The sequence below is a fragment of the Methylobacterium pseudosasicola genome (genome assembly GCF_900114535.1).
Classification (GTDB): domain Bacteria; phylum Pseudomonadota; class Alphaproteobacteria; order Rhizobiales; family Beijerinckiaceae; genus Methylobacterium; species Methylobacterium pseudosasicola.
In genome coordinates this window covers 1-114926 of record NZ_FOTK01000007.1, presented here as the reverse complement: position 1 = coordinate 114926, position 114926 = coordinate 1, and the positions used below count along the sequence as shown (strand labels likewise).

The 114926-nt window shown below is 68.5% G+C and carries 102 protein-coding genes and 1 tRNA gene (1 of these 103 running past the window's edge); 51 read left to right on the top strand and 52 right to left on the bottom strand.

Annotated features, from left to right (window positions below; translation table 11 throughout):
- The 4 genes from BM228_RS09540 to BM228_RS09525 all read left to right on the top strand — a co-directional run.
- A protein-coding gene (locus tag BM228_RS09540; RefSeq protein WP_092039336.1) for a nitrate/nitrite transporter crosses the window boundary here: on the top strand, positions 1-97 show its end. 1148 nt of this gene lie to the left of the window's left edge; only the last 97 of its 1245 coding nucleotides appear in the window; the start codon falls outside the window, past its left edge; the stop codon is at positions 95-97.
- Positions 98-315: 218 nt separating this feature from the next.
- A complete protein-coding gene (locus BM228_RS09535; RefSeq protein WP_092039334.1) occupies positions 316-1608 on the top strand; it encodes an MFS transporter in 1293 nt (430 codons plus the stop codon).
- Positions 1609-1615: 7 nt separating this feature from the next.
- A complete protein-coding gene (locus BM228_RS09530) occupies positions 1616-2836 on the top strand; it encodes a CaiB/BaiF CoA transferase family protein (RefSeq protein ID WP_092039332.1) in 1221 nt (406 codons plus the stop codon).
- A 17-nt stretch (positions 2837-2853) separates the two neighbouring features.
- Complete coding sequence (locus BM228_RS09525; protein WP_092039330.1) at positions 2854-3666, top strand: enoyl-CoA hydratase/isomerase family protein; 813 nt, start codon at positions 2854-2856, stop codon at positions 3664-3666.
- A gap of 10 nt (positions 3667-3676) precedes the next feature.
- On the opposite strand, the gene BM228_RS09520 is transcribed toward BM228_RS09525, so the two are convergent.
- Positions 3677-4144, bottom strand: a complete 468-nt coding sequence (locus BM228_RS09520) for a YbaK/EbsC family protein (RefSeq protein ID WP_092039328.1) — start codon at positions 4142-4144, stop codon at positions 3677-3679.
- Between the two features lie 270 nt (positions 4145-4414).
- Between BM228_RS09520 and BM228_RS35820 the strand changes: the two genes are divergently transcribed.
- Positions 4415-4546 carry a hypothetical protein gene (locus BM228_RS35820; RefSeq protein WP_280142326.1) on the top strand — a complete coding sequence of 44 codons (132 nt, stop codon included), beginning with the start codon at positions 4415-4417 and terminating at the stop codon, positions 4544-4546.
- A 182-nt stretch (positions 4547-4728) separates the two neighbouring features.
- Here the strand turns inward: BM228_RS35820 and BM228_RS09515 are convergent, their stop codons facing one another.
- The 4 genes from BM228_RS09515 to dctP all read right to left on the bottom strand — a co-directional run bounded on the left by BM228_RS09515 (position 4729) and on the right by dctP (position 8127).
- Positions 4729-4992, bottom strand: coding sequence for a hypothetical protein (locus BM228_RS09515; RefSeq protein WP_092039326.1), 264 nt, complete (start codon positions 4990-4992; stop codon positions 4729-4731).
- 74 nt (positions 4993-5066) lie between these two features.
- Positions 5067-6419 carry a TRAP transporter large permease gene (locus BM228_RS09510; protein ID WP_092039324.1) on the bottom strand — a complete coding sequence of 451 codons (1353 nt, stop codon included), beginning with the start codon at positions 6417-6419 and terminating at the stop codon, positions 5067-5069.
- Positions 6419-7108: a TRAP transporter small permease gene (locus BM228_RS09505; protein WP_092039322.1), complete on the bottom strand. Its 690-nt coding sequence runs from the start codon at positions 7106-7108 to the stop codon at positions 6419-6421. The genes BM228_RS09510 and BM228_RS09505 overlap by 1 nt, the downstream gene beginning before the upstream one ends.
- Positions 7105-8127 (bottom strand): TRAP transporter substrate-binding protein DctP, encoded by a 1023-nt coding sequence (gene dctP, locus BM228_RS09500; protein WP_092039320.1) that lies wholly within the window; start codon positions 8125-8127, stop codon positions 7105-7107. The genes BM228_RS09505 and dctP overlap by 4 nt, the downstream gene beginning before the upstream one ends.
- Positions 8128-8322: 195 nt before the next feature.
- Between dctP and BM228_RS09495 the strand changes: the two genes are divergently transcribed.
- A complete protein-coding gene (locus BM228_RS09495) occupies positions 8323-8976 on the top strand; it encodes a GntR family transcriptional regulator (RefSeq protein ID WP_092039318.1) in 654 nt (217 codons plus the stop codon).
- A 115-nt stretch (positions 8977-9091) separates the two neighbouring features.
- Entirely contained in the window at positions 9092-10033 is a 942-nt protein-coding gene (locus tag BM228_RS09490; protein ID WP_092039316.1) for a class I SAM-dependent methyltransferase, read from the top strand.
- Here the strand turns inward: BM228_RS09490 and BM228_RS09485 are convergent.
- The 6 genes from BM228_RS09485 to BM228_RS09460 all read right to left on the bottom strand — a co-directional run bounded on the left by BM228_RS09485 (position 10009) and on the right by BM228_RS09460 (position 18285).
- Positions 10009-10689 carry a GntR family transcriptional regulator gene (locus BM228_RS09485; RefSeq protein WP_092039315.1) on the bottom strand — a complete coding sequence of 227 codons (681 nt, stop codon included), beginning with the start codon at positions 10687-10689 and terminating at the stop codon, positions 10009-10011. The genes BM228_RS09490 and BM228_RS09485 overlap by 25 nt on opposite strands.
- A 60-nt stretch (positions 10690-10749) precedes the next feature.
- Positions 10750-13713 carry an FAD-binding and (Fe-S)-binding domain-containing protein gene (locus tag BM228_RS09480; RefSeq protein WP_092039313.1) on the bottom strand — a complete coding sequence of 988 codons (2964 nt, stop codon included), beginning with the start codon at positions 13711-13713 and terminating at the stop codon, positions 10750-10752.
- A 387-nt stretch (positions 13714-14100) separates the two neighbouring features.
- Entirely contained in the window at positions 14101-15906 is a 1806-nt protein-coding gene (locus BM228_RS09475) for an IlvD/Edd family dehydratase (protein ID WP_092039312.1), read from the bottom strand.
- Between the two features lie 11 nt (positions 15907-15917).
- Positions 15918-16652 (bottom strand): SDR family oxidoreductase, encoded by a 735-nt coding sequence (locus tag BM228_RS09470; protein ID WP_092039310.1) that lies wholly within the window; start codon positions 16650-16652, stop codon positions 15918-15920.
- A gap of 90 nt (positions 16653-16742) precedes the next feature.
- A complete protein-coding gene (locus tag BM228_RS09465) occupies positions 16743-17510 on the bottom strand; it encodes an SDR family oxidoreductase (RefSeq protein ID WP_092039309.1) in 768 nt (255 codons plus the stop codon).
- Positions 17511-17583: 73 nt separating this feature from the next.
- Complete coding sequence (locus BM228_RS09460) at positions 17584-18285, bottom strand: GntR family transcriptional regulator (RefSeq protein ID WP_092039307.1); 702 nt, start codon at positions 18283-18285, stop codon at positions 17584-17586.
- A gap of 119 nt (positions 18286-18404) precedes the next feature.
- Here BM228_RS09460 and BM228_RS09455 point away from each other — a divergent pair, with 119 nt between their 5' ends.
- From BM228_RS09455 to kce, 5 genes are read left to right on the top strand one after another with little or no spacing between them, the layout of a single operon-like run.
- The gene (locus BM228_RS09455) at positions 18405-19664 is read left to right on the top strand and encodes an ABC transporter substrate-binding protein (RefSeq protein ID WP_092039305.1); all 1260 of its coding nucleotides are present in this window, start codon (positions 18405-18407) and stop codon (positions 19662-19664) included.
- Between the two features lie 7 nt (positions 19665-19671).
- Positions 19672-20547: a branched-chain amino acid ABC transporter permease gene (locus tag BM228_RS09450; protein ID WP_091862001.1), complete on the top strand. Its 876-nt coding sequence runs from the start codon at positions 19672-19674 to the stop codon at positions 20545-20547.
- Between the two features lie 14 nt (positions 20548-20561).
- On the top strand, positions 20562-23120 hold the full coding sequence (locus BM228_RS09445; RefSeq protein WP_092039304.1) for a branched-chain amino acid ABC transporter ATP-binding protein/permease: 2559 nt from the start codon (positions 20562-20564) through the stop codon (positions 23118-23120).
- On the top strand, positions 23117-24040 hold the full coding sequence (locus tag BM228_RS09440) for a 3-hydroxyacyl-CoA dehydrogenase (RefSeq protein WP_092039302.1): 924 nt from the start codon (positions 23117-23119) through the stop codon (positions 24038-24040). The genes BM228_RS09445 and BM228_RS09440 overlap by 4 nt, the downstream gene beginning before the upstream one ends.
- Positions 24041-24042: 2 nt before the next feature.
- A complete protein-coding gene (gene kce / locus BM228_RS09435) occupies positions 24043-24972 on the top strand; it encodes a 3,5-dioxohexanoate:acetyl-CoA acetone transferase (RefSeq protein WP_092039301.1) in 930 nt (309 codons plus the stop codon).
- A gap of 40 nt (positions 24973-25012) precedes the next feature.
- Here kce and BM228_RS09430 read toward each other — a convergent pair whose 3' ends face one another.
- From BM228_RS09430 to BM228_RS09420, 3 genes are read right to left on the bottom strand one after another with little or no spacing between them, the layout of a single operon-like run.
- Positions 25013-25300: a DUF167 family protein gene (locus BM228_RS09430; RefSeq protein ID WP_092039299.1), complete on the bottom strand. Its 288-nt coding sequence runs from the start codon at positions 25298-25300 to the stop codon at positions 25013-25015.
- Positions 25301-25311: 11 nt separating this feature from the next.
- On the bottom strand, positions 25312-26682 hold the full coding sequence (locus tag BM228_RS09425; protein ID WP_092039298.1) for an FAD-binding oxidoreductase: 1371 nt from the start codon (positions 26680-26682) through the stop codon (positions 25312-25314).
- 35 nt (positions 26683-26717) lie between these two features.
- Positions 26718-27911: a fumarylacetoacetate hydrolase family protein gene (locus BM228_RS09420; protein WP_092039297.1), complete on the bottom strand. Its 1194-nt coding sequence runs from the start codon at positions 27909-27911 to the stop codon at positions 26718-26720.
- Between the two features lie 367 nt (positions 27912-28278).
- On the opposite strand from BM228_RS09420, the gene BM228_RS09415 reads away from it, so the two are divergent.
- The 7 genes from BM228_RS09415 to BM228_RS09385 all read left to right on the top strand — a co-directional run bounded on the left by BM228_RS09415 (position 28279) and on the right by BM228_RS09385 (position 35930).
- The gene (locus tag BM228_RS09415; RefSeq protein ID WP_092039295.1) at positions 28279-29340 is read left to right on the top strand and encodes an ABC transporter ATP-binding protein; all 1062 of its coding nucleotides are present in this window, start codon (positions 28279-28281) and stop codon (positions 29338-29340) included.
- A 55-nt stretch (positions 29341-29395) separates the two neighbouring features.
- Entirely contained in the window at positions 29396-30706 is a 1311-nt protein-coding gene (locus tag BM228_RS09410; protein ID WP_092039293.1) for an ABC transporter substrate-binding protein, read from the top strand.
- 52 nt (positions 30707-30758) lie between these two features.
- Positions 30759-31715, top strand: coding sequence for a carbohydrate ABC transporter permease (locus BM228_RS09405; protein ID WP_092039291.1), 957 nt, complete (start codon positions 30759-30761; stop codon positions 31713-31715).
- Complete coding sequence (locus BM228_RS09400) at positions 31712-32650, top strand: carbohydrate ABC transporter permease (RefSeq protein WP_092039289.1); 939 nt, start codon at positions 31712-31714, stop codon at positions 32648-32650. The genes BM228_RS09405 and BM228_RS09400 overlap by 4 nt, the downstream gene beginning before the upstream one ends.
- 120 nt (positions 32651-32770) lie before the next feature.
- The gene (locus BM228_RS09395) at positions 32771-34390 is read left to right on the top strand and encodes a dihydroxyacetone kinase subunit DhaK (RefSeq protein ID WP_092039287.1); all 1620 of its coding nucleotides are present in this window, start codon (positions 32771-32773) and stop codon (positions 34388-34390) included.
- Positions 34391-34440: 50 nt separating this feature from the next.
- Positions 34441-34989, top strand: coding sequence for an NADPH-dependent FMN reductase (locus tag BM228_RS09390; RefSeq protein ID WP_092039285.1), 549 nt, complete (start codon positions 34441-34443; stop codon positions 34987-34989).
- Positions 34974-35930, top strand: coding sequence for a D-2-hydroxyacid dehydrogenase family protein (locus tag BM228_RS09385; protein WP_208612008.1), 957 nt, complete (start codon positions 34974-34976; stop codon positions 35928-35930). The genes BM228_RS09390 and BM228_RS09385 overlap by 16 nt, the downstream gene beginning before the upstream one ends.
- Positions 35931-35932: 2 nt before the next feature.
- On the opposite strand, the gene BM228_RS09380 is transcribed toward BM228_RS09385, so the two are convergent.
- The 5 genes from BM228_RS09380 to pdxR all read right to left on the bottom strand — a co-directional run bounded on the left by BM228_RS09380 (position 35933) and on the right by pdxR (position 41501).
- Entirely contained in the window at positions 35933-37036 is a 1104-nt protein-coding gene (locus BM228_RS09380) for an ABC transporter permease (protein WP_280142325.1), read from the bottom strand.
- Positions 37033-37956, bottom strand: a complete 924-nt coding sequence (locus tag BM228_RS09375) for an ABC transporter permease (RefSeq protein ID WP_092039283.1) — start codon at positions 37954-37956, stop codon at positions 37033-37035. Before BM228_RS09375 ends, BM228_RS09380 begins: the two co-directional genes overlap by 4 nt.
- Positions 37953-39542: a peptide ABC transporter substrate-binding protein gene (locus tag BM228_RS09370; protein WP_092039281.1), complete on the bottom strand. Its 1590-nt coding sequence runs from the start codon at positions 39540-39542 to the stop codon at positions 37953-37955. Before BM228_RS09370 ends, BM228_RS09375 begins: the two co-directional genes overlap by 4 nt.
- Before the next feature lie 2 nt (positions 39543-39544).
- Positions 39545-39982 (bottom strand): GlcG/HbpS family heme-binding protein, encoded by a 438-nt coding sequence (locus BM228_RS09365; protein ID WP_092039279.1) that lies wholly within the window; start codon positions 39980-39982, stop codon positions 39545-39547.
- Positions 39983-40073: 91 nt separating this feature from the next.
- On the bottom strand, positions 40074-41501 hold the full coding sequence (gene pdxR, locus BM228_RS09360; RefSeq protein WP_092039277.1) for a MocR-like pyridoxine biosynthesis transcription factor PdxR: 1428 nt from the start codon (positions 41499-41501) through the stop codon (positions 40074-40076).
- A 309-nt stretch (positions 41502-41810) separates the two neighbouring features.
- On the opposite strand from pdxR, the gene BM228_RS09355 reads away from it, so the two are divergent.
- From BM228_RS09355 to BM228_RS09345, 3 genes are all read left to right on the top strand, one after another.
- Positions 41811-42752: an AEC family transporter gene (locus tag BM228_RS09355; protein ID WP_092039275.1), complete on the top strand. Its 942-nt coding sequence runs from the start codon at positions 41811-41813 to the stop codon at positions 42750-42752.
- 113 nt (positions 42753-42865) lie between these two features.
- The gene (locus BM228_RS09350; protein ID WP_244537076.1) at positions 42866-43831 is read left to right on the top strand and encodes an alginate O-acetyltransferase AlgX-related protein; all 966 of its coding nucleotides are present in this window, start codon (positions 42866-42868) and stop codon (positions 43829-43831) included.
- An 81-nt stretch (positions 43832-43912) separates the two neighbouring features.
- On the top strand, positions 43913-44647 hold the full coding sequence (locus tag BM228_RS09345; protein ID WP_092039271.1) for a dihydrofolate reductase family protein: 735 nt from the start codon (positions 43913-43915) through the stop codon (positions 44645-44647).
- Here BM228_RS09345 and BM228_RS09340 read toward each other — a convergent pair.
- Both BM228_RS09340 and BM228_RS09335 read right to left on the bottom strand, forming a co-directional pair.
- On the bottom strand, positions 44616-45650 hold the full coding sequence (locus BM228_RS09340) for an alpha/beta fold hydrolase (RefSeq protein WP_092039269.1): 1035 nt from the start codon (positions 45648-45650) through the stop codon (positions 44616-44618). The two genes, BM228_RS09345 and BM228_RS09340, sit on opposite strands and share 32 nt — an antisense overlap.
- A gap of 77 nt (positions 45651-45727) precedes the next feature.
- Positions 45728-46792, bottom strand: coding sequence for a WcbI family polysaccharide biosynthesis putative acetyltransferase (locus tag BM228_RS09335; protein ID WP_092039268.1), 1065 nt, complete (start codon positions 46790-46792; stop codon positions 45728-45730).
- A gap of 186 nt (positions 46793-46978) precedes the next feature.
- Between BM228_RS09335 and BM228_RS09330 the strand changes: the two genes are divergently transcribed.
- Entirely contained in the window at positions 46979-48310 is a 1332-nt protein-coding gene (locus BM228_RS09330) for an MFS transporter (protein ID WP_092039266.1), read from the top strand.
- A 748-nt stretch (positions 48311-49058) separates the two neighbouring features.
- Positions 49059-49688: a hypothetical protein gene (locus tag BM228_RS09325; RefSeq protein ID WP_139234069.1), complete on the top strand. Its 630-nt coding sequence runs from the start codon at positions 49059-49061 to the stop codon at positions 49686-49688.
- A gap of 170 nt (positions 49689-49858) precedes the next feature.
- Here the strand turns inward: BM228_RS09325 and BM228_RS09320 are convergent, their stop codons facing one another.
- On the bottom strand, positions 49859-50713 hold the full coding sequence (locus BM228_RS09320) for a LysR family transcriptional regulator (RefSeq protein ID WP_092039263.1): 855 nt from the start codon (positions 50711-50713) through the stop codon (positions 49859-49861).
- 94 nt (positions 50714-50807) lie between these two features.
- Between BM228_RS09320 and BM228_RS09315 the strand changes: the two genes are divergently transcribed.
- Positions 50808-52109, top strand: a complete 1302-nt coding sequence (locus BM228_RS09315) for an aspartate aminotransferase family protein (RefSeq protein WP_092039262.1) — start codon at positions 50808-50810, stop codon at positions 52107-52109.
- Between the two features lie 179 nt (positions 52110-52288).
- Here BM228_RS09315 and BM228_RS09310 read toward each other — a convergent pair whose 3' ends face one another.
- Positions 52289-54154: an ABC-F family ATP-binding cassette domain-containing protein gene (locus tag BM228_RS09310; RefSeq protein ID WP_092039487.1), complete on the bottom strand. Its 1866-nt coding sequence runs from the start codon at positions 54152-54154 to the stop codon at positions 52289-52291.
- 320 nt (positions 54155-54474) lie between these two features.
- On the opposite strand from BM228_RS09310, the gene BM228_RS09305 reads away from it, so the two are divergent.
- On the top strand, positions 54475-55542 hold the full coding sequence (locus tag BM228_RS09305) for an HD-GYP domain-containing protein (RefSeq protein ID WP_092039260.1): 1068 nt from the start codon (positions 54475-54477) through the stop codon (positions 55540-55542).
- 10 nt (positions 55543-55552) lie between these two features.
- Here BM228_RS09305 and BM228_RS09300 read toward each other — a convergent pair whose 3' ends face one another.
- Positions 55553-56464 carry a UDP-3-O-acyl-N-acetylglucosamine deacetylase gene (locus BM228_RS09300; RefSeq protein ID WP_092039258.1) on the bottom strand — a complete coding sequence of 304 codons (912 nt, stop codon included), beginning with the start codon at positions 56462-56464 and terminating at the stop codon, positions 55553-55555.
- A 259-nt stretch (positions 56465-56723) separates the two neighbouring features.
- Between BM228_RS09300 and BM228_RS09295 the strand changes: the two genes are divergently transcribed.
- From BM228_RS09295 to BM228_RS09275, 5 genes are all read left to right on the top strand, one after another.
- Positions 56724-57410, top strand: a complete 687-nt coding sequence (locus BM228_RS09295; protein WP_092039256.1) for a Crp/Fnr family transcriptional regulator — start codon at positions 56724-56726, stop codon at positions 57408-57410.
- A 4-nt stretch (positions 57411-57414) separates the two neighbouring features.
- Positions 57415-58470, top strand: a complete 1056-nt coding sequence (locus BM228_RS09290) for an ABC transporter ATP-binding protein (RefSeq protein ID WP_092039254.1) — start codon at positions 57415-57417, stop codon at positions 58468-58470.
- A complete protein-coding gene (locus BM228_RS09285) occupies positions 58467-59384 on the top strand; it encodes an ABC transporter permease (RefSeq protein WP_092039252.1) in 918 nt (305 codons plus the stop codon). The genes BM228_RS09290 and BM228_RS09285 overlap by 4 nt, the downstream gene beginning before the upstream one ends.
- Positions 59381-60154 (top strand): ABC transporter permease, encoded by a 774-nt coding sequence (locus tag BM228_RS09280; RefSeq protein WP_092039250.1) that lies wholly within the window; start codon positions 59381-59383, stop codon positions 60152-60154. The genes BM228_RS09285 and BM228_RS09280 overlap by 4 nt, the downstream gene beginning before the upstream one ends.
- 134 nt (positions 60155-60288) lie before the next feature.
- Positions 60289-60513 (top strand): hypothetical protein, encoded by a 225-nt coding sequence (locus BM228_RS09275; RefSeq protein WP_092039248.1) that lies wholly within the window; start codon positions 60289-60291, stop codon positions 60511-60513.
- Positions 60514-60534: 21 nt separating this feature from the next.
- On the opposite strand, the gene ureG is transcribed toward BM228_RS09275, so the two are convergent.
- The 7 genes from ureG to BM228_RS09240 all read right to left on the bottom strand — a co-directional run bounded on the left by ureG (position 60535) and on the right by BM228_RS09240 (position 66294).
- Positions 60535-61152 carry an urease accessory protein UreG gene (gene ureG, locus BM228_RS09270; protein ID WP_092039246.1) on the bottom strand — a complete coding sequence of 206 codons (618 nt, stop codon included), beginning with the start codon at positions 61150-61152 and terminating at the stop codon, positions 60535-60537.
- Between the two features lie 9 nt (positions 61153-61161).
- Complete coding sequence (locus BM228_RS09265; RefSeq protein ID WP_244537075.1) at positions 61162-61902, bottom strand: urease accessory protein UreF; 741 nt, start codon at positions 61900-61902, stop codon at positions 61162-61164.
- Positions 61838-62338: an urease accessory protein UreE gene (locus BM228_RS09260; RefSeq protein ID WP_092039242.1), complete on the bottom strand. Its 501-nt coding sequence runs from the start codon at positions 62336-62338 to the stop codon at positions 61838-61840. The genes BM228_RS09265 and BM228_RS09260 overlap by 65 nt, the downstream gene beginning before the upstream one ends.
- 4 nt (positions 62339-62342) lie before the next feature.
- Complete coding sequence (locus tag BM228_RS09255) at positions 62343-62828, bottom strand: DUF29 domain-containing protein (RefSeq protein WP_092039240.1); 486 nt, start codon at positions 62826-62828, stop codon at positions 62343-62345.
- Positions 62829-62861: 33 nt separating this feature from the next.
- Positions 62862-64589 (bottom strand): urease subunit alpha, encoded by a 1728-nt coding sequence (gene ureC, locus BM228_RS09250; protein WP_092039238.1) that lies wholly within the window; start codon positions 64587-64589, stop codon positions 62862-62864.
- Between the two features lie 2 nt (positions 64590-64591).
- Positions 64592-65212 (bottom strand): urease subunit gamma, encoded by a 621-nt coding sequence (locus BM228_RS09245; RefSeq protein WP_092039485.1) that lies wholly within the window; start codon positions 65210-65212, stop codon positions 64592-64594.
- A gap of 68 nt (positions 65213-65280) precedes the next feature.
- Complete coding sequence (locus BM228_RS09240; RefSeq protein WP_092039237.1) at positions 65281-66294, bottom strand: LysR family transcriptional regulator; 1014 nt, start codon at positions 66292-66294, stop codon at positions 65281-65283.
- Positions 66295-66391: 97 nt separating this feature from the next.
- On the opposite strand from BM228_RS09240, the gene BM228_RS36000 reads away from it, so the two are divergent.
- Genes BM228_RS36000 through BM228_RS09225 form a run of 3 tightly spaced genes read left to right on the top strand, consistent with a single transcriptional unit; the run spans position 66392 to position 68462 of the window.
- On the top strand, positions 66392-67642 hold the full coding sequence (locus BM228_RS36000; protein WP_092039236.1) for a GNAT family N-acetyltransferase: 1251 nt from the start codon (positions 66392-66394) through the stop codon (positions 67640-67642).
- A complete protein-coding gene (locus BM228_RS09230) occupies positions 67639-68253 on the top strand; it encodes a cysteine hydrolase family protein (RefSeq protein WP_092039234.1) in 615 nt (204 codons plus the stop codon). Before BM228_RS36000 ends, BM228_RS09230 begins: the two co-directional genes overlap by 4 nt.
- The gene (locus BM228_RS09225; protein ID WP_092039232.1) at positions 68250-68462 is read left to right on the top strand and encodes a hypothetical protein; all 213 of its coding nucleotides are present in this window, start codon (positions 68250-68252) and stop codon (positions 68460-68462) included. Before BM228_RS09230 ends, BM228_RS09225 begins: the two co-directional genes overlap by 4 nt.
- 14 nt (positions 68463-68476) lie before the next feature.
- Here the strand turns inward: BM228_RS09225 and BM228_RS09220 are convergent, their stop codons facing one another.
- Positions 68477-68656: a hypothetical protein gene (locus tag BM228_RS09220; RefSeq protein WP_092039230.1), complete on the bottom strand. Its 180-nt coding sequence runs from the start codon at positions 68654-68656 to the stop codon at positions 68477-68479.
- A 289-nt stretch (positions 68657-68945) separates the two neighbouring features.
- Positions 68946-69167 (bottom strand): HOOK family protein, encoded by a 222-nt coding sequence (locus tag BM228_RS09215; RefSeq protein WP_092039228.1) that lies wholly within the window; start codon positions 69165-69167, stop codon positions 68946-68948.
- 414 nt (positions 69168-69581) lie between these two features.
- Here BM228_RS09215 and BM228_RS09210 point away from each other — a divergent pair, with 414 nt between their 5' ends.
- The 6 genes from BM228_RS09210 to BM228_RS09185 all read left to right on the top strand — a co-directional run bounded on the left by BM228_RS09210 (position 69582) and on the right by BM228_RS09185 (position 78298).
- Positions 69582-70781, top strand: a complete 1200-nt coding sequence (locus BM228_RS09210; RefSeq protein ID WP_425284926.1) for an efflux RND transporter periplasmic adaptor subunit — start codon at positions 69582-69584, stop codon at positions 70779-70781.
- Between the two features lie 49 nt (positions 70782-70830).
- Positions 70831-73989 carry an efflux RND transporter permease subunit gene (locus BM228_RS09205; RefSeq protein ID WP_092039224.1) on the top strand — a complete coding sequence of 1053 codons (3159 nt, stop codon included), beginning with the start codon at positions 70831-70833 and terminating at the stop codon, positions 73987-73989.
- Positions 73990-74104: 115 nt separating this feature from the next.
- Positions 74105-75241: a CaiB/BaiF CoA transferase family protein gene (locus tag BM228_RS09200; RefSeq protein WP_092039222.1), complete on the top strand. Its 1137-nt coding sequence runs from the start codon at positions 74105-74107 to the stop codon at positions 75239-75241.
- Positions 75242-75556: 315 nt separating this feature from the next.
- On the top strand, positions 75557-76306 hold the full coding sequence (locus BM228_RS09195) for an SDR family oxidoreductase (RefSeq protein WP_092039220.1): 750 nt from the start codon (positions 75557-75559) through the stop codon (positions 76304-76306).
- A gap of 8 nt (positions 76307-76314) precedes the next feature.
- Positions 76315-77463 (top strand): acyl-CoA dehydrogenase family protein, encoded by a 1149-nt coding sequence (locus BM228_RS09190; RefSeq protein ID WP_092039218.1) that lies wholly within the window; start codon positions 76315-76317, stop codon positions 77461-77463.
- A 1-nt stretch (position 77464) separates the two neighbouring features.
- Complete coding sequence (locus tag BM228_RS09185) at positions 77465-78298, top strand: HTD2 family dehydratase (RefSeq protein ID WP_092039216.1); 834 nt, start codon at positions 77465-77467, stop codon at positions 78296-78298.
- A gap of 308 nt (positions 78299-78606) precedes the next feature.
- Here the strand turns inward: BM228_RS09185 and BM228_RS09180 are convergent, their stop codons facing one another.
- Positions 78607-79032 carry an organic hydroperoxide resistance protein gene (locus BM228_RS09180; RefSeq protein WP_092039214.1) on the bottom strand — a complete coding sequence of 142 codons (426 nt, stop codon included), beginning with the start codon at positions 79030-79032 and terminating at the stop codon, positions 78607-78609.
- Positions 79033-79120: 88 nt separating this feature from the next.
- Positions 79121-80842 (bottom strand): adenine deaminase, encoded by a 1722-nt coding sequence (gene ade, locus BM228_RS09175; RefSeq protein ID WP_092039483.1) that lies wholly within the window; start codon positions 80840-80842, stop codon positions 79121-79123.
- A 148-nt stretch (positions 80843-80990) separates the two neighbouring features.
- Between ade and ilvD the strand changes: the two genes are divergently transcribed.
- Positions 80991-82820 (top strand): dihydroxy-acid dehydratase, encoded by a 1830-nt coding sequence (ilvD, locus tag BM228_RS09170; protein WP_092039213.1) that lies wholly within the window; start codon positions 80991-80993, stop codon positions 82818-82820.
- A gap of 224 nt (positions 82821-83044) precedes the next feature.
- Here ilvD and BM228_RS09165 read toward each other — a convergent pair whose 3' ends face one another.
- Genes BM228_RS09165 through fcl form a run of 3 tightly spaced genes read right to left on the bottom strand, consistent with a single transcriptional unit; the run spans position 83045 to position 85777 of the window.
- A complete protein-coding gene (locus BM228_RS09165; RefSeq protein ID WP_092039211.1) occupies positions 83045-83728 on the bottom strand; it encodes a GDSL-type esterase/lipase family protein in 684 nt (227 codons plus the stop codon).
- A gap of 3 nt (positions 83729-83731) precedes the next feature.
- Positions 83732-84763 carry an SGNH/GDSL hydrolase family protein gene (locus BM228_RS09160; RefSeq protein ID WP_092039209.1) on the bottom strand — a complete coding sequence of 344 codons (1032 nt, stop codon included), beginning with the start codon at positions 84761-84763 and terminating at the stop codon, positions 83732-83734.
- A 42-nt stretch (positions 84764-84805) separates the two neighbouring features.
- Positions 84806-85777 carry a GDP-L-fucose synthase gene (gene fcl, locus BM228_RS09155; protein ID WP_092039208.1) on the bottom strand — a complete coding sequence of 324 codons (972 nt, stop codon included), beginning with the start codon at positions 85775-85777 and terminating at the stop codon, positions 84806-84808.
- A 273-nt stretch (positions 85778-86050) separates the two neighbouring features.
- On the opposite strand from fcl, the gene BM228_RS09150 reads away from it, so the two are divergent.
- From BM228_RS09150 to BM228_RS35815, 4 genes are all read left to right on the top strand, one after another.
- The gene (locus BM228_RS09150; protein WP_244537074.1) at positions 86051-87550 is read left to right on the top strand and encodes a hypothetical protein; all 1500 of its coding nucleotides are present in this window, start codon (positions 86051-86053) and stop codon (positions 87548-87550) included.
- Between the two features lie 76 nt (positions 87551-87626).
- Complete coding sequence (locus BM228_RS09145) at positions 87627-89150, top strand: phytoene desaturase (protein WP_092039204.1); 1524 nt, start codon at positions 87627-87629, stop codon at positions 89148-89150.
- Entirely contained in the window at positions 89131-90201 is a 1071-nt protein-coding gene (locus tag BM228_RS09140) for a phytoene/squalene synthase family protein (protein ID WP_092039203.1), read from the top strand. The genes BM228_RS09145 and BM228_RS09140 overlap by 20 nt, the downstream gene beginning before the upstream one ends.
- Before the next feature lie 9 nt (positions 90202-90210).
- Entirely contained in the window at positions 90211-90345 is a 135-nt protein-coding gene (locus tag BM228_RS35815) for a hypothetical protein (protein ID WP_280142324.1), read from the top strand.
- A gap of 187 nt (positions 90346-90532) precedes the next feature.
- Here BM228_RS35815 and hemC read toward each other — a convergent pair whose 3' ends face one another.
- Positions 90533-91456, bottom strand: a complete 924-nt coding sequence (gene hemC, locus BM228_RS09135; protein ID WP_092039201.1) for a hydroxymethylbilane synthase — start codon at positions 91454-91456, stop codon at positions 90533-90535.
- A gap of 184 nt (positions 91457-91640) precedes the next feature.
- Here hemC and BM228_RS09130 point away from each other — a divergent pair, with 184 nt between their 5' ends.
- A complete protein-coding gene (locus tag BM228_RS09130) occupies positions 91641-92555 on the top strand; it encodes a metallophosphoesterase (RefSeq protein ID WP_092039199.1) in 915 nt (304 codons plus the stop codon).
- 46 nt (positions 92556-92601) lie between these two features.
- The gene (locus tag BM228_RS09125; protein ID WP_092039481.1) at positions 92602-93063 is read left to right on the top strand and encodes an ABC transporter ATPase; all 462 of its coding nucleotides are present in this window, start codon (positions 92602-92604) and stop codon (positions 93061-93063) included.
- An 87-nt stretch (positions 93064-93150) separates the two neighbouring features.
- Here the strand turns inward: BM228_RS09125 and BM228_RS09120 are convergent, their stop codons facing one another.
- Both BM228_RS09120 and BM228_RS09115 read right to left on the bottom strand, forming a co-directional pair.
- Entirely contained in the window at positions 93151-94683 is a 1533-nt protein-coding gene (locus BM228_RS09120; protein WP_092039197.1) for an acyl-CoA carboxylase subunit beta, read from the bottom strand.
- Between the two features lie 159 nt (positions 94684-94842).
- Positions 94843-94917 (bottom strand) — tRNA-Val (locus BM228_RS09115).
- Positions 94918-95077: 160 nt separating this feature from the next.
- Between BM228_RS09115 and BM228_RS09110 the strand changes: the two genes are divergently transcribed.
- A complete protein-coding gene (locus BM228_RS09110) occupies positions 95078-95419 on the top strand; it encodes an Rdx family protein (protein WP_244537073.1) in 342 nt (113 codons plus the stop codon).
- A gap of 82 nt (positions 95420-95501) precedes the next feature.
- Complete coding sequence (locus BM228_RS09105; RefSeq protein WP_425284927.1) at positions 95502-97691, top strand: sensor histidine kinase; 2190 nt, start codon at positions 95502-95504, stop codon at positions 97689-97691.
- 101 nt (positions 97692-97792) lie between these two features.
- Here the strand turns inward: BM228_RS09105 and BM228_RS33715 are convergent, their stop codons facing one another.
- Positions 97793-98035: a hypothetical protein gene (locus BM228_RS33715; protein WP_139234068.1), complete on the bottom strand. Its 243-nt coding sequence runs from the start codon at positions 98033-98035 to the stop codon at positions 97793-97795.
- 1048 nt (positions 98036-99083) lie between these two features.
- On the opposite strand from BM228_RS33715, the gene BM228_RS09100 reads away from it, so the two are divergent.
- Entirely contained in the window at positions 99084-99374 is a 291-nt protein-coding gene (locus BM228_RS09100) for a hypothetical protein (protein WP_139234067.1), read from the top strand.
- A gap of 190 nt (positions 99375-99564) precedes the next feature.
- Here the strand turns inward: BM228_RS09100 and BM228_RS09095 are convergent, their stop codons facing one another.
- The 8 genes from BM228_RS09095 to BM228_RS09060 all read right to left on the bottom strand — a co-directional run bounded on the left by BM228_RS09095 (position 99565) and on the right by BM228_RS09060 (position 111314).
- Entirely contained in the window at positions 99565-100707 is a 1143-nt protein-coding gene (locus tag BM228_RS09095) for an ABC transporter permease (protein WP_092039477.1), read from the bottom strand.
- An 11-nt stretch (positions 100708-100718) separates the two neighbouring features.
- Complete coding sequence (locus BM228_RS09090) at positions 100719-101735, bottom strand: ABC transporter permease (RefSeq protein WP_092039192.1); 1017 nt, start codon at positions 101733-101735, stop codon at positions 100719-100721.
- Positions 101732-103648: an ABC transporter substrate-binding protein gene (locus tag BM228_RS09085; protein ID WP_092039191.1), complete on the bottom strand. Its 1917-nt coding sequence runs from the start codon at positions 103646-103648 to the stop codon at positions 101732-101734. Before BM228_RS09085 ends, BM228_RS09090 begins: the two co-directional genes overlap by 4 nt.
- Positions 103649-103848: 200 nt before the next feature.
- Positions 103849-104724: a hypothetical protein gene (locus BM228_RS09080; RefSeq protein WP_092039189.1), complete on the bottom strand. Its 876-nt coding sequence runs from the start codon at positions 104722-104724 to the stop codon at positions 103849-103851.
- The gene (locus tag BM228_RS09075; RefSeq protein WP_092039187.1) at positions 104724-106568 is read right to left on the bottom strand and encodes an ABC transporter ATP-binding protein; all 1845 of its coding nucleotides are present in this window, start codon (positions 106566-106568) and stop codon (positions 104724-104726) included. Before BM228_RS09075 ends, BM228_RS09080 begins: the two co-directional genes overlap by 1 nt.
- Entirely contained in the window at positions 106565-108811 is a 2247-nt protein-coding gene (locus tag BM228_RS35300) for a glycosyltransferase (protein ID WP_244537072.1), read from the bottom strand. Before BM228_RS35300 ends, BM228_RS09075 begins: the two co-directional genes overlap by 4 nt.
- Positions 108799-110079, bottom strand: a complete 1281-nt coding sequence (locus BM228_RS09065; RefSeq protein WP_092039185.1) for a glycosyltransferase — start codon at positions 110077-110079, stop codon at positions 108799-108801. The genes BM228_RS35300 and BM228_RS09065 overlap by 13 nt, the downstream gene beginning before the upstream one ends.
- Complete coding sequence (locus BM228_RS09060; RefSeq protein WP_092039183.1) at positions 110076-111314, bottom strand: glycosyltransferase family protein; 1239 nt, start codon at positions 111312-111314, stop codon at positions 110076-110078. Before BM228_RS09060 ends, BM228_RS09065 begins: the two co-directional genes overlap by 4 nt.
- A 144-nt stretch (positions 111315-111458) precedes the next feature.
- On the opposite strand from BM228_RS09060, the gene BM228_RS09055 reads away from it, so the two are divergent.
- A complete protein-coding gene (locus BM228_RS09055) occupies positions 111459-112724 on the top strand; it encodes a glycosyltransferase family 87 protein (RefSeq protein WP_092039181.1) in 1266 nt (421 codons plus the stop codon).
- A 22-nt stretch (positions 112725-112746) separates the two neighbouring features.
- On the opposite strand, the gene BM228_RS09050 is transcribed toward BM228_RS09055, so the two are convergent.
- Together BM228_RS09050 and BM228_RS09040 are read right to left on the bottom strand one after the other, a co-directional pair.
- On the bottom strand, positions 112747-113229 hold the full coding sequence (locus BM228_RS09050) for a transposase (RefSeq protein ID WP_167367702.1): 483 nt from the start codon (positions 113227-113229) through the stop codon (positions 112747-112749).
- Positions 113230-113872: 643 nt separating this feature from the next.
- Positions 113873-114865 carry an IS481 family transposase gene (locus BM228_RS09040; RefSeq protein WP_092037876.1) on the bottom strand — a complete coding sequence of 331 codons (993 nt, stop codon included), beginning with the start codon at positions 114863-114865 and terminating at the stop codon, positions 113873-113875.
- Positions 114866-114926 lie beyond the last annotated feature (61 nt).

Sequence of the window (114926 nt, the reverse complement as noted above, 5' to 3'; positions counted from 1 at the left end):
ATGGCAGCGCAAGTGGGTCGGCAGCTGGGTCGGTCCCCGCGGCAAGGCGCTCGGCGCCGAGGCAGAGACTGGGCAGCTGCAGCCCGCGACGGTCTGAGCTTCGACGCGTCGATACTCTGAAGAAACCGAAACGGGAGCCTCGCGGCTCCCGTTTCCCGTTCCAACCAGCGGATTGAATTCGTACCGATCCCTTCGACGCACGGTTGCCTTCCGACGCAAGAGGCGATTGAATAACGAATACCAAAGAGCGCCCGTCCCCGGACGAGGCGCCGGGCGACCGCGTAACGCGGCGTCATCGGAGCGGAGGAACGGTCGATGCTGAAGCGCGTGAGCGCCACCCAAGGCGTGCTCGGCCTGCTCTGCGTGATGTATTTCATCACCTATCTGGACCGGGTGAACATCGCGACCGCGGGCGCCGAGATCATCCGCGAGTTCGGGATGTCGAAGACCGATTTCGGTCTGATCCTCTCGGCCTTCGCCTACCCTTACGCGATCTTCCAGGTGATCGGCGGCTCGGTCGGCGACAAGTTCGGCGCAAGGCGCACGCTGCTGGTCTGCGGCATGATCTGGGCCTCGGCCACGATCCTGACGGGCCTCGTCGGCGGCCTGATCAGCCTGTTCCTGGCGCGGGTGCTCCTCGGCTTCGGCGAGGGCGCGACCTTCCCGACCGCCACCCGGGCGATGCAGAACTGGACGGCGCCCGGCCGGCGCGGCTTCGCCCAGGGCATCACCCACGCCTTCGCCCGGCTCGGCAACGCGGTGGCGCCGCCGATCGTGGCCTTCCTGATGTACCATTTCGGCTGGCGCACCAGCTTCGTGATCCTCGGCGGCGTCAGCTTCGTCTGGGTGGTGATCTGGTACCTGTATTTCCGCGACGACCCGTCCGACCACCCGACTATCACCCAGACCGAGCTGGAGGCCCTGCCGCCGCCCAAGAAGGTCGGGGCCAAGCAATCGGTGCCGTGGGGAGCGCTCACGCGGCGCATGCTGCCGGTGACGATCACGTATTTCTGCTACGGCTGGACGCTGTGGCTGTTCCTCGGCTGGCTGCCGAGCTTCTTCAAGGAGAATTACGGCCTCGATCTCAAGAACTCGGCCCTGTTCGCCTCGGGGGTCTTCTTCGCCGGCGTCGTCGGCGATACGGTCGGCGGCATGCTGAGCGACTCGATCCTCCATCGCACCGGCAACGTGAAGCTGGCCCGCCTGTCGGTGATCGTGGTCGGGTTTTTGGGCGCGGCGGCGAGCCTGGCGGGCGTGTTCCTGACCCGCGACCTGACCCTGGTGGCGTTGCTGCTCTCGTCCGGCTTTTTCTTTGCCGAGCTGGTGATCGGGCCGATCTGGTCGGTGCCGATGGACATCGCGCCGAAATATGCCGGCACCGCCAGCGGGCTGATGAATACCGGCTCGGCGGTGGCGGCGATCGTTTCGCCGATCGTGTTCGGCCTGACCGTCGACCTCACCGGGAGCTGGACGCTGCCCTTCGTCGGCTCCGTGGGCCTGTGCCTGCTCGGCGCCGCCCTGGCCTTCACGATGCATCCCGAGCGCGAATTCGTGGACCCCGTCACCGGGCCGGTCGGCCCCGTGGCGAGCGTGCCGGCCGGGGAGTAGCGCCACGATGGCGGAACTGACGGGACGTTCTGGGCCGCTCGCCGGCATGCGGGTGATCGAGCTGGCCCACATCATGGCCGGCCCGGTCTGCGGGCTGATGCTCGCCGACATGGGTGCGGAGGTGATCAAGGTCGAGAAGATGGACGGCGACGACACCCGCCGCACCGTCCCGCCGGCGCTCGAAGGCGAGAGCGCCGCCTACATGATGATGAACCGCGGCAAGCGCGGACTCAGCCTCGACCTGAAGAACCCGGACGGCGTCGCGGTCCTGCGCCGCTTGCTGGCGAATGCCGACGCGCTCATCGAGAACTACCGCGGCGGCACCATGGAGCGGCTGGGCATCGGCTACGAGACCCTGCGGCAGGAATTTCCCGCGCTGGTCTACTGCTCGCTCTCGGGCTTCGGCCGGACCGGCCCCTATGCCGACCGGGCCGGGTTCGATCTTGTGGCGCAGGGCATGAGCGGGCTCATGTCGGTGACCGGGGAGGGGCCGGGCCGCCCGCCGATGAAGTGCGGGCCGCCCGTGACCGACATCACCGCCGGGATCCTGGCCGCCATGGGCGTGCTCGCGGCCTATGCCCACCGGCTCAAGACCGGCCAGGGCCAGGCGGTCGACACCTCGCTGTTCGAGGCCGGGATCACCCACACCTATTGGCAATCGGCCATCGCCATGGCCACCGGCATCGCCCCGGGGCCGATGGGCTCGGCCCATCCGCTGAACGCGCCCTACGAGGCGTTCGAGACGGCGGACGGCTGGATCACCATCGGAGCGGCCAACCAGACCAACTGGCTGCGGATGCTCAAGGCAATCGACGCGGAGGCGCTGGCCGAGGATCCGCGCTTCGCCCTCAATCGCGACCGCATGGCCAACCGCCACGAACTCGCCGCCACCCTGGCGCCCGTCTTCAAGGGGGCGACCTCGGAGGTCTGGCTGGCCCGTCTCGAAGCCGGCGGCGTCCCGGCGGGCCCCGTGCTCGACGTCAACGCCATGCACCAGGATCCGCAGGCGCTCGCCCGGGAGATGGTGGTCGAGGTCGAGCACAGCCGGGTCGGGCGGATGAAGACGCTCGGCCTCCCGGTGAAGTTTTCGGACACGCCCGGCCGGGTCCACGGCCCGGCGCCGTTGCTCGGCGAGCATTCCCGGGCGATCCTGGCGGAAGCCGGCTACACCGCCTCCGAGATCGACGGCCTGATCGACCGGGGCGTGGTCCGCGAGACCGTGGCCTGAACCCGAGAGGATGCGCGATGAGTGCCACGCCCGCCACCGACGAGCTGCTGTTCACGATCGACGAGGCCGGCATCGCCCGGATCGTCCTCAACCGGCCGCAGGCCCGCAACGCGCTCACCTTCGCGATGTACCAGGGGCTGATCACTTGCTACGAACAGATCGCCGCCAACCCGGCCGTAAAGGCGCTAATCATCACCGGCGCCGGCGACAAGGCGTTCGCGGCCGGCACCGACATCGCCCAGTTCCGCGGCTTCGAAACCGCCGAGGACGCGCTGGGCTACGAGCGCTTCATGGACAAGGTGCTGGGCACCCTGGAGCGGCTGCGTGTGCCGACCATCGCGGCGATCGCGGGCGCCTGCACGGGCGGCGGCGCGGCCATCGCGGCGGCCTGCGACCTGCGCATCGCCACGCGCGATGCCCGGTTCGGCTTCCCCATCGCCCGGACGCTGGGCAATTGCCTCAGCCAGGGCAATCTCAAGCGCCTCTCCGGACTGATCGGCCCGGCCCGGGTCAAGGACATCATCTTCACCGCCCGGCTCGTGGGCGCCGAGGAGGCGCTGGCCATCGGCCTGGTCGGCGAGGTCGTGGACGACCGCGCGGCCCTGACCGAGCGGGTCGACGTCCTGGCCGAACTCCTGGCCGGCCACGCGCCGCTGACCATGCAGGCCACCAAGGAGGGCCTGCGCCGCCTCGCCGAGGAAGACCCCACGGCCGACGGCGCCCCCCATCCCGGCGATGACCTCATCCTGCTCTGCTACATGAGCCAGGATTTCCGCGAGGGCATGGAAGCGTTCCTGGGCAAGCGCACGCCGGCCTGGAGCGGGCGGTAGACCCTGCGGCTCACCCCGGCTCCTGGCAGACATCGACCCAAGTGGCCCCGGTCAGCGCCGCCATCCGGTCAGGAGCGATCCGCACGGCGCTGTGCGTGCTGCCGGCGGCGGGGACGACTTCGTCGAAGGCTTTAAGCGACACGTCGCAATAGATCGGCAGCGGCGCGACCAGCCCGAACGGGCAGACCCCGCCGACCGGATGGCCGGTGGCCGCCTCGACTTCGGAAAGATCGAGCATCCGGACCTTGCCGCCGAACACGGCCTTGGCCTTCTTGTTGTCGAGCCGGGCATCGCCCCGGGTGACCACCAGGGCGACCTGGTCGCCGACGCGGATCGAGAGCGTCTTGGCGATCTGCGCCGGCGCGACCCCATGGCCGGCGGCGGCCTCCGCCACGGTCGCGGTGCTGGTGGCCAGCTCGATCACCGCGATGTCGGGCGCGTTCTCGGCGAAGAACGCCCGGACGGATTCGAGGCTCATGCACAGGTCCCTGAAGCAAAGGCACCGGCGATGATGGCCGCCGGTGCGGCGCAGCATTATGGCAAAGCTTGCGCCGGCGTCCAAAGTCGCGCGGCGTGGAGCCCCCAATCGCGAGACTATCTTTCGCGGCCGTTCGGGCGCAGGCTCGCTGTATTACCGGACGGCGGCGACAGGCTCCGGTGACTGCGGATCTCATATCCCCGCCTGTGACGGGCGGCCGCGTTCAGGTCGAGCCGGAGCGCCGCCACCCCAGTCCGGAGGAACGGCCCCATGAGCATCGAGAAGCAGCGCGGCAACCGCGAGACGAAGAAGCCCAAGAAGCCCGTGCCGAAGACGAACGCCGCGGCCCCGTCCCAGAAGAACACCGTCGGGGCGGTGGTGCGGAAATCCGAGGGGCGCTGAGGTCGGATCGCAGGCTGGGGCGGCGTCACGTTCGGAGGACGTGCGCGGCCCTGGATTGCTTCGCTGCGCTCGCAATGACGGGATTGGGGATGTCGAACCCACCGACATTCCCTACTCTCGCCACATCCTGAGATGCTGCGCAGCGACCTCGAAAAATGAGTTCGTGCGTGGGAAAAGCCCACTCACCCCTTCAGCGGGCGCGCCTGTAAAATCGCCGCCCGCACGAACGGCCGCTTCAACAGGGTGCCGACATTGGCCCGGCCGACGAATTCCTGGGCTCCGGGGTGGCTGCGCACCGCCTTGATCAGGTTGAGCCGGTGGCCGCTGCGGAATCGATAAGGCTCGGAGACAGCGCCGTTCAGGAACGCCTCGACGCTGGCGTCGATCTCGTCCTCGGCGATCACGTTCGCCGCGTGCAGCATCTGGATGGTCTGGAGGTCGGTCATGGTCGCTAGATAGGGCGGCGGCGCCGGTCACGCAGCCAAGGTTACCGGCGCCGCTGTTCGCAGTGAAGCGTTTCCTAGCGCGTCGTCGCCAGTAGCAGGTCGGGCAGCCAGAGGGTGATACCCGGCACGAGGCAGAGGATCAGGATCGCCACCGCCATCAGCATCACGAAGGGCAGGGTGCCCCAGATGATGTCCGAGAGCGGGATGTCGGGGGCGATGTTCTTGATGACGAAGATGTTCAGGCCAACCGGCGGGTGGATCAGGCCCATCTCCATGGTGATGGTCATCACCACGCCGAACCACACCAGATCGAAGCCGGCGGCCTTGAGCGGCGGCAGGATGATCGGCGCGGTCATCAGGATGATCGAGACCGGCGGCAGGAAGAAGCCGAGCACGATCACAAGGGCGAGGATCGTCACCAGCAGCACCCAGGGCGAGAGCTGCATCGCCACGATCGCGGCCGCGGCCGATTGCGACAGATGCAGGTAGCTCATCACGTAGGCGTAGAGCAGCGACATGCCGATGATCAGCATCAGCATGGTCGATTCCCGCAGCGTCGCGATCAGGATCGGGCTGACGTCCCGGAACCGCCACACGCCGTAGATCGCGGCGATCAGGCCGAGCGCCAGCAGGCCGCCGAGGCCGGCCGTCTCCGAGGGGGTCGCGTAGCCGCCGTAGAGCGCCACCATCACGCCGGTGAGCAGGATCACGAAGGGCAGCACCCGCGGCAGCGTCGAGAAGCGCTGGGCCATGCTGTACTGCTCGTCGGCCAGGATCGGCGAGGCCGGGCCGCCGCGCTCCAGCACCGCCTTGGCGGCGGTGAATTCCGAGCGGAACCGATACATCGACCAGGCGGCGAACAACGCGACCAGGAGCAGCCCGGGCCCGATGCCGGCCAGGAACAGGCGCCCGAGGGATTGCTCGGACGCGACCGCGTACAGGATCATCGTGATCGAGGGCGGCAGCAGGATGCCGAGCGTGCCGCCGGCCGCGATGATCCCGGCGGCGAAGCCCGGCGAGTAGCCGCGCTTGCGCATCTCCGGGATGCCGGCCGAGCCGATCGCCGAGCAGGTGGCCGGGCTCGAGCCCGCCATGGCGGCGAACAGCGCGCAGGCGAAGACGTTGGCGATGCCGAGCCCCCCGGGGATGCGGTGCATCCAGGCATGCATGGCCGAGTAGAGGTCCTGGCCGGCCCGGGAGCGGCCGATCGCGGCGCCCTTCAGGATGAAGAGCGGGATCGACAGCAGGGTGATGGAGGCCATCTCCTCGTAGACGTTCTGCGCCACCGTATCGAGGGAGGCGCCCGGCATGAACACGACCATGAAGGCCAGGGCCACGGCGCCGAGCGCGAACGCGATGGGGATGCCCGAGAGCATCGCCCCGAGGGTGGCCCCCGCGTAGAGGAAGCCGATCGCCGCCGTGCCCATCACTTCACCCTCGCGTCGACCGTCCGGCCCATCGGATCGGGGCCCCGGGGCGTGACCCCGGCCGCGCCGTGCATGTCCGTGTTGACGTCGGCGCCGATGCCGATCTTCGGCTTCGCCCAGCCGGCCGCCCGGGGCCCGTAGAGCAGCGCCTCGGCGATCTGCAGGACGAATTGCAGGCACAGCAGGCTCATGCCGGCGGCCATCAGTGTGTAGGGGATCCAGAGCGGCGGCCCCCAGGTCGATTGCGAGGTCTGGCCGTCGATCCAGGCCTCGTGGTCGAGGGTCCAGCTCTTCCAGGCGAAGAAGGCGCAGAAGGCGAGGCTGACGCAATCCACGAGCAGCAGCCGCACCCGGTTCACCGCGGGCGGCAGCAGGCCGGTCAGTGCCTCGATCGCCACGTGGCCGCGCTTGGCCTGCACCCCCGCCGCCGAGAAGAAGGTCGCCCCGACGATCAGGAAGACCGCCATCTCGTCCTGCCACTCGGTCGGCTCCTTCAGCAGGTAGCGGACGACGACGCTGTGGCTCAGCACCAGGCAGGCGCCGACGAGGCAGAGCCCGCCGATGCCGAGGATCACGCGGTTGATGCCGCGCATCGTCCGGTCGAACAGACCGAGCAGGCCGGGAAGCCGGGGCTCTTCTGTGCCTTTGGCATCCGGGATCGCGGTCGCCGCGTCGAAGCCGTGGCTCACGCGACCTGCTCCGCCAGCTTCAACAGCTCCGCGCAGCCGGCGTTGCGGCCGGCATAATCCTTCCAAGCGGTCTCTCGGGCGAGCTCGCGCCACTGGCCGAGCGACTTCTCATCGAGCTGCGAGACCTTGGCGCCGGCCTTGGAAAAGATCTGCTCGACGCGGGTGTCGTCCTCCTTGGCGCCGGTCTGGCCGAAGGCTTCGAGCTCGGCACCGACGGCCATGATCAGGTCCTGCTGGTCCTTCGGCAGGCCGGAGAACACGGTCTTGGACATCATGATCGGCTCGAGCATGAACCAGTAGGAGCGCTCGCGGCCGGAGGTCAGCGCCTTCGAGAGCTCTTCCAGCCGGAATGAGATCAGGCTGGTGGAGGAGGTGATCACCGCATCGCAGGCGCCGGTCTGCATGGCCGCGTAGGATTCGTTCGACGGGATCGAGAGCGTCGCGGCGCCGGCCTGCTTCATCATCAGGTCCATCTCGCGGGACCCGCCGCGGACCTTCATGCCCTTGGCATCGGCCGGGGCGACCAGGGGCCGCTCGCGGCTGGCGACGCCGCCGGATTGCCAGACCCAAGAGACCAGGATGATGCCCTTCGAGTCCAGGATCTCGGTGAGCTTGCGCCCCACCGGTGCGGTCTTCCACGCCACGGCCTGGGCGTAGGACGTCACCAGCGCCGGCATCAGCCCGATATTGAGCTCCGCCACCTCGCCGCCCGCGTAGGGGCTTGGATAGAGCGACATGTCCAGCGCGCCCTTGCGCATGGCGCCGAACTGGGCGTTCGTCTTCATCAGCGACGAGCCAGGATAGACCTGGACCTCCAAGGCACCCTTGGAGCGCTCGCCCACCGCCTTGGCGAATTTCCGGCACATCCGATCGCGGAAATCGCCCTCGTCGATCGTGCCGCCCGGGAACTGGTGCGACAGCTTGAGGATCGTAGCCGCCTGAGCGGCGCCGAGACCGAATCTCAGGATGGCAGGTGCCGCGAAGGTGGCCGCGATCAGCGTGCGACGTGTCGGCGTCATGGCTCTCTCCCGCGCCGCAATAGAAGCGGCGTTCATTTTGTGCGCCGCAATACTGATCAACAGCGCTTGTATGCAAGAAAAACTGTCTTGTATATTTTGTCAACGGTGAAGCATATGTGATTGGCATCAAGCCCGGCAGCGAGCCAGGAATCGGGCGGATGCAGCGTCGATCTGTCGGCGCGGAGGGATGGAGGCATGAGTCACGCCCAGCGTCTGCGGCAGCGGATCGAGGACGAGATCGTCTCGGGCGAGCTCGCCCTCGGCTCACGTCTTGACGAGAACCAGCTCGCGGCGCGCTTCGGGGTTTCGCGCACGCCGATCCGGGAGGCGCTGCTGCAGCTGGCCGCAACCGGCCTGGTGCAGACGAAGCCCCGGCGCGGGGCCATCGTCAGCGCGCCGGAGCCGCACCTGCTGCTCGCCATGTTCGAGGCCATGGCGGAGATGGAAGCCGCCTGCGGCCGGCTCGCCGCTCGCCGTTTGGTCCCGGAGGATGCCGAGGCGCTCCAGACCGCGCTCGCAGGCTGCAAGGCGGCCATGACCCTTGAGGATCCGGAGGGCTACTACGCCGAGAATTACGTGTTCCACACAGTGGTCTACCGGGCGAGCCGCAACGCCTTCCTGGCCGAGCAGGCTCTGTCGCTGCATCGACGGCTGGCACCCTACCGCAGGTTGCAATTGCGCGTCCGGCAGCGGGTGCCGCAATCGCTGGCCGAGCACGAGGCGATCGTCGCCGCGATCGTGGCTGGCGACGAGGCCGGCGCCGCCGAAGCCCTGCGCAGCCACGTCATCGTCCAGGGTGACCGTTTCACCGACCTCGTGGCCGGCCTTCGGGCACCGAATGCCGCCTGACCCGATCGAAAGCGCGGCTTAACCGCAATCCCCGCGACGATTGCGTAGCCCTGCGATCTGACTCGACTAGAAGTTGCGTCATCAGCATTGTCGTCCGCAGGAAGCGAGGACGGCCATGCTGAAGGACATCGTGAGAAGCGCGGGACGCCGTGCGGGGGTCGACATCTTCCGGGCGAGCACCGAACCGTTCCGCTGGAGCCATACGGTCCACGATTACCACCCGGTGGTGCCGGCCTCCCGCTGGACGCCGGGCAGCGCGCCGCACGGTCATCTCCGCTCGGTCCTGGCCCGGGAAAATGCCGCCTACGACTCCTTCCTCGCCGCGCTGGAAGACCAGGCCGATCTGCTGCACAGCGTGCCGCACGAACCGGCCACCGCCGACCCGGTGACGCCGCACTGGAACAACACGTGGTTCACCGCCCTCGACGCCGCCGCACTGATGACCATGCTGGCCTGGAAGCGGCCGGCTCGCTACCTGGAGATCGGCTCCGGCTGCTCGACCTGCTTTGCCCGCTACACGATCGACGCCCTGAATCTGCCGACGACGATCACCTCGATCGACCCGATGCCCCGACGGGAGATCGACGCGCTCTGCGACTGGACTCTTCGCAGTCCACTCGAAGGCTGCGACCTGAAACTCTTCGAAGAGTTGCGGGCAGGCGACATCGTCTTCTTCGACGGATCGCACCGATCTTTTGCCAATTCCGACGTGACGGTCTTTTTCTTCGAAGTGATGCCGCGGCTCGCGCCCGGGGTGATCGTGCAGATCCACGACATCTTCATCCCGGACGATTACCCCGCCGCGTGGAACTGCCGGCTCTACAACGAGCAGTATCTACTGGCCGCGATGCTGATGTGCGGCGCTCCGCCGTTCCGCGTGACCGTCCCGGTGATGTATCTCTGCCAGGATCCGGCGATGAGCGCCCGGGTCAAGACAGTCTTCGCCGCGCGCGGGCCGGGCCCCGACATCCCGTTCCTCTACCCGAACGATTCCGGCACGCCGGGCGCCTCGTTCTGGTTCGAGATGACGGCTCAGCCCGCTTCGGCGACCCCGTAATTGGCTGCGATCACGGTCTTTTTCCCGCGGATGTGCTCGCGCATCAGGGTGGCGAGGGCGGCCCCGTCCCGGGCGCGCAGCAGCACGATCATGTGCTCGTGCTCCGACACGGCCCGGGCCCATTGGTCCGGGGTCTGCCGGGCGGAATAGCGCGACCGCTGGATCCGGCCCGACAGGCTCTCGTAGATGTTGGCCAGGATGCCGTTGCGGCTCGCCGCCATGATGCCTTCGTGGATCTGCCGGTTGTGGCTGAAATACCCGGCCTCGTCGCCGGCCTTCCAGGCCGCGACCATCGCCCGGTGATCGACCTCGATCGCGTCGATCTCGGCCTCCGAGATCGTCCGGCAGGCGAGATCGCCGGCGGTGGCTTCGAGCCCGGCGATCACCTCCAGCATTTCCTCGAGTTCGGCCTCGGAAATGCTGGCGACCCGCGCGCCGCGGTTCGGGAGCAGTTCGAGCAGGCCCTCCGTCGCCAGGATCTTGATCGCCTCGCGCAGGGGCGTGCGCGAGATCCCGAAGCGTTCGGTCAGCTCGCCTTCGTTGATGCGGGCCTTGGGCTCCATCTCGCCGGTGCGGATCAGTTCCCGCATCCGGTCCGCCACCTCGTCATGGAGATAGCGGCGGCTGATTCCGATGCCGGTGTCGATTTTGTTCATGGGCCGCCGGTGCAAGCAAGGTCGAAGCAACCTATCCTGCCTGTGTAGGTGTCCGGCAATTCAGTGTCGAGGCAGGGGGGCGTGCACGAGCGCGTCATTGAGAACCCGGGCGACATGCTGCGCCTTCAGGCCGAGGCCGTCCTGGATCTGGTGACGGCAGCTCGTGCCGTCAGCGACGACCAGATCGCCGGGGGCCGCCGCCCGCAGGGCCGGGAACAGGGACAGCTCCGCCATGGCGAAGGAGGTTTCGATCGTCTCGGCGCCGTAGCCGAAGGCGCCGGCCATACCGCAGCAGCTCGACTCGATGACCCGCACGTCGAGGCCCGGCACCGTCCGCAGCACCGTCTCCACCGAACCCATCACGCCGAACGATTTCTGGTGACAATGCCCGTGCAGGTGCGCCACCCGGCCGCCCTGGTTCGCCAGCGGCAGCGCGATCCGGCCCGAAGCGAGGTCGGCCGCGAGCAATTCCTCGAACAGCAGCGATTGCTTGGCCAGCAGCGCCGTATCGTCGCCCGGCAGCAAAGCTGAGAACTCATCCCGGAAGGTGAGCAGGCAGGACGGCTCCAGGCCGACCACCCGGGCGCCGGCCCGGACGAACGGCAGCAGCGTGTCGAGGGTCCGGCGCGCCTCGGCGCGAGCTCGGTCGGTCTGTCCCGAAGCCAGCCAGGTCCGGCCGCAGCAGAGCGGCCGCCGCCCGCGGGTCGGGTAGACCCGGTGGATGCGATAGCCTGCGGCCAGCAACACCCGCTCGGCAGCTTCCAGATTCTCCCGCTCGAAAGCGCGGTTGAAGGTGTCGCCGAACAGGATGATGTCGCGGAAATCTCCGGTGACGTCGCCGGGATGGGCTGCCTCACCCTGCTCGCTCCAGGGGCGTCGCCAGCGCGGCAACGAGCGCTTGGCCGAGAGCCCGACCATCCGCTCCGACAGGGCGGCCAGCGCCGGGTGCCGGTCGCGCAGGTTAAGGAGGGGCGCGAGCTTGGCGGCGATGCCGGCGTAGTGCGGCATCAGGCCGATGAGCTGGTCGCGCAGGGGCAGGCCGTGGCGGGCGTGGTAGTGGTGCAGGAACTCGACTTTCATCTTGGCCATGTCGACGCCTGTGGGGCATTCCCGCCGGCAGGCCTTGCACGAGACGCACAGGTCGAGGGTGCGCTTCATCGCCTTGCTGGTGAAGGCGTCCGGCCCGAGCTGGCCGGAGATCGCGAGGCGCAGGGAATTCGCGCGGCCGCGGGTGAGGTGTTCCTCCTCGCGCGTCGCCCGGTAGGACGGGCACATCGCGCCGCCGGCGAGCTTCCGGCAGGTGCCGTTGTTGTTGCACATCTCCACGGCCGAGCCGAAGCCGCCCCAATCCGACCAGTCGAGGGCGGGCTTGAGCGGTTCCGTCACCGCGTAATCCAGCTTGAACCGGAACAGGCTCCGGTCGTCCATGGTCAGCGGCCGGACGATCTTGCCGGGATTGAGCCGGTTCTCCGGGTCGAAGGCGTCCTTCACGGTCTCGAAGGCGCGAGTCAGGACCGGGCCGAACAGCGGCGCGATGTATTCCGAGCGCGAGATGCCGTCGCCGTGCTCGCCGGAATAGGAGCCCTTGTAGCGGCGGACCAGTTCGGAGGTCTCCTCCGCGATGGCGCGCATCCGCTTCACGTCGCCTCCGTCCTTCATGTCGAGGATCGGGCGGACATGGAGGCAGCCCACGGAGGCGTGGGCGTACCAGGTGCCGCGGGTGCCGTGCTTGGTGAACACCTCGGTCACCGCATCGGTGTAGTCGGCGAGGTGCTCAAGCGGCACCGCGCAATCCTCGATGAAGGAGACCGGCTTCGCGTCGCCTTTCATCGACATCATGATGTTGAGGCAGGCCTCGCGCACCTCCCAAACGGAGCGCTGCCGCGCCGGCTCCAGGATCTCGACGACGGCGTCCGGGAAGCCGTGATCGGCCATGCATGCGTCGAGGCGCTTCAGGTCGCGCTTGAGGGCGGCGAGGTCGTCGCCGGCGAATTCCGCCAGCAGCAGGCAGTTCGGCTTGCCGCGGGTGATGTCGGCGAGCGTCGCCCGGAACAATGGGATGTCGGCGCCCAGAACCAGCACGTTGTTGTCGACCAGCTCCACCGCCACGGGGTCGAGGGCGACGATGTGCTGCGTCGTCTCCATGGCGGACCGAAACGACGGGAAGTGGCAGACGCCCATGACCCGATGCGCCGGCAGACGCGACAGCTTTAGGGTGACCGAGGTGGTGGCGGCCAGCGTCCCCTCCGAGCCGACGAGCAGATGCGCGAGGTTCGGACGCGGCTCGACCAGAGCGTCGAGGTTGTAGCCGCCCACGCGCCGCTGCACCTTCGGGTAGCGGGCCTCGATCTCGTCGCGATGGAGGAGGGCGAGGGCACGCATCCGCTCGGCCAGGAATTCGGCCCGGGCCGAGCCTGTGACGCCGGAGGCCGCGTTGCCCGTGAGGCCGAAGCCGAACGCCTCGCCATCGGGAAGCAGGGCTTCCATGGCCAGGACGTTGTCGCTCATCTTGCCGTAGCGCAGGGAGCGGGCGCCGCAGGAATTGTTGCCGGCCATGCCGCCGATGGTGCAGCGGGTCGCCGTCGAGGGCTCGACGGGGAAGAACCAGCCGTCGGCCTTCACCCGCGTGTTCAGCCGCTCCAGCACCATCCCGGGCTCGACCGTGATCGTGCCGCCTTCCGGATCGTAGGCGCGGATGCCGTTGAAGTGCCGCGAGCAATCGACGACGAGGCCGGAGCCGATCGGCTGGCCGTTCTGCGACGTGCCGCCGCCGCGCAGGATTACCGGCGCGCCGTGGTCGGCGGCGATCCGCAGGGTGGCGGCGATGTCGGCGGCCGAGCGCGGCAGGACCACACCGGCCGGCGTGATCTGGTAGATCGAGGCGTCGGTGCTGTAGCGGCCGCGGGTGAACGCGTCGAACCGCGCCTCACCTTGAAGCTGTTCCGCCAGCTTGCGCGGCAAGCCGCCATCCAGACGCGCCGCCGCCCGTGGCGAGACCGCACTTCGAGCCTTGGCTTGCGTCACGGCCGATCCCTCCCGAGGGCGCGTCCCCGCCCATCGAAAGGATCGTATTCAAAATTCACGAGGGAGGAAACGGGTGGTTGTGGGAGGGACCTTTGGGCACACCCTGACGATGTCGGCGCCTGCGGTCTATCTCGACGCCCAAGCAATACACCCTGTCATCCCGGGGCCGCATAGCAGAGCCCGGAATCCAGATCCGCCGAGGAACCATAGGTCTGCGCCGTCGGCGTTTCTGGATTGCGGGCTCGCCTGCGGCGCCCCGGAATGACACAGTGATTGCTCCTGCCGCAGAGACAAAAACTAAGCCCGTAACGAGCTCGGAAATGCCAGAGTTGCGCAGCAGCGTAGTTGCACCTGTTGTCGCCGAACGTCCTTCAGCGGCAAGCCCCGTCAATGATTATCCCGCGGGACGCCCGAGGCCTGCGCCACCTTCTGGAACTTCACCGCGCCCTTCAGCACCATGCCCTCGTTGAGCTGCGCCACCTGATCCCGGTAGATCTCCTGCCAGGGCGTCTGGGTGGCCGGGTAGGGGAAGTCGCCCCGGCTCGCCAAGTCGGAACGGCGGCGCTCCAGCTCCTCGGGCGGGAGCAGGATGTCGGCCCGGCGGGTGTTGAGGTCGATGCGGACCCGGTCCCCGGATTGGAGCAGGGCCAAGCCGCCGCCCACCGCCGCCTCCGGTGAGGCGTTGAGGATCGCGGGGGTCCCGGAGGTGCCGGATTGGCGGCCGTCGCCGATGCAGGGGAGGGAGGTCACGCCACGGCGGATCAGCGCGCCCGGCGGCTGCATGTTCACCACCTCGGCCGCGCCGGGATAGCCCACCGGGCCGGCGCCGCGCATGATCAGCACGGTGGTCTCGTCGATCCCGAGCGCCGGATCGTCGATGCGGTCGTGGTAATCCTCCGGCCCGTCGAACACGACCACGCGGCCCTCGAAGGCCATCGGGTCCTCGGGGTTGCGCAGGTAGCGGGCGGCGAACTCTTCTGAGATCACGCAGGTCTTCATGATCGCCGAGTCGAACAGGCTGCCCTTGAGGTTGAGGAAGCCGGCCCGCTCCATCAGCGGCGTCTCGTAGGCCCGGATCACCTCGCGGTTCCAGCTGTGCCGGCCGCGATAGTTCTCGCCGACGGTGAGCCCATTGCAGGTCGGCGCCTCGGTGTGGACCTTCCCGGCCTCGATCAGCTCGGCGAAGACGGCCGGCAGGCCGCCCGCGCGGAAATACTCCTCGCCCAGCCAGCGGCCGGCGGGCTGCATGTCGACCAGCAACGGGATCTCGAAACCGACCCGCTCCCAGTCGTCGCAGGTCAGCGGCACGCCGATATGCTTGGCGATGGCGTTGATGTGGATCGGCGCGTTGGTCGAGCCGCCGATGGCGGCATTGGCCACGATGGCGTTCTCGAACGCCTCCCGGGTCAGGATGTCAGAGGGCTTCAGGTCTTCCCAGACCATGTCGACGATGCGCAGGCCGGTGGCGTAGGCCGCCTGACCGCGCTCGCGATAGGGCGCCGGGATCGCCGACGAGCCGGGCAAAGCGAGGCCGAGGGCTTCGGCGAGCGCGTTCATGGTCGAGGCCGTGCCCATCGTGTTGCAATGGCCCGTGGACGGCGCCGAGGAGCCGACAATGTCCATGAATTGCTGGAAGTCGATATCGCCGGCCGCATGGCGCTCCCGGGTCTTCCAGACGATCGTGCCCGAGCCGGTCAATTCCTTCTGGAAGTAGCCGTTAAGCATCGGACCGACATTGAGCGAGATCGCCGGGATATTCACCGTGGCCGCCGCCATCAGGCAGGCCGGCATGGTCTTGTCGCAGCCGGTGAGCAGCACGACCCCGTCGAGGGGATAGCCGTACAGGACCTCGACCAGCGACAGGTAGGCGAGGTTGCGGTCGAGGCTCGCGGTCGGCCGCTTGCCGGTCTCCTGGATCGGGTGGCATGGGAACTCGAAGGCGACGCCGCCCGCCGCCGTGATGCCGTCGCGCACACGCTTGGCCAGCTCCAGATGGTGCCGGTTGCAGGGAGACAGGTCCGAGCCGGTCTGGGCGATGCCGATCAGCGGCTTGCCGGAGCGCAGCTCGGCCGGCGTGAGCCCGAAATTGAGGTAGCGCTCCAGATACAGCGCGGTCATGCCGGGATTGTGCGGATTGTCGAACCACGCCTTCGAGCGAAGGTCGGCGGGGGTCACGCGGCGCTTGTCGCTCATGGTCGAAATCCTCAGATCGTCATGCCACCGTCGATGGAATAGCTCTGGCCGGTCACGAAGGCGGCCTCGTCGCTCGCCAGGAACACCACCAGCGGAGCGATCTCCTCGGCCTTGGCCAATCGGCCCATGGGCTGGCGGGCGATGAAGGCCTTGCGGGCCTCCACGGGGTCGTCGAACGCGTTGATCCGGTCGGCGAGTGAGGGCGTGTCGACTGTGCCGGGGCAGACGCAGTTGCAGCGGATTCCGCGGCCGACGTAATCCGCCGCCACCGACTTGGTCAGGCCGATCACCGCCGCCTTGGTCAGCCCGTAGACGAAGCGGTTCGGCAGGCCGCGGAGCGACCCGGCGACGCTCGCCATGTTGACGATGCTGCCGGCGCCGGCCTCCAGCATCCGGGGCAGGACTGCGCGGATCGTCCAGAATTGCGACCGGACGTTGAGGTTCACGGCGAAGTCGAAATCGGCATCGCTGGCCTCGAGCACCGTCCCGGCATGGACGTAGCCGGCGCAGTTGAACAGCACGTCGATCCGCTCGAGCGTCCCGGCCACGGCCTCGATCTGAGCCCGGTCCAGCACGTCGAGGGGCGCGGTGGTGACGTTCTCCACGCCCTCGAAGGTCCGAAGCGCCTCCGCCCGGACATCGGTGGCGAGCACCCGCGCACCCTCGCGCGCCATCGCCAGGACGCTCGCCCGGCCGATGCCCTGGCCGGCGGCGGTGACCAACGCTGTCTTGCCCGCGAGACGCATGCTCCGATCCTCCCATTGGCGCGGTCGTGGTGCCGCTTGGGTGTCAGTCTGCCGCGATCCGCGCGGCGGCGGAACCCGTGGTGCCGGGTTTCATGAGAGCATCCTTGTGTCGCCGTCGATGGAGATCGCCTGGCCGGAGATGGTCCGGCCCCGGGGCGAGCACAGCAGCAGGATCTGGTCGGCGAGTTGGCGGGCGGTGACGTAGTCCTTCACCGACACGAACGAGAAGGCGCGGGCCTCCATCTCGGCAAAGCTCGTACCCTGCTGCTGCGCCTTGGCCTCCAGGACCCGGCGCTGCCGGTCGCCGGCGACCAGACCGGGCAGGATCGCGTTCACCCTTACGCCGGCCTCGCCCAGCTCGATCGCCAGGGACTTGGTGAAGCCGATCACGCCCCATTTCGCCGCCGCGTAGGGGCTGCGGAGGCCGAAGCCGAACTTGCCGGCCGCCGAGGACAGGTTGACGATCGAGCCGTTGCTGCTCGCGCGCAGGTGCGGCACCGCCAGCCGGGCGCAGTTGAATTGGCTGGTGAGGCAGACCGTCAGGCAGCGGTCCCATTCCTCCGGGGCGATCTCCTCGACCCGCCCGGTCGGACCGGCGATGCCGGCATTGTTGACGAGCACGTCGAGGCCGCCGAGGTGATCGACCGCCTGATCCATCATGGCGGCGACCTGCGCCCGGTCGGCGACGTCGGTGCGGCTGCGCCCGACCTCGCCGGGCAGAACCGCGAGCGCCGCCTCGTCGATGTCACAGGCGAAGACCCGGGCGCCTTCCTCCAGAAACGCGTCGACGATGCCGCGTCCGATGCCGGCGGCGCCTGCCGTTACGAGCACGCGTAAGCCGGCGATTCCGAGATCCATCCTTTTTCTTCCTCTCTCAAGGCATCGTCCCGGAAGGCGGCAGCGGGCCTCCCGGAACGAGGCGCACCAAAAGCTACGCGTCCCGCAGGCCCCCGCGAGACAGGATGAAATCCGCCGCCTCGCGGATATCGGCGGCTAGAGCTGCGGCGGCGGCTGGCCCATCCCGGGCCTCGATCGCGACCAGCGCCTCGGCGTGCCGCTGCAGCGCGAAGCCCTGGAGCAGCCGCTCGGGATGTGCGCGTAGGTCGAGGTTGATCACCGGCCCCGCCTTCAGCCAAAGCCGGGCGATGACCTCTTGGAGCGGCGCCAGCCCGCAAGCGGCATAGATCGCGAAATGCAGGTCGCGGTTGAGCCGGACCGCCCGGGCGCAATCGGGCTCCGCCGAGCCGGCCTCCGCCCGGAACGCCGCCTCGGCCCGACGGATCGCGGCGAGCTCCGCCTCGCTCCGATGCTCGGCGGTCCGGGCGGCGGCCAAGCCCTCGATCGCCATGCGGGTCTCGGCCAGCGCCCGGAAGTCCCGCGCGGTCATAATCGGCACCCGGATCGCCCGGGTCGGCGCGACTTCCAGAACGCCGTCGGCCACGAGGCGGCTCACGGCCTCGCGCACCGGCATCACCGAGACGCCGAGCGCCGCCGCGCTCTGGCGCAGGGACAGCCGGTCGCCAGGCGCCAGCCGTCCGGAGGCGAGCAGATCCGCCAGGGCCTCGTAGGCGGTGTCGGCGAGGGTGCGCCGCTCCAACTGGGGCAATTCGGCCAGAGCCAATCTAGAACTCATGTGCCGACACTAGACGCATGTGGCACTATCGCGCTAGTGATCTGTGATCACAGTTTGGGTAAGGGCCGCCAGAGCCCGTCAAAAATGCCCGGCTGGAGGAAACGCACGGGAGCGGAACGATGACGGATCGGTTCGGGGATTCTCTCTCACGCCGCAGCCTGCTGCGGGCCGGCGGTGCGGCCCTCATCGCACCGGCACTGGCCAGCCCGGCCCTGTCCCAGGGGCAGTCCGACGTGATCCGGATCGGCCACCTGACCCCGCGCACCGGTTTCCTCGGGCCATTGGGCGAGTTCGCGGTTCAGGCCGCCCAGCTCGCCGTCGAGGAGATCAATGCCGGCGGCGGCATCGCCGGCCGCAAGGTCGAGCTTCTGTCGGAGGACAGCGTCAATCCGCAAACCGCCTCGGCCAAGGCCGAGCGCATGGTCCAGCGCGACCGGGTCGCCTGCCTGGTCGGCGAGATCAACTCGGCTTCGGCGCTCGCGATCAGCCAGGTGGCCCAGCGCCAGAAGGTGCTGTTCATCAACACCGGTGCGAACTCGGACGCGCTGCGCGGCGCCGATTGCAAGCGCTACCTGTTCCACGTCGAAGCGCAGAACACGATGATGGTTCGGGCCGCCGGCCGCGCCCTGGTCGAGAAAGGTCTGATCAAGGGCAAGAAGGTCTACGCGCTGACCGCCGACTACGCCTTCGGGCACGACCTGCTGAAGCAAGCCAAGAAGTTCTTCGCCGCCAACGAGGCGACCATCGCGGGCGAGGATCTGATCCCCACCGAGCTCACCGACTTCTCGCCCTTCCTGCTCAAGCTGCGCCAGGGCCGGCCGGACCTGGTGATCTGCAACCTCGCGGGCGCCCAGATCACCAACTTCCTGAAGCAGTACAGCGAGTTCGGCCTCCCGTTTCCGGTGGCCGGCTTCGGCTTCGACACGGCGCTCGCCTGGGGCGCCGGCCCAGGCAACTTCCTCGGTACATGGCCGGTGATCTGGCACCATCAGATCGAGTCGCCCTCGGCCAAGAAATTCGTGGCGGCGTTCCGGGCCAAGTACAAGAAGCCCCCGGAGAACCAGGGCTGGGGCGACTATACGGCGATGAAGATCATCGCCCAGTCCATGAACGAGCTGAAATCGACCGATTCGACCCAGGTCGTCGAGCATCTGGAGAAGGGCGCGACCTTCGACATCGCCAAGACCCGCGAGGGCTATTTCCGCCCCTGGGATCACGAACTGATGCAGGAGATGTACGCGATTACCGCCCTGCCGGCCGATCAGGTCAAGAACCCCTACGACATCTTTACCGCGACCGGGCCGCTGCCCGGCGCCGGCGAGAACCTGGAGGTTCTTGCGACCACCCGCGACGAGAACGCCTGCACCTTCCCGGCGTGAGGCGGTCATGCAGCTCGTCTTCATCCTGGAGCAGGTGCTCAACGGCCTGCTGATCGGCGTCCAGTACCTGCTGATCGCGCTGGGCCTGTCGCTGATCTTCAGCCTCGGCGGGATCGTAAATCTCGCCCACGGCGCGTTCTACGCCATCGGCGCCTACCTGACGGTGATGCTGACCCCCACGATCGGCTTCGGCGGCGCGCTCGTCGCCTCGCCGTTGCTGGTGGCGGTCCTCGGCCTCGTGATCGAGCGGTTTCTGCTCCGGCGGTTCTACCGGGGTGACCCAACGCTCGGCCTGCTCCTGACCTTTGGCCTCGCCATGGTCGCCGAGCAGGCGCTGCGCATGGCGTTCGGGGCGGCGCCGCTGCCCTACGGGATCCCGAGTTGGCTGCGCGGCCAGGTGTTCATCGGCGACCTGATCTACTCGCGCTACCGGCTATCCATCCTGGTGGTGGCCTTGGCCTGCGTCGGCGGCCTGTGGCTGCTCCTAACCCGCACCAGCTTCGGCCGCGTTGTCCGGGCCGGCGTCCAGAACCCCGATATGGTCGCGGCGCTGGGCATCTCGCTGCGGCCCTACATGACCGCCGTCGTGACGATCGCCGTGGGTCTCGCCGCGCTCGCCGGCACCATGATGGCGCCGGTCACCGGTGTGCATCCCGCCATGGGCGCGGAAATCCTGACCTTCGCCTTCGTGGTGGTGGTGATCGGCGGACTCGGCTCGTTCTGGGGCGTCGTCTTCGCGGCGCTGATCGTCGGCGTCGTCCGGGGGCTGACAGCCTACGCCTACCCGCCGGCCACGGAGGCCGCGGTCTACGGCCTGATGGTGCTCGTCCTGCTGCTGCGCCCGCGCGGCCTGTTCGGCGAGCAGATCGCCCGATTCGAGTGAGTGGGAGCAGCCCCATGTCCGGAACCGCCGAACCGCTGCCGCTCGCCATGCCTCAGCGCGGGCTGATCCTGCGCGAGAGCCGCCAGCTCTGGGCGGCGCTCGCCGCCCTGATCGTCCTGCCCTTCGCCCTCGACGCGATCGGCCTGACGCTCATCACCGCCACCGACGTGGTGATCTTCGCGCTGGCCGTCCTCGGCCTCAACATCCTGGTCGGCTGGACCGGCCTCGTCTCCTTCGGCCACGGGGCATGGTTCGGGATCGGTGCCTACGCGGTGGCGATCCTTCAGACCCGTCTGGAGCCGAGCGACATGGCCCTGCCGCTCTTCGGCGCGCTGGCGATCACCGGCCTCGCGGCGCTTGCCGGCGGCGCGCTGATCCTGCGGCGGCGGGGCGTCTATTTCTCGCTGCTGACCCTGGCGTTCACCGCGATGCTCTACGCCATCGCGTTCCGCTGGACCGATCTCACCGGCGGCGAGAACGGCATCGGCAACCTGCATCGCTGGGAGGCGTTGCAGCAGCCCGGCGCCTATTATGCGGCCGTTTCCGGCATCGCTTTCCTCGTCCTCGTCGGGCTCTGGCGGTTCCGCCGCTCGCCGATGGGGACCGTGCTGGTCGCGATCCGCGAGAACGAGCAGCGCGCCGGTTTCCTCGGCTACGCGACCAACCGCTACAAGCTCGCCGCCTTCGTGATCTCGGCCTCGATCACCGGGCTCGCCGGGGCGCTCTCCGCCTACAGCCACCGCTTCACCTCGGCCGACCCGATCTCCATCGCGTTCTCGGGCGAGTTGCTCGCCATGGTGGTGATCGGCGGGATGCGCTCGTTCCTCGGGCCGGCGCTCGGCGCGCTGTTCTACATCCTGTTCCGGGAATTCCTGTCGATCTACACTGCCGACTGGCTGCTGTATTTCGGGCTGCTGTTCGTCGCCTTTATCGTGTTCTCGCCGGACGGGCTCGTGGGCATCGCGGCGCGGCTGATGCGGCCGTTCCGCCGCGTGCCGAGCGAGGGCGCCGCGATGTCAGCCCGCCGGGCCGGCGCCTCCGGCCGGGTGCCCGCTCGGTTCATCGCCGAGGGGCGGACCGACGGGCCGGTCCTGATCGCCGAGGATATCCGCAAAAGCTTCGGGCCGGTGGCGGCGGTGCGTGGCGTGTCCTTCGCGGTGGCCGACCGGACCCTGCACGCGCTGATCGGGCCGAACGGCGCCGGCAAGACCACGGCGTTCAACCTGCTCTCCGGCATGTTCCGGCCGAACGCCGGCCGGATCCTCCTCGACGGGCACGAGATCGCCGGGCTCGAGCCGCACGCCATCACCCGGGCCGGGCTCGGGCGCTCGTTCCAGATCACCAACCTGTTCCCCGGCCTGTCCGTGGAGGAAAACATCCGGCTCGCGGTCCAGGCGCGCCATCCGGCCCATATGAGCCCCTGGCGCGACGCCCTCGGTGTCCGGGAAATCGCCGACGACACGGCCGAGCTTCTGCGCTGGACCGGGCTCGCCGGGATCGAGAAGGCGGAGGCCGGTAGTCTCTCCTACGGCGGCCAGCGGCTCCTCGACATGGGCCTGGCTCTGGCCACGCGGCCCCGGGTGCTGCTGCTGGACGAGCCCCTGGCCGGCCTCGCCGCTGCTGAGCGCGAGCGCGTCGGCGACCTGATCAAGGCGCTGTCGGCCGACATCCCGGTGCTGCTCGTGGAGCATGACATCGACCGGGTGTTCCGGCTCGCCGATCGGGTCACCGTCATGGCCGACGGGGCCGTGCTGGTCGACGGATCCGTGACCGATGCCCGGGACGACGAACGCGTCCAGGCGGTCTATCTCGGCTCGGGCACGGAGGCGATCGCCGCCAAGCCCCGGGCGAGCGCGGCTGCTGCCGAGACGCTGCTCTCAATGGCGGGTGTCGATACCTTCTACGGCAAGTCGCACATCCTCAACGGTATCGACCTCACCGTGCACAAGGGCGAGGTGGTGGCCCTGCTCGGCCGTAACGGCGCCGGCAAGTCGACCCTGTTGAAGACGCTGATCGGCACCGCACCCCCGGCCGCCGGCCGCATCGTGCTGGCCGGCCACGACATCGCCGGGCTGACGCCCGACCGGATCGCCCGGCTCGGCATCGGCTACGTACCGCAGGGTCGGGCGCTGTTCTCCGGGATGACCGTCGCCGAGAATCTCGGCCTCGGCCGGCTGCGGCGGCTCACCGGCGCGGGCATCCACTGGGACGAGGACAAGGTGCTGGAATTCTTCCCGCGGCTAAAGCAGCGCTGGACCGTCGACGCCGCGCGCCTGTCGGGCGGCGAGCAGCAGATGGTGGCGGTGGCCCGGGCGCTGTCGGGTGACACCCGCCTCCTGCTGCTCGACGAGCCGTTCGAGGGCCTGTCGCCGGCGGTGACCGAGGAACTGTTCGAGGCGTTCGACCGTCTGCGCCGGGAGATCGCGATCATCCTGGTCGATCACCACCTCGACCTCGCGCTGGCGCTCTCGGACCGCACCGTCGCGCTGGAGCGCGGCAGCGTCCAATGGACCGGCGAGTCGCGCTTGCTGCGCGACGATCAGGAACTGCGGCGGAAGGTTCTGTGGCTATGACCGACAGCGTCGCGATCATCGGCTCCGGCCTGATCGGCCGGGCCTGGGCGATGATTTTCGCCCGCGCCGGCTGGGATGTGCGCCTGTTCGATGCCGCGGACGGCGTCGCAGAGGCCGCGATCCCGCTCTGCGCCGAGGGCCTTCGGACACTGGCGGAGCACGGGCTCTGCCCCGATCCGGAAGCCGCCTCCGGCCGCATCCGCGCACCGGAAGGCTTGGCCGCCTGCCTCGACGGCGTCGGCTTCGTCCAAGAGAACGGGCCGGAACGGCTCGACGTGAAGCAGGCTTTGTTCGCCCAACTCGACGCGCTGGCGCCGCCGGACGCGATCATCGCCTCGTCCTCCTCGGCGATCCGCTGCTCGCTGTTCACGGAAGACCTGCCCGGCCGCGGGCGCTGTCTGATCGGCCATCCGGTGAACCCGCCGCACCTGATCCCGCTGGTGGAGATTTCCGGGGCGCCTTGGACGGACACCGCGGTTCTGGAGCGAGCCCGAGCGACTTACGAAGCCATAGGGCAAGTGCCGATCACCGTCCTCAAGGAAATTGAGGGCTTCATCCTCAACCGCCTCCAGGGGGCACTGCTGGCGGAGGCGTTCCGCTTGGCCTCTGAGGGCTACGTGACGCCGCAGGATCTCGACAAAACCGTCGCGGACGGGCTCGGCTTGCGCTGGAGCTTCATGGGGCCGTTTGAGACGATCGAGCTGAACGCCCCCGGCGGCATCGCCGATTACTGCGCCCGCTACACCGGCTTCTACAAGAGCCTCGCCGCCGATCCGGCCCCGCCCGCAATCTACGAGGCGCCGGCCACCGAGGCGATCCTGGCGCAGTGGCGGGCGCCCACGGATCTCCCCGCCCGCATGCGCCGCCGGGATGACCGGCTGGCAGCCCTGCGGGCCCACAAGCTTTCAAAGAAGGACTGAGCATGGCCCCCCAGCGGAAAGTCATCATCACCTGCGCCGTCACGGGTGCGATCCACACGCCGAGCATGTCGCCGCATCTGCCGGTGACGCCGGAAGAGATCGCCGACGCCGCCATCGGCGCCGCCGAGGCCGGGGCGGCGATCGTCCACCTGCACGCCCGCGACCCCGAAACGGGGCAGCCGGACCAGACGCCCGAGGCCTTTGCCAAGTTCCTGCCGGTGATCAAGCAGCGCTCGGGCTGCGTGGTGAACCTCACCACCGGCGGCGCGCCGACCATGTCGATTGAGGAGCGGGTGCGCCCGGCCGCGACCTTCCAGCCGGAGGTCGCCTCGCTTAATCTCGGCTCGATGAATTTCGGCCTGTTCGGGATGCTCGACCGCTTCAAGGACCTGAAGCACCCGTGGGAGCGCGACTATCTCGGCAACAAGGACATCATCTTCCGCAACTCGTTCGGCCAGATCGAGCACATCCTCACCACCTGCGCGCCGAACGGCACCAAGTTTGAGTTCGAGTGCTACGACACCGCCCACCTCTACAATCTCAAATACTTCTTCGATCGCGGCTTGGTGAAGGCGCCGCTGTTCATCCAGACGGTGTTCGGCCTGCAGGGCGGCATCGGCGCGCATCCGGACGACGTGATGCACATGAAGCGCACCGCCGACCGGCTGTTCGGCGATCAGTACCAATGGTCGGTGCTGGGGGCCGGCCGCAACCAGATGAACATCGCCGCCATGGCCGCCGCGATGGGCGGCAACATCCGCGTCGGCCTGGAGGACAGCCTCTGGGACGGCCCCGGCAAGCTCGCCGAGACCAACGCCGCGCAGGTCCGCCGCGTCCGCGCGATCATCGAGGGGCTGGGCCTCGCGGTCGCCTCGCCGGACGAGGCGCGAGAGATGCTGGCGCTCAAGGGCGGGGACAAGGTCGCATTCTGAGGAGCGTTCGGGCCGGGATGGATCAATCTCGGCCCGTTGTTCACTCCGGCGCACCGAACGTACGATCGAGATCGGCCTGGGTAATACCGTCGATCTCCAAAATCTTCAGTCGGCTTTGGTCGCCGGCGGCGATCCGGACCGAGCTGCGGCCGATCTTGAGCGCTTTGGCGATCATCTTTTCGAGCGCCGCATTGGCGGCGCCATCGACCGGCGGCGCGGAAACCCGCGCCTTGAGATAAGGCTGGCCTTTCTCGTCTCGCGCCCAGCCATCCGCCGCATCGCGCCCGCCGCGCGGCGTGAGACGCACGGCCAGCCGGATCGCCGCCATCGAACCGGCCTTCAGAAAATCTTGCCCGGGTTCAGCCGGTTGTCCGGGTCGAGCGCGCGCTTGATCAACCGCATAGCGCCGATTTCCTCCGGGGAGCGCGACAGGGGCAGCTTGCCGCGCTTCTCCAGGCCGATGCCGTGCTCGGCCGAGACCGAGCCGTTCAGCTCGGCCAGCGGTGCGTAGATCGCCGCGTCGATGGCGGCGTTGCCCGCGGGGTCGAGGCGGGTCGTGTTCCAGTGCAGGTTGTTGTCGCCGATATGCCCGTAGACCACCGCGCGGCAGCCTGGGATTGCCGCCAGGCGCTCAAGCGTCGCCCGGACGTAGCCGTCCATCTTCGAGAGCGGCACGCTGACGTCGAAGGCGCGCTCGATCCTGTCGGCGTTCAGGTGCTCGACCCGGTCGCGGATGCGCCACATCCCCCGGCGCTGCTCCTCCGAGGAGGCCACCGCCGCGTCGAGGATCGTGCCCTCACCCATCAGGCCTTCGAGGAGGCCGAGGAACCGGTCGGATTCCTCCGGCACGCACTCGACCTCGATGATGGCGTAGAACGGATAGTCGTAGCTCAGCGGCGCCGTCGCCCGACCGGGGGCGGTCATCACCTGATAGAAATCCGGCCAGAGGCCCTCGAAGGATGACACGCGCCCCTGGAACGCGCTCTGGGCGGCGCGCAGGACCCGGGCGCCGTCATCCACCCCCGGGCAGGCGATCAGCGCGGTGGCGTATCCGGCCGGCTCCGGGCGAAGCCGCAGGACGGCGCGGGTGACGATGCCGAGCGTCCCTTCGGTGCCGACGAAGATCTGTTTCAGGTCCAGGCCGGTGTTGTTCTTGATCAGCGGCCGCATCGACGAGACCACCGTGCCGTCGGCGAGCACCGCCTCCAGACCCAGCACCATCTCGCGCATCATGCCATAGCGCAGCACGCGCAGGCCGCCGGCATTGGTCGAGATTGCGCCGCCGATCGTGGCCGATCCGCGGGCTCCGAGATCGAGGGGGAAGAACAGGCCGCTCTCCGTGGCCGCGTTCTGCACGCTCTCGATGGTGGCGCCGGTGCCGACCACCACGGTCATGCCCAGCGGATCGACTGGCTCGATGCCGGTCATGCGCTCGGTGGACAGGGTGATCTCGTCCGGGGCGCAGAGGGTGCCGTCGACGAGACCGGTCGCGCCGCCGCGCGGGACCACCGCGACACCGGCTGCGTGACAGGCCGCCATCACGGCGCTCGTCTCGGTTGTGTTGCGCGGCCGGACCAGGGCGAGCGCTGCGCAGGGCTCGGTCGGCCGGGTCCAGTTCGCCGAGCGGCCGAGCAATTCTTCGCCGGTGATGACGCCGGACGGCCCGACGATGTCGGAGAGACGCGCGAGGATGGATTCGGCTTCTGTCATCGGCGTGTTCCGGGGAGCTTCAGCGCGAGCCTCTGTCACAGAATCCCGCGCGCCGCGAGGTTGCGCATCAGCGCGCGGGCGCCGAACGTCCAGGGCTCGCAGGCGTCGCAGGGGCGCATCCGGTTGACGAGGCGGCCGAGTTCCGGGCTCGCCACCACCACGCGGTCGTTCTCCGCATGGGTGAAGCCGAGGCCCGGCCCGTGCCGGTCCTGGATCGGCGCGAACATGGTGCCGAGCAGCAGGATCGCGCCATCGGGATAATCGTGCGTGCGCCCCATCAGGGCTGCGACCAGCTCCTCCGGATCGCGGCTGATCTCGGCCAGCGGCGAGGTGCCCTCCATCCGGAACCCATCGGTCCCAGTTACTTCGAGGGTTACGGTGGTCCGCCGGATGTCGTCGAGGCCAAAGGTTTCGTCGAACAGGCGAAGGAACGGCCCGAGGGCGCAGGAGGCGTTGTTATCCTTCGCCTTACCGAGCAGCAGCGCAGACCGTCCTTCGAAGTCCCGCAGGTTCACGTCGTTGGCGAGCGTCGCACCCACCATCCTCTGTTTGGACGAGACCGCCAGGGCCACCTCGGGCTCGGGGTTGTTCCAGTGCGAATCCGGGTGCAGCCCGGCATCGGCGCCGCAGCCGACCGCGGAGAGCGGCTGCGCCTTGGTGAAGATCTCGGCATCCGGTCCGATTCCAACCTCGAGATACTGGCTCCAGGCGCCCTGGGCGACCAGCACCTCCTTGAGCGCCATGGCTTCCTGCGAGCCGGGCTTCAGCCGGCGCAGGTCGCGGCCGACCAGGCGCTCGACCTCGGCGCGGATCGCCGAAGCGGCGGCGAGATCGCCCCGGGCCCGCTCCTCGATGACCCGCTCCAGCATGGAGGTCGCGAAGGTGACGCCGGCGGCCTTCAGCGCCTGGAGGTCCACCGGGGCGAGGAGCCACGGACGCCCGGCATCGCGGCTGTCGGGCGGGGTGTTGGCGACGATCGCGTCGAGGCTGCCGAGATCCGCGCCCTCGGCGGAACGCAAGGCCGCGGCGGGGTCCGGCGCCTCGCACAGGTCGCTGACGGTGGGAAATCGGGCGGTGATGTCCACGACCCGCATCGCGCCGTCTGGATCCGGCCGGATCGCCACGACGCTCGGACCGTTCACATCCGGGCGCCACACCCGGCCGACCAGGGCGCCGCGACCGGCATCGTCGGGCAGGATCTCGCGGGCGCTCAGACCGGATAATGCCATGCTGTCCTCATCCCTCGGAATTTTTTGGTCTTTCGCCTCGCTGGTCCGCGCGCGATCCGTCCTGGACAGTGCGCCGCCAGCGGGGCCGGCATGAGCCGCCTTAGCACCCAGCTTCGATTCGAGCGCCGGCAGAATGTTTCATGCCGGCAGCCTCGTCACCGATCCAATGCGGTGGTCCGGATGAGTCGCTCTTCAGGACGACTCCGCGCGTAATCCCATCACCTGCACAAAAAATCCATAGGGAAGACCCTGACAGAAGCGAGCTATGATTTAAAATTCAGATGCCGTCGGCTTGCTTTCCGAAAAGCGCTCCCGTGTACTGCTTCCAGAGGAGTCGCCGTCAGAGCGACCCTGATCGGGAGGAAGCATGGCCTCGGTGGGAATCCGCGAGGTTCGCAAGGCTTTCGGGTCGACGAACGTCCTCCACGGCGTCTCCGTAGATATACGGGACGGCGAGTTCGTGATCCTGGTCGGGCCTTCGGGCTGCGGAAAGTCGACCTTGCTGCGCATGATCGCCGGGCTGGAGAATATCTCCGGCGGCGAGATCCGTATCGGCGAGCGTGTGGTCAATGATGTCCCGCCCAAGGAGCGGGACATCGCGATGGTGTTCCAGAACTACGCGCTCTATCCGCATCTCACGGTCCGCGAGAACATGGCGTTCTCCATGCGGATCAGGAAAGCCGGATCGGCCGAGATCGACACGCGGGTCAGCAAGGCCGCGCAGATCCTCGGGCTGACGCATCTCCTCGACCGCTACCCGCGCCAGCTCTCCGGCGGGCAGCGCCAGCGCGTCGCCATGGGGCGAGCCATCGTGCGCGATCCGCAGGTCTTCCTGTTCGACGAGCCGCTCTCGAACCTCGACGCCAAGCTACGCGTGGCGATGCGCACCGAGATCAAGGAGCTGCACCAGCGCCTGAAGACCACGACCATCTACGTCACCCACGACCAGATCGAGGCCATGACCATGGCCGATCGGATCGTGGTGATGCATGACGGCGTGGTCGAGCAGATCGGCCCGCCGCTGGAGCTCTACGACCGGCCCGACAACCTGTTCGTGGCGGGCTTCATCGGATCGCCCGCGATGAATTTCGTGCACGGCACGGTGCGCCGGAACGGCCACCTGGTCTTCGCTGCCGATACGGGGCTGATCATCCCCCTGACCGAGGCGCCGGCCGGCGCCGAGGGCCGCAAGCTGGTCCTCGGGATGCGGCCCGAGCATTTCGACCTCGCGCCGGACGGGATCGCCGCCGAGGTCGTGGTGGTCGAGCCCACCGGCTCCGAGACGATGCTGGCGGTGCGGGCCGAGGGCCAGGACTTCACCTGCGTGCTGCGCGAGCGCGTCAGCGAGGGGCCGGGCGAGACCGTCCACCTGCGGCCGAACCGTGTGCACTTCTTCGATGCCGAGACGGGCCGGCGCCTGCCGACCTGACGCGCCGCCGAACCCGGTCCCCGGCGGACCGATCCACCCAGGGAGTGACGCCACGATGTCCAAACTCGACCGCCGATCCCTCCTGGCGGGCGCCGCCGCGACCGGCCTCGCCGCCGGCGCCGATCTCCTCGGCTTCGCCCGGGCCTGGGCCCAGACCGCCGAATGGAAGCCGGAGCCCGGGGCCAGCCTGTCGGTGCTGCGCTGGAAGCGCTTCATCCCCAGCGAGGACGAGGCGTTCCTGCGCATGGTCGACGCCTTCACCAAGGCGACCGGCGTCAAAGTCTCGGTCACCAACGAATCCTTCGACGACATCCAGCCCAAGGCATCGGTGGCGGCCAATACCGGGCAGGGTCCCGACATGGTCTGGGGCCTGTTCTCGTTCCCGGCCCTGTTCCCGGACAAGTGCCTGCCGCTGGAGGACGTCGCTGAATCCCTGGCCAAGAAGTACGGCCCCTGGTTCCCGTCGGCGGAGGCCTACGGCAAGGTCAAGGGCAAGTGGATCGCGATTCCCGTGGGCTTCAACGGCGGCTACCCGAACTACCGCATCTCGGCCATGCAGAAGGCCGGGTTCAGCAAGTTCCCCGAGGATACCGCCGGCTTCCTCGAACTGTGCCGGGCGCTCAAGAAGAACAACACCCCGGCCGGCTTCGCCCTCGGTCACGCCACCGGCGACGCCAACACCTGGTGCCACTGGGCGCTCTGGTCCCATGGCGGCAACCTGGTCGACGCCAATGAGAAGATCGTGATCAACTCGCCCGAGACCGCCAAGGCGCTCGAATACGTCAAGTCGATGTACGAGACCTTCGTGCCCGGAACCGTGTCCTGGAACGATTCCTCGAACAACAAGGCGTTCCTGGCGGGCGATCTGTACCTCACCCACAACGGCATCTCGATCTACGCCGCTGCCAAGAAGGACAACCCGAAGCTCGCCGAGGACATGGACCACGCTGTCTGGCCGATCGGTCCCGCCGGCAAACCCACCGAGTTCCAGCTCGCCTTCCCGATTCTGGCGTTCAAGTATTCGAAGGCACCCAACGCCTGTAAGGCGTTCATCGCCTTCATGATGGAGGCTTCGAACTACGGTCCGTGGATCGAGGGGGCGCAGGGCTACCTCTGTGAGCCGCTGTCGAACTACCCCAAGAACCCGATCTGGACGAGCGATCCGAAGAACGCGGTCTTTGCCGAGGCGGGACGGCGGTCGCTCGCGGCCGGCGGCCAGGCGCCGGTGAGCGAGCGCATCGCCGCGGTGCTCGCCGACTTCGTCGTGGTCGACATGTTCGCGAGCCACTGCACCGGCCGGGAGGACGTGAAGACCGCGATCCGCAATGCCGAGCGCGCGGCCCAGCGCATCTTCCGCAACACCTGAACGCGGCTGGCCGCGGGCGCCCCGCCCGCGGCCTCGATCCCGAGGCGAACCCATGGCGCACACGGCCCTGACCCAGCCTGCCCCGCTCGCGGTCCCGACGCGCTCAGGATGGCAACGCCTGCGCGCCAGCCGCGGCTGGGCGGGCTTCTGGTTCATGCTGCCGACGGCGCTGATCCTCGGCCTGTTCCTCGCCTATCCGCTGCTGAAGGGCATCTGGCTGTCCTTCACCAATACCCGGATCGGCCGGGAGGGCGTCTTCATCGGCTTGGAGAACTACGCCTGGCTCTGGGACGACGACGTGTTCTGGATCTCGGTGTTCAACACCTGCCTGTACACGGCCGTGGCGTCGGTGGTGAAGTTCGCGGTCGGCCTCTACCTGGCGCTTCTTCTCAACAAGAACATGCCGTTCAAGTCGATCGTCCGGTCGATCGTGCTGATCCCGTTCGTGGTGCCCACCGTCCTCTCGGCGATCGCGTTCTGGTGGATCTTCGATAGCCAGTTCTCGATCATCTCGTGGTCGCTGCGCCATCTCGGAGTCATCGACGGCAACATCGACTTCCTCGGTGAGCCCACCATGGCGCGGGCCTGCGTGATCTTCGCCAATATCTGGCGCGGCGTGCCGTTCATCGCGATCACGCTGCTCGCCGGGCTCCAGACGGTCTCGCCCTCGCTCTACGAGGCCGCGACGCTCGACGGCGCCTCGAACTGGCAGATTTTTTCCCGCATCACCTTGCCGCTGCTGACGCCGATCATCGCCGTGGTGATGACCTTCTCGGTGCTGTTCACCTTCACCGACTTCCAGCTGATCTGGGCGATGACCCGGGGCGGCCCGGTCAACGCCACGCACCTGATGGCGACCCTGTCGTATCAGCGCGGCATCCTCTCCGGGACGCTCGGCGAGGGCGCGGCGATCGCCACCGCGATGGTGCCGTTCCTGCTCGCCGCGATCGGCATCTCGTGGTTCGGCCTCCAGCGCCGGGCCTGGCAATCCGGGGGAACCGACCGATGAGCGCGCCCGCTCCACCCGCCCATGCCGACCCGCGCCTCGCACCCGTGATCGCGGCCCGCCCCGCCGGGCTGACCGACGACAGCGAGGGAATGGCCTATCTCGAGCGGCTGCCCCGGCGGCTCGTGACCACCTACCTGCCGCTCCTCATCATCCTCGTGGTGCTGCTCTTCCCGTTCTACTGGATGGCGCTGACGGCGATCAAACCGGACGAGCAGCTGATCGACATGGAGCGGTTCAACCCGTTCTGGGTGGTGGATCCGACGCTGAAGCACATCAACAAGCTGCTGTTCGAGACCCAGTATCCGCGCTGGCTCTGGAACACGATGTACGTGTCGGTCGCCGCCACGATCCTGTCGCTGTTCGCCAGCGTGCTCGCGGCCTATGCCTGCGTGCGCGTCCGCTTCAACGGCGCGGGCTGGGTCGGCGCCGCGATCTTCCTCGCCTACCTCGTGCCGCCCTCGATCCTGTTTATCCCGCTCGCCACGATCATCCAGGCCTACGGACTGTTCGACTCGCCGATCGCCCTGATCCTGGCCTATCCGACCATCCTGATCCCGTTCTCGACTTGGCTGCTGATGGGCTACTTCAAGACCATCCCCTACGAACTGGAGGAATGCGCGCTGATGGACGGCGCGAGCCGCTGGCAGATCCTGACCAAGATCATCCTGCCGCTCGCCTTCCCGGGCCTGATCTCGGCCGGGATTTTTTCCCTGACGCTCTGCTGGAACGAGTTCATCTACGCGCTGACCTTCCTGTCCTCGACGCAGAACAAGACCGTGCCGATCGCGGTGGTCAGCGAGTTCGTGGATGGCGACGTCTACAAGTGGGGCTCGCTGATGGCCGGCGCCCTGCTCGGCTCCCTGCCGCTGGTGATCCTCTACTCGTTCTTCGTCGAGTATTACGTCTCCGCCCTCACCGGCGCCGTGAAGGAATAGGTCAGGACGCCGAGGAAACCTGCCGCCGGCCGTTGCGCCGGCGGCCGCGATTGCTCAGACAAGCCGCTGTGACGGCGCGCAGGGAGACACCTGCGAACCGCGATCGCAGAAGGTCACGCCATGGCCCATTTCATCGAGACCCGCGCCACCCTGGTCACCGACGCCATCGCGGGCCTGCTGGCCGCCAGCGGCGGCCGCCTCGCCCGGCTCGACGGCGATCCCGGGATCCGCGTGGTGCTGCGGGCCGAGATCGATCCCGGCAAGGTCGCGGTGATCTCCGGCGGCGGCTCAGGCCATGAGCCAGCCCATGCCGGCTTCGTCGGTCCGGGCATGCTGAGCGCGGCGGTGTGCGGCGATGTCTTCGCCTCGCCCAGCGTCGACGCGGTTCTCGCCGGCATCCTGGCGGTGACCGGGCCGGCCGGCTGCCTGCTGATCATCAAAAACTATGCGGGCGACCGCCTCAACTTCGGCCTCGCCGCCGAACGCGCCCGGGCGCTTGGGAAAAAGGTCGAGACCGTGATCGTGGCCGACGACATCGCGCTGCGGGAGGCGAAGCAGCCCCGGGGCGTGGCCGGCACCTTGTTCGTCCATAAGATCGCGGGTCATGCCGCCGAGGCCGGCGCACCGCTCGAGACGGTGGCGGCTCTCGCCCGCCGGGTTGCGGCCTCCGCCCAGTCGCTCGGCATCGCGGTCTCCACCGCCACCATCCCCGGCTCGCCGCGCAGCGAACGCCTGGCCGAAGGGCAGGCCGAGCTCGGCCTCGGCATCCACGGCGAGCCGGGGGTCGAGCGGATCACGCTGCCGCAGGCGGGCGATCTGGCGCGGCTGATGACCGAACGTTTTTCGGGCGCAGACCCGCTGGCGCTGCTGGTCAACAATCTCGGTTCGGCCACAGCCTTGGAGATGCAGGTCCTGACCCAGGCCGTCCTGGCCACCGAACTCGGCCGGCGGGTGCGCCTGCTCCTCGGCCCGGCGCCGCTGATGACGGCGCTCGACATGCACGGCGCCTCGCTGTCGATCCTGCCCCTGGACGATGTGCTCGAAGAAGCCCTCCTGGCGCCGGTGCCCCTTCCGGCTTGGCCCGGCGCGGTGCGGATCGCCCCGCCGGTCCTGCGCCCGATCCCGGAGGGACTGGCGGGCGAGGCCTTCACGCCGTCGCGGGATCCGATCGTGGCCGCCCGGATCGCCGCCGTGACGCGGGCCCTCATCGCCGCCGAGGTGGCGCTGAACGCCCTCGACGCGAAGGTCGGCGACGGCGACACCGGCACGACCTTCGCGGGCGCGGCCCGGGCGGTCGCGGCGGATCTCGACCGGCTGCCCCAGGCCGATCCGCCCGCCCTGTGCCGCGCGCTCGCCGAGCGGATCGGCCGCGCCGTCGGCGGCTCCAGCGGCGTGCTGGCCTCGATCTTCTTCGCCGCCACCGCGTCCGCGCTCACGGACGGCACCGCCTGGCCCGACGCCCTGGCCCAGGGCGTGGCCCGGGTGCGCAACTACGGCGGCGCCGGCCCGGGCGACCGCACGCTGCTGGACTCGCTAATCCCGGCGCTCAATGCGCTGCAAGCCGGCGGCCTCGACGCCGCCGCGGCTGCCGCCCGCTCAGGGGCCGCCGCCACGGCCCGGATGGACCGCGCCGCCACCGGCCGTTCCAGCTACCTCGCGGCTGCGGATCTCGCCGGCGTGGAGGATCCGGGGGCAGCCGGGGTCGCGGCGGCGTTCGAGGCGCTGGCGGCGGCCCGTTGACGGTCGATGGCGGGAACGAGGTGTCGCCTGCGTCAGCTTGTCAGACGAAGATGAGGCTTCTCGCGCTTTCCGGGAGCACGCGCCGCGCATCGACGAACACCGCGCTTTTGAGGGCGTTGCAGGCGGTCGCTCCGACGCGCATGCGCATCGATGTCTATGATCGCGTTGGAAGCCTCCCGGTCTTTTCGCCAGATCTGGAGGGCCCGCTGACTCCTGTCGCGGTGCAGGATTTCATGCAGAGCGTTCACGCCTGCGATGGCATGATCCTATCGAGCCCCGAATATGTCCGGTCCATTCCCGGCGGGCTGAAAAACGCGATCGATTGGCTCGTCGCGACACATCACGTGATCGATAAGCCGATCGCGCTCGTCCACGCCTCCCAGAGGGGCGATGACATGCTGCAGGTCATGCGCACGGTGCTCGCGACGATCAGTACGAATTTTAATCCTGAGATCTTCTTCCGCCTGTCGCTGCTCAACGAAACGCCGGATGGCATCGCACAGATCGTCGGTGCGCCACCCACGCGCTCGGCGGCCGTGACATTTCTTGAAACGTTCGCCACCTTCTGCAGAGAGCGTGCGCCGTGCAAACCTGCCTGATCCTCGACGATTACCAGAACGCGGCGCTCGGCCTCGCCGACTGGGCGCGTCTGTCCGACCGGCTTGCGGTCTCAAACATCACCGATCACATCGCGGATCGGGACGCCCTGGTATCCAGGATCGAGCAGGCCGAGATCCTGGTCATCATGCGCGAGCGCACGCCCTTCCCGGCGGATTTGCTGGAGCGGTTGCCCCGGCTGAAGCTGCTGGTCACCAGCGGCATGCGCAATCTGGCGATCGATGGGGCGGCGGCGCGGGCGCGCGGCATCACGGTCTGCGGCACGGAGTCGAGCCCGACGCCGCCGACCGAGTTGACCTGGGCCCTGATCCTCGGTTTCGCCCGCCATCTCCCGCTCGAGAACCGGAACCTGCGCGACGGCGGCCCCTGGCAGAGTACGGTCGGGATGGATCTTGCCGGAGCGACTTTGGGCGTGCTCGGGCTCGGCAAGATCGGCTCGCGGGTCGCCGCGATCGGCCGGGCCTTCGGTATGCGGGTGATCGCCTGGAGCCCGAATCTCGACGACGCCCGGGCAGCGGCGGCCGGCGTCGAGCGCGCCGAGTCCAAGGAAGCGTTACTGGAAGCCAGCGACGTGGTGACGATCCACCTCGTCCTCGGCGACCGGACGCGCGGCCTCCTCGGTGAGGCTGAGCTGCGCCGGATGCGGCCGAGCGCCATCCTGGTGAACACGTCGCGGGCGCCAATCGTCGATCAGGCCGCCCTGGTCCGGGCCCTGGAGGAGAGCTGGATCGCGGGGGCGGGGCTCGACGTGTTCGAGACCGAGCCGCTGCCGGCCGACAGCCCGTTCCGACGCCTGCCGAATGTTTTGGCGCTGCCGCATGTCGGCTACGTCACGCGCAACAATTACCGGACGTTCTTCACCCAGGCGGTGGAGGATATCGAGGCTTGGCTCGCCGGTGCGCCGATCCGGCTGTTGAGCTGAGGCTAGTCGGCCCTGGGGTCGACGGCATCGGCGAGACCGTCGCCGATCAGGGTCAGGGCGACCAGCGTGGTGATCAGGAAGGCCGCCGGACCGGCCAGCATGTGCGGCGCCGATTCGATTGCCCGTGCGCCCTCGGCGATGAGCACGCCCCAGCTCGTGTCCGGCTCCTGCACACCAAGCCCAAGGAAAGACAGAAAACTCTCTAACAGGATCACCCGCGGCACCAGCAGGGTCGCGGCCACCGCCACCGGGCCAAACGTGTTCGGCACGATGTGGCGTAGGATGATGCGGGGCGTGCCGAGCCCAAGGGCGCGGGCCGCGCGGACGAAGTCGCGCTCACGCAGGGACAGGGTCTGTGCCCGGACGATGCGGGCCATGTCCAGCCATTCGACGGCGCCGATGACCACCAGCATCAGCGTCAGGCTTGGCCGGAAGAACACCAGCAGCAGGATGACGAAGAACACGAAGGGCAGGGCGTAGAGCACGTCCACCAGCCGCATCATCACGGCATCGACGGCGCCGCCGATGAACCCCGCCGTGGCGCCGTAGCCGACGCCGATGAGGAGCGCGACCAGGGTGGCGATGAGCCCAATCAGGAGCGAGACCCGTCCGGCGACGAGACAGCGGGTGAGCAGGTCGCGGCCGTGCACGTCGGTGCCGAGCGGGAAGGACAGGCGCCGGAGCGGCACAGCCACGACAAGACGTTTCCCGTCCTCGGTGTCGGCGATAACGTTTGGCTCGCCGAACAGGTCGGAGCGCGGCAGGTAGACGAGGCTGCGCCGGTCCACCCCAGCCTCGGAGCTGAGCGTGAGGCGCAGCGCGTCGCCGTCACGGGCCACGTCGTCGAGGCGTGTGCGCATCCGGAAGGCGAGGCGTTCCAGGGCCGGGCGCAGATGGTCGGGATCGGGCTGTGCCGTCAGGCCGGCGGGGAGCTGGCGCAAGTCCGGATAGGCCCGGGTCGGATCGTGCCCGGTCAGCGCCGGCCCGAACAGGCAGGCCGGGGCGATCAGGATCAGGACGGTGAGCGAGACCATCGCCACGCGCTCGCGGGCGAGACGCGACAGGGTGCGGGCGGCCGGGCCGGCCAGGGCGCGGGTGGCACTCACGCGGTATTCCGCAGGCGCGGGTCGAGCCAGGCGCAGGCGAGGTCGGCGATCAGGTTGAGGACGATCACCAGGGCCACCACCAGCAGGACGGTGCCCATCACCAACGTGTAGTCGCGGTTGAGCGCCCCCTCCACGAAGTAGCGCCCGATCCCGGGCAGGCCGAAGATCGTCTCGACCACCACGGATCCGGTGAGCAGGGCGGCCGCCAGCGGCGCTAGATAAGCCACCACCGGCAGCAGCGCGCCGCGCAGGGCGTGCCGGGTGATGCGGGACGGTGGCAGCCCGAGGCTGCGCATGGTCCGCACCGGCTGGGTGCGCAGGACTTCGCTGAGCGACGCTCGCGTCAGTCGGGCGAGCGCGCCGACTTGCGGCAGGGCTAGGGTGACCACCGGCAGGATCAGGTGGCTCGGCGCGCCGCCCTCCCAGCCGCTCAAGGGCAACCAGCGGAGGCTCAGCCCGAACACGATCTGCAGCAGCGGCGCCACGACAAAGCTCGGCAGCGACAGGGTCAGGGCCGCGCCGAGACCGAGGAGCCGGTCCAGCGCGCCGCCGCGCCGGAGCGCCGCCGCGGTCCCGAGCCCAATCCCTAAGCAGGCCGCCAGCGCCAGCGCCAGGGCGCCCAGCGTCGCCGAGACCGGCAGGCCCCGGGCGATCAGGTCGAGCACGCTCATATCGCGGAACGAGAAGGACGGCCCGAGATCGCCCCGCGCCAGGGCCGCCAGATAGCTGCCGAACTGGACGATCAGTGGCTGATCCAAGCCGTAGACCCGGCGTAGGTTCTCCATGGCGGTCGGCGCAAGTGGGCGCTCCAGGTCGAAGGGGCCGCCGGGCGCGAGCCGCATCAGAAAGAAGTTGACGGCCACGACCGCGAACAAAGTCGGCACCGATTGCGCGAGGCGGCGCAGGATGAAGCGGATCACGCGTCGAGCCTCAGGAAGCGGGTCGGCGCGGCGTTGCGGACGTTCGGTGTGTAGCCGTGCAGCCGCGGCGCGATCAGCGCCTTCGAGCGGTAATGCATCAGCGGGATCCAGGGCAGCTCGCGGAGCGCGATGGTCTCGGCGTCGTAGAGCAGGTCGGCCCGGCGGGTGAGGTCGCGCTCCGAGGCCGCCTGCGCCAGCAGCGCGTCATAGGCGGGATCCGACCAGCGGCCGGCGTTCAATCCATCGTTGCCGCTCTGGAGCAGGAACAGAAAATTCTGCGGGTCGGAATAATCGGCGATCCAGGCGTAGCGGGCGACGTCGAACGACCCGCCGTCGCGCAGAAAGGCAAAATGCGTCTTGGCGTCGGTGTAGACGAACCGGGTCTCGATCCCGAGATCGCGCCACATCTCGGCGACCGCCACGGCGGTGTTGCGGTTGTTGTCGCTGACGTTGAACCGATACTCGACGGTGAGCGGCCGGCCGGGGCCGAACCCCGCCTCCGACAGCAGGCGTCGCGCTTCTGCCTCGTGGTCGATCGGCAGGCCCTGTCGGCCCGCCGTCTCGGGGGGCGTGCGATAATTGTCGATGCCCGGCGGGCAGATGGAATAGGCCGGGCTCATGGTGCCGCCGTAGAGGCCGTCGGCGAGGTATTCGCGGTCGATGAGCAAGGACAGGGCCTGGCGGATTCGCCGGTCCGAGAACGGCGCCTTGCGGGTGTTGATCGCCAGGACTTCGAGCCCGAGCGACGGCCCGAGCACCACCTGCGTGCCGAAGCGGCGGCGCAGGTCGACGATCTGGTCGACTGGGAGCTGGGAGAGCGAATCGAGTTCCCCGGCGGCGTAGCGGCGCACGGCCGCCGACAGGTATGATATCGGCAGGAAGGCGACGCGCCGGATCGCGATTATCCCGGCCTCGGGATGGTGCGGATTGACCTCCAGGGTGATGGCGCCCCCCGGCACCCGGTCGATCAGCCTGTAGGGGCCGTTGGTCACGAAGTTGCCAGGCCGGGTGAAGGAATCGCCGTAGCGCTCCACCGAGGCCCGATGCACCGGCAGGGCGGTCTGGTGGGTCAGGAGTTCGAGGAAGTAAGGCGTCGGCTGTTCGAGGGTGATCGTGAGCTTGAGGGGACCCTCCGCGATCACCCCGAGCGCGTCGCCGGTCGCTTCGCCGCGGTTGAAAGCAGCCGCCCCGCGGATCGGCGAAAGGATTTCGGCGTATTTCGCCCCCGTGGCCGGGGCGAGCATCCGGCGGAACGCATAAACGAAATCGTCCGCGGTCACCGGCTCGCCGTTCGACCATTTGCCGTCCGGACGCAGGTCGAACCGGAAGGTCAGACCGTCCTCGGAGACGGTCCAGGCGCGGGCGGCGCCCGGGATGATGGCGCCGTGATTGTCGTAGGTCAGGAGGCCGTCGAACAGGTCGCGCAGGATATGCGCCTCCGCCACCGAGGAGGAGCGGTGCGGATCCAGCGTCTCGGGATCGGCATCGTTACCGCGCCGGTAGAGCGCGGCTTCGCCGGCGGAGGCGGGCCGCGTGGCCGCGAGGGCGGCGGCGCCGGCCAGCCATTCGCGCCGGCGGATCGCCATGCTTAGGCGCCGGTCTCGGCCACCAGCCCGGCGGCCTCGATACCCGCCACCGCGCAGATCTCGTCGTTGTCGGAGGTGTCGCCGGAGATGCCGACCGCCCCGAGCAGCCGCCCTTCCTGGGAACGGATCAGCACGCCGCCCGCCACTGGCACGAGCGCGGCCGGGCCGGCGACATGGCTTACCGCCGCCACGAAATAGGGCTGCGCCTCGGCGCGGGCGTGGATCGCCCGGGAGCCGAGGCCCAAAGCCAGGGCGCCATTGGCTTTCCCGCTGGCGATCTCGGCCCGGCGCAGGGACGTGCCATCCTCGACGGCGACGGATTTGAGCGCGCCCCGGGCATCGTAGACCACGACGGCCATCGGTTTGAGGCCGCGGGTCCGGGCTTCGCGCAGGGCAGTGTCCACGATGCTGCGGGCGGCCTCGAGCGTCAGATCGATCATCGGATTCCACGGGCTGTCGCCGCTCCGGGCGGCGGCCTAACACTTAGAGGATCGGGACGGGACCGGTCCACCATGCGGGGCGCCAACGGCCTCAACCGCTGCGCAGGAGCCGGCCGAGCATCGCGCCGGCCCGATCGATCGTCTCGGATGTCAGCGACGAATACCCCACCACGATACCGGTTTCGCGCCTCTCCGCGCCCTGCAGGGAGGCGGTTTGCAGCATCAGCCCGTTCTGGCGGCAGCTTTCCGCGAAACGCGCGGCGTCCAGCCCATCGGGCAGCCGGAGGAAGAAATGGAACCCACCCTGCGTGCCGAGCACGCCGAGCGGACCGCCATAGCCCTGTCGGATCGCCTGCAGGCTTCGGGCGCACTTGTCCTTGTAGACCCGCTCCATGCGGCGGATGTGCTGGGCGAAATGGCCCTCGGCGATGAACCGGGACAGGATGCTCTGCTCCAGGGTGCTGTTGCCCCGCCCGGTATCGGCCCGCAGGGTGCGCATGCGCGCGCGGATCGCCCGCGGCACGACCATGTAGCCGATCCGCAGCGTCGGAAATAAGCTCTTGTTGAAGCTCCCGGCGTGGATGATCCGGTCCCCGGCATCCATGGCCTTGAACGCCGGAACCCTGACCTGCTCGAAGACGAACTCGCCGTCGTAATCGTCCTCGACGATGTAGGCGCCCTGTCGCTCGGCCCATTCCAGCAATCTGGTCCGCCGATCGAGCGACAGGCGGACGCCGAGTGGGGATTGGTGCGACGGGGTGAGGAGGCACAACGACGCCTCCGGGGCCATCGCCTCGGCGGTCTCGACCTGGAAGCCATCCGTATCCACCGGGACCGGGACGGCTTCGAGCTCGTGAGCGCGGATCAGCACTTCCGCCCCGGCATAGCCCGGCGACTCGGTCCAGACGCGATCACCGGGCCGCGCGAGGCCGCGCAGGCAGAGATCCAGGCTGTGCCGGGTTCCGGTGGTGATCAGGATGTCGTCGGGATCGCACCGGATGCCCCGGGCGAAGCCCAGATACCGCGCGACCTGAAGCCTGAGTTCCTCGGAGCCGGCCGGGTCCGGATCATAGAAAAACCGGGTGTCGGCCTCCGACAGGACGCGCTGCGCCAGCCTTTTCCAGACGCCGATCGGGAATTGCGAGACATCGGTCTCGCGGGCGATGAAGGGCCGCTCAGGGTTCACCCGGATCCAGCCGGATTCGATTTTTTCGCGCGGCGGCGTGACCTCGGCACCTCCGGGTCGGGGATCGACGGCGCCCGCGCGCACATAGGTCCCCGATCCCGGCGCGGATTCCAGCAGGCCCTCGCCTTGAAGCTCCTCATAGGCCGCGCTCACGAGCCCCCGGCTGACGCCCCATTGCCCGGCCAAGTCACGGGTGCTCGGCACACGGCTGCCCGGCGCCACCCGACCCTCGCGGATGGCGATGCGCAGGGCCTCGACAACCCAGCGCGCCTTGGCCCGCTCGGGCGGGGCCACCGGCATGCCGAGCGGCAGCGTCCTGGTTCGGCGCGCCATGGCGGTCCTCGGAGGGTGGTGCGAAGTGGCTCGTTGACGAGCCGCGATTGTGGATCTTCAATTCGCATGCCCGGGTGCTCTACGGTTCTTTCGATGCGGCTGCCAACGTCGACGACTCGCATCCGACCTAGCCGGGGGCCAATCTCGACAGATGTTTTCGAGATAACGTTCCGTATGTCTCGAGTTGTAGAATAAAAATATTCGTATTTATCTGCTGATTCGCTCATTTATGATCCAATTTATTCGTCATATTAGCTAAATACAGAAAATAAATCGGTCAATCGACAAAATTCAGGTGGATGAAAAACGATGTACGCAGCCATGCACTTGGCCGGTGATCTCGTGTCGCGGATGCTGCCGGCCTACGGGGCCATCGCAGCCGGGTTTTGTGTCGGACGTCTGTCGGGGCGCGACTGGATCCGGCATCTCTCCAGCCTGCTGATGTACGTCTTGATTCCGCTGGTCGTGTTCAAGAACGCCCTGGCGCTGAATTTTGGCGCGGCGATCGGCAACGTCGCGCTGTCGATGGCCTTCAGCACGGTCATGGTGCTGTGCGCGGCGCTGATCGTGCCCCGGTGTAAGACCGATGTTCCCCGGCGCCTGGCGTTCTGCGCCTTCAGCTACACCAATATCGGCTGGTTCGGGGTCCCGACCGGCCTGGCCCTGTTCGGCCCCGATAGCCTGCCGATCCTGGTGATGGCCTATGTCGGCGGGCTGATCTTCGGGAACACGGTCGGGTTCTACTGCGTGGCGCGCGATCGGTTCTCGGTCCGGACGAGCCTGTGGAAGGTCGCCACGACCCCGGCGCTCTATGCCTTCGGCGCGGGCCTCGCCGGTCAGGCGCTCGGGCTGCGCGATCTGCTGCCGCCCGGCTCGGAAGCGCCGTTCCGGGTGGTGACGCTGCTCATGTCGGGCTGCGGCATGATGGTGGTCGGGCTGGGAGCCAGCCAGGTCCGCTTCACCGCCGCAGCGATCCGGGGGACGCTGAACCTCGTGATCTGGCGCCACGTCGCGTCGGTCGGCGCGATCGCGGCGGTCATCGGCCTGTTCGCCCTCGTCGGAGCGCCGGTCGCGACGGAGAACCTGGATACGGTTCGCCTGCTCGGTCTGCTGCCGGTGGCGGGCAATGTCGTGGTCTTCGCCGCGCAGCTGCGCAGCGACGTGGCGGCGGCCTCGCTGATCGTCGCGCTGTCGACGGCCGTCTCGACGCTGAGCGTCCTGTGCTGGGGCGTGTTTCTCCACGGCGCGTAGGGGCCGCGTCGGGCGGGAGCGGTTGCCGATCGGCCATGTTTCCGGCTTGTATCCCGCGCCGACGGGCGGCATGTGTCGGCGCGGCCGGCAGGCGTTCAGGGGATGGCGGGGCTTTGGCTCAGACAGGGGCGCGCGGTATCGCGGTCGGGCGGGACGGCTGGCTGTTCTGGATCGGCCGCAAGAACGAGCTGGTCGATCTGTACACCGACTCCGCGGCGACCCGCCGCCTGCTGCGCCGCTGGGTGCGGCTGGTCGAGGCCCGCATCCGCCGGGCTAAAGCGCTGGGCGCGACCTACGTCCACGCGATCGTGCCGGAAAAGATCGCGGTCCATGCCGACACGCTGGACCGGCCGTTCCCGAACCTGGACGACCCACCGGGCACGCGCCTCGGCCGGCTCCTGGCGGAAACGCAAGCCGAACGGGTCGACCTGTACGAGCCCCTGCGGGCGGCGCGGGCCGAGGGGCCGGTCTACCTGCACACGGACACGCACTGGAACCATCGCGGCTACATCGCCGCCTACCGGGCGCTGTGCGCCGCGCTCGGGATCGCCCCGGCCGCGCACGTGGTCGCGGCGACCGGGCATATCGAGCGCTTCGTGTTCGACCTCGGCGGCAAGCTCAAACCGCCCATGGATGAGGCCTATTTCGCCCACGATTTCCCGCGGCATGCGCAGCGCAGCGAGGCCAACGCGCTGGTGCAGCTGCGCGAGACCGGCCGGGTCGCCGGCCGGGGCGGTTTTTTCGTCGGGTCGCGTGCGGTGATGCGCAATCCCGAGGCCGCGGATCCCCGACGCATCGTGCTGTTCGGCGATTCCTACGTGTTCGACCAGGGTCCCCGGCTCACCGCCATGCTGGCCGAGAGCTTTGCGGAGGTGCACGCGATCTGGTCCGCCGAGATCGACTGGAAATACGTCGCCGCGGTGAAGCCGGACCTCGTGGTCTACGAGATCGCGGAGCGCTTCCTGCGGCGCGTGCCCACCGACCGGTTTTCGGTCGACGCCTTCGCGGAAAGCCGGGTCCGGCGGGAACTGAAGCCCAACCTCGTTGACCGGCTGCGCCGCCTCCTGCGCCTGCGCTGAGGCGCCGGAAAACCGAGCTGCGCGTTGCCGGGCGAACTCTCGCCCCTATCGTTTCAGTCAGACTCCGACCTGGAACACGATATGGCCGACGCGCAGCGCCCTTACGTCATCTGTCACATGACCACCTCGGTGGATGGCCGGATCAAGGTCCGCCGCTGGAAGACCCTCGACGCCGATAGCCATTACGAGCGCGTCCACGGCGACCTGAAGGGCGATGCCTGGATGTGCGGGCGGGTGACCATGCAGGGCTACGCCGACAGCGCCGATCCGCTGCCGGAGTCGGTCCGCGACGACACCAGCCCGATCCCCCGGGAGGATCACGTCGCAAAGAGCGGGGCCTCGGGCTACGCCGTGGCGCTCGACGCGCGTGGACGCCTGGATTGGGGCGCCCGGAACGACATCGAGGGCGATCATATCGTGGTCGTGCTGACCGAGTCCGTACCGGACGCGCACCTACGGGCGCTGCGGGCCGGCGGACAATCCTACCTGTTCGCGGGCGACAGGGATGTCGATTTCACACTGGCGGTGACCAAGCTGCGCACGCTGTTCGGGATCGAGCGGCTGCTGGTCGAGGGCGGCGGCCACATCAACGGCTCGATGCTGAAAGCAGGCGTGATCGATGAACTCAGCCTGCTGCTCGCGCCGGCCGTCGACGGCGTGTCCGGCACGCCGGCCTTGTTCGACTTTGCGGGCGGGGAAGAGGACTCGATGGGCGGCCGGTGCAAGCTCGAGCTAACATCCTGCGAGCCCTTGTCCGGCGGCGTCGTCTGGCTGCGCTACCGCATCACGCCTGTGGCTGAAGTGGCGCCCAGGTGAGATCCGCCAGGAAGGCGTCGTAATCGGCGGTCACATCGTCGAGCCGCTCAAAATGCGGGAAGGCGCCGGTCGGCAGGCTGACCACGCGCCAGTTCGGCCGGCCGGCGACCCGGGGCGCCAGCCGGTAATCGACGAAATCGCCGCGGCGTCCGTGCACCATCCAGACCGGCAGGCGCAGCTCTTCGTAGAGCCGCGTCGAATCCGTCGGGAACAGGTGGCCGGCGATGAAGCAATAGGGGGCGTGCTCGGCGCCCGGCTGATGCGCCGAGGCATAATCATAGGCGAACAGGCCCTCGTCGATATCGCGCGAGCCAAAGGTCTTTTGCAGGAAGAAGCGCATGCTTGGACGCGAGGCCAGCGCGTCGAACAGGGGCCGGCCGAACGGCTTTCGGTCCAGGAGATCACGCACGCTATCCCGGCCGCGATGGCCGTCCAGCGGTCCGTCACCGGACAGCTTGGCGTCGAAGCCGGTCGGGCTGATCAGGCCGAGGCTGCGGTAAGCGTCGGGCCGCTCCACCGCCGCGCGGGCGAGGTAGGAGCACGACAGCGACAGCGCCATGGCGTCGACCGCGCCGCCCCGATGCCGATCGCGGATCTCGGCGACGGCCGCGTGGATCGCCTCGACCATGAGCCGCGGCGTGTAGCGGCGGCGCGACCGTTCGGAGAAGCCGAAGCCCGGCAGGTCGAGGGCGTAGACCGGACGGGACTCGCGGTAATGCTTGTAGAGGGGCCGGACCTCGTAGGCATTCGCCGCCGCATTGATCGAATGGATCAGCAGGAGCGGCACGCCCTCCTGATCGCTCGAACCGTAGAGCGCGACCGTCCCGGCGCGGTCCGTTGCAAGCGTTTCAAGCTGGCCAGGTAGGGCTGGGGGCAGATCCATCTGCCGGCTCACGGCGAACCGGCTCCAGCCGACGAGGCCGGCGGCCGAGCCGAGGAATGTCAGGACCGCCGCGATTCCGTAGGATCCGGCGCGGCCGTTCTTGCCAGGCTGACGCCTCATCGGGGCTCCTCGACCTTGGTAAGGCCCCGGCCCGGACTGCGCGACGCGCCGGTAGAGGGGAGAACAGTGCCGTCGTTTCAGGATGCGTGGCCGGCCAGGCTCCCCGCGGGAACAGCCGGCGCGCGGCCGGACGGCCGGATCGGGCTGACGTCCCGCCCCGCGGCCTCGCGAAAGAAATCCACCGTCGCCGGATCGTTGCGCCAGCCCTGGACGCGCTGCGAGACCAGGGCCTCGCGCGGGCGCCGGTCGTAATTCGCGTAGGAAGCGGCCACGAATTCCGCCCGGGTCATGGTGCGGGCGGGGCCCGAGCGGCGGGTCTCCGCCTTGAAGAACAGGTCGCTCCCGGCAATGCCGTAATGGGCGGCGATCTCCGGATAGACCGGCCAGCTGCCCTGGCCGCCGAGATCGTCGGGCACGAACGCGTCGAGGTCGCATTCGGGATAGGCGATACCGGATTTGGTCAGGAGCCCGCGGGCGAGATCGGCGACCACGTACAGCTTGGTGTGGTTGATCGAGTGCATGAAGCAGCCCCGCCGCGCCCAGCGCGTGAGGTGCGTGTCGAGATCGTACTGCGCCTGGGCGCCGAGCCCGCGCAGATAGGACACGGACTCGTCCCAGAGGTCGAAATAGCCGAGCCGCTCGAACACCGGCTCCGCGAACAGGCGCAGGGCCTGCGCCTGCGAGAACCCCGCCAGGTAGGCGTAGAGCGTGATCGCCGAGTGTGAATGACCCATCGGGCCGGAGATCAGGCCGTTGAGCGAGACTGCATCCTGCACGCCGACATGGATCAGGTCAGGATGATAGGCGCCGAACACGATGGTCGGGATCAGGCGGACCTTGGGGTGGGTCCGGAACCGGTCGATCGTGCCGCCGTCCTTGAACCGCGGCAGGTAGATGCTCGAATAGACGTGGTCGTAGCCGTCGGCATGCGCCATCAGGTCGACCAGCTTCGGGAAGCGCCGCGCCGCCGTGAAGGCGGAAACGAAATCCACCTGCGCGTCGGGCAGCAGGTAGCGCAGCACCTTGGCCATGGAGCCGGCCTGGCAGACTCCGACCACCAGGATGCGGGGCGAGCCCGTCCGCTTCTTCCCGATCTGCGCGAGCCGGTGCCGCGCGCGCCAGAGGCTATCGACCGTCAACATGCGGCCTCTCTCGCATGTCCGCGGGCCGCGGGCAAACCCGGCCGGCAGGGATATTCGCGCGTATCGTGCGCACGAAGCGACGCCTGATGCAACGCCATGACAGTCGAACGAAGTTGTCGTGCTCCGGGACTGGTAGGCCGGTCGCCGCTGATCCAAGGCGGGGGCGGCAGAGCCCGGAGGATTACGATGGCCCCGACAAACGTGGCGGATGCAATCCCGGACATCGAGCGGGCGACCCTGCGCAAGGTGATCTGGCGGATCCTGCCGTTCCTGATGCTCGCCTACTTCATCGCCTTCGTGGACCGGGTGAATGCCGGTTTCGCCGCCCTGCAGATGAACCGCGATATCGGGCTGTCGGCGGCGCAGTTCGGGCTGGGCGGCGGCCTGTTCTACGTGTCCTACGTGCTGTGCGAAGTGCCCAGCAACCTCGCCATGGAGCGGTTCGGTGCGCGGATCTGGATCGCCCGGATAATGATCACCTGGGGCCTCGTCTCGGCCGCCATGGCCTTCGTGGTCGGACCCGTCTCGTTCTACGCGGTCCGCCTGCTGCTCGGCGCCGCCGAGGCCGGCTTCTTCCCCGGCGTGATCCTGTACCTCACCTACTGGTTCCCCCGCGCCTATCGGGGGCGGATCGTGGCCGTGTTCATGGTGGCGATCCCGATCTCCAGCTTCCTCGGCTCGCCGATCTCGGCGTCGATCCTCAACACCGACGGGATGCTCGGCTTCCGCGGCTGGCAATGGCTGTTCATCCTGGAGGCGTTGCCCGCCGTGCTGCTCGGCGTCATCGCCTTCGCGGTCCTGCCCGACGGTCCCGGCCGGGCGCGCTGGCTCACCCCGCAGCAGAGCGCTTGGCTCCAGGACCGGTTGTCTGCCGAACGCGCCTCCGTGGTCGCGGGCGAGGCGGCACCGGCCCGCCACCTCTCGGTCTGGCAGGTGATGCGCAACCGCTACGTCCTGGCCGCCTCGCTGATCTACGCGGGGGCCTCCGGCGCCAGCCAGTGCCTGTCGCTGTGGCAGCCGCAGATCATCAAGTCGTTCGGGCTGACGAACCTGGAGACCGGCCTGCTGAACTCGATCCCGTTCGGCATCGCCTCGGTGCTGATGATCCTGTGGGGCCGCTCCTCGGATTGGAGGCAGGAACGGGTCTGGCATACGGCCTTACCCTTGGGCCTGCTGGCGCTGAGCCTGGCGGCCTCGGTCGCCACCACACAGCTGCTGCCGACGATCCTGATCTTGTGCCTCGCCGTCACCGCGACCTACACGGTGAAGGGCCCGTTCTGGGCGCTGTCGACCGAATGGCTCTCGGCGGGTGCTGCGGCGGCCGGCATCGCGCAGATCAACGCCATCGGCAATATCGGTGGCTTCGTTGGGACCTACCTGCTCGGCGTGATCAAGGACGCCACCGGCAGCTATCCGCTCGGCCTGCTGCCGCTGGTCGTGCTCTCGGGGGCGGGCTGCCTGCTGGTCCTGGGACTCGGGCGCGGCCGCCCTCGAGCTGCCGCGGCGGCGCAGGCTTGAGCGCGCCGCTGATTCGCACGCGGCTATCCTTTCGCGCCCGGCTCGACTCGGACGAAGGCGCTCTTCGACCGCGATTCCTCCGGCCGAACGGCCCTCCAAACGCTCAGACCCTCAAATTTCTGTGGTGGAACGGCACGTTACGACGAGCGCGATAGGAGCGGTGAATTTTACGATGTGATCAATATCGCTGAAATTGCCTAATGCTGACGAAGCGTAGGCCTTTTTTGTGGTTCACTGGAAAAATATCGGCGCCGGATTGCAGCAAGTCTCCCCACGCGCTGCTTGGCGAGCTGACGTGTTGACATGTCAAGGCTGCGATGTGCTTATTCCTATGCTTGGAGTATGAAACTCCGGGCGGGCTCTTCCTCGGCCATGATAGCCTTCGGAAGATCGGACGCGCTGCGACGGTGCGCTCCGATTTAAAAATCCTGATTTTACATTCATAGTGCAGTTACTGTTGCGCTTAGCAATCGGTATTGGCCGTATGGCGACGTGCATTCATGCGGTGAAGTTATTTTGATGCTGCAACGGGACGCTGCCAGCTCGTGCGGCTGGCAGCGTCGCAACCACGACGCCGCTTCGGATTGCCGAGGTTCGTAATTGGGGCGGGCGCAGATTTGTTTAAGTTGGTTGTCTTGAGAAAAATAATATTAATTTGATAGTTTGCACGAAAATATCGAGCGTAATACTTCGTTGAGGTGCAATTTTATGTGGAATGTCGTCAGACCTAGCCCTTGGAGCGCGTGAAATGTTTGCTATCAGTCCGGTCGCATCCACGTCCGTCACCGCATTGAGGCCTCTCCAGGTCGATGCACCGGAGCGGGTCGCGTCGGTGATAGCCAGCGTGCTTCCTGTGCCGGTGGCACTGGATCCGAGGACGCATTACGCTCTCTCGACCCAGGCGGCCGATGCCGTGCTGGCTCTCGTCCAGGTGAAGGCGCCCACACAGGATACGCTCACGCTTCTCGCACAACAGGTTGAGACTCCGCCGGTCAACGATGCCGAGACCGCGACATCGCCCGAGCTCGCCGGCGATCCGCGCCCGGATGTGAGCGCGAACGGCGAAGTGGCTTCGGCAACCCCGGTTCCGAACGGTCGAACCGCGGCAGCAGGGTTCGAATCATCGATCGCCGAAACGCGAACTGCCCAGCAGGCCAAGCAGGCCGCGGACTGGGAGGCCTACCTCTATAAAATCACGCATGTCGACAGCAACGTCATGAACGCGATCAGTTTCTATCTGATGGCTAACGATGCCAACTATCGGGATTTCAAGAACGAACATCCCAGTGTCGATGTGCATTGGATCAACGTCGACAACAAAAAGATCGTCTCTCTCTGGCCCAGGATAACCGACAAGTGGTTCCCTGAGACGGTCTGACGATTTTCCTGTTTGATCAATAGCGGGTCGAACAGGCTGCGAAAGCGCGAGCCTTTGATGCTGTTCCGGATGTGATCGAACGGCATCCTTCCGTAGGGGGCCACGGCGCCAGGGTCATCGGCCTCCTGTGATCGAAGGCTCGGCGGCGATCGGTCCGAGACGGATCGGGATCACAGAACCGGCAGCAGGCTCCGGATATGGCCCGCGAAGGCGCGGGTGAGCGGCGAAGCGTGTCCCTCATCGAGCCGGACCACGAGGCCGATCTTCGGCAGGGGCGGTAGGCCGGCTGTGCGGGCGAGGATGCGCAGGTCCCCCGGCACCGCGGCCTGGGTCAGCACCGCGATCGCCTGCCCGGAGCGCACAACGGCGAGTAGGCCCGCGAGGCTGCCGCTGGCATAGGCGATCCGGTAGTTGCGCCCGGCTCGAGACAGAGCCGAGAGCGCCGCGCGATGGTCGAGCGTATCCGGATCACCCAGCGCGAGGCGGAGCGGATCGGGCCAGTCGGTGGCACCGTCCTTGGCGCCGACCCAGACGAGCGCCTCGCGGCGCAGGATCGCCCGCTCGGCGTCGAGGGGGACCGACACCAGCGCCAAGTCGAGGCCGCCGCGCTCGTACCGGCTCACGAGCCGTGGTGTCGCGGCGCAGACCACCTCGATCACCACGGCCGGGTGGAGCTGGGCGAAGCTGCGCAGCAGAGCGGGTAAGAAGGCGTCGGCGTAATCGTCCGGGCAGCCGAAGCGCAGCGTCCCGTCCAGGCGCCCGCCGGAGAGTTCCGCCAGGGCGTCGTCGTGCGAGGCCAGGATCCGCCGCGCATGGACCAGCAGGCGCTCGCCATGGACCGTCAGGACCACGCCGCGCCCGGTCCGGGTCAGGAGTGGCTGGCCGACGATGTCCTCCAGGCGCTTCATCTGCATGCTGAGCGCCGCCTGGCTGCGCCCGACCCGCTCCGCGGCCCGGCTCAGTGCGCCGCTCTCGGCGACATGGGCGAAGCTGCGCAGCAGATCGATATCCAGGCTGACAGCCATCAGAAATCCTGAAGCCTCGGTTCAAATCTATAAGCTACCGCGACGGTGCGTCCGTCCCTAGCATGGCCTGCCCTTTACCGGAGCCGAGCCAGCCATGACGCGGAACGCAGATCCCGATTTCTGGACCCGGGCGCGCCGGCATCTCGTACGCTACGGTGGGACTTTCGCGCCGCTGATCATCGAGCGTGCGCAGGGCAGCTTCGTCTACGACGCCGACGGCCGCGCCATCCTCGACTTCACCTCCGGCCAGATGAGCGCCATTCTGGGCCATGGCCATCCCGAGATTGCCACCGTGGTGGCCGATCACGCCGCGCAGCTCGACCACCTGTTCAGCGGCATGCTGACCCGCCCGGTGGTCGACCTCGCCACGGAGCTGGCCCGCCTGGCACCGGGCGACCTCGAGCGCGCGATGCTGCTCACCACCGGCGGCGAGGCCAACGAGGCGGCCCTGCGCATGGCTAAGCTCGCCACCGGCGGCTGGGAGGTGGTGAGCTTCGCCCAATCCTGGCACGGCATGACTGCGGGCGCCGCGGCTGCGACCTACAGCGCCGGCCGCAAGGGCTACGGCCCGGCGGCGATCGGCTCCTTCGCGATCCCGGTCCCGAACGCCTACCGGCCGGCCTTCGAGAAGGACGGCGCCGCGGATTGGCAGGCCGAGCTGGATTACGCCTTCGCGCTGATCGACCAGCAATCCACCGGCGACCTCGCGGCCTTCCTGGCCGAGCCGATCCTCAGCTCGGGCGGCATCATCGAATTACCCCTCGGCTATCTGGCCGCGCTGAAGCGCAAATGCGTCGAGCGGGGCATGCTGCTGATTTTGGACGAGGCCCAGACCGGCATCGGCCGCACCGGCCTGATGTTCGCCTGCGAGCGCGACGGCGTGGTGCCGGATATCCTGACCCTGTCGAAGACCCTTGGCGCCGGCCTGCCGCTCGCCGCCCTCGTCACCACGGCCGAGATTGAGGAACGCTGCCACGCCCGTGGCTTCCTGTTCTACACCACCCATGTCTCCGATCCGCTCCCGGCGGCGGTGGGTCTGAAGGTGCTGGAGATCGTCCAGCGCGACGGGCTGGCCGCCCGAGCGACGGAAGCGGGCGAGCGGTTATCGGCGCGGCTGCGGGCGCTGCAGCAGCGCTTTGCCTGCATCGGCGATCTGCGCGGGCGCGGGCTGCTGCAGGGCATGGAGATCGTGGCGGATCGCCGGACCAAGGTCCCGGCGCCGGAACTGGGGGACGCGATCACCCGGCTCTGCCTGGAACTCGGCCTCAGCATGAACATCGTGCAGCTGCCGGGCATGGGCGGCGTCTTCCGCATCGCCCCGCCGCTGACGGTGTCGGATGCCGAAATCGATCAGGGCGTGGACATCCTTGAGCGCGCCCTCGAAGCCGCGGTGTGACGCCGCCCCAAGACTGGGATCCCAAAGGGCTCAGCTCTTTGGCGGGGTTCGGGGGCGGAGCCCGCGAGCATCGGGCGTCGCCCGACACCAGGGCTCCGCCCTGGACCCGCAAAAGGTCGACGACCTTTTGAAACCGGGACTTTCGCGTTCAGTCCCTGAAGACGCCGGCGGAAACGGGCTCAGGCCGCCTCGATCTCTTCGCTGACCATCAGCCATTCCTCCTCGGCGGCGGCCAGGGCGCTCGCGGCGTCCGCGCGCATCTTGGCGATCTCGCCGGCCTTGGCGGCGTTCTCCCGGAAGGCGGACCCGTCCTCCAGGGCCGCGTCGATCTTCTGGATCGCCGCGGTAAGCTTGGCCATGCGCGCCTCGATCCCGTCGAGCTTCTTCCGCAACGGGGCGAGGGCGGCGCGGCGCTCGACGCCGGCCCGGCGGGCCTCGGCCTTCTGGCCGCCCGAGGACTCCGCGTCGCGCGTCTCCTCGCGCTCCGGTCCGGACAGGACGAAGCGGCGGTAATCGTCCATGTCGCCGTCGAATGTTTTCACCGTGCCGTCGGCCACCAGCCACAGCCGGTCGGCGCAGGCCTCGACCAAAAAGCGGTCGTGGCTCACCAGGATGACGGCGCCTTCGTAGTCGTTGATCGCCTCGACCAAGGCCTGGCGGCTCTCGATGTCGAGGTGATTGGTCGGCTCGTCGAGGATCAACAGGTGCGGGCCATGGAAGGCCGCGAGCCCCATGAGCAGCCGCGCCTTCTCGCCACCGGAGAGCTTTTCCACCGGCGTGTCGGCCTTGTTGGCGGCGAATCCGAGCCGGGCGGTGGCCGACCGAACCTTTGCCTCCGGCACGTCGGGCATCAGGGTGCGGACATGCGCGTAGGCGCTCTCGGCGGGGCGCAACTCGTCGAGCTGGTGCTGGGCGAAATAGGCGACCTCCATTTTCGAGGAGCGCCGCATCTCGCCGGCGATCGGCCCCATCCGGCCCCCGATCAGCTTGCAGAAGGTCGACTTGCCGTTGCCATTGGCGCCGAGCAGCGCGACGCGGTCGTCGGGCGCGAGGCTGAGATCGAGCCCGCTGAGCACGACCCGGTCGCCGTAACCGGCCTTGACCCGCTCCATGGCGACGATCGGCGGCGACAGCGGCTTTTCCGGGCTCGGCAGGTGGATCACCGGCACGTCGTCCTCGATCAGGGCCGCGATCGGCTCCATCTTGGCCAGCCGCTTCACCCGGGACTGGGCCTGGCGGGCCTTGGTGGCCTTCGCCTTGAACCGGTCGATGAAGCTCTGGAGATGCGCCCGCTCGGCATCCTGCTTCACCTTGGCCTTGGCGAGCAGAACCCGCTTCTCGGAGAGCTGCTTGGCGAAGCTGGTATAGCCGCCGCGGTAGATCGTGAGCTTGCCGCGGTCGAGATGCAGGATGTGGTCGACGCTGGTGTCGAGCAGGTCGCGATCGTGGCTGATGATGATCGCGGTGCGCGGGTAGCGCTCGAGATAGTCGTAGAGCCAGAGCGTCCCCTCGATGTCGAGGTAGTTGGTCGGCTCGTCCAGCAGCAGCAGGTCGGGCTCGGAGAACAGCACCGCGGCGAGCGCCACGCGCATTCGCCAGCCGCCGGAAAAGTCCGAGCAGGGCCGGGCCTGGGCGGCCGCGTCGAAGCCGAGCCCGTGCAGGATCGCGGCGGCCCGCGCCGGCGCCGAATGGGCGCCGATATCGACCAGCCTGGTCTCGATCTCGGCTCGGCGCAGGCCGTCGGCATGCTCGGCCTCGGTCATCAACCGGGACCGCTCGGTATCGGCGGCGAGCACCACCGCGTGCAGAGTCTCGGGGCCGGCCGGCGCTTCCTGGGCCACGGCGCCGATCCGCATGCCCTTGGGCAGCGAGACGGATTTGGCGTCCACCGGCAGGTCGCCGAGGATCGCCTTGAACAACGTCGTCTTTCCGGCGCCGTTGCGCCCGACGAGTCCCACCCGCGCTCCTTCCGGAATCGTGAAATTCGCGGCATCGAGGATCAGGCGGTCGCCGATGCGATAGGTGAGGTCATGGACGCGCAGCATGGCGGCGTTCTGGCCGTCCGAGCCCGGGGAGGCAAGCGCCCTGTCGGCGCGGTCGCACGCCAGCCGGCCGCGCAAGACGATACGACTGCGGAATCTTTATTTCTGGTCTGTAGCGCGAAATCGTCGGCGGTCACTTTAACGAAATCGCATCACTCTCGGTCGAATATACGACACTTCTTCGGCGCATGCGCCGTGGACAGTGTTCAAACCGATCGGCGGCCGGTGCCGGAGGGCCTGGCTTTCGCAGTCGCGGAGCGGCCCGGGGAGGGCCGGCTCGCTGGTGGGTACGCCGAACGGGGGCGTAGGGTGGGAGAGGCGTTTTGGGTCGCACCGTGATCCTGACCGATGATCTCGGCCGTGGCGAGCGCTTGGTGCGCAACCTCGGCGGCGGTCCCGGCCTCGTCCTCCATGATCTCTACGGCGATGCGGAGCCGCTGGCAGGCGCGGCGCTGGTGATCAGCGACGTGAGCGCGCTCACCTCGGATGCCGTCCTCCGGCTGCGCCGGGCGCTTGTCGTCGCGCGGGACAGGACCACGCCGTTTCTCGCGCTGATCCACGGCAATCTCGGGCGCGGCGAGATCCAGGCGACCGCCCTCGGGGCCACGCGGATCCTTCCGGCCTCCGCGGCGAACACATTGCTCGCTAAAGCGGTCGCCGCTCTCAGCAGGGCCGAATCCGAACTTGAAGACGGTGGCGACCTGCGGCGCTGCGCCGAGGAAGCACGGTCCGCCTTCACGGCGATCTTCCGTGGCGACACGGCGCCGGCTGCCGCGATCGTCGATGCCGGCACCACCATCGTCAACCGGGCGATCCGCGAATCGAAGGTTCGCGACTGGCTGAACGTGGTCGCCGGTTTCGACGACGGGACGCATCGCCATTGCCTGACCGTCGCCGGCCTGGCCGCGGCCTTCGCCCAGAGCCTAGGCCTCAACGAGGCCGACGCCCATCACCTCACCAAGGGCGCGCTGCTGCACGATATCGGCAAGTCGAAGATTCCGCTGGCGATCCTGAACAAGCCGGCGCCGCTGACCCCAGCGGAACGGGTCAAGATGGACCGGCATCCGGCGATCGGCCACGCCATGCTGGTGAATGGCGATTACGATGCCGGGACGCTCGCCGTCGTCCGCTCGCACCACGAATATCTCGACGGATCCGGCTATCCGGACGGCCTTCGGGCCGCTCAGATTCCCGACCTCGTCCGGCTGATCACGATCTGCGATATCTTCGCGGCGCTCATCGAGACCCGCCCCTACAAGGCTCCGAAATCGACCCGGGAAGCCTACGCGATCCTCGAGAAGATGGGGCCGAAGCTCGATTGCGATCTCGTCCGCGCCTTCCGCCAGGTGGCCCTGGCCTGCGAGCAGCCGAGCCAGCGGATGTCAGCCTGAGCCTGCGCGATCAGACCAGCTCCCAGGCGCTGGTCTGACGCATCAGCGCCCCGACCAACGCGTGGTTCAGTTCGTGCCCGGTATGGAACGCCGCGACCCGGCCCTCCACGGGATGGCCGGCCAGCATCAGGTCGCCGACGAGGTCGAGGATCCGGTGGCGGACCGGCTCGCCGGGGACACGCATCCCGCCGAGCACCCGCCCGCGCATCAGGAGCGCCGCCGAGCGCGGGGACACGCCCTGCAGGAAGTCCCGTCCGGTGGCGTAGCCGAAGGCGCGGCCGGCCATGGCCCGGAAATACCGGCCGAAGCTGCGAGACGGTGCGATCTCCCGCACGAAGCTCTCCGGCGTGATCGCGCCGGACCAGTCGATCGAGCCGAAATGCGCGAGCGCGACATGGCCGGTGACATGGAGGCCCGCGCCGGGCCCGATCTGGATCAGCCGCCGCCCATCCTCGACCGCCACGGTCCGGCGTATCCGGATCACCCGGCAGGGCGGGGGCTGCTCGGTTCGGCCGACGGCTCGGATCGCGTCGCACCAGGGCAGCGCGCTGCCGTCGAAGATCGGCAACTCGTCCGCGTCGATCTCGGCCAGCACGTTGTCGATCTGGAGCGCGTGCAGGGACGCCATCAGGTGCTCGATCGTGCGCACCAGCGCGCCTTCGCGCCGGACCGCCGCCGAGAGCGGCTGCGAGTCCCGATACTGCCAGAGCGCCGGCACGTCGATGGTGCGCCCAGTCTTCAGGCGGCGACGAAAGACAATGCCGTGCCCCGCGGGCGCCGGGCAGACCCGGACAGTGGCATAGCGGCCCGAATGCAGGCTATGGCCGGATCGCTCGAACGCATCGGCCAATGTCGCCTGACGGCGTCCGACCGGCATGACCGGGCCGGACGTGAGATCTGCAATTTCGAACTCTTGGTGCATCGGGATTCGTCAGGCGCCGTGGCGCGGGGAATTATCCCTCTTCACCGATCCACGCTAATAAACTCCTGTTCAGCCAAGCGCGGCTTGACCGGCCAGCGCGCGGCCGTCACGATCATATTCGCCGCATCGATCGAGCGCGGCCATGTCGGCGCGCGGCTCCGAGATGCGGGCTGCTCCCGTCCCAAGTGTTGCTGGCCCAGAGTTGCTGGTCGGCCCCGTCAGGGCAGGGACGGAGGCCGGGGCCGAAGGGACAGGATCGATGGCGCGGTTGGGGACCATACCTTTCTTCAAGGATCCGGGCATCGAGCTCGGTCCGTTCGAGACCCGCTGCCATTGGCGCCGCTTCGACGAGAACGAGGTGCTGGTCGACTTCGACGACATCTCCACAGACGTCTACTTCATCGCCTCGGGCGAGGTCCGCATCCTCAACCGGACCCAGTCCGGCAAGGAGGTGATCCTCGGCGAGATGCGCGGGGGCGCCTTCTTCGGCGAGCTCGCGGCCATTGACGGCATCGGCCGCTCGGCCAATGTCACGGCGCTCACCCGCGGCGAGGTCTGCGTGGTGCCGGCCACCGTGTTCCGGCAGATGGTGTTCGCCTCCGAAGCCATCGCCGACCGGCTGTTCCGGCTGCTCGCCAAGCGCGTGCGCGAACTCAACACTCGTCTCATGGAGCACGCGCTCCTCGATCTGAAGCATCGGCTCTACGCCGAATTGCTGCGCCTCTCAGTGCCCCGGGCCGGCACCTCCGGCGAGCGGGTCGTGTCGCCGCCGCCCTATCATCACGTGCTGGCCGCCCGGATCGGCTGCCGCCGCGAGCAGGTCACCCGCGAGTTCACCGCCATGGCGTCCGAGGGGCTGGTGGACCGCACCCGCGGCGCCCTGGTCCTGCGCCGGCCCGACCTGCTCGAGGCGCGGGTGGCCGAGGCCCTGCGCGAGGATTCCTGACGTCTTGGCGGAAACACCCGCGCTGCGCCTACGGCTGGAGGATCTGACCAAGCGCTTCGGCACGCATGTCGCCGTCGATGCGGTGAACCTCCATCTGGAACCCGGGGAGTTCTTCTGCCTCCTCGGGCCGTCCGGCTGCGGGAAGAGCACGCTGCTGCGCATGATCGCGGGCTTCGAGACCCCGAGTTCCGGCCACGTGCGTCTGGGCGATCAGGACCTGACCGCTCTGCCGCCGCATCGGCGGCCGGTGAACATGATGGTCCAGTCCTACGCGCTGTTCCCGCACATGAGCGTGGCCAGGAATATCGGCTACGGCCTGAAGGGCCTGGGCCGGGGCGCCGCCTCCGCCCGGGTGGCGGACCTGCTGCGCCTCGTGCGACTCGAAGGTTTCGCCGATCGTCGGCCCGAGACTTTGTCTGGCGGCCAGCGTCAGCGAGTGGCGCTCGCCCGGGCACTCGCCCGCGAGCCGAAGCTGCTGCTGCTGGACGAGCCCCTCGGCGCGCTCGACCGCGGCCTGCGCGAGGAGACCCAGGCCGAGTTGCGCGCCGTGCAGCGCCGCCTCGGCACCGCTTTCGTGGTGGTGACCCACGACCCCGAGGAGGCGATGATGCTCGCCGACCGCATCGGCGTGATGGAGGGCGGCCGTCTCGCCCAAGTCGGGCCCGCGGCCGAGTTGTACCGGCGCCCGGCCAGCCGCTTCGTGGCGGGCCTGCTCGGCGACGTAAATCTCATCCCCGGCCGTCTCGGCTCCGCCGAGGCCGGCGACAGCCGGGCTGTGGAGACCGCGCACGGGCCGGTCCGTGCCGCGGCTACGGACTTGCCAGAAGGCACTTCGGTCGTCGTCGCGGTGCGCCCGGAAAACCTCATCGTCGGCACCGAAGGGCTGCCGGTGACGATCGCCGACGCGGTCTTCTTAGGGGATCGCCTCCGTCGGACCCTGCGGCTGCCGGATGGCACGCTCTTGCGGTCGAGCGGCCGGCCGGGTGACGAGCGCGATCTCGTGGGTTCAGAGACCCGTGCCGGCTTCGCTGCTGCCGCCGCCGTGATCCTGCCGGCATGAGGGGCACGGCGCCGGGAAGACGGATGTTCGACCGCCTGGTGCGGCTGCCGCCGTTCCTGTGGCTGACGGCCTTCTTCCTGTTGCCCTTCGCGATCACCCTGAAGATCAGCCTGTCCGAGCCAGCGACCGCGATCCCGCCCTACCTGCCGGTGCTCGATTGGCAGGGCGGTCTCGAAGGCTGGTCGGCCTTCCTCGAAGCCCTGAATCTCGACAATTACGCGACCCTCGCCGCCGACACGCTCTATCGCGACGCCGCTCTCGGCTCCCTCGGCTACGCGCTGGCCGCCAGCCTGATCCTCGTCGCTTTCGGTACACCGCTCGCCTACGCGCTGGCCCGGGCGCCGATCCGCTGGCAGCCGCTCCTCGTCGCCTTAGTGGTGGTGCCGTTCTGGACGAGCTTTCTGATCCGAATCTATGCCTGGATCGCGATCCTCAAGCCCGAGGGGCTGCTCAACCTGATCCTGCTCCGGCTCGGCCTGATCGCCCAGCCGCTCATTATCCTGAACACCGACGCCGCGGTGATCATCGGGCTGGTCTACGCCTACCTGCCCTTCATGGTCCTGCCGCTCTACGCGGTGATGAACCGCCTCGACCCGGCTTTGCGTGAGGCCGCGGCGGATCTCGGCGCCTCGCCGACCCGAGTGTTCTGGACCGTGACCCTGCCGCTCAGCCTGCCCGGCATCGCGGCCGGCGCCGGCCTCTGCTTCATCCCGATGGTCGGCGAGTTCGTGATCCCGGACCTGCTCGGCGGCTCCGAGACCTTGATGCTCGGCCGCGTCCTGTGGAGCGAGTTCTTCTCGAACCGCGACTGGCCGCTGGCCTCGGCGGTGGCGGTGCTGATCCTGGCGATCATCATCGGCCCGGTGGTGCTGTTCCGCGACAGCCTGCGCGCCGGCGAGGAGGGCCACCCATGACCTGGGTGACCCGCGCCGCCCTCGTGCTCGGGCTCGGCTTCCTCTACGCGCCGATCCTGGTGCTGATCGCCTACTCGTTCAACGCCTCGACCCTGGTCACCGTCTGGGGCGGCTTCTCGACGAAGTGGTACGGCGCGCTACTGGCCGATGCGCCACTGATGGCGGCGGCCTGGGTATCCTTGAGGGTCGCGCTGCTGGCGAGCCTGATCGCCACGATCCTCGGCACCCTCGCGGCCCTGGCCCTGGAGCGCCACGGCCGCTTCCGCGGACGGGCACTATTCACAGGGCTGATCTTCGGGCCGATGGTGATGCCGGAGGTGATGATCGGCCTGTCACTCCTCCTGATGTTCATCGGCATCGGAATCGACCGGGGCCTCGCGACGATCGTGATCGCGCACGCGACGTTCTGCACCGGCTTCGTCGCCGTCGTCGTGGCGGCGCGCCTGCGCGGGCTCGACCGCGGCCTCGAAGAGGCAGCCGCCGATCTCGGCGCGGGACCGCTGCGCGTGTTCCTCACCATCACGCTGCCGCTGCTGGCGCCCGCCGTGCTGGCCGGCGCGCTCCTGGCCTTCACCCTGTCGCTCGACGACCTCGTCATCGCGAGCTTCGTCTCGGGCCCGGGCTCGACCACCCTGCCGATGCGGCTCTACGGCCAAGTCCGGCTCGGGGTGAATCCAGAGATCAACGCTGCCTCGACGCTCCTGATCGTGCTGGTCAGCGCCTTCGTGCTGCTGGCTTCCTGGCTGACCGTCCGGCGCTCGCGCGCCTGAAACCTTGCTCATCCGGCTGCCCGCCGCATGACATTTCCGAGACGTGCGCTCGCGCACGCAGCCACGCTTCGGGCGATTATACCTTTTTCACGAGCCTGCTGCGCCAAGCAGCGAATCCATGAGGGACCGTCGTCATGATTCGTGCTCTGATCGTGCTACCCCTTGCTACGCTCCTCATTGTTCCGGCCGCGGAAGCCCGTTCGGCCCGTGTTCACGCCAAGCCTCTGCCCAATCCCGCCATCAAGGCGCGCGAATCGGCGCTGAAGGATTTCGACGCTCGGATGAGCCGGCTCGATGCGTTGATGGGCCTGTCGTCGAAGGCATCGCCGCGGTCGCGCTCCGCGGACGCCGGCCGCTGATCAGCTTAAATCGCGGGACGGTCAGCGGCCGAGGCCGCCGGCCTCCTCGATGAAGCGCGCGACGGCATCCGCGCCGTCGCCGCTCCGCAGGGACGCGAACACGTAGGGCCGCGCGCCGCGCATCCGCTGCGTATCGGCCTCCATCACCGAGAGGTCGGCACCGACCAGGGGCGCCAGATCGGTCTTGTTGACGATCAACAGATCCGACCGGGTGATGCCGGGTCCGCCCTTGCGCGGGATCTTCTCGCCGCCCGCCACGTCGATGACGTAGAGCGTGAGGTCGGCGAGTTCCGGTGAGAACGTCGCCGCCAGATTGTCGCCGCCCGATTCGATCAGCACCAGATCGAGCTTCGGGAAGCGCCGGCTCATCTCGGCGACCGCGGCGAGGTTGATCGAGGCATCCTCGCGGATCGCCGTATGCGGGCAGCCGCCGGTCTCGACCCCCAGGATGCGCTCCTCCGGCAGGGCGCCGGCCACGGTCAGGATCCGCGCATCCTCCTTGGTGTAGATGTCGTTGGTGATCGCGCAGATCTCGTAGCGCTCGCGAAAACGCTTGCAGAGCTGCTCCATCAAGGCCGTCTTGCCGGAGCCTACGGGGCCGCCGATGCCGACGCGGAGCGGGCCGTTCGCGGAGGTCATGTTGCGTCCTCAGGATCGGAAGATGCGGGAATATTGCGTCTCGTGCCGGAAGGAGCCGAGATCGAGGCGGAACGTAGCGGATCCGATGGAGTCAAGATCCGCATCCAGGGCGGCTTCGGCGAGCCGGACAATGCGGGGCGTCAGGGCCGCGATCACCCGCGTGCCTGCAGCCTGCCCGACGGGGGCCGCGCGCAACGCCGCCGAGACGAGGTTCTGGACGAAGGCGAGGCCGTAGGCGGCGAGCAGGGGCGGCAGCGCCATCCCGTGCGCGCCCGCCGCCGCACCGACCGCCACTGGATAGGCCACCGCGCCGGGAAGTTTCTCGGCCAAGCCCGTCAGGGCTTCGCAGGGCCAGGCGCAGAGCGTCGCGTCGAGGAAGCTGCGGCCTTGCTGGCTGGTCTCCAGATGCAGCTCGCGCGACGGGGCCAGGGCCAAGGCGAGATCGTTGATGGCGATGATCGTTTCGGCTCCTCTAGAGGATGCCGCCCGATGCGCCTGCGCCGCGAGGATCAGGTCGTTGCGCAGGGCGCCGTGCGCGCACACATCAGCGAGCCAGGCGGCGAGGCTTGCCTCGTCGCGCACGTCGCCGGTCTCGGCCGCCCATTCCAGCCCGTGCGAATAGGCATAGGCACCCACCGGATAGCCCGGCGACAGCCACGCCATCAGGCGCAACGCGTCGAGATTCTCAGCCATCGGCGTGGTGGTGATGGTGCCGGCCATGCGGGTGATCGTGTCCGTGGGCGTGGGCATGGCCGCCGGAATAGGCCCCGCCCTCCGGCCGGAACGGGCGCTCCACCGGCTCGGCGGTGCCGCCCAGGCCCCGGACCATGTCGGCCAGCACATGATCGTCGGCGATCCAGAACGCCTCCGCGCCGATCTCGGCCGGGATGTGCCGATTGCCGATATGCCAGATCAGCCGCTTGAGGGCGTGGTCGCTCGCGGCGCGGATCTCCAGCAGCCGCTCGGGCGCAGCCTCGACCCAGACGAGCCGGCCATCTTCCAGCACCAGGGCATCGCCGTCCTCCAGCACGGCGGCCTCCGGCAGATCGAGCAGGAACCCCAATCCCCCGGCGCCGCGCATGGCGACGCGGCGGCGGTGGCGCTCGCCGGAATCGAGCACGACCCGGTCGACGATCTCGCCGCCGGACAGGTGCTCGCGGCGGAGGATGCGGGTGGCGCGGATCATGGAGTCAGGATTGGTCAATCAGATCAGGCTCCTTCGGCAGGAAGCCGTCGGATAGCGCGTTTTCCAGGGTGAACGGCAATTGCTCGGGGAAGAGGGTGAAATCGATCCCGGTCTGCTCCGAGGCTTTGCGGCGGCCGGACAGGTAACACATCGCGAAGACCTCACCGGGATAGCGGCGCAGGCTCGGGCTGGCATCGAGAAGTTCGGCCAGGCCGGCCCGCTGCTCCATGATCGTTCCCCTCCAGCTGCTGGATCGGAACCCCGGCTGATACTTCCACTTCAGCAGGTGCGTGAGCAGAACGGTCAGGCGGTTGCGGATCTCGCGCTTGTCGCTGGCGCCCACGCTCGCGACCTCGTCGATCAGATGGTCCAGGTCGAGCTCGTCGAAACGGCGGGCGCGCAGCAGATCGGCCTGGGCCTGCGTCCAGAGGAAGAAGTCGGTCTCGTAGAGGTCGTCCTTCGGGGGTGGTTTTAAAGCGGCCTTCGCCATCTCCGGCCTCCTGTCCGTCCGCCCCACGATAGCTCAGAACAGGAAATAGCGCTGCGCCATCGGCAGCACCTCGGCGGGCTCGCAGACCAGGAGTTCGCCGTCGGCCCGGACGTCGTAGGTCTCGGGGTCGACCTCGATCACCGGCGTCGCGTCGTTCAGCACCATGTCCTTCTTCGAGATGCCGCCACGGACATTCTCCACCGCGACAAGCTGCTTCTGCACCCCGAGCCGCTCCCGCAACCCGTCCTCCACCGCCGCCCGGGAGACGAAGGTCAGGGCCGTCGTGTAGGGCACGCGGCCGTAGGCGCCGAACATCGGGCGGTAATGCACCGGCTGGGGCGTCGGGATCGAGGCGTTCTGGTCGCCCATCGGGGCGGCCGCGATGCTGCCGCCCTTGAGCACAAGATCGGGCTTCACCCCGAAGAAGGCCGGGGTCCAGAGCACGAGATCGGCGAGCTTGCCGGGCTCCACCGAGCCGATATGCTTCGACACGCCGTGCGCGATGGCCGGGTTGATCGTGTACTTGGCGACGTAGCGCCGGGCGCGCAGGTTATCGGTGCCGGAGGCGTCGCCCGCGAGCGCGCCGCGCTGGCGCTTCATCTTGTCGGCGGTCTGCCAGGTGCGGATTACGACCTCGCCGACCCGTCCCATGGCCTGGCTGTCCGACGACATCATCGAGAGCGCGCCGATATCGTGCAGGATGTCCTCGGCCGCGATCGTCTCGCGGCGGATCCGGCTCTCCGCGAAGGCGAGGTCCTCGGGGATCGACGGGTCGAGGTGATGGCAGACCATGAGCATGTCGAGATGCTCGTCGATCGTGTTCTTCGTGTAGGGTCTGGTCGGGTTCGTGGACGACGGGAGGACGTTCGGCAGCCCGGCGACCTTGATGATGTCCGGCGCGTGGCCGCCGCCCGCCCCCTCGGTGTGGAAGGCGTGGATCGTCCGGCCCTTGAACGCCGCGATCGTGTCCTCGACGAACCCCGATTCGTTGAGCGTATCGGTGTGGATCATGACCTGGATGTCGTGGGCATCCGCCACGGACAGGCAGGTCTCGATCGCCGCCGGCGTCGTCCCCCAATCCTCGTGGAGCTTCAGCGCGCAGGCCCCGGCCCGGACCATCTCGACAAGGCTCTCCGGCCGCGAGGCATTGCCCTTGCCGGCGAATGCCAGGTTCATCGGGAAGCTGTCGGCCGCCTCGATCATCCGGGCGATGTGCCAGGGGCCGGGCGTGCAGGTGGTGGCGAAGGTGCCGTGCGCCGGCCCGGTACCGCCGCCCAGCATCGTGGTCACGCCCGAGCACAGCGCCTCCTCGATCTGCTGCGGGCAGATGAAGTGGATGTGGCTGTCGAAGCCGCCGGCCGTGAGGATCTTGCCCTCGCCGGCGATCACCTCCGTGCCGGGGCCGACCACGATGTCGACACCGGGCTGCACGTCGGGGTTGCCGGCCTTGCCGAGCTTGAAAATCCGCCCGCGCACGATGCCGACATCGCATTTCACGATGCCCCAATGGTCGAGCACTACCGCGTTGGTGATCACGGTATCGACCGCACCCGCCGCGTTCGTGACTTGGCTCTGGCCCATGCCGTCGCGGATGACCTTGCCGCCGCCGAACTTCACCTCCTCCCCGTAGGTGGTGAAATCGCGCTCCACCGTGATTTCGAGGCAGGTATCGGCGAGCCGGACGCGGTCCCCGGTGGTCGGGCCGAACATGTCGGCATAGGCCGAGCGGGGGAGGGCGGCGGGCTTCGGAGTGTTGGCCATCTTCAGAGGCTGCCCATCACGTCGCCGCGGAACCCGTACACGGTGCGCCCGCCCGAGAGCGGCACCAGCACCACTTCCCGGGTCGAGCCCGGCTCGAACCGCACCGCCGTGCCGGGTGCGATGTCGAGGCGCTGCCCGCGCGCCTTCTCGCGCTCGAAGACGAGGCCGGGATTCACTTCGAAGAAATGGTAGTGCGAGCCGACCTGGATCGGCCGGTCGCCGGTATTGGCCACCGTGATCACCGTGCGGTCCGCGCCCGCGTTGAACACGATCTCGCCGGGCAAGGTCGTCACCGTGCCGGGCACATCGGTGGAGGCCGCGCCTCGGATCGGGTGATGCACGGTCACGAGCTTGGTCCCGTCCGGAAACGTCGCCTCGACCTGAATGTCGTGGATCATCTCGGCGATGCCGGGCATCACTTGGTCGGCGGTGAGCACGTTCGCCCCCGCCTGCATCAGCTCGGCGACGCTGCGCCCATCGCGGGCGCCCTCGACCACGAAGTCGGTGATCAGCGCCACCGCCTCGGGGTGGTTGAGCTTGACCCCGCGCGCCAAACGGTTGCGCGCCACCTGCGCCGCCATGGCGATGAGCAGCTTGTCCTTCTCGCGGGGCGTCAGCAGCACGGGATACCTCGTCGTCGCGGCGACGGGAGCAAGGATCATGCGTGGCGTGGGGTCAAGGGCACCGTTGATCAGTCCGACATCGCTGTGAAGCCCGCGAAGAGGTCGGGAAGCGCCTCGCCTCGGATCCGGCTCGGCAGGTCGCAGGGATGGATGAACTCATCACGGAACCACGGGTAGCGAGCGGGATCGAATGAAGCGCGGAGCCAATCGATCACGCGACGCACCCGGCCGATCCGCTCTGCATCTGGATGGTAAGTCAGCCAAATATCCAGGCCGTAGACGCCGAGATTGTCCACCGGCACGACCTGTGCCCCAATTGCAGTTGCGTAGGTCGGCAGCAAGCCGATACCCGCGCCTTTAGCAATGGCCCAGTAATAAGCACTGCTGACGTTCACCTTCAGAGAAACCGGAATTTCTGCTGGAAAATCAGTCAAATTCTTCGCGTAACTTTCCAGGCCGATCGTTTGGCTAGCGGCTTGCACAACGATCCGGTGCTGCACCAAGTCCACTGGCGTCACAGGCAGTCCGTAGGTCTGCTCGTAGCTGCGGGCGGCGTAAGGCATGATGTGCATGCGCCCGAGCTTGACCATTCGCAGGTCTGGGCTCGTCGGTCGCGTGAGCTGGATCGCGACATCAGCTTCTAGTCGAAGGACGTCGGCGGATTCCATCGCGCAGCGCAAGTCGACCGTTAGACGCGGATTGCCCCGCTGAAACTCCACCAATCGCGGCGCCAACCAAAACGCGCCGAGGCCTTCGGTGACCGCGATACGAACCTCCCCGGTCTCTGCGAATGGCGCGGACTCTCCTGCCAGCATTAGCCCGAACGCGGCCGTCTCCATGCGGATCGCTGCATCTAGGATTGAGCGCCCCTCCGCGGTGAGGCGAACGCCATCGACGTGACGGGTGATGAGCGGCGCTCCGATCCGCGTCTCCAGATCGCTGACTTGGCGACGGACTGAATTGATCGAGAGGCCAAGCTTTACGGCCGCCGAGCGGAAGCTCCCGCATCGGTGCAGGGTCAGGAACACCCGCACGCTCTGCCAATCGGGCATCGCGCCGTGGTCGACCTGGACCCGTTCCATCGGCGGAACACCCCTGTTTCAAATCGTACACATACAACCGGAGCGCTAGATGCGAAGTGCTGCAGCGTCAATCCGTTCCCGAATGACAGGTCATCCGATGACGGTGCACGTCGCCCACTCTATGTTTCAGGCACACAACCCGGCGCAGCTCGGTCCGACGTCCCTTCCGCCGCCGCCGCGACACGGTCTCAGCTCGATGCGAGTCGAGCGCGTTGCGCGGCACCTCGTCGTCTTCATGCCGACGCCGGACGATCTCGCACGGCTCGTCAATGCGGCACGTGTCGACCTACCAGACCTTGCGCCTCTCGCCACGGTGCAGCGGGTGCTATCGAAGAACCCTGACAGTATCTTGGCGATCACCCAGCGCCATCGGTTTGACGCCGCTTCACCTCGCGGCGAGGGCTTCGTGGCTTGCCTCATGTTGAACGCCGATGGCCTCGCTTCCTTAAAGGCGGGAACCTTCGATGCGGCCGACCCGCCAGACACAATGTTGGCAGCTCAGCACGAACGCCCTGCGGCAATCTATGTCTGGGCGGTCTACGCGCGTCGGCGGCTTGCCGGCGGTGTCGGGCTCGTCTTCGACCGGCTATCGAGCCCTCTGTATCAAGGCGTGGATTTCTACGCCCGAGCTGCGACCCCGGAAGGCGCTGATCTTCTCATGGCGCTTGGCTTTACGGCAGGGAGTGAAGCGAGCGTCCGTCTCTATCACTTCGCACGTACGCCCGCGCCGGAGATGGCTCCACCCTACGACAGCCACCGCCCCGGCCTCACCGGCGTCAGCGTCGCCGTGGCGCGCAGCTTCGAGGATCTGGCGCGCGTCATCTCCCTGCGCGCGGCGGTGTACATGGCCGAGCAGGCCTGCCCGTACGAGGAGGAGTTCGACGGCAACGACCTCTCGGCCACGCACCTCATCGGCTATGTCGGCGACGAGCCGGCCGGATGCCTGCGGATCCGGTTCTTTGCCGATTTCGCCAAGATCGAGCGGCTGGCCGTCCGCGCGGAGTATCGCAACACCCGCATGGCCTTCGCCCTGGTTCGGGCCGGAATCGAGCTGGCCCGGGTCAAGGGCTATCGCCGCCTCTACGGGCATGCCCAGAAACGCCTCGTCGGGTTCTGGAGCCGCTTCGGCTTCCGGGTGTTCGAGGGCGCGCAGGAGCTGGTTTTCTCGGATTTCGACTATGTCGAGATGCTGATGGAGGCCGAGCCGCATCCGGAGGCGATCGGGATCGGCGTGGATCCCTACGTGATCATCCGCCCCGAAGGTCGATGGCACAAGGCCGGCGCGCTGGACCGGTCGCGTGGCCGGGCCGTCACGCGGCCTTCCGTTGACGAACAGGCGGCGCGGTGACCCGGCACGTGAACCCGGCGCTCTACCGCCGGCCGAGCAGCGTCCCGGTCCTGGTGCTGGTCGACATGCAGCAGGAATACGAGATCGCCGGCCGGCCGCTGGCCCTGCCCGGTATCGCGTCGGCCCTGGAGAAGTGCCGGCTCGCCCTCGATCACGCCCGGAACAGCGGCATCCCGGTTGCCTACGTGCGCTGGATCGGGGCGCCCCTATTCCAGGCGGGCACGCGCTTCGCCCGGTGGATCGAAGGCTTCGAGCCGCGTGGCTGCGACATGGTCTTCGATCGGGACCGGCCCTCCTGCTACGCCAGCCCCGCCTTCGCGGACGCGATGGAGCGCGACGGTGCGCAGCTCGTCATCGCGGGATTCGCCGGCGAGGCCGCCTGCCTCGCCACGGCGATCGACGGTTTCCACCGGGGACAGGAGGTCACCTTTCTGTCCGACGCCTCGGCCAGTCACGATCTTGAAGGCATCTCGGCCGACGACATCCACCGCTCGGTGAGCGCGGTCATGCGCGTCTTCGCGGACGTCATGGACACGCAAGCCTGGGTCGCTGCCTCGGCGCCGTTCAGGCCCGCGTCGACCTCTTCGAATCCCTCGGCACGTTACTCATGAATGATCCCGGCCCGCACGAACGCGATGCGCACCGACCGGACCACCACGACATCGATATCAGGCTCGGACAGCACGCGGTCGGGCTGCTCCAAGCCGCCCGAGACAGTGGCGACCCAGCCCTGATCGCGCAGGCCGAGGCGATGGCCATGGCGGTCGGCTTCGCCCTAGCGTCCCGTCTGCCGGGCTATGAAGAGACTGGCGAGCCCTGACGCTTGGCGAATCGTCAGACCGCCTCGTCGTAGCCGCCGATCAGGCGCATGGCCCGCAGCCGCGCCGTCCGCTCGTCGCGGGCGCGGCGATCCGCCTCCAGGGCTGTCCAGAGGGCGATCAAGTCGGCATTGGGCTGCTGCTCGATCGCCGCATCGGTCTCAGTTGCCGTATCGGTGTGATCGAAGGCGTCCATGTCGTGGTATCCCGCGCCTTGCGCTGAGGTCCGGTATCAGCACAGCACTTACGCAGTCCAGCCTCAAATACAGGCATCACCTGTACAACCGGCCTGCTTCGTCAGACGGAACGGGAGTTCGGGCGACCGCATTGCAACCGGATGCTTCCGCATGAGCCCGTGATCCGGATCCGGCGCCGATCATAGCTACCCGCAAGCTTGCGCAACCTTGAGAAACAAAACGGACACGCAGACGTGGCACCTGTCCGATCCGTTCGGCCGCGCGTGTCATCCGCATGGTGGGCCGCTATCAACCCTTCGTCAGCGTGGCGATGATGGATTCGACGACGTCGATCTGGTGTTGCACCGCGACCAGCCGCGGTCCTGCGGCCGCGCCGTCGCCGAGCACGAAGGTGCCCTTCTGCCGGCGCGTGTCGCGCAGCTTCCGCACCGAGGCGACGATGGTCTGCCGCTCTTCGAGAAGGGCGGCCCGCAGCTCGTTCAAGCCGTCCAGTTCCAGCGTGTCGGCCATGCGGGGTCCCGGTCTCCTGCCTCCGCGCTCGACCACAGAGGCATCTGCGACCCGCGCTCTGTTCGCGACGCTTCGACACGCGTCGCCGGACCGGCGTTCTGGCGCATTTGCGACGCCTTTGCCACGGGGGCCAATTGGCACCGCGCGACACGCGTTTTCGCCCGCATCGCATGGGCCCCAGCCCGGCAATCGGCAGGGCGCCCTAATGTTGCCGTGCCGATTGTATGCTAGGGAATGCAATATTCTTCGCCGACGCTCCGCGGAACGCCGTGGTCACGATGGACGATCGCACCGCCCGTGGCGGCCTGATCGCGCAAGGGCCACTCAGGCATGCTGAGCCACGATGACAGCCATCGCGACGTGCCTCGATCGGACGAGGCTGTCGCATTCCAGGGCGGAGGGGAGCCGCGGCCGATGCATTTGAAGCGGAAGCCGCGGCGGTCCCGCGGTTTGGTGACGACGATCGTGGCCCTCGCCCTCCTGGGCGGGGGGGCCTACGGCTACGTGCGCACGACTCAGCGGCCGGTGACCAAGGCGAAGGCGGCCGCGCCGATGCCCGTGCCGGTGACCCTCGGGACGGTCGAGCAGGGGCCGTTCGCGCTGGTGCTGAACGGGCTCGGCACGGTCCAGGCCTACAACACCGTCCAGGTGCGGACCCGCGTCGATGGCGAGATCCGCCAGATCGCCTTCCGCGAGGGTCAGAACGTCCACACGGGCGACATCCTGGTCCAGATAGACCCGCGCCCCTACCAGGCCGCCCTGGACCAGGCGAAGGCCAAGAAGGAGCAGGACACCGCGAACCTGAACAACGCCAAGGCGGATCTCGTCCGCTACACCGGGCTCGGCGCCTACGCGTCGCGCCAGCAGACCGAGACGCAGACCGCCATGGTCGCCCAGCTGACCGCGCAGGTCGCCTCCGATCAGGCCGCCATCGACAATGCCACGACGCAGCTGAGCTACGCGACGATCCGGGCGCCGATCGACGGCGTCACCGGCTTCCGGCAGGTCGATATCGGCAACATCGTCAACGCCGCCGGCCAGTCGGCGATCGTCACCATCACCCAGGTCGAACCGATCTTCGTCGTGTTCACCGCGCCGGAGGATCAATTGCCCTCGATCGTCGCGGCCCTGCGGACGGGCGACGTGCCGGTGGATGCCTGGACCACGGATGGGCTGACCAAGCTGGCTGAGGGCAAGCTCGCTCTGTTCAACAACCAGGTCGACACCGCAACCGGCACGATCCGTCTGAAGGCCGTGTTCCAGAACCAGAGTCACGCGCTTTGGCCCGGCCTCTCGGTCTCGACCAAGATGCGGGTCGGCACGGTCGCCACCGCCACGACAGTGCCGGACGACGCCGTCCAGCACGGGCCGGACGGGTTGTTCGCCTTCGTGATCGACGAGACCGGCCACGCCCATCTGCGGGCGCTCAAGGCGGGGCGCTCCGATTCCGGCCGGACCCAGGTGCTGGCCGGCGATCTGAAGCCGGGCGAGCGGGTGATCACTGCCGGGCAGTACAAGGTCCAGGACGGCAGCCTCGTTGCCGATCCGCACGCAGCCCACACGGCGCAAGCCGAGACGACGACGCCTAGCCGGTCGGCCAAGGCCGATCCGTGATGGCGATCCGCATCGACAGGGCGGCTGCGATGCTGCGAGAGGGTCGGCAATGAAGGCTGGGATCTCGGCGCCCTTCATCCGCTTCCCGGTGGCGACCACGCTGATCATGGTCGGCATCCTGTTCCTTGGGATGGTGGCTTATCCGCTGCTCGGCGTCGCGCCGCTGCCGCAGGTGGACTTTCCGACGATCCAGGTCACCGCGCAATTGCCCGGCGCCAGCCCGGAGACCATGGCCTCCTCGGTGGCCCAGCCCCTGGAGCGGCAATTCTCGCAGATCCCGGGCGTCGCCCAGATGACCTCGACGAGTTCGCTGGGGATCTCGACGGTCACGGTCCAGTTCGACCTCAACCGCAACATCGACGGCGCGGCCAGCGACATCCAGGCGGCGATCAACGCGGCGAGCGGCCAGCTGCCGAAGAACCTGCCGACTCCGCCGACCTACCGGAAAGTCAACCCGGCCGATTCGCCGATCCTCCTGCTCTCGGCGACCTCGGACAGCATGCCGCTGATCGAGGTGGACGACGCCGTGGACGTGCAGCTCGCCCAGCGCATCAGCCAGATCTCCGGCGTCGCGCAGGTCTTCATCGGCGGCCAGCAGAAGCCCGCGATCCGGATCCAGGTCGACCCGGCCAAGCTCGTGGCCAAGGGCCTGTCGCTGGAGGATATCCGCACGCCCCTCTCGCTCACCACGGTGAACAACCCGAAGGGCAGCATCGACGGCGCGAGCCACAGCTACACGATCTTCGCCAACGACCAGCTCACTACCGCGCGGAACTGGAACGACGTGATCGTCGCCTATCGCGACGGCGCCCCCCTGCGGGTGCGCGACATCGGCACCGCGGTCGCCGGCCCCGAGGACACCAAGCAGGCCGGTTGGACCAACGGCCAGCGCGGCGTGTTCCTGGTGATCTTCAAGCAGCCCGGCGCCAACGTCATCGACACGGTGGACAGCATCAAGGCGCAGCTGCCGCAGCTGACCGCGACCCTGCCGGCCGGCATCAAGATCGGCATCCTCAGCGACCGCACCCAGACGATCCGCGCCTCCGTCGAGGATGTGCAGTTCACCCTGCTGATCACCATCGTCCTGGTGGTCGCGGTGATCTTCGTATTCCTGCGCAGCTTCTGGGCGACCGTGATCCCGAGCGTGACCGTGCCGCTCGCCCTGCTCGGCGCTTGCGCGCTGATGTGGCTCGCCGGCTATACCCTCGACAACCTCTCCCTGATGGCGCTCACCATCTCGGTGGGCTTCGTGGTCGACGACGCCATCGTCGTGCTGGAGAACATCAGCCGCTACGTCGAGGAGGGGATGCGGCCCATGGAGGCTGCGTTCAAGGGCGCGGGCGAGATCGGCTTCACCATCGTGTCGATCTCGGTGTCGCTCATCGCCGTGCTGATCCCGCTGCTGCTGATGGGCGGCATCATCGGCCGCCTGTTCCGGGAATTTGCCGTCGTCCTGTCGATGACCATCGCGGTCTCGGCCTTCGTCGCGCTGACGCTGACGCCGATGATGGCGGCACGGCTCTTGAAGCCCCACGGCACCGGCCACCATGGCCGCCTGTACCGGGCGAGCGAGGCGGTGTTCGACGGGCTGCTGTCCTCCTACGCCAAGGGCCTCGACCTCGCCCTGCGCTTCCGGTTCATCACGCTGCTGACCTTCTTCGCGACGCTGGCGCTGACGGTGTACCTGTTCATCGTCATCCCGAAAGGCTTCTTCCCGCAGCAGGATACCGGCTTCATGATCGGCGTCACCGAGGCGGGCCAGGATGTCTCCTTCTCGGCGATGAAGGCTCTGCAGGAGAAGGTCGGCGCCATCGTCCAGGCCGATCCGGATGTGGCGACGGTGGGCATGTCGCTCGGCGGCAACGGCCAGGCGCTGAATTCCGGGCGGATGTACATCACCCTCAAGCCCCGCGAGGAGCGCGAGGCCGACGCCTTCCAGATCATCGGCCGCCTGCGGCCGAAGCTGGAGCGGGTCGAGGGGATCCGCACCTACATTCAGGCCACGCAGGACGTCCGTACCGGCGGCCGGACCTCCCGGACACAGTTCGAATACACCCTCCAGGACCCGGACCTCGCCGAGCTGAATACCTGGGCGCCCCGCATCCTCGACAAGATGAAGACCCTGCCGGAGCTGCGCGACGTCGCCACCGACCAGCAGAACCGCGGCACCACCCTGACGCTGGCGATCGACCGCGACGCCGCCTCCCGCTACGGCATCACGCCCCAACTCATCGACGACACGCTCTACGACGCCTTCGGCCAGCGCCAGATCGCCCAGTACTTCACGCAGCTCAACAGCTACCACGTGATCCTGGAAGTGCTCCCGGCCCTGCAGGGCAGTGTCGAGAGCCTGGACAAGATCTACATCAAGGCGCCGGTTGGCGGCGGGCAGGTGCCGCTCGCGGCCTTCGCCCGCTGGACCACCGACCCGGTGGCGGCGCTCGCGGTCAACCACCAGGGCCAGTTCCCCGCGGTGACGATCAGCTTCAACCTCGGCCCCAACGTCGCGCTGGGCCAGGCGACCGAGGCGATCGGCCGGGCGATGAAGGATCTCCAGGTCCCGCCCACCGTGACCACCGGATTCCAGGGCACCGCGCAGGCCTTCCAGCAATCGCTCTCGACGGTGCCGCTGCTGATCCTCGCGGCCCTGTTCGTGGTCTACCTGATCCTCGGCATCCTCTACGAGAGCTTCATCCACCCGATTACGATCCTCTCGACCCTGCCCTCGGCCGGCGTCGGCGCCTTGGCGGTGCTGATGTGGGCGGGGTACGATTTCAGCCTGATCGCGCTGATCGGCATCATCCTGTTGATCGGCATCGTGAAGAAGAACGGCATCATGCTGATCGACTTCGCCATCGTGGCCGAGCGCGAGGAAGGCTTGAGCCCCGAGGCGGCGATCCGTCAGGCCGCGCTGCTGCGGTTCCGCCCGATCCTGATGACCACCATGGCGGCCTTGCTCGGCGGCATCCCGCTGATGCTCGCCACCGGCACGGGTTCTGAGATCCGCCAGCCGCTCGGCTACGCCATGGTCGGCGGTCTGGCGGTGAGCCAGATCCTGACTCTGTTCACGACGCCGGTCATCTACGTCTATCTTGACCGGCTGGCGCATCGCTTCTCCTTCCGGGACAAGCCCGAGGACGTCGATGCCCTGCTCCCCGAGCCGGACAAGGACGCCCACGACCATCGGCCTCTGCGCGCCGCGGAGTAGCGCCGCGGTTGCGCGCCGGATGTCAGCCGCCCCCGCTTGGCGGCGCGTGCCTCTGTCCCAGTTCTCCCCGCTCCGGCCCCGTATGGCGGGGCGCTCGGGAGGCTGAGGAGCGAGAATGCGCGTGAACCGGCCGCTGCACGGACTGACCGTGCTCGCCCTGGAGCAGGCCGTCGCCGCGCCCTATTGCACGTCGCGGCTCGCCGATGCTGGCGCCCGGGTGATCAAGATCGAGCGCCCGGAGGGGGATTTCGCCCGCGGCTACGATTCTGCCGTCAACGGGCTGGCGAGCTACTTCGTCTGGCTCAACCGCGGCAAGGAGAGCCTCGTCGCCGATATCAAGGATCCGGACGATGCCCGCCTGCTGCATGCCATCCTCGAAGACACCGACGTATTCGTGCAGAACCTCGCCCCCGGGGCGGCCGCCCGGGCCGGCTTCGGCTCGGCGGACCTGCGGGCGCGCCATCCGCGGCTGATCACGGTCGACATCACCGGCTACGGGTCCGGCCACGCCTACAGTGACATGAAGGCCTACGACCTGCTCGTCCAGGCCGAGAGCGGCATGGCCGGCATCACCGGCCACCCGGCCGGCCCGGGCCGTGTCGGCGTCTCAGTCTGCGACATCGCCTGCGGGATGGATGCCCATGCGGCGGTGCTGGAGGCGCTGATCGCCCGGTCCATCACCGACGCTGGCTGCGCCCTGGAGGTCAGCCTGTTCAGCGCTGCCGCTGACTGGATGAACGTGCCGCTGCTCTATTTCGAGGGCACCGGCCGGGAGCCGCAGCGGGTCGGCCTCGCTCATCCCTCGATCTCGCCCTACGGCGCCTACCCGACCGCAGATGACAGCTTGGTGCTGATCTCGATCCAAAATGAGCGCGAATGGGCGCGCTTCTGCGATCTTGTGCTGGGCGAGCCCGATCTCTCACAAGCCGAGGGTTTTGCCTCGAACAACGCCCGGGTGGCGAACCGCGCCGCTGTGGATTTGCGCGTCGGCGCCGTCTTGGTTCGGCTGAGCCGCGAGGAAGCCGCCGCCCGGCTCAAGACCGCTGGCACCGCCTACGGCTTCGTCAACACCCTGGCCGACCTCGCCACCCATCCGGCCCTGGTCCGTGCCGAGGTGGAGACCTCGGCGGGACCAGTCCGCATCGTCGCGCCGCCGGTCCTGATCGACGGGGAGGTCCGCGCGCTCGGCCGCGTGCCCGATATCGGCGAGCACAGCGCGCGAATCCGGCAGGAGTTCGGGGCTCGGGGGTGAGGGCAATGGAGCCGCCAGACGAATATTTTCGAATAACAGATTAGGAGTTCTGCCACCGTCCAAACATCCACCTTGTCATCCCGGGGCCGCGCAGCGGAGCCCGGGATCCAGAAACACCGACAGCTCATGGTTCTGCACAGTCGGCGGCTCTGGATTCCGGGTTCGCCTGCGGCGCCCCGGAATGACAAAGTGATTTATAAAGCTAACGTTACGATGCCGATTAATTGATCCACCTGTCAGAGATGGTATTGATATGCTTATCGACTGATGATTTCTGGAATCTTTCATAAAACGAAACAAAAATAGGAGGAAGCCATGAGACTAAGCGGAAAAATCGCGCTCGTGACGGGCGCCGGGAGCGGGTTCGGCGCGGGCATCGCCGAGCGGTTCGCCGCCGAGGGTGCCCGGGTCGCCTGCGTGGACATCGACCGGGCGGCGGCCGAGCGGGTCGCATCCGGCATCGGCCCGAACGCCATCGCGATCGCCGCGGATGTCGGATCGGCCGCCGATGTCGAGGCCAGCGTCGCCGAAACCAGGGAGCGGTTCGGCATCCCGCACATCCTGGTGAACAATGCCGGCACCACCCACCGCAACAAGCCGCTGCTGGAGGTGACCGAAGACGAGTTCGACCGGGTGTTCCGGGTGAACGTGAAGTCGATCTTCCACTATGTCCGGACCATCGCCCCGCTGATGCGCGATCAGGGCGGCGGCGTGATCCTCAACGTCAGCTCGACGGCGGCGCTGCGGCCGCGCCCGGGCCTGACCTGGTACAACGCGTCCAAGGGGGCCGCGAGCCTCGCGTCGAAGTCGTTGGCGCTGGAACTTGCCCCCTGGAAGATCCGCGTGAATGCCCTCTGCCCGGTGATGGGCGCCACCGCGCTGCTCGAGCACTTCATGGGCGTGCCCGACACCCCGCAGAACCGCGACAAGTTCATCGCAACGATCCCCCTCGGTCGGATGTCGCGGGCGGAGGACATTGCTGCCGCGGCCCTGTTCCTGGCCTCCGACGAGGCCGAATTCATCACCGGTGTCGACCTTCCGGTCGATGGCGGCCGCACGGCCTGAGGCGCGCGATGGAAACCCATACCGAGATCCGCGAGGCGGTCGCCAAGCTCTGCGCCGGGTTTCCTGGCCCGTACTGGCGGGCGCTCGACCGGGAGATGGCCTACCCAACCGAGTTCGTGAACGCGCTGACCGAGAGCGGCTACCTCTCGGTGTTGATCCCGGAGGCGTATGGAGGCGCCGGCCTGCCGCTCTCGGCCGCCGCCGCGATCCTGGAGGAGGTCCAGCGGGCGGGCTGCAACGGCGGCGCCTGCCACGCGCAGATGTACACGATGGGCACGCTGCTCCGGCACGGCTCGGAGGCCCAGAAGGCCGCCTACCTGCCGGCCATCGCCGAGGGGCGCCTGCGTCTCCAGGCCTTCGGCGTGACCGAGCCGAGTTCCGGCACCGATACCGGCAGCCTGAAGACCACGGCCCGGCGCGAGGAAGACCATTACGTCGTCAACGGCCAAAAAATCTGGACCAGCCGGGCCGAGCATTCGGATCTGATGCTGCTCCTGGCCCGCACGACGCCCAGGAGCGAGGGCATGAAGCGCACCGACGGCCTGTCGGTGCTCCTCGTCGACATGCGGGAGGCGATCGGCAACGGCCTGACCATCCGGCCGATCCGCACCATGATGAACCACGCGACCACGGAAGTCTTCTTCGACAACCTCCGGGTGCCGGCCGAGAACCTGATCGGCGAGGAAGGAAAAGGCTTCCGCTACATCCTGTCCGGCATGAATGCCGAGCGCATCCTGATCGCCGCGGAATGCGTCGGTGACGCCAAGTGGTTCATCGACAAGGCGAGGGCCTACGCGTCGGACCGATCGGTGTTCGGACGGCCGATCGGCGCCAACCAGGGCGTGCAGTTCCCGATTGCGAAAGCCTACGCCAACATGCGCGCCGCCGAGCTGATGGTCCGGGAGGCACTGAGCCTCTACGAAGCCGGCGCCAACCCTGGCGCGGAGGCCAACATGGCCAAGATGCTCGCCGCCGACGCCTCGTTCGAGGCCGCCAATGCCTGCATCCAGACTCATGGCGGGTTCGGCTTCGCCGAGGAATACGACATCGAGCGCAAGTTCCGCGAGACGCGCCTCTATCAGGTCGCGCCGATCTCCACGAACCTGATCCTCGCCTACCTGTCCGAGCACGTGCTCGGCCTGCCGCGGTCGTACTGACATGACCGAGCTCACCGCCTGGATCGGCCGCAGCCGCGAGACCTCCGACCTCGTCACGCCGCGCCTGCTGGCCGAGTTCCGCGCAACCTTCGCGCCGCATCTCGCGCCGAGCCCCGAGGGCTCAGCGCCGCCGACCCTGCACTGGTGCCTCGCCCCGGAGACGCCGCCGGCCGACGCCCTCGGACCGGACGGGCACGCGGCCAAGGGCGGATTCCTGCCGCCGGTGCCGCTGCCCCGGCGGATGTGGGCCGGGGGGCAGGTCGAGACCCTGTCGGAGCTGCGGGAAGGCGACCTCGTCACCCGCACCGAGACCGTGCGCGACGTGGCCTTCAAGGAGGGGCGCAGCGGAAAACTCTGCTTCGTCACCGTCGAGCACGCTGTCGCCACGGCGCGCGGGCTGGCGATCCGGGAACAGCAGGACATCGTCTACCGGGAGGCTGCCGGAGCGCAGAGCGGGTCAGGGGCTGCGGCCGAGCGCGACGATGCGGCCGGCTACGAGCAAGTCTGGGCCGTGCCGGCGACGCCGACCCTGCTGTTCCGTTACTCGGCGATGACCTTCAACGGCCACCGCTTCCACTATGACCAGCCCTACGCGACCCAGGTGGAGGGCTACGCCGACCTCGTGGTCCACGGCCCGATCCAGGCGACGCTGCTGATGAACCTGGCGGCGACGCTGCTGGGGCGGGTGCCGCGGACCTTCACGTATCGCGGCGTCGCGCCGATGACCGCGAACCAGATTTTTCGGATTTGTGGGCGGCGTAATGGGGAGGGGTTCAAGGGCGTGACCCTCGACGAGGCCGGCCACGTCTGCATGCGGGCGCAGGCGGCGGCGTAAGCGCTTACGCTTCGGAGTCCAGCTGCGCCGTCAACGCGAGCGCAGCGAAGCGACCCAGTGCAGCGTGCGACCTCAGACGGTAGCGCGTCCCTAGGTTGCTTCGCTGCGCTCGCAATGACGGGGAGGGCACTATCGACCCTACAGTTTTTTCGATCGTGACCACTTCCTGAGGTGGCGCCGTCTTGCGGTGTCCTCGAAGGAGGGCTCGAGGGATCGTTGTAACCGCTGGCAGGCTCCTTCGAGGCGCGCGCTTTGCGCGCGCACCTCAGGAGGAGGATGGTTGGAGAAGGGCCGAATGACGGCCCGGCTCAGGCGAGCGTCAGGCCGACATCGACGTTGCCACGGGTGGCGTTCGAGTACGGGCAGACCTGGTGGGCGGCGTCCACGAGCTTCTGGGCGTCGGCGCGGTCGAGGCCCGGCAGGCTGACGGTCAGGTCGGCGGTGATGCCGAAACCGCCCTCGGAACGCGGGCCGATACCGACATCAGCGGTAACGGTGGTCTCGGCCGGGACCTTGAGCTTCAGCGAGGGGGCGACCGCCTTCAGGGCGCCGAGGAAGCAGGCCGAGTAGCCGGAGGCGAAGAGCTGCTCCGGGTTCGCGCCCGGGCCGCCGGCGCCGCCGAGCTCCTTCGGAGTCGCGAGCTTCACCTCGAAGCTGCCATCGGCGGTCTTCGCCGAGCCGTCGCGGCCTCCGGTGGCGGTCGCGGTGGTGCGGTACTTCACGTCTACGGACATGGGAGACTCTCGTTTCCTGGAAGAGAGTCGGCATCTAGGGCCGTCTCCTCGCCTGCATAGCCCCGAGATAAATTGCGCGCAATCTATTTCAAGGATCAATCAAGGCGAAGCGGTCGACATCCACAAGGCCCTTGTCGGTGATCTTGAGGTGCGGGATCACCGGCAGCGGCAGGAACGCCACCTGCAGGAACGGCTCCGGCAGGACGACGCCGAGGCCGCGCGCCGCCGCCCGCAGGGTTACGAGCGACGCGCGGATCGAATCGAACGGCAGCAGGCTCATCAGCCCGGCCACCGGCAGGGCGATCTCGGCGAGCACCCGGCCGCCCTCGACCACGACGAAACCGCCCTCGATGGCACCGAGCCTGTTCACCGCCACGGCCATGTCGGCCTCGTCGGCGCCGACCACGGTGACGTTGTGGCTGTCATGCCCGACCGAGGAGGCGATGGCCCCGCGCTTGAGGCCGAACCCCTTCACGAAGGCCACGCCGATGCCGCGCTCCCCCGGCGGCGTCTTGCCGTGGCGCTCGACCACCGCGACCTTGATCACGTCCTGATCCAGGTCGATCCGGCGCTCGCCGTTCGCATAGGGCAGCGACAGATCGTGCCGCAGGGTGATGATCTTGCCCGGCATCACGCCGATCACCGGCGTGGACGGCCCGGAGCCGGGGGCCGCAAAATCGGCCGCCGTCACCCGTCGCGCCCGCAGGCTCAAGCGGCCGATCGGCTCGATGGCGGGCCGATTCGCGAACAACGCATCCTCCACGAGCCGCCCGGCGCTGAACACCTCCGCGACGCGACACGCCAAAAGATCGTCGAGCACGACGAGGTCGGCGCGCTGGCCCGGCGCCACGAGGCCGCGATCGTGCAGGCCGAAGGCGCGGGCGGCGGACCACGAGGCGGCGCGGTAGGCCGCGAGCGGCGGCGCGCCCAGCGCGATGGCGGTCCGGACGACGTAGTCGAGATGGCCTTCCTCGGCGATGTCGAGGGGGTTCCGGTCGTCGGTGCAGAAGGCCAGGAACGGCGCCGTGGCGTCGGTCAGGATCGGCGCCAGGGCGTGCAGGTCCTTAGAGACCGAGCCCTCGCGGATCAGCACGGTCATCCCCTTGGACAGTTTTTCCATCGCCTCTTCGGGCGTAGTCGCCTCATGCTCGGTGCGGATGCCGGCGGCGATGTAGCCGTTGAGCGCGGCGCCGCGCAGCAGCGGCGCATGACCGTCGATATGCCGGCCCTGGAACGCCGCGAGTTTGTCCAGGGCGCCCGGGTCGCCGGCGAGCACGCCGGGAAAGTTCATGAACTCGGCGAGCCCGATGACCTTCGGATGGCTGGCGAAGGCCAGCAGCTCCGCCGCCGCGATCCGCGCGCCCGAGGTTTCCAGATGGTCGGTGGCCGGCACGCAGGAGGAAAGCTGGACCCGCAGGTCCATGGCCAGGGTCTCGGACGAGGCCAGGAACCACGTGAAGGCGTCGGTGCCGAGCACGTTCGCCATCTCGTGCGGGTCGCAGATGCCGGTGGTGACGCCGTGAGGCAGGACGCAGCGCTCGAATTCCTGCGGCGGCATCAGCGAGGATTCGACGTGGAAGTGCGTGTCGATGAAGCCCGGCACCACGACCTTGCCGGAGACGTCCACCTCACGCCGGCCCCGATAGCTGCCGAAGGTGCCGACGATCCGATCGCCGCAGATGGCGATGTCGGAGGCCACGAGATCGCCGGTGACGAGGTCGAGGAAGCGCCCGCCCTTGAGCACGAGGTCCGCCTCGGTCCGGCCCTGACCCTGCTCGATGGCGCGCCGCAGGAAATCCACTCGGTCCATCGCGCGACTCAGCCCCTGTTCGATCCCGGTATTTGCCAGGAGCATGCCACGGTCGCACCCGCTCCGGCGACGCTTGCAGCGCCGCGGCGGCGGGCGCAGAAGCCCCCCACCTTTGAAAGATTCGCTTCTGAACCGATTGAACCGCGCAATGCCCGCCTATCGTTCCCGCACCACCACCCATGGCCGCAACATGGCCGGCGCCCGCGGCCTCTGGCGCGCCACCGGCATGAAGGACGGCGATTTCGGCAAGCCGATCATCGCCGTGGTGAATTCGTTCACGCAGTTCGTGCCTGGCCACGTGCACCTCAAGGATCTGGGCCAGCTGGTGGCCCGGGAGATCGAGAAGGCGGGCGGCGTCGCCAAGGAGTTCAACACCATCGCGGTCGATGACGGCATCGCGATGGGCCATGACGGCATGCTGTACTCGCTGCCCTCCCGGGAGCTGATCGCCGATTCCGTCGAGTACATGGTCAACGCGCACTGCGCCGACGCGATGGTGTGCATCTCGAATTGCGACAAGATCACGCCCGGCATGCTGATGGCCTGCCTGCGGCTGAACATCCCGACGGTGTTCGTCTCGGGCGGCCCGATGGAGGCCGGCAAGGTCCAGCTGCCCGGCATCGCCAAGAAGGTCGATCTCGTCGACGCCATGATCGCGGCGGCCGATGACCGGATCTCGGACGAAGACGTCGAGGTAATCGAGCGCTCGGCCTGCCCGACCTGCGGCTCGTGCTCGGGCATGTTCACCGCGAACTCGATGAACTGCCTGACCGAGGCTTTGGGCCTCGCCCTGCCGGGCAACGGCTCGGTGCTGGCGACCCATGCCGACCGCAAGCGGCTGTTCGTGGAGGCCGGACACCTGATCGTCGATCTAGCCCGGCGCCATTACGAGCAGGACGATGCCAGCGTGCTGCCCCGCGCCGTGGCGAGTTTTTCCGCCTTCGAGAACGCCATGACGCTCGACATCGCCATGGGCGGCTCGACCAACACGGTGCTGCACCTGCTGGCCGCCGCCCACGAGGGTGAGGTGCCCTTCACCATGGCCGATATCGACCGGCTGTCCCGGCGGGTGCCGGTTCTGTGCAAGGTCGCCCCGGCGGTGGCCAACGTCCACATGGAGGATGTCCATCGGGCCGGCGGGATTATGGCCATCCTCGGCGAGCTCGACCGGGCCGGGCTGATCGACACCGAGACCGGCAATGTCTCGGCCGGGACCCTCGGCGCGGCGCTCGCCCGCTGGGACGTGCGCAACGACCCGAGCGTCTCGGTCCAGAACTTCTACCGCGCCGCGCCCGGCGGCGTGCCGACCCAGGTGGCGTTCAGCCAGGAATCCCGCTTCGACGAACTCGACCTCGACCGGGAGGGCGGGGTGATCCGCGACGCCGCCCACGCCTATTCGCAGGATGGCGGCCTAGCGGTGCTCTACGGCAACCTCGCCGAGCAGGGCTGCATCGTGAAGACCGCGGGCGTCGACGCCTCGATCCTCACCTTCGAGGGGCGGGCCCGGGTCTTCGAGAGCCAGGACGCGGCGGTGGACGGCATCCTCAACGGCAAGGTGACGGCCGGCGAGGTGGTGCTGATCCGCTACGAGGGCCCCCGCGGCGGCCCCGGCATGCAGGAGATGCTCTATCCGACGAGCTACCTGAAATCGAAGGGCCTCGGCAAAGCCTGCGCGCTGGTCACGGACGGCCGCTTCTCCGGCGGCTCTTCCGGCCTGTCGATCGGGCACGTCTCCCCGGAGGCGGCCGAGGGCGGCCTGATCGGCCTCGTGCGCGACGGCGACACCATCGCCATCGACATCCCGGCCCGCAGCATCCGTCTCGCGGTCGAGCCCGCCGAGCTGGAGCGGCGCCGGGCCGAGCAGGACGCCGCCGGCTGGCAGCCGGCGAGCCCGCGCAAGCGCAAGATCAGCACGGCGCTGCGCGCCTACGCGATGCTGACCACCAGCGCGGCCCATGGCGCGGTGCGGCGGGTGTGATTTTTTGTTGAGCCGGACAATCCTGAAGACAACGGCCTTCGCATAGAACGCACTGTCATTCCGGGGCGCCGCAGGCGAGCGCGGAATCCAGATCCGCTGTTGGCGCAAGACCTTGCCTGTCGGCGGTTATGGATCCCGGGCTCCGCTTCGCGGCCCCAGGATGCCGGGTTTGAAGCTTGAGCGGTCCTGCACTCTACAGGAATGCGATCGAACCCGCTTTCCCGTCAGCGCAGCGCCAGCACGAGGACCACGCCAGCGATCACAATCGCCGCCGCAACTGCCAGCGTCGCGAGGCGCGCCCCTTTGAATTTCAGCAGCGTCGCACCGCCGGTCGCCTGAACCGCATCCCCCGCTGCCACCCGCCCCAGAGCCGCCAGCATCAGCGGCTCAATGGCCTTGTAGCCGGCCGGGCTGAGATGCAGGCCGTCCGTGGTGTAGGCCCGGCGCAGCGCCCCGAATTCGTCCGTCAGCACCGCATGGTAGTCGATGAAGGTCGCGCCGTGCTCGTGGGCGTGGTCCCGAAGCCAAGCGTTCACGGCGGCGATCATCGCCGGGGCGTCCGGGACCTCCGGATTCCAAGGGATCCGCGCGGCCGGCAGGATCGAGCCGACCCAGGCTGCCACGCCCATCGCTCGGGCCTCGTCGAGCATGCTGGCCAGCGTCCGGGCGATCTCCTCGGCTGGGACGAAGAAACCTTCGTTGCGCCCGATATCGTTGACGCCGCAGAGCAGGTGGACGCCCTGCGCGCCGGTCTCCTCGAGGTCGCGGCGGAACCGCATGGTGATCCAGCGCGCCGTCTGGCCGGAGCCGCCCCGCGGGATCAGGTCGTGGGCCGCGAAGGTCGTGGCCCGGTGGAAGCCCCAGGCTTCGGTGATTGAGTCCCCGATGAAGACGATCGGCCGGACCAAAGCTCAGCCTTCCGCGGGAAGGCCGAGCACCTCCGCGACCTCGTCGGCCAGCCTGTCGGCCATGACCTGGCGGCCCTCCGAGGTGACGTGGACGATGTCGGTGAACAGGAAGCGCATGTCGGCCTCGAAGATCCGGCTCAGGTCCCGGGTCGTAAACAGCCCGCTCGCGAGGCCATCGGCTTCGAGCCGGCCGAGAACCTGCTCGATCCGGGTGTATTGCCGGTCGAGATAGGCCAGGAACGCGTCGGAGGCGGCGCTCTGCTCGTCGCCGACCCGCTCGGTCTTGCGCACGATGGCCGGTTGCAGGAGGAACCGCACCGGCGCGCCGATGCCGCCCGAGAGGCGGGCGAGGCGTTTCAGCGCCAGCTCGAACTGGCGCACCACCTCCCATTCCCAGATGTCCGACTGCCAGTTCGTCAGCGCCCGGAGGTTGTCGAGCCTGTTGAAGATCAGCGCCTGCAGGCTGTCGTAGGACAGGTCCTCGGCCTCCGCGTTCGTTTTCGTCGTGTTGAAGAAGTAGTCGTACAAGGTTTCCTGGGCGAAGTGATGGTACGGGTAGCCGGCGCGCGGATCGAAGCTCCAGGGCTGGAAGATGTCCGTGGCGCCGCCGAGCACGAAGATCACGTCGGGCTGGAGGTCCATCAGCCGGGTCGTGATCAGGGCGATCATCTGGTTCAGGCAGGCCGAGGTCGCGCCGAAATTGTAGACCCGGGCGCCCGCGCCGTGGCGCTGCTTCAGCCCGGTTTCCAGGCGACCCGGGATCGTGTCGGCGAAGACTTGGCCGTCGACCAGCGTGCTGTCGCCCACAACGAAGACGCGCAGCGTCTCGGAAGCTGGGCGCGCCTCCGGATGGGCGTCGTTCCGGTAGCCGAGCGCGTCGTAGCGCCAACCCTGTCCTGCCGCCGGGGCCAGCGGCTTGCCAGCGAACTGCGTGTAGGGCGCCGGGAAGCGGATGTTCGAATCGAAATTGTGGAAGTCGCGCAGGAACTTGCGCCGTCGTGCCTGCTCGGCGTCGTCAGGGGCCCGCGGGGCCATGCTGGTTCTCCAACCCGGTCGGATGTCGTGCGGTGATCGCGTTCAGCCGCGCAGCGTGGCGTGGTTCTCGAGGAACCACCCATAGGTCTGCCGCAGGCCCTGCTCCAGGCCGATCTCCGGCTGCCAGCCCATGGCGCGCAGGCGCGACACGTCCATCAGCTTGCGCGGCGTGCCGTCGGGCTTGGTCGCGTCGAAGTCGAGCCGGCCTTCGTAGCCGATCACACGGGCCAGCGCTTCGGCCAGTTCGCGAATGGTGCAATCCTCGCCGGTGCCGACATTGATGTGCGACAGGTCCGGCCGTGTGTTGGCGGCATAGACCGCGTCGTCCAGCTCCATCACGAACACGCTGGCTCGGGCCATGTCGTCCACATGAAGGAACTCGCGCATCGCCCGGCCGGTGCCCCAGACCGTGACGGAGGCGCGCCCCTCCTGCTTGGCCTCGTGCAGGCGCCGCATCAGCGCCGGCAGGACGTGGGCGTTCTGCGGGTGGAAGTTGTCGTTCGGCCCGTACAGGTTGGTCGGCATCACGCTGCGGTAGCGCCGCCCGTACTGACGGTTGTAGCTCTCGCACATCTTGATCCCGGCGATCTTGGCGATCGCGTAGGGCTCGTTGGTCGGCTCCAGCAACCCGGTCAGCAACGCGTCCTCGCGCATCGGCTGCTCCGCGTGCTTCGGGTAAATGCAGGACGAGCCGAGGAACAACAGCCGGTCGACATCCGCCACATGCGCGGCGTGGATCAGGTTCGCCTGGATCAGCAGGTTCTCGTGGATGAACTCGGCCGGGTAGGCATTGTTGGCGTGGATGCCACCGACCTTGGCCGCGGCGAGATAGACCATGTCGATCCGGTTCGCCGCGAAGAAGGCCCGGACCGCGGCTTGGTCGAGCAGGTCGAGGGCCTGCCGATCAACCGTCAGGATCCGTCCGTAGCCCAGCTCCCGCAGCCGGCGCACGATCGCTGATCCGACCATGCCCCGGTGGCCCGCTACGAAGATGGTCCTGTCCCGCCCGTCCATCACACGTCCATTCCCTGCGGCCAGCGCGCGCGTGGCCCCTATACCCCCGGTTCGCGCGGATATCGCTGGGAAAAGGCGCGTTTTCTGAGGCGAATGGAACCCCCACCACGTCGCTGCCGGGGATGCCGCGCCAGACGCGAAGTGACGATTACCAATACAACCGAAAGTTGGTGTTAAGCATTCTACCAGAAGGTGTGCCTGTACCCGCCTAGCGCCCTCCGGATTTCAGGACCGGGCCGGGATCTGCAGGGCCGCGCAGCAATGGAGTCCCAGATGCGTAACTCGACCGACGTCCCGGCGCTGCCGCGGACATCGCATGCCGTCCTGCGCCGGTCGGCTGGCCGGATCGCACCGCTGTTGGCCGGTACGCTGCTCGCGATCCCAGTCGTCGCCCCGGCGCAGGCGCAACTTCTGCGTGGAACCCTCGATACAACCTCTGGCGGCATTCTGGGAACCGGTCTCTCCGTTGGCACCACGAGCCCGGGCAACGGTCTCCTGGGGACCGGCTTAAATGTCGGCACCACCAGCGGCGGTCTTCTGGGGACCGGCGTGACCGCCGGCACCACCAACCCCGGCACGGGCCTCCTCGGCACCGGCCTGAACGTCGGCACCACCAGCGGCGGCTTGCTCGGCACCGGCATCCTCGTCGGCACCACCGGCCCGGGTGACGGCCTGCTTGGAACAGGGCTGACCCTCGGCACTGCGGGCGGAACCGGCGGCACCGGCACCGGGGGCACCTGCGGAACCGGCTGCGGCGGCACTGGCGGAGGCACAGGCGGCGGGACCGGTGGCGGCACCGGAGGTGGCCTCTACATCGTCACCGGCAACGTCACCCAGTCCCAGGGCCAGACCTTCATCGCCGACCTGCGGCTCTCCCAACTCTCCAGCGCCACGGGAATCGCCGCCAACAACACCAGCGGACAGGCGGGTCCGATCGCCACCGGCGGCGACGCCCTGGCGGTCGGCTACGGATCGAGCGCGTCCGGCAGCGCCTCGACGGCTGTGGGCACCGGCGCTGCTGCGGCCAATACCGGCAGCATCGCGATCGGCTATGCCGCCAGTGCGCAAGGGTTGGGCGGGACCGCGGTCGGCACCGCCTCGGCGGCCTCAGGGGCCGGCAGCACGGCGCTCGGCTTCGTCGCCGGGGCCACCGGCACGGGCTCCACCGCGATCGGCGCGGCTGCCTCGGCAGCTGGCAACAACAGCGTGGCGCTCGGCAACGGCGCTGCCGCCAACCAAGCGAACACGATCGCGATCGGCGCCAACGTCAAGACCACGCAGGCCAATCAGGTGGCGATCGGCAATGCCGCCAACACCTACACCCTGGCCGGTATCGCCTCACAGGCGAGCGCCGCGGCCCAGAGCGGCGCGACGAATTTCGTGACCACCGACGCCGCCGGCAACCTCGCCGCCTCGGCCTACGGCCCCTCGACCATCGCAGGCCTCGGCAACCGGATCGATTCGGTCCAGTCCCAGGTCAACAACCTGGAGGCCAAGACCGACACGATGCAGCGCTACGCCGTCCAGACCCGCAAGGAGGCCCGCCAGGGCGTCGCCATGGCGATCGCAATGGCCACGGCGCCGATGCCCTCGGCCCCCGGCAAGACCACCTGGGCGACCAACGGCGCGACCTATCGCGGCGAATGGGCCGGCGGCCTCGCGGTGGCGCACCGGCTGCCGACCTGCTGCGTCCCGATCGCCGTCACGGCCGGCGTCGCCTATGCAGGCGAGAGCAATGTCGGCGTCCGCGCCGGTCTGGCCGGCGAGTTCTGAGGGGAACGCGGGTCCGGCGTGCCGAACCCGCGTTTCGGCCTTGCGCCCGGGAAAATCCCCGGCATAGTGTCAAGTTATGTTGACACTCGCGGTCGAGCACACCGAGCGGCAGGAGACGGATCGGCGACCGCACGCGGTTGTCGTCGGCTCCGGCTTCGGCGGCTTGGCCGCCGCGGTTCGGCTCGGGGCCCGAGGCTATCGCGTTACGGTGCTGGAGCGTCTGGAGCAGCCCGGCGGTCGCGCCCGGGTGCACCGGCAGGACGGCTTCACTTTCGACGCGGGGCCGACCATCGTGACGGCGCCGCAGCTCTTCGAGGAGCTGTGGCAGCTCGCCGGCCGCCGGCTCTCCGACGATGTCGCCCTGGTACCGATCGATCCGTTCTACCGGATCCGCTTCGCCGACGGCGAAACCTTCGAGTACAGCGGCGATCCTGATCGGATGCGTGCCGAGGTGGCGCGCATCGCCCCGGACGATGTCGCCGGCTACGAGAGCTTCATGGCCCATAGCCGCGCCGTCTGCCGGATCGGCTTCGAGCAGCTCGGCCACGTCCCGTTCGGCAGCGTCGGCTCGATGCTGAAGATCGCGCCGGACCTGCTGCGCCTGTCCGGCCACCGCTCGGTTCATGCCGTGGTGGCGCGCTTCATCCGCGACGAGCGGCTGCGCACGGTGTTCAGCTTCCACCCGCTCCTGATCGGCGGCAACCCGTTCCGGGCGAGCGCGATCTACTGCCTGATCGCCGATCTCGAGCGGCGCTGGGGCGTCCATTTCGCCATGGGCGGCACGGGCAAGCTGGTCGAAGGGCTGGTCCGCCTGATCCGCAGCCAGAACGGGCGCGTGCGGCTCGGCGTCGATGTCGCCCGCATCCGCGTGGAGAACGGCACCGCCACCGGCGTCGAGCTCGCGAGCGGCGAGACGATCGCGGCCGATCTCGTGGTCTCGAACGCCGATTCGGCGGTCACGCATGCGCGGCTGCTGCCGAAGCCCCGGCGCTGGAGCCCCGGGCGGCTCCGGCGGGCGCGCTCCTCCATGGGCCTGTTCGTCTGGTATTTCGGCACGAAGCGGCGCTACCCGGATGTCGCCCACCACATGATCCTGCTCGGGCCGCGCTATCGCGGGCTGCTCGCCGACATCTTCGATCACAAGGTTTTGGCGGAGGATGCGAGCCTCTACCTGCACCGGCCCACCGCCACGGATCCGAGCCTGGCGCCGCCGGGCTGCGACGCCTTCTACGTGCTGGCGCCGGTGCCGAATCTGGCCGGCGGCCAGGATTGGCGCGCGCTTGCCGAGCCGTATCGGCGCCGCATCGCAGAGATGCTGGAATCGAGCGTTTTGCCCGGTCTGTCGGACGCTATCGTCACCTCGAAGGTGACGACGCCTCAGGAATTCCAGGACGACTTTCAAAGCTACCGCGGCTCGGGCTTCGGCCTCGAACCGGTGCTGACCCAATCCGCCTGGTTCCGGCCGCACAACCGCTCCAGCGACGTGCGCAATCTGTACCTCGTCGGGGCCGGCACGCATCCCGGGGCCGGATTGCCCGGCGTGCTCTCCTCCGCCCGTATCCTCGATCTGGTGGTGCCGGATGCCCGTGTTTCCGCCTGAATTCGCTGCGGCTGCCGACCGCACCGCCTGCCGGGTGGCGATCCGCGCCGGCTCCAAGAGCTTTTTCGCCGCCGGACGGCTGCTGCCCGGAGAGGTGCGCGAGGCGGCCTACGGGCTCTACGCCTTCTGCCGGCTCTCGGACGATCTCGTCGACGAGGCCGCCAGCTCCTCCGACCAGCGCGACGCGGTGGCCCGGCTCGGGGCCCGCGTAGCGCTGGCCTATGCGGGCACGCCCGCCGACGCGCCGGCCGACCGAGCCTTCTCGGAGGTCGTCAGCGCCTACGCGATCCCGGAGGCGTTGCCCTATGCGCTGATCGAGGGCTTCGCCTGGGATGCGGAAGGGCGCCGCTACACCGATATCGCCGCGCTTCACGCCTACGCGGCTCGGGTGGCGGGCTCGGTCGGGGCCATGATGGCGCTGATCATGGGCGCGCGTTCCGCCGACGCGCTCGCCCGCGCCTGCGATCTCGGCGCCGCCATGCAGCTCACCAACATCGCTCGGGATGTCGGTGAGGATGCCCGGATGGGCCGGCTCTACCTGCCCCTCGATTGGATGGTGGAGGCCGGGCTCGACCCGGATTCGTTCCTGGCCGATCCGCGGCCGAGCCCGGCACTCGCCAGCGTCGTCGCCCGGCTGCTCGCCGAGGCCGAGGGACTGTATGGCCAAGCGGAGGCCGGGATCGCGGCTCTGCCATCTCCCTGCCGGCCGGCGATCCGGGCCGCCGCGCTGATCTATGCCGAGATCGGCCGGGTCGTGGCGGCGCAGGGATACGAGTCCGTCACCAGCCGCGCCCGGGTCGGGACCGGACGGAAGCTCGCTTTGATCGCCCGCGCCCTACATTCCCGCCCGGCCGGCCCCGGCCTCGCGGCGCCGGCCCTGCCGGAAGCGGCTTTCTTGATCGACGCCGTGATGCGGCATCCGCCCTTGCCCGATCGCCGGCGGGCAGCGCTCCGGCCCTGGTGGGATGTGGGTGGCCGGGTGGTGCACGTGCTCGAACTGATCGAGCGGATGCGCGAGCGCGAGGCCTACGGCCGCTCCGCACCGTCCTGAGGCCGGCCCGTGAGCGACAGCCTGTTCGCCGCCTTCGATATCGGGCTGGTCTTCGCCCTGGCCTTCGGACTCGGCCTCTGGCAGCTCATCGCCGTCCGCCGCAGCATCCGCCGGGATCGCGCTCGGGGTGACGAGCGGGATTGAGCGTGGCGATGGATCGGTCGATCCCACTCTCCCCCTCATCCTGAGGTGCCGAAGCGTAGCGTAGGCCTCGAAGGAGCCCTCCAGGGATCGCGGCGCCTTCTGGAGGGCTCCTTCGAGGCCCGCTGACGCGGGCACCTCAGGATGAGGGGGGAGATTTGGAGTGCCGTTGGTGCGTTGAAGATGCTGCCTATTGTAGGTGGCGCGTATAGGTCTCCCCGGCCGCCTCCTTCAGCTCGGCGCCGGCCTCGCGGCCGATCCGCTCGGCTTCCGCCGCCGGGCCCTGGCGGGAGACGGCCCAGTGGCGGCTGCCGTCGGGCAGGAACAGAAGGCCGTCGAGCTTGAGCTGGTCGCCGTTGATCTGCGCCAGGGCCGCGATCGGCGTCCGGCAGGAGCCGTCGAGCTCGGCGAGCAGCGCCCGTTCGGCCGCGATCGCTGTGGTGGTGCGGGCGCAGGCGATCGGGGCCAGCAGGTCACGGACTGCGCCATCATCGGCCCGGCATTCGATCCCGAGCGCGCCCTGGGCCACCGCGGGCAGCATCTCGTCCACCGACAGGATGCTGCGGGCCATGTCCTGCAGGCCGAGGCGCTGGAGGCCGGCGAGCGCCAGCAGGGTCGCGTCGCATTCGCCCGATTCGAGCTTGCGCATCCGGGTGTTGGCGTTGCCGCGCAGGGGCACGACCTTGAGGTCCGGCCGGTGCATCAGAACCTGCGCGCCCCGCCGCAGCGACGAGGTGCCGACCCGAGCGCCCTCCGGCAGGCCCGCCAGCCCGTCCGCGTGCGGCGACAGGAAGGCGTCGCGCGGGTCGTCGCGCTCCAGGATGCAGGCAATGACCAGGCCCTCCGGCAGCCAGGTCTCCACATCCTTCATGGAATGGACCGCGACGTCGACCTCGTCCGAGAACAAAGCCTGCTCGAGTTCCTTGGTGAACAGGCCCTTGCCGCCGATCTCCGACAGCGGGCGATCCAGGATCTTGTCGGCCACCGTGGTGACCACCACCAACTCGGTCTCAAGCCCCGGATTGGCCGCCACGATCTTGTCGCGCACCATCCCGGTCTGGGCGAGCGCCATCGGGCTGCCGCGGGTGCCGATGCGCAGGGAACGGTTCAACATTGGGGTCCGGACGTTTCTTGCGGCGTTATTCGCCCGTTATAGCCTGCCCGTAGCCGCAGGCCATCGCCGGATGCGGGATTCAGACTCGCTGAAGCGTCTTCGTGTCAAGCTGGGCACCGCCCCGGTTTCGCCGGACTGCGCGCTTAGCGGCTCGCAGGTCAATTCGAGAGCCCTTGGACACCCCATGCTGATCGTGCCGAGCCGACGGCAGTTCCTCACCGGCCTCGGGGCCGGCGCCGGGCTCGTGGCGGCCACGGGGGTCTACGCCGTCGATGTCGAGCCGCTGCACCGGCTGGTGGTAACCAACTACGCGCCAATCCTGCCGCGCTGGGACCCGGCCCTCAGGCTCCGTGTGGCGGTGCTCGCGGATTTCCACATCTGCGAGCCGTACATGCCGTTCGACCGGGTGGCCGAGATCATCGACGCCACCAACGCGTTGAAGCCCGATCTCGTGCTGATGCTCGGCGATTACCCCGCCGGCAAGATCGCCTGGCGCAAGCTCCCCCTCGAACAATTCGCCCGGATGGTCGAGGGCCTGAAGGCGCCGCTCGGCACCCACGCGATCCTGGGTAACCATGATTGGTGGGACGACCACGCCGTTCAGCGCTCCCGCCGCGGATCGCCCGCGGTGAAGCACCTGCTGGAGGCCCGCGGCATCCCGGTGATGGAGAACGAGGCCGTGCGGCTGGTGAAGGACGGGCGGCCCTTCTGGCTCGCCGGCCTTGCCGACCAGCAGCCCTATTTCAACAGCTTCAATATCGGCCTCGACGATCTGCCCGCCACCCTCGGCACGATCACCGACGACGCCCCGGTGCTCCTGATGGCCCACGAGCCCGACATCTTCGCCGACGTACCGGATCGGGTCTCCCTGACCCTCGCCGGCCATACCCATGGCGGGCAGGTCCGGCTGTTCGGGCATTCGCCCGCGATCCGGCGGGTCCGCGGCCACGATTACGCCTACGGCCACGTCATCCAGGACGATCGCCACCTAATCGTGTCGGGCGGCTTCGGCATGAGCCGGATCCCGGTGCGCTTCGGCGTGCCGCCGGAGATCGTTCTTTTGGAGCTTGGCGACGCGGCCGAGCCGCCCCGCGCCTGAACGCCGCGCCGCTCGTTTTCGTGGTCGCTCGCGCTACCTCGGCGGGATGCGCGCATTCCTTCCCATCGTCGCTCTGGCGGCTCTCGCGGCAAGTCACGGCTCCGCCCGGGCGCAATCCTGCGATACGCTGATCGACAAGGTCGTCGCGGAGACCGCCGCCAAGGCCACCGAGCGGCGCAGCGATTACGCGAGTTTCACCGCCGGCCCCGACATGACCCTGTCGCTCGCTTGCGGTTCGCCGGATCTGTCCTCGGTGGGCGCCCAATATCGCGGCGCGAGCCCGCCGGAGGTGTATTACGAGACGTTCGGCCGGGCCGGCCATGCGGTGACCGGAATCGATGCCGCGACCATCACGGAGGCCGCGCACCGCGCCCAGGCCGCCGCCATGCGCCTGCGGCACAGCAACGTCGATCTCGGCGGCGCCCGGATCACCTGCTCTGCGATGGTCTCGCCCGACAAGGGACCGCTGACTTTGTGCGCGGTGATCGAGCACAGCGACCGGAGCTGAGGCGCGACAGTTTTTCCACATCGGCTTGTTCAGCCGCGGCGGGTCCAGAAATGGGCGAACCCGTTAAGGTCCGCCCGCATCTCCGCCTCAGAGCGGGATGTTGTCGTGCTTCTTCCAGGGCTGCTCCATCTCCTTGGTGCGGAGCATGCCGAGCGCCCGGGCGATCCGCCGGCGGGTCGAATGCGGCATGATCACCTCGTCGATGTAGCCACGCTCGGCCGCCACGAAGGGCGACAGGAACCGGTCCTCGTACTCGCCCGTGCGCGCCGCGATCTTGTCCGGGTCGCCGAGTTCGCTGCGGAAGATGATCTCCACCGCGCCCTTGGCGCCCATCACGGCGATCTGGGCGGTGGGCCAAGCGTAGTTGAGGTCGGCGCCGACATGTTTCGAGGCCATCACGTCGTAGGCGCCGCCGAAGGCCTTGCGGGTGATGATCGTGACAAGCGGCACGGTCGCCTGCGAATAGGCGAAGAGCAGCTTGGCGCCGTGCTTGATCAGGCCGCCATATTCCTGCGCGGTGCCCGGCAGGAAGCCCGGCACGTCGACGAAGGTGACGATCGGGATCGCGAAGGCGTCGCAGAAGCGCACGAACCGCGCCGCCTTCCGGGAGGCATCGGAATCGAGGACGCCGGCCAGCACCATCGGCTGGTTGGCGACGAACCCGACGGTGCGGCCCTCGATGCGGCCGAACCCGGTCATGATGTTGCGCGCGTAGGCCGCCTGAATTTCAAAAAAGTCGCCCTCGTCGACGACCCGGCGGATCAGCTCGCCCATGTCGTAGGGCTTGTTCGGGTTGTCGGGGATCAGGGTGTCCAGCGACATGTCGAGCCGGTCGACATCGTCGAAGCTCTCGATTTCTGGCACGCCCTCGATGTTGTTGGCCGGCAGGAAATCGAGCAGGCGGCGGATCTGGAGGATCGCCTCCACGTCGTTCTCGAACGAGCCGTCGGCGATGGAGGATTTCGTGGTGTGGACCTTGGCACCGCCGAGTTCTTCCGCGGTCACAACCTCGTTGGTGACGGTCTTTACCACGTCCGGGCCGGTCACGAACATGTAGCTCGTGTCGCGCACCATGAAGATGAAGTCGGTCATGGCCGGTGAGTAGACGTCGCCGCCGGCGCAGGGGCCCATGATCACCGAGATCTGCGGGATGACGCCCGAGGCCATCACGTTCCGGCGGAACACCTCGCCGTAGCCGCCGAGCGCCGCGACACCCTCCTGGATGCGCGCGCCGCCGGCATCGAAGATGCCGATGATCGGGGCGCGCATCTTCAGCGCCATGTCCTGCACCTTCACGATCTTCTGAGCGTGTGCCTCCGAGAGGGAGCCGCCGAACACCGTGAAATCCTTCGAGAACAGGAAGACGGTGCGGCCGTTGATCGTGCCCCAGCCGGTCACGACGCCGTCGCCGGGGATCTTCTGCTTCTCCATGCCGAAATCGGTGGAGCGGTGCTGCACGAACATGTCGAATTCCTCGAACGACCCGTGGTCGAGGAGGAGTTCGATCCGTTCGCGCGCGGTGAGCTTGCCGCGCTTGTGCTGGGCCTCGACGCGCGTCTCGCCGCCGCCCAGGCGCGCCTGGGCGCGCCGTTCCGCGAGCTTGTCGAGGATATCCTTCATGGCTGTTCCCGCCCTTACCCTGCTCGTGCCGCCCTGCCCGGTTGATGCCGGGTCGAAGCTTGTGCGTTCACCGATGAAGCGGCCTTAGCACGGGCGTTTCGGGTGGCAAACCGACGCAAATGTCTCGCGCGTCGGACCTTCGGGGGGGAGGGAGGAGAATGGTGGACGGTGCAGGGATCGAACCTGCGACCTTTCCCGTGTGAAGGGAACGCACTACCGCTGTGCTAACCGTCCGTGCCGCCGAGGGTCGAAACCCGTGGACGGAACCAACGCGGTCGGCGGCGCCTGGATCAGGCGGCGACCGGATGCCGGGCCTTCTAGGGCGCGCCGACCCGAAACGTCAAGCGCCGTGCGCGAGGTTGACAAGACCAGTGCCGCAATGCGCTGTGGCCCGATGCACGAGAAGCAAGCGGGCGACAGGCCCGACAGCGACGTGACGGGGGAGAGCGGAGCGCGGCCGACGGGTCCGCGCGTCGCCATCACCTACTGCACCCAGTGCAACTGGCTGCTGCGCTCAGCCTGGATGGCGCAGGAGCTGCTCTCGACCTTCCGCGACGACCTCGGCGAGGTCGCCCTCGTGCCCGCCACGGGCGGCGCGTTCCGCATCGAGATCGCGGGCGTGCTGCTGTGGGAGCGGGTCCGCGATGGCGGGTTTCCGGATGTGAAGGCCCTCAAGCAGCGGGTGCGCGACCACCTCGACCCGGAGCGCGATCTCGGCCATATCGACCGGTCATGAAGCGAGGGAACGGCGAGGAGCCCGCGGGGCACCGCGTGCCGGGGACGGGCGCCGCTTGAGCCCGGAGCAGGAGGCCGAGGGCGTGAACCTCCCGGCGGTCCTTCCCGCGCGCCGGTCGTGGCTGTCGCGCCGGCTGTACCGGTTCGGCCGCAACGGCTTCTCGACACAGGTCTATCTGATCGCCCTGGTGATCGCGCTGATCGGCCCGGGGCTGCTGTTCACCAGCATCCTGCTGATGCGCTACGCGTCGGCCGAGCGCGCCCGCTTCGAACAAGATGCTCGCGAGAACGTGCGCGGCATCGGCCTGTCGCTGGACCGCGACACCGCCGGCCTCGTCTCGGTGTTGCAGACGCTGGCGACCTCGCCGCGGATCCGGCAGAGCGATTTCGAGGCGTTCGACGCGCAGGCGCGGCTGGTCCGCGAATCGATCGATCTCGACGTGCTGCTGCGGCGGACGAACGGCCAGGAGGTCGTGAATACCGGCGTGCCACGCGGTGCGCCGCTGCCGATGATGCCGCTGCCCTTCGACCCGGACCTGATCAAGGGCGCCCAGCGCGCCATGGTCAGCGGCTACATCCCGGGCCCGACCCCGGACGAGGCGACCTACGCGGTCGGCGTGCCCGTGATGGTCGACGGCGAGGTCGCCTACATCCTCAGCTTCACGGTGCCGCTGTCGCGGCTCCAGGGCATCCTGTCCCGCGAGGTGGTGCCGGGCTGGACCACCGGCATCTCTGACCGGAACGGCATCGTCCTCGCCCGCCTACCGGACCCGGATTCGGTGGTCGGCAAGCCGCGGCTCGCGAGCCTGCGCCAGGTGCAGACCGCGACGCCCGGGGTCTGGGAGGGGCAGGACCGCCAGCACAAGCCGGTGGTGGTCATCGAGGCGCGCTCGCGCCTGACCGGCTGGATGGTGGCCACCAGCATCCCGCAGGCTCTGGTGGATGCCCGGGTGCGCCGTTGGATCTGGGCGTTTGCCGGCTTCGGCCTGCTGGTGCTCGCCACCTCCTCGGTCTTCGCGGTCAACCTCTGGTCCCGCGTCTCGCGCCCGCTCCGTCTGCTCGCCGCCTCCGGCCCGGCGCTCTCGCGGGGCGAGGCGATCCCCCGGGTGCCGTCGCCGGTGCACGAGATCCAGCGGCTCGGGGCGGTGCTGTCGGACGCGTCCCTGCGGCTGCGGACCCGCGAGGCGGAGCGCGACCGGGCGCTCGCCGACACCCGCCGCGGCCTCACGGCGCTCAGCGAGAGCGAGGCCCGCTTCCGCCATATGGCCGATTCCGCGCCCGCGCTGATCTGGATGACCGACGAGAGCGGCGGGGTCAGCTTCGCCAACCTCCATTTCGAACACATGTTCGGGATCCCGGCGGCGGAGCTCACCAACGAGGGCTGGGAGCGGATCGTCCACCCGGACGACCTGGAGAATTTTCGCGCTGCCTTCACCGAGGCCTTCGAGGCGCGCGCGCCGTTCCGCACCGAAGTCCGGGTGATCGACCGGAGCCAGGCCGTGCGCTGGCTGCGCTGCGAGGGCGTGCCGCGCCTCGACGACGACCAGAACTTCCTCGGCTATACCGGCTGCAACATCGACATCACCGACGCGAAATTCGCGGAAGAGCACCTGCTGCTGCTGATCCACGAGCTGAACCACCGGGTGAAGAACACCCTGGCGACGGTCCAGTCGATCGCCGGCCAGTCCCTGCGCGGCCTCGAAGGCCCTGAGGCCGACGCCGCCCGGGCGGCGTTCGAGGCGCGGCTCCTGGCGCTCGCCCGGGTCCACGACGTGCTCACCCGCGAGAGCTGGGAGGGCGCAGAGCTGTCGGCCGTGGTCGCGGACGCGATCCGCCCGCTCGAATCCGGCGACGGGGTCGCCTCGCGCTTCTCCGTGATCGGCCCGGCCCTGCGCCTGCCGCCCCGCCTCGCTCTGTCGATCGCCATGGCGCTGCACGAACTTGGCACCAACGCGGTGAAGTACGGCGCGCTCTCGGCCGAGGGTGGCGCCGTCGAGATCTCCTGGACCGTGCGGCGCGAGGCGGAGATCCGCCTGTACCTGCGCTGGGCCGAGCGCGGCGGCCCGCCGGTGAAGAAGCCCACCCGCACGGGCTTCGGCTCCCGCCTGATCGAGCGCAGCCTCGCCCGCGAGCTCGCCGGCGAGGTGACGCTCTCCTACGAGGAGACCGGCGTGATCTGCACGATCGACGCCCCGGTCCCGCCCCCGGGCCTGCTGGAGCGCAAGAGCGCCGTGGCCCCCGCGCGGATCGCGCCGCTGCCGCTGGCGGGGTAGGGACAGGGATTGTTTGCCAGCCGCACATACGTGTTGCGGCTGGACCTCTCGATTCTGTTGTGCTGCTACTCAGAGACAGCCCCGAATACCCGTGCCGTGGCTCAGCGCCGATCGAAGCGCCGGGCGCTCTGCGCGTCCCGTTGAGCATTGACGTACGCGTTTTCTTCGCGCCGAGCGCGGTCTTTGTCCCGTTGCGCCTGCTCGCGGGCGAGCTCGAGCTGCTGCCGTTGGCTGGACTCGATGTCTTTCAAAATATTGAGTTCGCGTTGCCTCTCGAAATCGTTAGCCAGAACGGGAACGACTGTTGAACCGAAAACGAGAGCACCGCAGATAAAAGCACGCATGTTTACCCTCCTCATCAAAACAAGCTGCATCGCGTTGTCAGCATAGCGACGACGCCATAAGACCTCTGACTTTGTTTTGGTGTGGCAACCGCTTTTATCTCGTCAGATCACTTGTATTTTTGGACACGCGTTATGAACATGTTCTGAGCAGTCTGGTTTTGCTCGCGTTCAGATCCAGTAAGGAAGGTTATTGTATTTCATGATCGGCATTGCGTTAATTATAAGACGATGCACTATTTAACATCCAGATTAAGTAAAAACCTTTTGATATTCACACGATCTTAAAATATAGCAAAAATATATCAGATCTTACTGCCGGTTATAAGACAGCATGGCAACAAATACTAAAGATTTGCGAACTATAATTCGTATTGCTGTGAAAGACATTCGACATCTGGGACACCTCGCTTTCGCTCCGTGATCAGTTTCCGCAGTTCACGGGTCAGAAGGTCGACAGTATGCGCTACAGTTCTGCGACCGATTTAGACCGTGCAGGTTATAGCTAGCTTGAAAAAAGTAATGCCAAGCTTGAACCGCTGCGATGCTCGCTGATCAAGGGCGAGGCCGACTGCGTTCTCCCAGACTTCGATGCGACGGCGTCCTCGCTTGGATCGGCCAGCCCACCAGACGGTAGTCCGCGTGCATGAATAAGGCGTCGAACCCTGCCTTCGCCGTTATATAGGCGATCTTGTTTATATTTCCGTCCTTTTCGATATCAGCCTAAGTCTTAATGTCGATTTGTGGTGGAGGTATATTGTCAGTTAAGTAATAAATAAGCAACATTATCTAAAAGGGCATTGCCGTAAAATACCGTCATCGCCAATGACGAATCACGGCTTTGATTAAGAGAGTGGGCGAATCAAAATCAAGCTCATATATTCTAAGGCGAACAACGTTCACCGAGGGGCATCGATGCTATCTGACTTTCTTATTCTGGCCGCGATCTTTTCAAGTTCGCTCGGCTCGGAAGCGCCCAATCGCACCTTTGATCCTCAACGTCTTACCGTGGTGCAGGCTGATCCCGTGGAACATCATAGCGAAGGCGTGGGTGGGGCCGGTCAGCCAGGCCAGCCCGGTCAACCCGGACAGCCGGGCCACTTCGGGAAAGGCGGTGCGGGAGGCGCTGGCGGAGCCGGGGGTGGACCCGGTCAGCCGGGCCAGCCCGGTCAACCCGGTCAACCCGGACAGCCCGGCCGCTTCGGAAAAGGCGGTGCCGGGGGCGCAGGCGGTGCCGGGGGCGCAGGCGGTGCCGGGGGCGCAGGCGGTGCCGCAGGTGCAGGCGGTGCCGGAGGTGCGGGGGGTGCCGGTGGCAGCGCTCATCGCTAGCGCGATGCGTTGATCGAAGAACGACTCATCTCTTATCGTCCGCTATTGATGACCGATGAGAGATTACAGTTGTTCGGAGATCAAAGAGCGGACAGAGCCTTTTCGAGGCTCCGCTCTCGTGACCGCCGGGAGAGCTGCAGACCTTTCGAACGCCAGTCTGGGTTGCGCAGGCATCTCGATGCCGGTCTGCGGCCCGAACACCGTCAATGATACGGATCCGCCGCGTCCCTTAACCCGTCGCCCATGAAGTTGAAGGCCAGGACCGTCACCAGCACCGGCAGCACCGGCAGCAGCAACCAGGGATAGAGCTGCACCGCCGCCAGATTCTGCGCCTCGTTGAGCAGCACGCCCCAGCTCGTCACCGGCGGGCGCAGGCCGAGCCCGAGGAAGGAGAGGGCGGTCTCGCCCAGGATCATGGTCGGGATCGACAGGGTCGCCGAGGCGATCAGGTGGCTCATGAAGTTCGGGATCAGGTGGCGGCCGATGACGCGCGCCGGCGAGGCGCCCATCAGCTCGGCGGCCTGGACGAAATCCTCCTCCCGCAGGGCCAGGAGCTTGCCGCGCACCGCCCGGGCGAGGCCCGGCCAGTCGAGTAGACCGAGAATCACGGTGATGCCGAAGAAGATCAGCAGAGGGCTCCAGTTCGGCGGCAGGGCGGCCGACAAAGCGAGCCAGAGCGGCAGCTCGGGCAGGGAGCGCACCACCTCGATCAGGCGCTGGACGCCGGCATCGACGATCCCGCCGAAATAGCCCGCGATCCCGCCGAACAGCATGCCGAGCGCGAAGGAGATCGCCACGCCCACGAGCCCGATAGTCAGGGAAATCCGCGCGCCATAGATCATGCGCGAGAACAGGTCGCGTCCGAGCCGGTCGGTGCCGAGCAGGAACAGGGTGCCGTCGTCGGGCGGGCAGACGAGGTGCAGGTCGGTGGGGATCAGCCCGAGCCAGACATAGCCGTCGCCCCGGCACAGGAAGCGGAGCGGCTGCGGCCGGGCGGTATCGACGACGTAGTCGCGCCGGAACGTCTCGAGGTCGAGCTGCGCCCGGTAGGGATACACGAACGGGCCGATGAAGCGCCCGTCGTGGAACAGGTGCACGCCCTGGGGTGGTGCGTGGAGAAAATCGCCGTTGCGCCTTGCCTGGCCGTAGGGTGCCAGCACCTCCACGAAAGGCACCGTGGCGTAGAGCGCCAGCAGGATCAGCGCCGAGGCCACGGCGATCCGGTGGCGCAGGAATTTTTTGACGATCAGCCGCCAGGCGGAGGCGCTGCCAGAGGCCTTCTCGTCCAGCGCCTGCGGCTCGAACGGCGTCGGATCGACGAAGTGGCTCCGGGCCGTCTCTGGCATCATCGGTTCCGTCACCGCTCGCCCATGCGGATGCGCGGATCGAGCCAGACCAGGATCAGGTCGGAGATCAGCATGCCGATCAGCGTGAGGCCGGCCACGAACATCAGGATGAACCCGGCCATGAACTGGTCCTGGCTGCGCAGGGCGTCAAGCAATAGCGGTCCCACGGTCGGCAGGCTCAGCACCAGCGAGACCAGCACCGAGCCCGAGACGAGGTGCGGCAGCAGGTTGCCGATATCGGCCACGAACGGGTTGAGCGACATCCGGAACGGGTATTTCAGGAGCGCCCGCATCGGCGGCAGGCCCTTGGCCCGGGCGGTGACCGTGTAGGGCTTGGCCAGCTCGTCGAGGAGGTTCGCGCGCATTCGCCGGATCATGGCGGCGGTACCGCCGAGCCCGATCACCAGGGTCGGGACCACGAGATGCGCCAGCAGCGAGCGGATCTTGGGCCAGGTCCAGGGCTGGTTGGTCAGTGCCGAATCGTAGAGGCCGCCGATCGACAGGTCGAACCAGCGGTTGGCGTAGAACAGCAGGATCAGTGCCAGCAGAAAGCCGGGCACGGCAAGCCCGACATAGCCCAGCAGGGTCACCACGGCGTCGCCGAATGTATGCCGGTGGGTCGCCGAATAGATCGCCGCCGGAATCGCCACGACGTGGACGAAGACCACTGCGGTCAGGTTGATCAGCAGCGTCAGCCAGAGGGCGTCGCCGACGACATCGGCCACCGGCTTGTCGTACTCGAACGACCAGCCCCAATCGCCCTGGAGCAGGCCGGAGAACCCGACCGGTCCGGGCATCAGCCCGACCCACATCAGGTATTGCTGCCAGACCGGCCGGTCGAGGCCGTATTGGCGGATCAGCAATTCGGCCTTGGCCACGGAGCCGGCCTCGCCGCTGGCGCGCAGCTCCATGATCCGGTTGGTCAGGTAATCGCCCGGCGGTAGCTTGATGATGAAGAACACCAGGGCCGAGATGACGAGCAGCGTCAGCGCCATGGTGACGACACGGCGGAGGATCGCGACGATCACCTTGCCTCCGCGCGCGTGTCGGCGGCCTTGTCCCAGAACACTTCGTCGAGGCGCTGGACGCCGATCAGGGCCGTGGGATCCCAGGAATACAGGGCGCGCTTGGGCAGGTTGGCGAGGCGATCGGCGCCGACCACGGGCTGGAGCGCCCCGGCCACCGTGCCGATCACCCAGGTATTCTGCGCATGGTTCATCAGCATCTCGCGCCAGATCGCGGCCTGCCGCTCGGCGTCGTCCGTGTGGCGCCATTGCCGGTCGAGGTCGAGGAGATGCTGCACCTCCGGGATGTCGCAGGCCTCGCCGGACTTGCCGCGGCTCTCGACGTTGGCGCTCCAGAGCGGCCAGGCGTAGTGCTCGGGCTGGGCCGGGCTCAGCTCGGTGGGCGGCATGATCGCGGTGGGCACCGCGAGATCGAGCCCTTGTGCGGCGACCATCACAGTCATGCCGCCGATCGAGCGGCGATGCAGGTTGGTGCGCTCCTGTGGCTTGGTCACCAGGCGGATGCCGACCTCGCGCCAGAACTCGGTGATGAGGAGCAGCGCGTCGAGCACCATCTCGGCCTCGCCGTCGCTGTCGACCACCAGCTCCATCGCCCGGCCGTCCGGCATCAGGCGGATGCCGGAGCCGTCGCGGCGGGTCAGCCCGATGGAATCGAGGAGGCGGGAGGCCTCGGCCGGGTCGTAGCCGGCATTCAGCGTGCGCAGCTCGGGCGAATAGAGCGGGCTGTCGGACACGATCGTGTCGTTGCCCTCTGTGCCGAGGCCGAACAGCAGGGTGTTGTTGAGCGTGCGCCGGTCGATGGCGAGCGACAGGGCATGGCGGTAGCGCACGTCCCGATTGAGCGCCCGCCAGCCCGCATCCTGGGTGGTGAGGTTCGGATAGAGGGCGATCTCGGAGCCCCTTGCCACCGGCCACAGGTTGGTGCGGTAGCGATGCGCCTTCTCGCCCTCCTTCAGGCTCGGAATATCGGGCATCGACAGGCCGCGGAACATCAGGTCGGCCTCGCCGGCATTGGTCTTTGCGACGAGCAGCCCCTGCGACGCGACATCCATCACGATCGAATCGACGTAGGGCAGCTGCGTGCCGGCGGTGTCGACCCGGTGATAGCTGCGGTTGCGCTCGAACCGGAACCGCGTCGCCGGCGAGCGGGTCTTCGGCACCCAGCCCTGAAGAGTCGGGCAGTCCGGGTTGTTCAACTCGTAATTGTCGTCGAGCCGGTTGTGCAGGGCCGCCCAGCCGCGCAGCTTCAGCGCCTTGGCCTTCGCGTCCGCCGCGTCCTTGCCGAGATAGCGGGCATGGACGGTCTTCAGATAATGCGCGGGCCGGTAGATCAGCGGGTCGCGCGGCGCGGCCAGCGCCGGCAGGAACATCGGGTTCGGCCGCTCCCAGATGTAGCGGATCGTCACCGGGTCGAGGAACTCGACCTGGGGCGGCTTGCCGTCCACGAGGAAGAAGGCCGGCGGCCCCTCGGGGCTCAGGGCCTTCTCGTTGGCGACGTCCTCCCAGTAATACCGAAAGTCCTCGCTGGTGAACGGGTGTCCGTCGGACCAGCGGTGGCCTTGGCGCAGCGTGAAGGTGAAGCGCCCGCCCTCGACATCCACGCGTTCGAGCAGGTCCGGCCGCAGTTGCAGGTCGGCATCGTAGCCGACGAGGCGAGTATAACCGTAGACCGAAAGGTAGCGGACATCCCGGGCCTTGGCGATCAGCGTCCGGATCGTCCCGCCGGCGGTCCCGGTGCGGCGCCCCCGGGCGGCGAGGTCGATCACGAAGGGTTTTTGGGGTGGGGCAGGCGCGTCGGCTGGCGTGTCGGCCAGCGCGTTGCGCGGGCGGACGAGCAGGGCAGCGGCGCCGAGGCCGGCGATCAGGGCGCGGCGGGAGACGCCGCTTCGGCCCCCATCCTCTCCCTGGTCGAACAACGGCTCGTGTGTGTCGCGACGGACCCCCTCTCCCGTGCGGGAGAGGGTTGGGGTGAGGGACCAGGACTTTCCGGAGAGGTCGCGCCCCTCACCCTGTCCCTCTCCCGCACGGGAGAGGGGACCCGCGCCTCGTTCGGACGCGTGGGCGTCCAAGTGTTCGCCGAGCGAAGCAGGGTGGCTGTCGCGGGTCTCGAAATCGCTCACGACCCGCCCCCCGCAGGATGCAGCGCCACGTAGGTCAGCCGCGCCGGCGAATAGCCCGTGGCCCTGTGGAGATCATCGAAAGCGTGGGCGCGCGCGATCAGACCGCCCGCCTGGCGCACCAGCGCGTCGTCGGCCGGCTGTTCGAAGTGGCGGCCGTTGCGGGTCCAGCGGATCGGCTCGGGGCTGTGCTCCGGGCCGGTGATCATCGCGATGGTCGGATGAGCCGGGCCGCCATGGGCGTGGATCCGGTGGCCGGCGGCGTCGTCGTCGAACAGCAGGCGGGTGAGGCCGCGGGCATGGGCCTCCACCACTCGGCGCCCTTGCGCGACGTGATCGTCGAAGAACGCCACCGTTCGGGCCGGGTCGAGGCCGGACCAGTCGGCCTCGGACCAGTCGGCGGTGCTGTAGCGCGCCTGCGGGTCGCGGTATTGCAGGCCGGACAGGTCCGGATCGTGGCAGAAGATTTTGGCCGAGGGCCGCGCCATGCGGATCACCCAGGTGGTGAGCCCGCGGAACACACCGGATTCGATCACGAAATCGGGCTTGAGCGCCCGCATCAGGACGTAGAGCTGCAGCGCGCCGTTGAAGCCGCTGCCGCCTCGTCGCTGCCGGACCGGCGCGGTGGGGATCAGCGCCCAGAACTGCCGGACGCTGTCGAGAAGATCTCCGTCCGGCGTGAGGCCGGAGGCCGCAAAATCCCGATCCAGGATCGCGGCGGCGGATTCGAGCAGGGTGGCGACCTCCCGCGGCGAGGTCGGGCGGTGGCTCCAGTCGGGGGCGGCCGGCACGAGGTCGTAGCCGAGGCGATCGAACAGGGGCGACAGCACCTTGCGGCGCAGGCGTTCCAGCATCACGGGCGGGCGCGGCTGCATCAGGCGGCCTCCGCGTCCTGCGCGGTCGAGAACCGGACCCGGTGGCCCGGCTCGATCGCCCGCATGGCGCCGGCCTCGTCGGGGCCGAGCCGGTAGGGCGCCTCCCAGCGGGAGGGGTCGTTCTGGTCGCCGGTGATGGCAGCGAAATCGAGCGGGTGATCGAGGCTCGGGTCCGGCACGGCGGCGAGCAGGGCGCGTGTGTAGGGATGGACCGGGCGGCGGAACAGGGCGGCGCGGGGCGCCTCCTCGACGATCCGGCCCCGGCACATCACGCTGATCGTATCCGCCATGTAGTCGATCACTGCCAAGTTGTGGGAGACGATCAGGTAGGACAGGCCGAGGGCCGCTTGCAAATCCTTGAGCAGGTTCAGGATCTGCGCCTGCACTGAAACGTCGAGGGCCGAGACCGGCTCGTCCAACACCAGAAGCCGCGGGCGCGGCGCCAGGGCTCGGGCGATGCCGATCCGCTGGCGCTGGCCGCCCGAGAAGGCGTGCGGGTAGCGGCCGAGCCCGCTCGCCTCCAGCCCGACCATGGCCATCAGCTCCCGACAGCGCGCCTTGCGCTCAGCCGCCGGCGCGCCGTGGATTTCCATGGGCTCGGACAGGATCTGGCGCACGGTCATGCGCGGATCGAGCGAGGCGTAGGGGTCCTGGAACACGAACTGGACCGTGCGCCGGTAGGCGAACAGGGCGTCGCCCGTCAGCCCGTGCACATCCCGCGGGCCCGTGCCGTCATCGAACAGAATTTTTCCGGAGTCGGGATCGAGCGCCCGCATGACCATTTTGGAAACCGTGGTCTTGCCGGAGCCGGATTCGCCGACGAGTCCCAGGGTCTCCCCGGCCGCAAGGCTCAGCGACACGTCGGAGACGGCGTGGACCATCCGGGACTTCTGCCAGAAACGGCCGGCCCTCAGGGTGTAGCTCTTGCTGACATTCTCGACCCGCAACAGCGGCCCCGCCGGCATCGCTGGCGGCTGATGGGCCGGCGGGATCTCGGCGCGGGCCGGGCGGATCGGGGTCAGGCGCTCGCCGGGCGCCATGTCGAACCGCGGCACCGCGTGGAGCAGCGCCTTCAGGTAGGCGTGGCCGGGGGCGCGCATCACCGTCTCGCGGGGGCCGGCCTCGACCAGACGGCCGCGATAGAGCACGGCGACGTCATGGGCGATGTTGGCGACCACCCCGAGATCGTGGGTGATCAGCAGGATTGCCATGCCGGTCTCGTCCTGCAAGCGCGCCAGCAGGGCGAGGATCTGCGCCTGGGTGGTGACGTCGAGCGCCGTGGTCGGCTCGTCTGCGACCAGCAGGGCGGGCTTGAGGATCAGCGCCATGGCGATCATGGCGCGCTGGCGCAGGCCGCCGGAGAGCTCGAACGGGTAGGTCTTCAGGGCGCGCTTCGGGTCCGGGAAGCCGACCCGGGCCAGGGCCTCCTGGGTGCGGGCATCGGATTCCTTGCGGTCGGCGCCGGTATGGATGCGCAACGCTTCGCCGATCTGGTCGCCCACCGTGTGGAGCGGCGACAGGCACGTCATCGGCTCCTGAAAGATCATCGCGATCCGTTGGCCGCGGATCGCTCGCATGGCCGAGCCCTCGGTGTCGAGCCGGGCGATGTCGGTCGCCTCCGGCCCGTCGCGGAACAGGATCTGTCCACGCGTGATCGCGGCCGATTTCGGCAGGATGCCCATGATCGCCTGGGCGGTCACCGACTTGCCCGAGCCGGATTCGCCGACCAGGGCCAGGGTGCGCCCGCGCATCACGTCGAGGGACAGCCCGTGCAGCGCCTCGAACGGCCCCGTCTCCGTGCGGAACGCGACCGCGAGGTCGCGGATGGACAGAAGCGGGCTCAACCTTTCCTCGCAGCGACCGAACGCTGAAGAGTAGATCCGGCCGCGCCGGTTTCCACTGCGGCGCCGATGAATAGGCTTCGCGGATCGAGACATGTCACGGCCGGATGTCCGCAGCATGTCTCCAGCAAGTCCGCGACGAAAGCCCAGAGCGCGGCATCATGGGCGAGATGGTGGGTCAGCAGGCCGATGGGCTGCGAGGCATCGCGGGCGATGCCGGCGGCGAGATTCTGGAGCAGCGCGTCGGGATCGCGCAGCGAGCGGGTGTCGCGCCAGTCGATCGGATCCAGCGTCGCGTCCAGCTGGACAAGGCCGGGGATTGCCGGCCCGGGCACGGCCGACAGCCCGCGATAGCCCAAGCCGGGCAGGGCGGCGGCGAGCGCCGGCGCGAACCGGTTCCAGGGCGGCACGAAGACCGGCAGCAGCCCCGCCTCCGGCAGCCGCTCCCGGGCGATCCGCAACCCGGCGGCGGCTTCCGATTCCAGCACGTCGAGGGGGCGATGGGCGCCGAACTCGGCGGGTTTTTCGCCCGGCGGCGCGTGATTGTGGTGGGCCAGGCCGTGCACCGCGACGCTGAGCCTCTTTGCCGATGCCAGCCGGTCTCCGAGAGACGGTTCGATCCGGGCCGGGATGGCCGCCAGCAGGAGCGGGACGGCATGGGCCTCGGCCAGATCGATTAGCCGATCTAGCGCCGGAGTCGCTGCCACAGCATCATCATCCCGCCACCAGAACGGCACGCGCAGGCCGCGAGCGGCCGCTTCGTCCAGGGTTTTTCGCAGGGCGGTGAAGCCGAGACGCGCGCTCTCCCTCCCCCCTCTGCGGGGGAGGGTACCCTGCGCAGCAGGGGGGGAGAGGGGAGCGCCGTGTCCGGACAGGTCATGCTCAGAGCCGAAACCCGCACCGTCGCGCTGCACCTCTCCCGACCCCCTCCGGGGGGCCCCCTCCCCCGCAGAGGGGGGAGGGAGGGGCGCCTGTGGGCGGTCGGCGCTTTGATCCGCACTGGCGGCAAGGCTCACGAGCTGACTCGTACCGGCCGCGCCATACCCCCTCTCCCGTGCGGGAGAGGGGACCAGCGCCGTATCCGGCACCGTCCGACCCGCCGGGACGACCTGAGCGCCGCGACCAACCAAAAAAAGATCCTCGACGATTCCGACCGTCCGCACCGCCCCGCCGAGATCGATCCCGTGCGGCTCGGGCGGCTTGGCACCGAGCTGGACCTTCACTGCTTGCAGGAGTGATGCCGCATTCAGGTCCGCCTCCGGCAGAACCCGGGCGAGGCCGCGTCCGGCCAGGCATTCCGCGCGCAGGCGCTGCTCGGTCTCGCCGCCGGCCTCGAAGGGCACCAGCACCGCGGGTGTCGCCGTCGCCAGGAGGTCGATGGCGGTGTTGTAGCCGCATTGGCTGACCGACAGGGCTGCCCCGGCGAGCAGGGCCCGGTAATCGGGACGGGCACGCTCGATCGTGCCGTCCGGCAGCCCGTGGCCGAGTGCGGAGAGATCCGCCTCCGGCACGCCGTGCCCCGCCAGGATCCGCCAGCCGAGCGTTGGCTGGAGGCGGGCCGCCTCCACCGCGGCCCGGAGCAGGCCGAGCCCCGCCGGCCCGGACCCGGCCGCGACCAGCACGCCCTTTCCCGCTGCTCCCGGCAGACACGCGGTGCCGTCGTCGACATAGCCGGTGTATCGGATTTTTTCGGCAGTCCCGGCATCGAGGGGCCAGGAGGCGTCGAGGGGCACCAGGGCCGGATCGCCGTGGACCAGCACGGCATCGTAGAGACGCGCCACCCGGTCATGCGCCTGCGCGATCCGCTCCGGCTTGGACGACGCGACCAGGATGTCGCGCACCGACGCGAGCACAAGCGGGCGCGGTCGGTGCGCATGTGCGGCCTCGACCAGGGCCAGGAACTCGGCGGCCAGCGCCCGGCGGCCGAAGGGGAATAGCTCGGTGATCACCGCGTCCGGGGCGAACTCCGCCAGGGTGTCCAGGAGCAGGGCGCGGCGCCGCGCGAACAGGGCCGCATCGGCCGGGCTTCCGTCCGGCCCGAGGGGCCGCGAGAAGTCCGTTCCAGCGACGTGGAGCGGCGGCAGCTGCACGAGGCGCAGGCCCTCGGGCCGCACCATCGGGGCCGGCCTACCGCCCGAGACCAGCAGCGCCTCGTGGCCCGCCGCCGCGAAGGCCCGCGCCAGAGCGGCGGCGCGGGTGAGATGGCCGGCGCCGAGCAGATGCGTGACCGCGATTAGGACGCGCACGCGGCCAGCTCCGGTTCCAGGCTTTTGGCGGATGGGGCGAGACCCGCGGAGAGACGCAGGGCATCCGCGATCAGGTCGATCGCGGCTGCTTCCGAGAAATCGCGCACCAGCCGGACCCGGGCGGCCTCGCCGAGGCGCAGGCGCAGGGTCGGATCCGACGCGAGGCGGGCGAGGGCCGTCGCGAGGGCGACGGGTTCACCGGGGGGGACCAGGGTGCCGTGCTCGCCGTCGGTGATGAATTCCGGCGTCCCAGCGAAAGCGGTGGCGAGGATCGGCAGCGCCTGGCTCGCGGCTTCCATCAGCACGTTGGGCAGCCCGTCCCGGTCGCCGCCCGGGGCGGGCTTGGTCGGCAGCACGAACAGGTCTGCCGCGCGCATCGCCGCGACCACGGCGGGCTGTGCCAGGGCGCCCAGAAAGGTCACGCGTTCGGTGAGAGACCGCTCGCGGACCCGCGCCTCCAGGGCGCCGCGCAGCTCGCCGCCGCCGATCAGATCGAGGCGCCAGTGCAGATCCTCGGGCAGGGCCGCGAGGGCGTCGATCAGGTCGTCATGGCCCTTCTTGGCGACCAGGCGGCCGACGCAGAGGAGCCGCAGCGGGTCCGCCGGGTCGGTCCCGTCGCGCGGCGCGCGGAGCGGGGGCGGTGCGGGGAAGCGGGCGAGGTCGAGGCCGTGATAGGCGAGCCGCGTCCGGCCCGGCGCCAGGGCTTCGAGGCGGGCGAGCCCGTCCCGGGTGCAGGTCACCCCCCAGGCCGCGTCGCGCAGTTTTTCCGTGAGTTCCCAGGCCGGCGTCGTCCAGATGTCCTTGGCGTGGGCCGAAAAACTCCAGCGCCGGCCGGTGAGCAGCGCAGCGTAGCGGGCGACGCTCGCCGGCGTGTGCAGGAAATGCACGTGGATATGGGCCACCTCGGACGGCAGTTCTTTCGCGAGAACCAGCGCCTGACCGAACCGGCGCAAGCGCGAGGCCGAGGGATCGCGCCACAGGTCGCGGGCGAACAGGGCGAGCAGAGCCGGCAGGCGCGGCCGCGTCAGGGCGGCGCCGAGGCCGCGCAGGACCCGAAAGGGCGCATCGCGAAGATATTCGGGCAGGTAGGCGGCCGGCGCCTGGATCGCCGCGTGCATCGGATGGCGGGCGCGGTCGGTGGGCCGGCGTAGGGACCAGATTTCCAGGGGCAGGCCGCGCCGCTCCAGGGCCAGCAGCTCCTGGGCGATGAAAGTCTCCGAGAGGCGCGGATAGCCCTTCAGCACCACCGCGATGCGCGTCTCCGTCACGAGAAGGCCCGGGCGCGGGCGCCCATCGTCCCCGGGCCGGCGAGCGCCCGAACCCGGCGGGCGACCGCGTCGAGCCCGTCGAGCAGGCCCGGCACCAGCACCCGCGACGGCGCGCTCTGGTCCGGTAGGGCGCGGAGGGCGGCCGCCATGCGCTGCGGCGCGCGGCCGTCGGCCTCCAGCAGCACCCGGGCGAGGCCGAGCTGCTCGGCCGCCAGCGCCCGGATCGCCTGCTCCCGGCGCGGCTCCGTGCGCGGCACCAGGATCGCCCGCCGGTCGAAGGACAGGATCTCGCAAAAGGTGTTGTAGCCGCCCATGGCCACGACCCCGGCCGCCTTGCGCATCAAAAACTCGATCTGGCTGTCGAAGGTGATCGCCGCAATTCTTTTCCCGAGCCGGTCGATCCGCGCTGTGAAGCCGTCGCGGGTCGGGCCGTCGAGGAACGGGCCGAAGGCGATCAGGCAGGGCAGGGGGATGCCGGGATCGGTCTCGTAGGCGGCGATCACCCAGTCGATCAGCGCGGCGCCGTCGCCGCCGCCGCCGGGCGTCACCAGCACGAACGGCTCCCCGGCCATGGCCGGCTCCTCGCGGCCGGCGCGCATCTCCGGCACCTCCCGGCGCAAGTAGCCGGTATAGATCAGCCGCTCGGCGATCCGCGCCGCCATCTCGGGCTCCATCGGCAGGGCCGCGAGCGGCTCGTGGATGCGGCTGAGGCCGTAGACCCAGATCTCGTCGTAGAACCGCGCCATGATCTCGGCGGCGCCCTTGCGCTCCCATTCGGGCACGAGGCGGTCGGCATCGTCGAGCACGTCGCGCAGGCCGAGCACGAGGCGCGTCCCCCGGGCCGAGGCGGCCTCCAGCACCGGCATCAATTCGCCATGGAAGCCCGCGGGCTCCTTGTCGACCAGGATCAGATCGGGGGCGAAGCTGGCATCGGTCCGGGCGATGATCGCGCTGCGCTGCTCCACCGTGCGGGCCAAAGGCGTGGTGCCGTCGAGGCTGGCATAATTGCCGTCGGCGAACTTGGTCACGGACGGCAGCCGCACCGTGTAGACGCCGGACGCGAAGGCGTAGCGGTCGATCACCGGCGAGCCGGAGATGATCATCGCCCGCGCCCCGCGGTTCGATGCCACGATCGCGTTGGCGATGGCCCGCGAGCGCCGCAGATGGCCGAGCCCGAACGTGTCGTGGCTGTAGATCAGGACGCGCGGGGCGGGGGAGGCCTCGTCCACTCGCATCGTGATCACCGCCCCAGTTAGACGGCGCGAATGTCGCAGCCGCGCCCCTCTCGCACAAGCCGACCGGTTCGGCAAACCGCATGTTAACGGCGCCGGAACCGGTCGCGCCTAGGCTGAACCAATAGATCGCCGCCGAAAGCCGCCATGTCCGGGCCCATCACGATTGAAGCGCCGGGATCTCGGCCCGGAGCGCTCTGGGCGGATCTCAAGGACCTCGCCGGCAATGACGCTCGCCTCTTCGCCTTCGCCATGCGAGCCGCCTGGGTGCTGGTGCCGCTGACGCTCGCCATCGTCGTCGTGGTGTTCGGCACCGGGCCGGAGCCACGCCGGAACTGGTACGGCGACATGCTCGGCAACGATTTCAGCCAGATCTGGGTGGCTGGCCGGGCGGCGCTGGAAGGGCGCGGCGGCGAGCCCTACGACCTCCCGGTCCATCTGGAGAACCTGAAGGCCGCCTTCGGGCCGGACTGCCGCTTCGCCTGGCACTACCCACCGGTCTTCCTGATGCCGGCCGCCGCCTTCGCGACCCTGGAGCCGCAGCCGGCCTTTTTTGTCTGGACCGCCCTGTCGCTGGCGATCTTCGCCGGGGCCATGCTTTTCGCCGCCGGCCGGCGGGACGCGGCCTGGATCGCGCTTGCCCATCCACTGGTGTTCTGCAACCTCACCTACGGACAGAACGGCCTGTTCACCGCCGCGCTGATGACTTTCGGTGCGCTCCTGGTCGATCGCCGCCCCTGGCTCGCCGGCCTGTGCTTCGGCCTGCTCGCCTACAAGCCGCATTTCGCCGCCCTGGCGCCGCTGCTGCTGCTGATCACCGGCCGCACAATCGGCCTGGCCTCGTGCCTCGCGACCGCGCTCGTCCTGTGCCTCGCCTCGCTGGCCCTGTTCGGCACCGCCCCGTGGATCGGCTTCCTCGGCACCTTGGGCGAGACCAACCGGATCATTCTGCAGAAGGCCGCGGCCGGGCTCGAACTCAATGCCAGCGCCTTCGGGGCCGTGCGTCTGCTCGGCGGCCCAATCCTGGCCGCCTGGGCGCTGCAAGCGCTCGTCGCCGCCCTGGCGCTGGCCCTCGCCATCTGCGCCTGGACGCGGCCTGTGGAGTCCGATTTGCGCGCGGCAGCCCTGCTCACCGCCGCGCCGCTGCTCTCCCCCTACCTGCCGGTCTACGACCTCGTACCGCTGGTCCCGGCGACGCTGCTGCTGGTGCTCGCCGCCCACCGCACCGGCGGCCTGCGCCGCAACGAGCGCGCGCTCCTGCTCGCAACGCCCCTGTTCGCGCTCCTGCGCGAGGGCGCCGGCCTGACGGGCTTTCCCCTCGGGTTGATCCTCGCCCTGGCAACCTTGGCCTGCATCGCCGACCGGATCCGCCCATGGCGCTTGTCGGCCGAGCGCCGGTCCGCTCTGACCTGAGAGCCTGTTTGAGCCATTGCTCTCAAGCCAGATTGTTGAGTGCGCGGGCAGCCATAAGGCTGGCGAGGCGGGCGAGACGGCTCGTGGCGACATCCAGGCGGCCGGCGCGCTCGCGCAGCAGGCCGCCCCAGTGGCCGAGCCAGCCGAAGGTGCGCTCGACCACCCAGCGCCGCTCCAGCACGACGACGCCCGTCTGATCGGGTTCCTTCTCGACGACGCGGTGGCGCATGCCGGGGATATGGCACCACTCCCGGCAGCGCTCGGCCGTAATGGCGCCATCCAGAATGGCCAGAGACAGGCTGGGCCACTGCTCCTTGCCGTCATCGAGGGCCGCCAGCGTGTCGCGATCCTGCACGTTGGCCGGCTCGACGGCCCTCGCCAGGATGTGACCCTCGGCATCGACCAGGGCCACGCGTTTGCGCCCGACCAGCTTCTTGGCCCCGTCGGAGCCGCGCGGCCCGCGTACGCCGATGCACGGGACGCTTTGTGTGTCGATGATCGCCACCCGCGGCGTGGGACGCCGGCCGCAGCGCCGTCGCTGCCAACGGACCAGAGCCCGCATCCGGCTCTCGAACAGGCCCTTATCGATCCAGCGCCGGAACCAGCCGTAGACCGTGCGTCACGCTGGAACGCCGGCCGGCCGCGCCCGCCATCCTCCGCAGGTGCCAGGCGATCCCCGCCGACACCCGGCGCGCTGGGGTCGCATCCAGACGACCCGGCGGATCCGCTCGCTCCAGGAAGCAGGCCACCTCGTCCAAACCTGCCTGTGCCACCAAGTCCTTCAGGCGCGCCTCGTGACGCGTCCGGTGTCGGTCCGTCCACATCTGCTCTCCACTCCGCCCCGCCAGGCGCAATTTGTGTTGCGACACGAGACAGATGAGGACGGTCAGCAGAGGACCTCAAACAGGCTCTTGAAGTACCGACGTGGAGGCTGAGCCTCAGCCATGTCCGCTTCGGAGATGTCTGTGGTGCACCTCTAATGAATGGGAAGGGCGCAAGGCTGAATGTCCGGTTTTGCCCCCGTTGGCGATCCAGCTTGGCGTAGTCTGGCTGAAAGCAGTTGGTGCGCTTCCCGGCACAGGCGCAGATGAAGCGGACGCCGTTAGTGCGATCCTCGATGGCTGAGCGCGTGTCGCATCCGGGCGGCACTAGATGTTTGGTCCCGGCATTTGGTGGAGCGGGTTTGACCTGAAGCGGCTTGGCTCGGCGGACCATGCCTTGCAGATGGCCTCGTAGGGCGTGAGGCCACGCAGGGTCTTCAGACGGCGCGCGAAGTTGTAGGCGCTGACGAAGTCGGCCAAGTGAGCGCGGAGCTGTGCATGGCTGTCGTAGTGGTAGCGCTTGACCGTGGCGTCTTTAATCGTGCGGTTCATCCGCTCGACCTGACCGTTGGTCCAGGGGTGACGCGGCTTGGTCAGCCGATGGTCGATATCGTTGCGGGCGCAGGCGGACTCGAAGCTGTGGGCTCGGAAGGTCTCGCCGGCTGCGATCGCCTCCTTGATGATGGAGGCGGCCGAGGCGACGTTGCCGGGCGTGGTGAAGTGGGTGCCGTTGTCGGTGAGCACTGTGTGCACCTTGTAGGGCACGGCCTCGATCAAATGCCGAAGGAAATCACCGGCAACACGCCGGGTGGCTTTTTCATGCAGCTCCACGAAAGCGAACTTGGTCGTGCGATCGATGGCGACGAGTAGATAAAGCCGATCTTCGGCCGTGTGGACCTCAGCCAGATCAATGTGGAAGTAACCGAGTGGGTAGGCCTTGAAGCGCGACCGCTTAGGCTTGTCTCCATCGACCTCAGGCAGTCGACTGATGCTGTGGCGCTGTAGACAGCGATGAAGCGACGAGCGGGTCAGGTGCGGGATTGTCGCCTGGAGCGCGTAGAGGCAGTCATCGAGCGGCAGGAGCGTATGACGGCGAAAGGCGACCACGACCGCTTCGTCCTCAGGTGACAGCACCGTCGACCGCGGATTTTTGGGACCCGTGCGTTGGTCGGCGACCGAGGCCCGACTCCTCCACTTGGCGACCGTCTTCTGATTGATCCCGTAGCGCTTCGAGAGCGCCCTCAGGCTCGCTTGACTATGCTGGATCGCTCGACGGATTGCCTCAGTCGTCGTGGCGCTGCCGTGAAGAACCTGGCCCATAGTGCGTCCCTCCACTCCGACGTGAAGAGTGCACCATCAAACCCTGGGATCAAACATCTAG

Bases quoted from the DNA above. Each gene is read 5' to 3' on its own strand.
- BM228_RS09080 (WP_092039189.1), bottom strand. From the start codon at position 104,724: ATGCAGCCGCGCCCGCCCGTGATGCTGGAACGCCTGCGCCGCAAGGTG.
- BM228_RS09485 (WP_092039315.1), bottom strand. From the start codon at position 10,689: ATGAACAAAATCGACACCGGCATCGGAATCAGCCGCCGCTATCTCCAT.
- BM228_RS09465 (WP_092039309.1), bottom strand. From the start codon at position 17,510: ATGGATCTCGGAATCGCCGGCTTACGCGTGCTCGTAACGGCAGGCGCC.
- pdxR (WP_092039277.1), bottom strand. From the start codon at position 41,501: ATGGCGCGCCGAACCAGGACGCTGCCGCTCGGCATGCCGGTGGCCCCG.
- BM228_RS09345 (WP_092039271.1), top strand. From the start codon at position 43,913: ATGGCCGACGCGCAGCGCCCTTACGTCATCTGTCACATGACCACCTCG.
- BM228_RS09130 (WP_092039199.1), top strand. From the start codon at position 91,641: ATGCTGATCGTGCCGAGCCGACGGCAGTTCCTCACCGGCCTCGGGGCC.
- BM228_RS09515 (WP_092039326.1), bottom strand. From the start codon at position 4,992: ATGACCGACCTCCAGACCATCCAGATGCTGCACGCGGCGAACGTGATC.
- BM228_RS09405 (WP_092039291.1), top strand. From the start codon at position 30,759: ATGGCGCACACGGCCCTGACCCAGCCTGCCCCGCTCGCGGTCCCGACG.
- BM228_RS09395 (WP_092039287.1), top strand. From the start codon at position 32,771: ATGGCCCATTTCATCGAGACCCGCGCCACCCTGGTCACCGACGCCATC.
- BM228_RS09440 (WP_092039302.1), top strand. From the start codon at position 23,117: ATGACCGACAGCGTCGCGATCATCGGCTCCGGCCTGATCGGCCGGGCC.
- BM228_RS09495 (WP_092039318.1), top strand. From the start codon at position 8,323: ATGAGTCACGCCCAGCGTCTGCGGCAGCGGATCGAGGACGAGATCGTC.
- BM228_RS09295 (WP_092039256.1), top strand. From the start codon at position 56,724: ATGGCGCGGTTGGGGACCATACCTTTCTTCAAGGATCCGGGCATCGAG.
- BM228_RS09240 (WP_092039237.1), bottom strand. From the start codon at position 66,294: ATGGAACGGGTCCAGGTCGACCACGGCGCGATGCCCGATTGGCAGAGC.
- BM228_RS09060 (WP_092039183.1), bottom strand. From the start codon at position 111,314: ATGCGAGTGGACGAGGCCTCCCCCGCCCCGCGCGTCCTGATCTACAGC.
- BM228_RS09370 (WP_092039281.1), bottom strand. From the start codon at position 39,542: ATGGCGATCCGCCGGCGCGAATGGCTGGCCGGCGCCGCCGCCCTCGCG.
- BM228_RS33715 (WP_139234068.1), bottom strand. From the start codon at position 98,035: ATGCGTGCTTTTATCTGCGGTGCTCTCGTTTTCGGTTCAACAGTCGTT.
- BM228_RS09180 (WP_092039214.1), bottom strand. From the start codon at position 79,032: ATGTCCGTAGACGTGAAGTACCGCACCACCGCGACCGCCACCGGAGGC.
- ade (WP_092039483.1), bottom strand. From the start codon at position 80,842: ATGGACCGAGTGGATTTCCTGCGGCGCGCCATCGAGCAGGGTCAGGGC.
- BM228_RS09110 (WP_244537073.1), top strand. From the start codon at position 95,078: ATGCACGAGAAGCAAGCGGGCGACAGGCCCGACAGCGACGTGACGGGG.
- BM228_RS09220 (WP_092039230.1), bottom strand. From the start codon at position 68,656: ATGGACGCCTTCGATCACACCGATACGGCAACTGAGACCGATGCGGCG.
- BM228_RS09190 (WP_092039218.1), top strand. From the start codon at position 76,315: ATGGAAACCCATACCGAGATCCGCGAGGCGGTCGCCAAGCTCTGCGCC.
- BM228_RS09145 (WP_092039204.1), top strand. From the start codon at position 87,627: ATGTTGACACTCGCGGTCGAGCACACCGAGCGGCAGGAGACGGATCGG.
- BM228_RS09425 (WP_092039298.1), bottom strand. From the start codon at position 26,682: ATGACAGAAGCCGAATCCATCCTCGCGCGTCTCTCCGACATCGTCGGG.
- BM228_RS09510 (WP_092039324.1), bottom strand. From the start codon at position 6,419: ATGGGCACGGCGGCGATCGGCTTCCTCTACGCGGGGGCCACCCTCGGG.
- BM228_RS09325 (WP_139234069.1), top strand. From the start codon at position 49,059: ATGTTTGCTATCAGTCCGGTCGCATCCACGTCCGTCACCGCATTGAGG.
- kce (WP_092039301.1), top strand. From the start codon at position 24,043: ATGGCCCCCCAGCGGAAAGTCATCATCACCTGCGCCGTCACGGGTGCG.
- BM228_RS09125 (WP_092039481.1), top strand. From the start codon at position 92,602: ATGCGCGCATTCCTTCCCATCGTCGCTCTGGCGGCTCTCGCGGCAAGT.
- BM228_RS09455 (WP_092039305.1), top strand. From the start codon at position 18,405: ATGACGGATCGGTTCGGGGATTCTCTCTCACGCCGCAGCCTGCTGCGG.
- BM228_RS09365 (WP_092039279.1), bottom strand. From the start codon at position 39,982: ATGATCGATCTGACGCTCGAGGCCGCCCGCAGCATCGTGGACACTGCC.
- BM228_RS09445 (WP_092039304.1), top strand. From the start codon at position 20,562: ATGTCCGGAACCGCCGAACCGCTGCCGCTCGCCATGCCTCAGCGCGGG.
- BM228_RS09315 (WP_092039262.1), top strand. From the start codon at position 50,808: ATGACGCGGAACGCAGATCCCGATTTCTGGACCCGGGCGCGCCGGCAT.
- BM228_RS09195 (WP_092039220.1), top strand. From the start codon at position 75,557: ATGAGACTAAGCGGAAAAATCGCGCTCGTGACGGGCGCCGGGAGCGGG.
- BM228_RS09390 (WP_092039285.1), top strand. From the start codon at position 34,441: ATGAGGCTTCTCGCGCTTTCCGGGAGCACGCGCCGCGCATCGACGAAC.
- BM228_RS09530 (WP_092039332.1), top strand. From the start codon at position 1,616: ATGGCGGAACTGACGGGACGTTCTGGGCCGCTCGCCGGCATGCGGGTG.
- dctP (WP_092039320.1), bottom strand. From the start codon at position 8,127: ATGACGCCGACACGTCGCACGCTGATCGCGGCCACCTTCGCGGCACCT.
- BM228_RS09120 (WP_092039197.1), bottom strand. From the start codon at position 94,683: ATGAAGGATATCCTCGACAAGCTCGCGGAACGGCGCGCCCAGGCGCGC.
- BM228_RS09320 (WP_092039263.1), bottom strand. From the start codon at position 50,713: ATGGCTGTCAGCCTGGATATCGATCTGCTGCGCAGCTTCGCCCATGTC.
- BM228_RS09185 (WP_092039216.1), top strand. From the start codon at position 77,465: ATGACCGAGCTCACCGCCTGGATCGGCCGCAGCCGCGAGACCTCCGAC.
- BM228_RS09285 (WP_092039252.1), top strand. From the start codon at position 58,467: ATGAGGGGCACGGCGCCGGGAAGACGGATGTTCGACCGCCTGGTGCGG.
- BM228_RS09450 (WP_091862001.1), top strand. From the start codon at position 19,672: ATGCAGCTCGTCTTCATCCTGGAGCAGGTGCTCAACGGCCTGCTGATC.
- BM228_RS09340 (WP_092039269.1), bottom strand. From the start codon at position 45,650: ATGAGGCGTCAGCCTGGCAAGAACGGCCGCGCCGGATCCTACGGAATC.
- fcl (WP_092039208.1), bottom strand. From the start codon at position 85,777: ATGGACGGGCGGGACAGGACCATCTTCGTAGCGGGCCACCGGGGCATG.
- BM228_RS09535 (WP_092039334.1), top strand. From the start codon at position 316: ATGCTGAAGCGCGTGAGCGCCACCCAAGGCGTGCTCGGCCTGCTCTGC.
- BM228_RS09055 (WP_092039181.1), top strand. From the start codon at position 111,459: ATGTCCGGGCCCATCACGATTGAAGCGCCGGGATCTCGGCCCGGAGCG.
- BM228_RS09265 (WP_244537075.1), bottom strand. From the start codon at position 61,902: ATGCCCACGCCCACGGACACGATCACCCGCATGGCCGGCACCATCACC.
- BM228_RS09420 (WP_092039297.1), bottom strand. From the start codon at position 27,911: ATGGCATTATCCGGTCTGAGCGCCCGCGAGATCCTGCCCGACGATGCC.
- BM228_RS09335 (WP_092039268.1), bottom strand. From the start codon at position 46,792: ATGTTGACGGTCGATAGCCTCTGGCGCGCGCGGCACCGGCTCGCGCAG.
- BM228_RS09300 (WP_092039258.1), bottom strand. From the start codon at position 56,464: ATGCACCAAGAGTTCGAAATTGCAGATCTCACGTCCGGCCCGGTCATG.
- BM228_RS09260 (WP_092039242.1), bottom strand. From the start codon at position 62,338: ATGATCCGCGCCACCCGCATCCTCCGCCGCGAGCACCTGTCCGGCGGC.
- BM228_RS09475 (WP_092039312.1), bottom strand. From the start codon at position 15,906: ATGAGCGACAAGCGCCGCGTGACCCCCGCCGACCTTCGCTCGAAGGCG.
- BM228_RS09400 (WP_092039289.1), top strand. From the start codon at position 31,712: ATGAGCGCGCCCGCTCCACCCGCCCATGCCGACCCGCGCCTCGCACCC.
- hemC (WP_092039201.1), bottom strand. From the start codon at position 91,456: ATGTTGAACCGTTCCCTGCGCATCGGCACCCGCGGCAGCCCGATGGCG.
- BM228_RS09210 (WP_425284926.1), top strand. From the start codon at position 69,582: ATGCATTTGAAGCGGAAGCCGCGGCGGTCCCGCGGTTTGGTGACGACG.
- BM228_RS09140 (WP_092039203.1), top strand. From the start codon at position 89,131: ATGCCCGTGTTTCCGCCTGAATTCGCTGCGGCTGCCGACCGCACCGCC.
- BM228_RS09150 (WP_244537074.1), top strand. From the start codon at position 86,051: ATGCGTAACTCGACCGACGTCCCGGCGCTGCCGCGGACATCGCATGCC.
- BM228_RS35820 (WP_280142326.1), top strand. From the start codon at position 4,415: ATGAGCATCGAGAAGCAGCGCGGCAACCGCGAGACGAAGAAGCCCAAG.
- BM228_RS09460 (WP_092039307.1), bottom strand. From the start codon at position 18,285: ATGAGTTCTAGATTGGCTCTGGCCGAATTGCCCCAGTTGGAGCGGCGC.
- BM228_RS09205 (WP_092039224.1), top strand. From the start codon at position 70,831: ATGAAGGCTGGGATCTCGGCGCCCTTCATCCGCTTCCCGGTGGCGACC.
- BM228_RS09525 (WP_092039330.1), top strand. From the start codon at position 2,854: ATGAGTGCCACGCCCGCCACCGACGAGCTGCTGTTCACGATCGACGAG.
- BM228_RS09160 (WP_092039209.1), bottom strand. From the start codon at position 84,763: ATGGCCCCGCGGGCCCCTGACGACGCCGAGCAGGCACGACGGCGCAAG.
- BM228_RS09415 (WP_092039295.1), top strand. From the start codon at position 28,279: ATGGCCTCGGTGGGAATCCGCGAGGTTCGCAAGGCTTTCGGGTCGACG.
- BM228_RS36000 (WP_092039236.1), top strand. From the start codon at position 66,392: ATGACGGTGCACGTCGCCCACTCTATGTTTCAGGCACACAACCCGGCG.
- BM228_RS09330 (WP_092039266.1), top strand. From the start codon at position 46,979: ATGGCCCCGACAAACGTGGCGGATGCAATCCCGGACATCGAGCGGGCG.
- ureC (WP_092039238.1), bottom strand. From the start codon at position 64,589: ATGGCCAACACTCCGAAGCCCGCCGCCCTCCCCCGCTCGGCCTATGCC.
- BM228_RS09310 (WP_092039487.1), bottom strand. From the start codon at position 54,154: ATGCTGCGCGTCCATGACCTCACCTATCGCATCGGCGACCGCCTGATC.
- BM228_RS09470 (WP_092039310.1), bottom strand. From the start codon at position 16,652: ATGCGTCTCGCGGGCAAGACAGCGTTGGTCACCGCCGCCGGCCAGGGC.
- BM228_RS09355 (WP_092039275.1), top strand. From the start codon at position 41,811: ATGTACGCAGCCATGCACTTGGCCGGTGATCTCGTGTCGCGGATGCTG.
- BM228_RS09215 (WP_092039228.1), bottom strand. From the start codon at position 69,167: ATGGCCGACACGCTGGAACTGGACGGCTTGAACGAGCTGCGGGCCGCC.
- BM228_RS09520 (WP_092039328.1), bottom strand. From the start codon at position 4,144: ATGAGCCTCGAATCCGTCCGGGCGTTCTTCGCCGAGAACGCGCCCGAC.
- BM228_RS09275 (WP_092039248.1), top strand. From the start codon at position 60,289: ATGATTCGTGCTCTGATCGTGCTACCCCTTGCTACGCTCCTCATTGTT.
- BM228_RS09095 (WP_092039477.1), bottom strand. From the start codon at position 100,707: ATGCCAGAGACGGCCCGGAGCCACTTCGTCGATCCGACGCCGTTCGAG.
- BM228_RS09225 (WP_092039232.1), top strand. From the start codon at position 68,250: ATGAATGATCCCGGCCCGCACGAACGCGATGCGCACCGACCGGACCAC.
- ilvD (WP_092039213.1), top strand. From the start codon at position 80,991: ATGCCCGCCTATCGTTCCCGCACCACCACCCATGGCCGCAACATGGCC.
- ureG (WP_092039246.1), bottom strand. From the start codon at position 61,152: ATGACCTCCGCGAACGGCCCGCTCCGCGTCGGCATCGGCGGCCCCGTA.
- BM228_RS09410 (WP_092039293.1), top strand. From the start codon at position 29,396: ATGTCCAAACTCGACCGCCGATCCCTCCTGGCGGGCGCCGCCGCGACC.
- BM228_RS09280 (WP_092039250.1), top strand. From the start codon at position 59,381: ATGACCTGGGTGACCCGCGCCGCCCTCGTGCTCGGGCTCGGCTTCCTC.
- BM228_RS09040 (WP_092037876.1), bottom strand. From the start codon at position 114,865: ATGGGCCAGGTTCTTCACGGCAGCGCCACGACGACTGAGGCAATCCGT.
- BM228_RS09200 (WP_092039222.1), top strand. From the start codon at position 74,105: ATGCGCGTGAACCGGCCGCTGCACGGACTGACCGTGCTCGCCCTGGAG.
- BM228_RS09430 (WP_092039299.1), bottom strand. From the start codon at position 25,300: ATGGCGGCGATCCGGCTGGCCGTGCGTCTCACGCCGCGCGGCGGGCGC.
- BM228_RS09255 (WP_092039240.1), bottom strand. From the start codon at position 62,828: ATGGCGAAGGCCGCTTTAAAACCACCCCCGAAGGACGACCTCTACGAG.
- BM228_RS09490 (WP_092039316.1), top strand. From the start codon at position 9,092: ATGCTGAAGGACATCGTGAGAAGCGCGGGACGCCGTGCGGGGGTCGAC.